Here is a 113392-nt window from a genome sequence, read left to right on the forward strand (position 1 = left end):
CCCGCAGCGGATAAAGCGCGCAGGGGCCCGGAATCTCCCTTTACGGCCCGGCTGCGGGCCAGTGATGCCCTACTTACTGCTGTTCTTCTAACCAGTTTAAAATAAAGTCTGTAACCATAATTGCGTTATTAATATCCAGCAAGGGCACAGGCAAAGAGAAAGCAGAATCTGCGGCAACCGCAATAACGTGTTCATCAAACAGCTCGCTGAAACACTGTTCGCTCCCTCCACGCCACAGCACTATTTTGGGCACCGGCTCATGTTTAAAACCTTCCACTAAAATAATATCTGTCAGAGAAGGATCCATACGGCTGGCGAGAAAGCGAAGATCCGGCTCATTATGCTCAGGCGTTTCGGTAATCAATGCCCAACGCTGCGGATTATAAACCATCACCTGATCGGCTCCTGCCTTACGTAATTCATAGCTATCCTTGCCGGGCGTATCGATATCCATATTATGATGGGTATGTTTGATCAGGCTTGTACGGATCCCTCGCTGTTTTAAAATGGCAATAACCTGCTTTAACAGCGTCGTTTTGCCTGTCCCGCTCCAGGCCGCGATGGCTAAAAGGGGGATCATCCGCGTTCTCCTGCAATAAGATCTTCATAACGATTAATATTATTAAACGCGTCAGGACAATCGTTAAAATCCACGCTGTGTCCGCCTGCCTGCTGGAGAAAAATCATCACCTTCCGTTCTCCCTTTATCAGAAAGCTTTTCAGCGGCTCAATTAAACTGACATGCATTAATGCCAGAGTGGGATGATCGCGTCCGTCAGATTTAGCCCAAACCACAGGTGCATCCCGTTTAGCCTGCCACAGGCGAGAAACTAAATCTTCTGGCAGTAAAGGGGTGTCGCAAGAGACAAAAACCACCCATTCCGTCTCGATTTTTTCCAGCGCTGCCAGCATACCGGCTAACGGCCCCGGAAAATCCGGCAGCGTATCGGTTATAACCGACAGGCCGGTTTGCTGATAAACAGACAAATTACGGTTGGCGCTGATACACACACGGCTGACCTGAGGTCGTAGGCGACCCAGAACGTGCTGATAGAGCGGTTTTCCCTGATACAGCACCAGCCCTTTATCTTCGCCGCCCATGCGGCTGCCGCGCCCGCCTGCAAGAATGACGCCTGTAATCGAAACGGTATCTGAACCGCAAAAACGCATAAGCTGTAGACCCTCTTTTTTTGTGGGATTAACCCTGCTACCGTAGCGGAACCCGAATCTCACAGGAACCCTATTATGAAATGTCACCGTCTTAACGAGTTAATTTCACTGCTGCAGCCAGCCTGGCAACAGGAACCCGATCTGAATTTAGTGCAATTTTTGCAGAAAATGGCGGATGAGGCCGGATTTACTCAGCCCCTGGCCGACCTGAGCGATGACGTGCTGATTTATCATCTTAAACTACGCAATGCTGACAAAAGCGAAGCTATCCCGGGCCTGCAAAAAGATTATGAAGACGATTTCAAAACGGCGCTGCTTCGCGCGCGCGGCGTTATTAAAGATTAACTGCCGCTGTTCATCCGACGTACCGGCGATTAATGGTATCCTCAATGCATGACGATTATCGATGAGTACGCCGGATGACTGAACCCGCCTTTAACTTTCAAAACCTTAATCCTGATACGATCCTGGATGCGCTCTGGGAAACGGGCATCCGCGTTGAATCGGGGCTTACCGCGCTGAACAGCTACGAAAATCGGGTATATCAGTTTTCCGACGAGGACAAAAAGCGTTACGTGGTGAAATTCTATCGTCCTCAGCGCTGGTCTTCGCTGCAAATCGAAGAAGAACACCGGTTTACTGCCGAGCTGCTGGCTGATGAGGTCCCTGTGGCCGCACCGCTTGTGCTGCAAGGGCAAACGCTGCATCAACATAACGGCTACTGGTTTACCGTTTTCCCCAGCCTGGGAGGACGGCAATACGAAACGGATAACTACGACCATCTGGAATGGGTTGGTCGTTTTCTGGGACGTATTCACCAGACGGGACGTAAAAAAACCTTTGATGCTCGTCCGACCTTTGGTCTGGAGGAGTATATCCACGAACCTCATCAGGTGCTTGAATCCAGCACGTTGATCCCGGCCAAACTGAAACAGAATTTATTGGCAAGCGTCGATCTGCTCAGCGCAACTTTACAAAAGTGCTGGCATACTCAGTGGCAGCCGCTTCGTCTGCACGGCGATTGCCATCCCGGCAATATTCTGTGGCGCGATGGCCCGCTGTTTGTGGATCTGGACGACGCTCGTAATGGCCCTGCCGTACAGGATCTATGGATGCTGGTTAACGGCGATCTTCAGGAGCAGCGTATTCAGTGGGATATCCTGCTGGAAGCCTACGGTGAATTCTGCGAGTTCGACACACACGAATTGTCACTGATTGAGCCTTTACGCGCTATGAGGATGGTTTATTATCTGGCGTGGATTGTGCGCCGCTGGGAAGATCCGGCGTTTCCGGCCAGCTTTCCATGGATGACGGACGAAGATTTCTGGCGCAGACAGATCGCTATTTTCAATGAGCAGACCCGGCTGTTGCAGGAGCCACCGCTGCAGCTGATGCCTGCATTCCAGGGCTGATCGCCTTTTCCGGTCAGCCTCTTTTGCTGTTAGGAGAGAGTTTCCAGATGAAAAAGATTTTATTCGCGCTGATTGGTGTTTTTCTGGCGTTCAGCGCTTCTGCTGCCCAGTTTACCGATGGACAGCAGTACGTCACGATACAGAAACCTGTTACCGGCGAGCCTCAGGTTGTGGAGTTTTTCTCTTTCTTCTGCCCGCACTGCTATGAATTCGAACACGTCTGGCACGTTAGCGACGCGGTGAAAAAAGCCGTGCCTGCCGGCACTAAAGTGACTAAATATCACGTTGAATTCCTCGGCGGCGAAATGGGCAAAGTGGTGACTCAGGCATGGGCCGTTGCCATGGCGCTGGGTGTGGAAGATAAAGTCACTGCTCCGCTGTTTGAAGGCATCCAGAAAACCCAGACCATCACCGATCCGGCCAGCCTGAAAGCGGCCTTTGTGAAGGCAGCCGGCATCAAGCCGGAAGAATACGATGCGGCCTGGAACAGCTTTGTGGTGAAATCGCTGGTAGCCCAGCAGGAAAAAGCAGCGGTCGATGTCGATCTGCGCGGCGTGCCGGCGATGTTTGTTAACGGTAAATATATGGTTAACAACGGTGGCCTGGATACCAGCTCGATGGATAATTACACGCAGCAATACGCTAACGTCGTAAAATTCCTGTTAACCCAAAAGTAAGCCATATTTTGACGCAGCGAGGGTTTCAACCTCGCTGTGTCGGTTAAACCGCCTCTTCATTTCCTCGTCAGATCAAAATTCTTCCGATCGCTTTTTCTTGCTAAAGATCCACCAGATCGTTTAGCCGCTAATTTATATCCACATTAATGCAAATTACCTTTGGGCAAGGATCCTTAGCGGTTAAATATTTAAGTTATTGAAAATTATCGATTTAAATAATTGGTATAGCCCGGTACGCCAGCTGTATTAATATGTTATGAAATTTACACACAAAGTTATCCACAGGAAGCGTTTGCGAAACAGGCCGCAAAACAAAGGCGTGTCGCCCGGAGATATTTCATATTTCCGGTATAGCTGTGGCATCCTTACCCTATAGTGAAATTTAACCCGGAATGTGACAAACCTATGGCACAAATTGCAGAAAACCCGCTTATTCTGGTAGATGGCTCGTCCTACCTGTATCGCGCATATCATGCGTTTCCTCCGCTGACCAACAGCGCCGGCGACCCTACCGGCGCTATGTACGGCGTGCTGAATATGCTGCGCAGCCTGCTGCTGCAATATAAACCCAGCCATGTTGCGGTCGTTTTCGATGCCAAGGGCAAAACGTTTCGTGATGAACTTTTTGAGCACTACAAATCCCATCGGCCGCCTATGCCGGACGATCTGCGTGCGCAGATTGAGCCACTGCACAATATGGTCAGGGCAATGGGACTGCCGTTATTAGCGGTATCGGGCGTGGAAGCCGATGACGTTATCGGTACCCTGGCGCTGGAGGCGGGTAAAAAGGGCATACCCGTTTTAATCAGCACCGGCGATAAAGATATGGCGCAGCTGGTCACGCCAAATATCACCCTTATCAACACCATGAATAACGCTATTCTTGGCCCGGACGAGGTGGTGGAGAAATACGGCATTCCACCCTCGCTGATTATCGATTTTCTGGCGCTGATGGGCGACGCTTCGGACAATATTCCGGGCGTGCCGGGCGTAGGCGAGAAAACGGCGCAGGCGCTGTTACAGGGACTTGGCGGTATTAAAGATATCTATGAGAACCTGGATAAAGTCGCCGATCTCTCCTTCCGCGGTGCCAAAACCATGGCGGCTAAGCTGGAGCAAAACAAGGAGGTCGCTCTCCTTTCTTACCAGCTGGCCACCATCAAAACTGATGTGCCGCTCGATGCAGGCTGTGAAGAGCTGATCGTTAGCGAGCCTGCTGTCGAAGAACTGCTGACGCTGTTCCGTCGCTATGAATTCAAACGCTGGATCACCGATCTGGAGGAGGGCAAATGGCTACAGGGGAAAAAGGGCGGCGCTGCTGCACAGAAAACCCTGGCGGAACAGCCGGAAAGCCCGCAGCCTGAAGCGACCAGCATTCTGGCGACGGATGGCTACGTCACTATCCTTGACGAGGAGACCTTTGCCGACTGGTTGCAAAAGTTACAGGCAAGCGAGCTTTTCGCTTTTGACCTGGAAACCGATTCGCTGGATACGTTGAGCGCCAATATCGTCGGCATCGCTTTCGCTGTGGCGCCGGGTGAGGCCGCTTACCTGCCGGTTGCTCACGACTACCTCGACGCACCTTTGCAGCTCGATCGTAAAGAGGTGCTGGCGCGCCTGAAACCGCTGCTGGAAGATAAAAAACTGTTCAAAGTTGGTCAGAACCTGAAATACGATCGCGGCGTGCTGAACAACTATGGTATTGAACTGCAAGGTATTAAATTCGATACCATGCTGGAATCCTACGCGCTAAACAGCGTGGTGGGCCGTCACGATATGGATACGCTGGCTTCACGCTGGCTGAACCATAAAACCGTGACCTTTGAGGAAATCGCCGGGAAAGGCAAAAAGCAGCTGACGTTTAATCAGATTGCTCTTGAGCAAGCGGCGCACTATGCGGCGGAAGATGCGGACGTAACGCTACAGCTGCATCTGAAAATGTGGCCGGAGCTGGAAAAAGAGCAGGGGCCAAAAGAGGTTTTCGAAAATATCGAAATGCCGCTGGTGACGGTGATCTCCCGTATTGAACGTAACGGCGTGCTGATTGACCAGGCTATCCTTGCCAAACATTCTCAGGAGCTGACCACGCGTCTGGCAGAGCTGGAGCAGAAAGCGCACGAGCTGGCGGGTGAGCCCTTTAATCTTTCCTCTACTAAACAGTTGCAAACCATTCTGTTTGAAAAACAGGGCATTAAGCCAACCAAGAAAACGCCCGGCGGCGCGCCGTCCACCAGCGAGGAAGTGCTGGCCGAACTGGCGCTGGACTATCCGCTGCCAAAAGTTATTCTGGAGCACCGTGGCCTTTCCAAGCTGAAATCAACCTACACCGACAAACTGCCGGTAATGATTAATCCGCTGACCGGCCGCGTGCACACTTCTTATCATCAGGCGGTGACGGCCACGGGACGCCTTTCTTCTACCGATCCTAATCTGCAGAACATTCCGGTACGCAATGAGGAAGGACGTCGTATCCGCCAGGCCTTTATCGCTTCTGAGGGCCATCAGATCCTGGCGGCGGACTACTCGCAAATCGAGCTGCGTATTATGGCGCACCTTTCTCAGGACAAAGGGTTACTGAGCGCCTTCTCGGCAGGAGAAGACATTCACCGTGCCACGGCGGCGGAAGTGTTTGGCATGGCGCTGGATAAGGTGACGGGCGAGCAGCGTCGCAGCGCAAAGGCTATCAACTTTGGCCTGATTTACGGCATGAGCGCTTTTGGTTTGTCGCGTCAGCTTAATATCGGCGCGGGCGAAGCCAGAAAATACATGGATCTCTATTTTGAACGCTATCCTGGCGTGCTGGAATATATGGAAAGCACGCGCCAGCAGGCGGCGGAAAAAGGCTATGTCTCTACGCTGGATGGTCGTCGTCTTTATCTGCCGGACATTAAAGCCAGCAACGCGATGCGTCGCAAAGCGGCCGAGCGGGCAGCAATCAACGCGCCAATGCAGGGCACGGCTGCCGATATCATCAAAAAGGCTATGATTGCCGTCGACGGCTGGCTGACGCCGCAGGCTAATCCTGATGTGAAGATGATCATGCAGGTTCACGATGAACTGGTATTTGAGGTGAAAACGTCGGAAATCGAAGCGGCAACGGTGAAAATCCGCGAGCTGATGGAAAACAGTATGCAGCTGGACGTGCCGCTGCGTGTCGATGTGGGCGTAGGGCATAACTGGGACGAAGCGCATTAAGCTGAGGCCGGGCTAAGGCCCGGCTTTATCAATGTGATGCCGGAAAGCGCTTTAGCCTGTCAATTAATGAGCGCTTATAAGCGATAACACCGCGCATAACGTCAGCGTTAACCTGTTATCGCTCAAACATTTTTTTTGCGCCTTCGCTACCTGAAAACTATTTTTCTGTGAAGTGTATTCGATAAAAAAGGGAATTTTGTGAAACGGGGCGGTAAAAAATCCTTTTGAGGCCTGAAAAAATCATGTAGAGTTGAAGATGTAGGGTACAGAGGTAAGATGTTCTATCTTTCAAACCGTTTACTTCACGTAACCGGATTTGGCTGAATATTAGCCGCCCCAGTCGTTATGACTGGGGCGTTTTTTATTGGGCGTCGTTCAGCCGGATATCAGGCTTCTGGTAACGTTTCTTCCGTCGCTGGTGGAATTTCACTGAACCAGCTGTCCAGTTTCAGGCGCAATTTATCGACGCCCAATTTCTTAAGCGAAGAGAAAGCTTCAACCTGTACATCGCCGACGAACCCTTTAGCGGCTTCGCGTACCAGATTTAACTGCGCTTTACGCGCGCCGGAAGCCAGCTTGTCCGCCTTGGTCAGCAGCACCAGCACCTGAATGCCGCTCTGTACCGCCCATTCAATCATCTGTCGATCCAGATCCTTCAGCGGATGACGGATATCCATCAGCACAACCAGCCCTTTCAGACACTGACGCATCTGAAGATATTCTGCCAGCGAACGCTGCCATTTTAACTTCATCTCTTCCGGCACTTCGGCATAGCCATAGCCAGGCAAATCCACCAGGCGATAGCCTTCGGTGACCTGAAACAGGTTAATCAGCTGGGTGCGGCCGGGCGTTTTACTGGTACGGGCCAGGCTCTTCTGATTGGTTAGCGTATTCAACGCGCTGGATTTGCCGGCATTAGAGCGTCCTGCAAACGCCACTTCAATACCGATATCGGCTGGAAGGTGGCGGATGTCGGGCGCGCTGGTGACAAAGTGGGTAAGGTTATAATTCCAGCCAGACAAGTTAGAAACTCCAGATAATAAGAACAATTGCGCAGAGTATACCCTGTATGGATTAAAAGCGCCCAGCCGCACGCGGCGCGGCGGTGGCTTTGTAAGAGATTGGCTATACTTTTTGCCAGAACTTTACCTTTTCTTTCCAGCTTTTAAAAATTAAGTTATTTAAAATCAATAGCTTATTATTTTAAGGCCAAACATTAATAAATTTTTTCGTAACTTACCTTGTGAGTTTCTCCATATAGTCTACATTTGTTGTCAGAGCCAGGACGGCTCACTTCAGGATGAAGCGCTCAGGGGGATGCCAGGAAGGTACTGAGCAGGGAAGGAAAGTGTCGGGGAACGGCTCATCTGAAGGGAAAGGACTGCGTCCACGGAGGACGGCATGGCAAGGGAAAACCGGGAAGTTGGATGCCAAAAAGGATGCTGACTTAGTCAGTCCTTCTGCGGAAGGTGCGAAAAAAGGCGACAGGGTGACCTGGCGCCTTTTTTCTTTGTCTGCTTTCTGCTAGATTCCGCCGCAATTCTATACTGAAGATAAACAGTCTGAGAGCAGAAACCATGAAGCAACCTGTACGCGATTCGCAGAAAAAACCGGCGGCAAAAGCGAAGCGTAAAACGCGCGATGAAATCAACACGGAAGCGCGCGATCGTAAACGCGATAAGAAACATCGCGGCCACGCCTCCGGCAGTCGCGCTAACCCCGTAGCGGCGACAAAGAAAAACGGCGAAAGCGCTAAAGAGAAAGATCCACGTATTGGCAGTAAAACGCCGGTAGCGCTGGGCGCTGCTGCCGCGCAGCCCGCGAAAAAAGCTAAGCCGGTGAAAAAAGCCGAAGAGAAGAAACCCCGTCTGACGCCGGAAGAAGAGCTGGCGAAGCTCGAAAACGACGAGCGGCTGGATGCGCTGCTGGATCGGCTGGAAAATGGCGACACCCTGAAAGCAGAAGAGCAGGCGTGGCTTGACCAGACGCTGGATCGCATCGACACGCTGATGGAACAGCTGGGGATCGCGCTGGATGACGAAGTCGAAGATGAAGAAGCTGAAGAGGATATGTATCGCCTGCTTAAAGGCGGTAATTAATCCCGGCGATGCTTTTCGGACTTACTTAAAGGACGGCGCCAACGGGCGCCGTTTCTGCATAAGGTATCTCTGCCAATGATTTGGCCTGGATCAATTTACCTGCTGATTCTGTTCTGCTGCCTGCTCTGGATGTTGGGTAAACTACGGCGTCTGTCCCGGCTGAAAGCCCGGCTACGCAGACCGACCGTCCTGCCGACAGCGCCTCCGCGACGGTCAACACGCCAATGCAGGAGAGAATATCGTGACGCAGACAATTGAGTGGGATCCCGTCCTGCTGCAAAAATATAATATCTCGGGTCCCCGTTACACTTCTTATCCTACCGCGCTGGAGTTCAGCGAGGCTTACCGCGAAGCCGATTTTATCCGTGCCAGCCAGCGTACTCCCCATCGCCCGCTGTCGCTTTATATTCATATTCCTTTCTGCCATCGCCTTTGCTACTTCTGCGGCTGTAATAAAGTCGTTACCCGTCATCAGCATAAAGCTGACGACTATCTGGAAGCTTTAGCCGTAGAAATCGCCAGTCGCGCCGCGCTTTTCCGCAACCGAACCGTGACGCAGATGCACTGGGGCGGCGGCACGCCTACTTTTCTCAGTAAAGCGCAGATTTCCACACTGATGGCGCTGCTGCGTCAGCACTTTGCCTTCAGCGACGAGGCGGAGCTTTCCATTGAAATCGATCCGCGAGAAATTGAAGCGGACGTGATCGATCATCTCTTTGCCGCAGGTTTTACCCGGCTGAGCATGGGCGTGCAGGATTTCAATAAAGAGGTGCAGGAAAAGGTTAACCGCGTACAGGATGAGCAGACTATCGTCGCGCTTATCGAGCGGGCAAAGCGGGTGGGCTTCAGCTCTGTTAATCTCGATTTGATTTATGGCTTACCGAAGCAGACGCCGGAAAGCTTTGCCTTTACCCTGCAAAAGGTCATTGCGCTGAACCCCGACAGGCTTAGCGTCTTCAATTATGCGCATATGCCCGCGCACTTTGCCGCGCAGCGGAAAATTAAAGAGGCCGATCTGCCCGATCCCCAACAGAAACTGACCATCCTGCAACAGTCCATTGCCGCGCTGATGGCCTCCGGCTACCAGTTTATCGGTATGGACCACTTTGCCAGACCGGAGGACGAGCTGGCCGTTGCCCAGCGGGAAGGCAAGCTGCATCGCAACTTCCAGGGGTATACCACGCAGGGAGACAACGATCTGCTGGGCCTGGGCGTCTCCGCCATCAGTATGATCGGCGGCGGCTATGCGCAAAACCAGAAAGGGCTAAAAGAGTGGTATGACGCCGTGGCTAAGCAGGGTACGGCGCTCTGGCGCGGCGTAGAGCTGTCGGGCGACGATATCCTGCGCCGCGAGGTGATTAAAACGCTGATGTGTAATTTCTCACTGGATTTCGCCGCTTTTACCTCGCACGGCGTCACCTTTACCGACTATTTTGCGGAGGATCTGGCGCTGCTTGAGCCGCTGATTGCAGACGGGCTGGTGGAGCGCAGCGAGAAGGGCCTTCAGGTCACTTCTAAGGGGCGCCTGCTGGTCAGGAATATCTGCATGTGCTTTGACCGCTATCTACGCCAGCAAACGCGCCTACAGCAGTTCTCGCGGGTGATCTGAAAAGAGGCGAGCATAAAAAAGCCGGAAACAAAAACGTTCCCGGCTTTTTAGTGCTGAAATTTTTGGCGCCTCAGCCTGGAAATTTCAGCATTGCTGCGCACAGCACGGCGGCCATAGCCGTTTGCGGCAGATGCGCGGCACCCGTCTGCGCGTAGTGCGTCACCACATGAATTAACGATTCCAGCATTATCTTCCTCCCCGATAACGGTTCAGAATGATACTGACTGATACCGATGTGTAAAGTCGCAAAAGCATAAAAAATGCGCGAATCGACGTTTTTTTATGCTTCTTCTGCTTTACTCCATACCCAGCTCTTTCAGCTTGCGGGTCAGCGTGTTTCGCCCCCATCCCAACAGTCGCGCCGCTTCCTGCTTGTGGCCTTGTGTATGACGCAGCGCGGTAGTCAGCAGCGTGCGCTCCATCTCTGGCTGTGCTTCCGATAACAAGTTTTGATGACCGGAACGCAGCGCGCGATCGGCCCACTGCGCCAGCAGCGTCGCCCAGCTGTCGGGCAGTGACTGCACGGGATTGTCCGGCGTGGCGGTTTCAAACAGCTCCGGCGGCAAATCCTGGATCAGCACTTCCTGGCCGGCGGCCATCACCGTCAGCCAGCGGCAGGTATTTTCCAGCTGGCGCACGTTGCCTGACCAGTGCAGGCGGGTCAGTGCCGTTTCGGTTTCGGGATGCAGAATTTTTGCCTCGACGCCCAGCTCGCGTGCCGCGACCTGAAGGAAATAGCGCGCCAGACGAGGGATATCCTCACGACGCTCCCGCAGCGGCGGCAGATGCACGCGGATAACGTTCAGGCGGTGAAACAGATCCTCGCGGAATTTGCCTTCCTGTACCCGCAGCTCCAGGTTCTGGTGCGTGGCGGCGATGATCCTGACGTCGACTTTGACCGGCGCATAGCCGCCGACGCGATAAAACTGGCCGTCGGCCAGCACGCGTAATAAACGAGTCTGCACATCCAGCGGCATATCGCCAATTTCATCCAGAAACAGCGTGCCGCCGTCGGCCTGTTCGAAACGTCCCTGACGGATTTGATTAGCGCCCGTAAATGCGCCTTTCTCATGGCCGAAAAGCTCCGACTCAATCAGATCCTTCGGGATAGCCGCCATGTTCAGCGCGATAAAAGGCGCCTTCGCGCGCGGGCTGTGGCGATGCAGCGCGTGCGCCACCAGCTCTTTGCCCGTGCCCGACTCGCCGTTGATCAATACGCTGATTGAAGAACGCGAGAGGCGGCCGATAATACGAAACACGTCCTGCATCGCCGGCGCTTCGCCGATGATATCGGTAGTCGGGCCGCTGACCGGCTGGTTGCGCGGCTGCTGCTGCTCCTGATAGTGGCTGATCGCGCGTTCCACTAACGCCACGGCTTCATCGATATCAAAGGGTTTTGGCAGGTAATCGAATGCGCCTTGCTGATAGGCGCTGACGGCCGCATCCAGATCGGAGTGTGCGGTCATAATAATTACCGGCAGCATCGGATGACGTTGCTTAATTTGTTTCAGTAACGCCAGTCCGTCCATGCCGGGCATACGAATATCGGAAAGCAAAACGTCCGGGGTTTTGGTGGCAAGCGCGTCCAGCACCTCGCTCGCGCTGTCAAACGTGGCGCAGTTTAAACCGGCTCCAGTAAGCGCGCGTTCAAGCACCCAGCGGATGGAGCTATCGTCATCGACGATCCAGACTATCCCTCGTTGCATAGAAACCTCACTGGCGAATAGGCAAATAAACGGAAAATTCGGTGTGGCCAGGCCAACTGTTAAATTCTATTTTTCCCGAATGCTGATCGATCAGGCTGCGGGCGATCGACAGGCCTAAACCGGTGCCGCCTTCGCGGCCGCTCACCATCGGGTAAAACAGCGTGTCCTGTAGCTGAGCCGGAATGCCGGGGCCGTTATCTTCAATATCGATACGGGCCACCAGGCGATAGCGGACGCCGTGCAGCGTTAGCTGAAATGCGGTGCGGGTGCGCAGCGTAATGGCTCCGCCTTTTTCTCCCAGCGCCTGTAGCGCGTTACGCACCACGTTTAGCAGCACCTGTTCGATTTGGTCCGGGTCATGCGGCAGCTCCGGCAGGCTGGGGTCGTAATCTCTGATCAGCGTAACGTTATCGGGCAGCTCCATTGAGACCAGGTTAACCACGCGCTCGGCGACCTGATGGATGCTTTGCGTAACGTGCATGCCCGGCTGCTGCGGGCCAAGCAGGCGATCCACCAGGTTACGCAGGCGATCGGCCTGTTCGATAATGACTTTGGTATATTCCGTTAAGGCCGGGTCAGGCAGGGCTTTTGCCAACAGCTGCGCCGCGCCGCGTAATCCCCCTAACGGATTTTTAATTTCATGCGCCAGCCCGCGAACTAAATCCCGTGCGGCGACCTGTTGAGCATGCTGAAGCTGTTCCTGACTGAGGCGACGCTGATTGTCCATCGGCGCCATTTCCAGCAGGATTAGCCCGTCCGGCAGCAGCTGCGCCGTTAAAGACATAATATGCGCGCGGCTGTCGACGACCAGCGTAACCTCGCTGTCGGTAAACCCCTGACCGGCATTCAGACTCTCGCGCATCACCCCGATGTTCAGGGAAAAATAGCCCATCAAATCCGGCAGCGGCGTGCCAAAGAGCTTGCGGGAGCTTTGCGCCAGCAGTTGCTGAGCGGCGGGATTGGCGTAATGCACCACCAGTTCGCTGTCGACCAGCAGTATGCTGTTAATCAGCGAGTTGAGGATCTGCCCGGCATCGGGCTGCGTGCCTGTTGCCATAACAGCGTTCTCCTGCACTATTTTAGTGCATTATAGTCATGGAACCTGAAATTCGTCTCTCTGCGCGTGGCGCTCACGGCGAAAAAAGCCCATCCGGAGATGGGCTGAAAATTTCCACGGCAACACTATCTCCGGCGTTCGTTACGCTGCGGCCCGTGTTCACCCGAATCACTGAGCCTGCCGTAGCCGCTTTAACGCGACGAGTCGCCGGAGTCAGAAATCAGACGCTGTAGTACAGTTCGAACTCAACCGGGTGCGGCGTCATGCGAACGCGATCCATTTCAGCCTTGCGCAGGTCGATGTACGCATCGATGGTGTCGTCGGTGAACACGCCGCCACGAGTCAGGAACTCACGGTCTTCGTTCAGCGCGTTCAGCGCCTCTTCCAGCGAGCCGGCTACTTTTGGAATTTCAGCTTCTTCTTCCGGCGGCAGGTCGTACAGGTTTTTGTCCATCGCGTCGCCAGGATGGATCTTGTTGATGATGCCGTCCAGGCCAGCCATCAGCAGCGCGGCGAAGCACAGATATGGGTTAGCGGCTGGATCCGGGAAGCGGGCTTCAATACGGCGCGCTTTCGGGCTGGCAACCACTGGAATACGGATAGAGGCAGAACGGTTACGGGCAGAGTAGGCCAGCATAACCGGCGCTTCGTAACCCGGAACCAGACGCTTGTAGGAGTTGGTAGTCGGGTTAGACAGGGCGTTGATCGCTTTAGCGTGCTTGATCACACCGCCGATGTAGAACAGGGCCATTTCAGACAGGCCGCCGTATTTGTCGCCAGCGAACAGGTTGGTGCCGCCTTTGGACAGGGACATATGGCAGTGCATACCGGAACCGTTATCGCCAAAAATTGGTTTTGGCATAAAGGTCGCGGTTTTGCCGAAAGCGTGCGCCACATTGTGCACGACATATTTGTAGATCTGAATTTCGTCGGCTTTTTTGGTCATGGTGTTGAAGCGGGTGGCCACTTCGTTCTGACCTGCGGTCGCCACTTCGTGGTGATGAGCTTCAACAACCAGACCCATCTGCTCCATGGTCAGACACATAGCAGAACGGATGTCCTGTGAAGAGTCGACCGGTGGCACCGGGAAATAGCCGCCTTTCAGGCCCGGACGGTGGCCTTTGTTGCCGCCTTCATATTCTTTGCCGGTGTTCCATGCCGCTTCGATATCATCGATAGCCACGTGAGAGCCAGAGGTGGTCGCGCCGAAACGCACATCGTCAAACAGGAAGAATTCTGGCTCCGGGCCAAACAGCACGGTGTCCGCAATGCCGGAAGAACGCAGGAAATCTTCGGCGCGCTTGGCGATAGAACGTGGGTCGCGATCGTAGCCCTGCATGGTGCCTGGCTCAAGGATGTCACAACGAATGATAAGCGTAGAGTCTTCAAAGAAAGGATCCAGGACCGCGGTGGTCGCGTCCGGCATCAGCACCATGTCGGATTCGTTAATGCCTTTCCAGCCGCCGATGGAGGAGCCGTCAAACATTTTGCCTTCTTCGAAGAAGTCAGCGTTAACCTGGTGAGCAGGAATGGTAACGTGCTGCTCTTTACCTTTGGTGTCAGTGAAGCGCAGGTCAACAAATTTGACTTCATGCTCGTTCATCATCGACAGAACGTGTTCAGCGGACATACTTAACTCTCCTGGATTTGTCATGGTCGTCGGTTAGAGAACTTTCGCGGTGCGCTTTGCTTATCTCGCCCAGCCGACCGATAATTATGTTCTCTGACTGCTTAGCAACCGTTGTGGAAACTGGCCTCTTTCGCTTGTTATAATTAAAGCGAAAACTATGCCAACTTTCTTAATTGATGAAAAAAGCGCTATGATGCGCCCTCTCGTGAAACGGGAGCTGCACCATGATGGAAGTCGCGCACCATTATGGTGCTTTTGCGTGCGGTCAGTGCACAATAATAGTGCATTTTTCTGATAAAGGGTGTTTTTTGCACCGGAAACGGCCCCGAAAGCAATCCCGAAAGTTATCTTTAATTGAAAACTGTGATCCTGTTCAGCTCTTCGATTAATCCGTGTACAATAGCGCGCTATTTCTAATGCCTGAGGCAAAGCTGTGATCGAAAATTTGCGTAACATCGCCATTATTGCCCACGTTGACCATGGTAAAACTACCCTGGTTGATAAGTTGCTGCAGCAGTCCGGGACCTTTGACGCCCGCACCGAAGCGACCGAACGCGTAATGGACTCCAACGATTTGGAGAAAGAGCGTGGGATTACCATCCTCGCAAAAAACACCGCCATTAAATGGAACGACTACCGTATCAACATCGTGGATACCCCGGGACACGCCGACTTCGGCGGCGAGGTAGAGCGTGTGATGTCTATGGTCGACTCGGTGCTGCTGGTTGTGGATGCAATGGATGGCCCTATGCCGCAAACCCGCTTCGTGACCAAAAAAGCGTTTGCTAATGGTCTGAAGCCGATCGTGGTCATCAACAAGGTTGACCGCCCTGGCGCACGTCCTGACTGGGTTGTGGATCAGGTCTTTGACCTGTTCGTTAACCTGGACGCGACCGACGAACAGCTCGACTTCCCGGTTATCTACGCTTCTGCTCTGAACGGTATTGCTGGTCTTGACCACAGCGACATGGCAGAAGACATGACCCCGCTGTATGAAGCCATCGTGCAGCACGTTTCTCCTCCACAGGTAGAAATGGAAGCGCCGTTCCAGATGCAGATCTCGCAGCTGGACTACAACAACTATGTTGGCGTTATCGGCATCGGCCGCATCAAGCGCGGCAAAGTGAAGCCGAACCAGCAGGTCACCATCGTCGATAGCGAAGGCAAAACCCGTAACGGTAAAGTCGGCAAGGTGCTGACTCACCTGGGTCTGGAGCGTATCGACGCGACCGAAGCGGAAGCGGGCGATATCATCGCTATCACCGGTCTGGGCGAGCTGAACATCTCCGACACCATCTGTGACCCACAGAATGTGGAAGCGCTGCCGGCGCTGAGCGTTGATGAGCCAACCGTTACCATGTTCTTTAACGTCAACACCTCGCCGTTCTGCGGTAAAGAAGGTAAGTTCGTTACTTCTCGTCAGATCCTGGATCGTCTGCGTAAAGAGCTGGTGCACAACGTTGCGCTGCGCGTGGAAGAGACCGAAGACGCCGATGCATTCCGCGTTTCCGGCCGTGGTGAACTGCACCTGTCCGTACTGATCGAAAACATGCGTCGTGAAGGCTTTGAGCTGGCGGTATCCCGTCCAAAAGTTATCTTCCGCGAAATTGACGGTCGTAAGCAGGAGCCGTTCGAGAACGTCACCCTGGATATCGAAGAGCAGCATCAGGGCTCTGTGATGCAGGCGATGGGCGAACGTAAAGCGGACATGAAAAACATGGATCCGGATGGCAAAGGCCGCGTACGTCTTGACTACGTGATCCCAAGCCGTGGCCTGATCGGCTTCCGTAACGAATTCATGACTATGACTTCCGGTACCGGCCTGCTGTACTCCACCTTCAGCCACTACGACGATATTCGTCCGGGCGAAGTGGGCCAGCGCCAGAACGGCGTGCTGATCTCTAACGGCCAGGGTAAAGCGGTAGCTTTCGCCCTGTTCAGCCTGCAGGATCGCGGTAAGCTGTTCCTGGGTCACGGCGCAGAAGTTTATGAAGGCCAGATTATCGGTATTCATAGCCGTTCTAACGACCTGACCGTGAACTGTCTGACCGGTAAGAAGCTGACCAACATGCGTGCTTCCGGTACTGACGAAGCGACCACGCTGGTGCCGGCTATCAAGATGACGCTTGAGCAGGCGATTGAATTTATCGATGACGACGAGCTGGTGGAAGTGACTCCGCTGTCCGTACGTATCCGTAAACGTCACCTGACTGAAAACGATCGTAAACGCGCATCACGCGGCAGCAAAGAAGCTTAATCGCTTTTTTTAAGCTGTAATACAGGGCCGGATCTTTCCGGCCCTGTTTTTTTCGCCTGTGGAACCTTCCTTCCAGATTTCAAAATCCTGCCCTGTTCAGCTTCTCTTTTTACCGCTAGAGTGAATACCTTACCGGAACAAATGGAGATGGCCATGCTGTATATCTTTGATTTAGGTAACGTCATTGTTGATATTGATTTCAACCGGGTTCTGGGCGTCTGGAGCGATCTGGGACGCGTGCCTTTGGCCACGCTGCAAAGCCGTTTTACGATGGGAGAAAGCTTTCATCGTCATGAACGAGGAGAAATCAGCGACGAGGATTTTGCCGAACAGCTGTGCGACGAGCTGGGTCTGGCGCTGAGCTTCGAACAGTTCACCGCAGGCTGGCAGGCTGTTTTTGTCGGCGTCAGGGCGGACACCATCCGTATCATGAACGGACTGCGCGCGCGCGGCCATCGGGTCGTGATCCTGTCTAACACCAACCGGCTGCATCAGCGTTTCTGGCCGTCGCAGTATCCTGAGGTACAAAGCGCGGCGGACAAGCTCTATCTTTCCCAGGAGATGGGGATGCGCAAGCCGGAAGCGCGTATCTATCAGCAGGTGCTGAGCGAAGAGGGCTTCACCGCCGACCAGGCTATTTTCTTTGACGACAACCAGGAAAATATCGACGCGGCGCAGGCGCTGGGCATTCAGAGCGTGCCCGTATTTGATGCGACCACCATACCGGCCTTTTTCGCTAATGCGGCCGATTAACCATTATCGACACCGCCTGCGGGCGACCTGGCGCTGGATAAAGCTGCTGTGGCAGCGTATCGACGAGGATGGCATGACGCTGCTGGCGGGGCATCTTGCCTACGTATCGCTGCTGTCGCTGGTGCCGCTGGTGGCGGTGGTATTTGCGCTGTTCGCCGCGTTCCCGGCCTTCGCCGATGTCAGCAGGCAGCTCAAGCTGTTTATCTTTCAGAACTTTGTGCCGGCGTCCGGCACGGTAGTTCAAAGCTATCTGGAACAGTTTGTCGCCAACGTCAATAAAATGACGGCGGTGGGCGCCTGCGGGCTGGTGGTGACGGCGCTGCTGCTGATGTACTCCATCGACAGCGCGCTAAATGTCATCTGGCGCAGCAAGCGCAAAAGGCCCCTCGTTTACTCTTTTGCCGTCTACTGGATGATCCTGACGCTTGGCCCGCTGCTGGCGGGTGCCAGCCTGGCGATCAGCTCTTATCTGCTGTCGCTGCGCTGGGCTTCGGTCAGCGGCGTCAGCGGACTGATTGACTACGGGCTGCGTATTTTTCCGCTGCTGCTCTCCTGGCTGGCTTTCTGGCTGCTCTACAGCATTGTGCCAACGCGGCAGGTACCGGGGAAAGATGCGCTGGTCGGCGCGCTGGTGGCGGGGCTGCTGTTTGAGCTGGGGAAAAAAGGCTTTGCGCTCTATGTTACGATGTTCCCTTCATATCAGCTTATCTATGGCGTGCTGGCGGTTATCCCTATTCTGTTCCTCTGGGTTTACTGGACATGGTGTATTGTCCTGCTGGGTGCAGAGATCACCGCCTCTCTCGGCGACTATCGCCAGCTTAAACAGGAAGAAGAAAAGGAAGAGAATGATTGCCTTAATTCAACGAGCGCTGAGCGCCAGCGTGACGGTAGCCGGTCAGACCATCGGTGAAATCGGGCCGGGATTGCTAATCTTACTGGGCGTGGAAAAAGGCGACGACGAGCAAAAAGCGCAGCGGCTGTGCGACCGCGTGTTGGGCTATCGCATTTTCAGCGATGAGAACGGCAAGATGAATCTTAACGTGCAGCAGGCTGGCGGCAGCGTGCTGGTGGTTTCGCAGTTTACGCTGGCGGCCGACACGCAAAAAGGCATGCGCCCAGGCTTTTCGGGCGGCGCGGCGCCAGCGGAGGCCGAGCGGTTATATGAGTACTTTGTCGCCTGCTGTCGCGAAAGAGGCCTTGTCGCCGAGACGGGCCGCTTTGCGGCGGATATGCAGGTATCGCTGGTTAATGACGGGCCGGTGACGTTCTGGCTCCAGGTATGAAGCGGTCGGAAAGGCTAACGGGCGCTCCGGAAAAAGAGAATCACTTTATGTATCATCTTCGTGTACCTGAAACCGCAGAAGAGCTGGATATCTACTACCAGTTTCGCTGGGAAATGCTGCGTAAACCGCTTCGCCAGCCCAAGGGATCGGAGCGCGACGCCTGGGATGCCTTTGCGCATCACCAAATGGTGGTGGATGAAAGCGGCGCACCGGTTGCCGCAGGGCGGCTCTATATCAATGCGGATAACGAGGCGGCCATTCGCTTTCTTGCCGTGCACCCGGCGGTGCAGGGCAAAGGATTGGGCACGCTGGTCGCGATGACGCTGGAGTCGGTGGCGCGTCAGGAAGGGGCCAAGCGCGTGGTGTGCAGCGCCCGTGAAGACGCCGTCGAATTTTTCGCCAAGCTTGGCTACGTCAATCAGGGCGAAATCACCGTGCCACAGACAACGCCGGTTCGTCATTTTTTAATGATTAAGCCGGTGATCACGCTGGACGATATTCTGCATCGTGCCGACTGGTGCGGGCAGCTGCAGCAGGCCTGGTACGAGCACATCCCGCTCAGCGAAAAAATGGGCGTGCGTATTTTGCAGTATACCGGGCAAAAATTTATCACCACGATGCCGGAAACCGGCAACCAGAATCCGCACCATACGCTGTTCGCCGGCAGCCTGTTTTCGCTGGCGACGCTGACCGGCTGGGGGCTGATTTGGCTGCTGCTGCGCGAGCGGCATTTAGGCGGCACCATTATCCTGGCCGATGCGCATATCCGCTACAGTCATCCCATCAGCGGCAGGCCGGGCGCGGTAGCGGACTTAGGCTCGCTGAGCGGCGATCTGGACAGGCTGGCCCGGGGACGCAAGGCGCGCGTTCAGCTGGAAGTCGAGCTGTTTGGCAATGAAGAGTGCGGGGCGGTATTTGAGGGCGTCTATATTGTGTTGCCTGCCGATCCGGATGGCCCGCTGGAGCCAGCCGGATCGAATATGCCTTAACGGCCTTTTTTCTTGCGGCCCGGCTGGGTAAAGCGCTTGCGGGAGGCCAGGTTGCCCGGCGTCTTCGCGCCTTCTTTACCGCCTTTATCGCCGCCTTTCGGCCCGCCGATGGACGGTTTCTTCGCGGCGGCGGGCTTCGCTTTCGCCTGCGCTTTTTTGGCGGGTTTCGCTTCGGATGAGGAATCCTCAATCAGGCCGAACAGCTCGGTCAGCTCGTCGTCGGTCAGATCGCGCCACTCGCCCAGCGGCAGGCCTTTCAGGCTGACGTTCATAATGCGCGTGCGTTCGAGCTTAGTGACCTCGTAGCCAAAGTGCTTACACATGCGGCGGATCTGGCGGTTAAGCCCCTGCACCAGCGTAATGCGGAAAACAAACGGCGCTTCCTTTTGCACCTTGCATTTCAGCGTCACCGTGCCCAGCATCGGCACGCCAGCGCTCATGCCCTCAATAAACTCATCCGTCACCAGCTTGTTTACCGTGACCACATATTCTTTTTCGTGGTTGTTTCCGGCGCGCAGAATTTTATTGACCAGATCGCCGTGATTGGTCAGGAAAATCAGGCCCTGCGAATCTTTATCCAGGCGGCCAATAGGGAAAACCCGCTTGCTGTGGTTAACGAAGTCGCTGATGTTATCCCGCTCGCCTTCTTCCATGGTGGTGATAATGCCGACGGGCTTATTCAGGGCGATAAAGACCAGGTCTTCCTCATCGCGCGGCTCGATAAGCTGACCGTTCACTTTCACCACGTCACCGGCAAAAACCTGCGCGCCAACGGCGGCCCGCTTGCCGTTAATAAAGACATTTCCCTGTTCGATATAGCGATCGGCATCGCGACGAGAACAGATACCGCTCTCGCTAATGTATTTATTGAGACGTATGGATGAGTTGGTCAGCATGGTTCCTCCGTAAAAAAGCGGACTATACATTAACCGCGCTACGTTGCGAATACGGGTTAATCATATAGTCCGCTTACGGGCAGCGTTTTTACCTGCTGCCGAGATTACCTGCCTGCACGGTCTGCTGGACTGACTTATCGCCAGCAACAGCGGAAAGCGAGCCGTTAACGGAAGGCTTCAGCGGCGCGTCTTTCGCCAGGCTGCCCTGCATCTTCAGCGTCAGCTCACCGTTTTCGGTCAGGGGCACCGCTGGCCATCCCCAGTCCTGCAACAGATTCAGCGGCGTTTCACGGCCATGCAGCGACAGCGAAAAGGCGCGCTGCGGCTGCTGCGAAACCGTTGCCAGCCCTTCGAGAAGGCCGCTGCGGGGAAACGCGCTCATCTCCGTGACGTTAATGGCATTACTGTCCGCCGTCAGGGCGAGAGAAGGATGACGCAGATCCACACGGTTAAAGGTCGCTTCCGCCGCGTTAAAGCTCAGGTTGCCGCCCCAGATGCCCCATTCCCGATCGCGCGCCAGCAGCAGGTTGCTGCCGTTGCCATCCAGCGAGGTCAGCTGGAAGGGAAAATCCGGATCGATATCAATAATCAGGTTATGGCTGACGTTCAGCTTTGTTACTTCCACAGCGTGCAGCCACGCCGGTAAACGGCTCAGCCAGAACGCCCGCCAGGCTGGCGGCAGCGTGTACTCCAGCCCGGCGATTACCACGTCATCCAGCGTCAGCTTTTTATCGCTGCGCGTCCAGTTACCTGACGCGCGGATCAGCCCGTTAACCCAGCGGGAGCTGAACTGCGTCAGCGCCGCGCCCTGCGGCGAGAAGGTCATATTAACGATAGGATCGTTCAGCAGCAGCGCGCCATTTACAAAGCTGCTGGCGTTCATCGACAGCGAGCCGTCCTCGCTTTCCCAGTCGCCGTCGCGCAGCGTTATATTTTTCAACGCCAGATTAAGATCGGTCACCGCCCAGTTCTGACCTTCCAGTCGGGCATCGGTTACATCCACTCGCTCGAAATGCACGGCGGGCAGCATCAGTAAAGGCTGTAGAAATTCGGCAAGCGTTTTGCTGCTTTGCAGACGCAGATTGTTCAGCCTTAGCGTGCTGACCTGCCAGCTGCCCTGCTCGTCACGCTGTGCGCTGGCCGTCACCGATCCGCGCGCCACGTCGGCGCCCATATTACTAAGCTCCAGCTGTTTGGACCTGATGCGGCCTTCAATCAGCACATTCCTGGCGGGAATGTCTTTAAACGTCAGCGATCCGGCGCTGAACTGGAAGCTGGCATTATTACCGATAAAGCTTGTCGCCTCGGGCTGCCACGGCATCACGCCGCCGTTTACGTGCTGAGCGTCCAGGGGCAGCATGTCGTGATGGCTGCTAACCGCCATTTCGCTCAGCTGCAAACGCGCTGCGGAAAGAGGCAGCTGGCTGGTTTTGCTGGTAATTCTTAGCGTACCCTGGTTAAGCAAAACGCTGGCAAAATGCAGCGGCCGTGAAAACTGCCCGGCGCTTAACCCTAAGTCGACGCTTTTTGCCACCAGGGTGGCTGGTCGGGTTTTATGGCCGAACGAAACGTCATGAAGGATGAGATGCGATGGCGCGGAAAAATTATGCTCCAGCTTGCCGACTGCCAGCTGATAACTACTGTGCTGGCTAACGGTGCGGCTGAGCCAGCTGGCTCCCCAGCGAGTTTGCAGCAGTAGATACAACACAATGACCAATGCCAGCAGGATAACCAGCAGCGAAAGAAGAATTTTTCCAACAAATTTCATGAGCTATCCCTGTGCGCTTGCAATAAGGGGTGTTATGCCTGATTTATGCGCGAAGCTCAACCCTGGGAAGACGGCAGAAGGCGCTTTGCCCTCTGCCGTTTACGCTATTTCTCCTGCGGGAAAAGCAGATTCAGGATGATAGCGGTAATGCCGCCGGCGGCGATGCCGGAAGAGAGCAGCGTTTTCAGCCATTCCGGTGCGAATTGCAGGATCAGCGGCTGTTGTGAAACGCCCAGTCCCACCGCCAGCGACAGCGCAATAATCATAATCGCCCGACGATTCAGCGGCTCGCGCGAGACGATGCGCACGCCCGAGGCCGCAATCGTACCAAACATAACGATGGTCGCGCCGCCCAGCACCGGTTCAGGAATATGCTGCACAAAGCCGCTGACCGCCGGGAAAAGCCCCAGCACGATCAGCATCAGCGCCACCACGAAGCCAACGTAGCGGCTGGCGACGCCAGTCAGCTGGATCACGCCGTTGTTCTGTCCAAAACAGGAGTTGGGAAAGGTATTAAACAGCGCCGAGACGCACGAGTTCAGGCCGTTCGCCAGCACGCCGCCTTTCAGCCGCTTCATATAGAGCGGGCCGCTGACCGGCTGTTCGGAAACGTCGGAAGTGGCGGTAATATCGCCGATGGTTTCCAGCGAGGTCACCATAAACACCAGCATCAGCGGGATAAGCAAATTCCAGTCGATGCCCAGCCCGTAATAGAAAGGCTGTGGCACGGCAATCAGCGGCTGGTTCGTTGCGGCGGTTCCGGCGGGGAGCATATCCATCAGCCAGGCCAGCAGATAGCCGACGGCCATGGCTATCACCAGAGAAGCCACGCGCAAATAAGGATTACGCTGGCGGTTCAGCAAAATAATCACCAGCAGCACCGCGCCGGCCAGCAACAGGTTCTTTGGCGCACCAAAGGTGTGATCGCTCATGGCGGCAAAACCGCCGCCGATAGAGGTCAGGCCGACCTGGATCAGCGACAGACCGATAATCATTACCACGATGCCGGAAACCAGCGGCGTAATTACGCGGCGCGCCAGATGCAGCACGCGGGAAAGCGCCATTTCGGTAACGGAAGCCAGCATCAGCGTGCCGAACAGGGCGGCCATCATGGTCGGCACATCAGCGCCGCCGTTTTTCAGCGCCATGCCGCCCATGATCAGCGGCGTCACAAAGTTAAAGCTGGTGCCCTGAATCGACAGCAGTCCCGATCCTATGGGCCCCCAGGTTTTTATTTGCAGCACCGAGGCGACCCCGGAGGCGAACAGCGACATGCTGATAATATGCTGCGTGTCCTGAGCGGGTAGGCCCAAAGCCTGGCAGATCAATAGTGCGGGCGTGATAACCGCCACAAACATCGCCAGCAAATGCTGGCAGGCAGCAAACAGCGTTTGCGGCAGCGGGGGACGATCTTCAAGGCGGTAAATTAATTCACTTTTTGCAGCGGGCGCTGCGCTGCGGCTGGCTTCAGAAAGATTAGCGGACATGCTCAGGGGTTCCGTGGCGAACAAAGTGGCGATTTTAAGCTTCTCCACGGCAAAAGCAAACGATTGCCAACAGCATCGGCTAAACGCCGGACGGCAAAGCGAACCACAATTCACTAAGCTTAATCATCGCGCCTGCGGGCCAGAAAAAAGGAAGCATACAATGAACGTATTTATTATTGGCGCAACGGGCGGCGTGGGGCGACGTCTCAGAAAACGGCTGGTCAATGCGGGCCATCAGGTAACGGGGCTGCATCGCCGGGACAGTCAAAAAGAGGCGCTGGAAGCCGATGGTGTAAAACCGGTCAATATCGACCTGATGAACACCAGTAGCGAAAGGCTGGCGGCGGCGATGCAGGGCTGCGATGCCGTGGTGTTCTCCGCAGGCGCAGCAGGCGCTGGCGTAGATTTCACCGACGGCATTGACGGCCGTGGCGCGCGCTTCGCTGCCGAGGCCGCCAGGCTGGCCGGTATTCAGCGTTTTCTGCTGGTTTCCGCTTTTCCGGATGCCGGAAGGGGCAAGGCGCCTTCGCCGGGCTTTGAGCACTATATGCAGGTAAAAAAGCAGGCCGACGTGATGCTTTCCGCCACCTCACTGGACTGGGTGATCCTGCGGCCCGGCACGCTGGTTAACGAAGCGGGCACGGGAAAAGTCAACGCCGGGTTGGCCATCCCTTACGGCACCATCCCGCGCGATGATGTGGCCGCTGTGCTGCATTCGCTGATTGAGCAGCCAGAGGTGAAAAGGGTGATTATTGAGTTAACCGGCGGCGAGCAGCCCGTTAACGAGGCGGTCGCCGCGATGGCTGCCTTTAGCGGCCGGTAGCCGCAGAGCAGGAGAAAAGACAGCAGGCTGCCGGGGGTCAGGCGTTGGTATAGCGCTCGGTTTCCGGCATCCAGCGTTCAATCAGCGCCTGCGCCTGTTCAGGATAGTGCTGATGAATATGGCGGGCGACGCGCTGCACTTCCGGGATCATCGCGCCATCGCGTACCAGATCGGCTACCTTGAATTCGGCGTTGCCCGTCTGGCGCGTGCCCAGCAGTTCGCCAGGACCGCGGATTTCCAGATCGCATTGCGCAATCACAAAGCCGTCGTTGCTGTCGCGCAGAACCTGTAAGCGTTTCTGCGCGGTTTTGCTCAGCGGCGCTTTATAAAGCAGCACACAGTGGGAGGCAACCGAGCCGCGACCAACGCGGCCCCGCAGCTGGTGCAGCTGCGCCAGGCCCAGCCTTTCCGGGTTTTCAATGATCATCAGGCTGGCATTAGGCACATCCACGCCAACTTCAATGACCGTGGTAGCGACCAGCAGGTCAATCTCGCCCTGTTTAAACGCCTGCATCACCGCCTGCTTCTCGGTGGGTTTCATCCTGCCATGCACTAGTCCAACGTGCAGCTCTGGCAGCGCCAGCTTCAGCTCTTCCCAGGTGGCTTCGGCGGCCTGGGCTTCCAGCTGTTCCGACTCTTCAATCAGCGTACAGACCCAGTAGGCCTGGCGACCTTCGCCGCTACAGGCGTTCTGCACGCGGGTAATAATATCGGCGCGCCGCGTATCGGGAATGGCGACGGTAGTGACCGGTGTACGGCCCGGCGGCAGCTCGTCAATGGTGGAGGTTTCCAGATCCGCATAGGCGGTCATCGCCAGCGTACGCGGGATCGGTGTCGCGGTCATAATCAGCTGATGAGGATGAAAACCCTGCTCCTGGCCTTTCTCCCACAGCGCCAGCCGCTGGTGGACGCCAAAGCGGTGCTGCTCGTCAATAATCACCAGCGCCAGGCCGTTAAACTGCACCTGTTCCTGGAAAATGGCGTGGGTGCCGACAATCATCGATACCTGGCCGCTGGCGATGGCATCCTGCTGCGCCAGGCGCGCCTTGCCTTTCTGCTTGCCAGCCAGCCAGCCAACTTCAATCCCCAACGGTGCAAACCACTGGCGGAAGTTATTGGCGTGCTGTTCGGCCAGCAGCTCGGTTGGCGCCATCAGCGCCACCTGTTTGCCCCAGGCGATAACGTTCAGGGCAGTCAGCGCGGCCACCAGCGTTTTGCCCGATCCTACGTCACCCTGCACCAGGCGCATCATGGGATAGCTTTGTGCCAGATCCTGCTCTATTTCCTGCACGACGCGCGCCTGGGCGTTAGTCGGCTTAAACGGCAAGGCAGCCAGCAGCCTGTCGCTCAGCGCATGGCGAGCCGGCATAGCTAAAGCACGATAGCGCTGCGCGCCGGCGCGCACGGCCAGCATACTGAGATTGTGCGCCAGCAGCTCTTCCATAATCAGGCGTCGCTGGGCAGGATGCCTGCCGTTTTCCAGATCCACCAGCGCCATGTCGGGCGGCGGCCTGTGCAGCATCCGCAGCGCATCCGGCAGGCTGATCATGCCCTGGCTCAGCTCCTGCGGCAGAAGTTCGGCGACAGGACAGGTATCCAGCAACTTCAGCGCCTGATCGGTCAAGTTGCGCAGCGTCGCCTGGCGGATCCCTTCGGTCGTGGAGTAGACCGGCGTCAGCGTTTCCTGTAGCTCCACCACGCTGTTATCGCCCTGAACGCGATACTCAGGATGGATGATTTCGGCCCCGCGCTGGCCGCGCTTTATTTCGCCATAGGCGGTTACGCGCCGGCCGGGCGCCAGGCTGTTTTTCATGCCGGCGTTAAAGTTGAAAAAGCGCAGCGTCAGGATGCCGGTGCCGTCGCTGATTTGACAGGTCAGCATGCGGCGGCGGCCAAAGGAGATATCGCTTTGCAGCACTTCGCCCTCTACCGTGGCGTAGATGTTAGGCAGGAGGTCGTTAATAGCGTAAAGCTGGGTGCGGTCTTCGTAACGAAGCGGCAGATGCAGCAGCAGATCCTGCACGGTGGTCAGCCCGAGCTTCGCCAGTTTGCCAGCCTGGCTGGCACCAACGCCGGCAAGCGTGCTGAGCGGGATGGCGTCCATCAGGCGGCCCGTCATTTTTTACGTACCGATGCCTGCATGGTGGCCCACCAGTCGGGATCGGCAATCACCTCGCCCGTCTCGCTAATTTGCGGATAAGGTAAGCCTTTATGTTTGGCGACCCTGGCCAGAACGGGATAGCCGCCTTCAAACAGCAGGCGCTGCTGTTCGCTGTAGGAAAGCAGGCTCTCCTGACGCTGATACATGCCTGCGTTCTGGCGCTGGCGCTGCGCTTCATAGAGGATCAGTGCCGAAGCCACGGAAACGTTCAGCGACTGCACCATGCCGACCATCGGAATAACGATCTCCTGGTCAGCCAGTTCAAGCGCCTGTTGGGTGATACCGGTTTTTTCCTGACCCATCAACACGCAGGTCGGGCGGGTGTAATCGATTTCGCGGAAATCTACTGCTTTATCAGAAAGATGCGTAGCCAGGATCTGCATTCCCTGGCCTTTAAGATGCGTGACCGCATCGGCAATAGTGGGATGCGTTTTTACCTGCACCCAGCTGTTGCTTCCGGCGGCGGCAGAGGCCATGGTACGCATCCGGCTGCCCGGCCAGACCGCATGGACTTCATGCACGCCAACCGCATCCGCCGTGCGGATCACCGCAGAGACGTTATGCGGTTTGTGCACCAGCTCCATGCAGACGGTTAAATCGTGCTGGCGGGCAGCCAGCATTTCACGGATACGGGCAAAACGTTGAGCATTCATGCGCTAGTTTCGGTTGCGGTGAACTTTGATCACGTCAGGCATTACGCGGATTTTGCGCATAATATTCGCCAGATGAACGCGATCGCGTGCCGTCAGACGGATAAAGGCGCTGTAAACCCGGCCATCTTTCTCTTCCGTGTTCAGGCTCTGGATATTTGATCCGGCGGTGTTGATGGCCGCCGTCAGGTTTGCCAGCGCGCCCTGGTGGTTAAACATATCCACCTTGATCTCCGCCACGAACTCCTGCTCGGTAACCTTATCCCACTCTACCGCCATAAACTTCTCTGGCTCTTTCTGGTAGCCGCGAATATTACGGCAGGATTCGTGGTGCACTACCAGGCCTTTGCCGGGGCTGACATGCGCCACGATAGGATCGCCGGGAATAGGGCGGCAGCACTTGGCAAAGGTGATCAGCACGCCGTCGGCGCCTTTGATTGGCAGCTTGCCGCGCGATGGCGTACTGGAAACCACCGGTGCAGGCTGGTCGCTCTGCTGCAGGTTTTTCGCCACGACCACGCTCATGGCGTTGCCCAGGCCAATCTCTGCCAGCAGATCGTCCAGCGTCGCCAGCTTCATGCGTTCCAGCTCGTGCTGAATGCTCTCCGGCGAAATCTCGGCCAGCTTGCGGCTGCCGCCCAGCGCATGATTCAGCAGACGACGGCCAAGGCTGACCGAGTCGTCGCGCTTGAGGTTTTTCAACAGCTGACGGATTTTGGCGCGCGCTTTGGAGCTGACCACGAAGTTCAGCCAGGCGGCGTTAGGCCGTGCGCCCGGTGCCGTAATGATTTCAACGGTCTGACCGCTGGTCAGCGGCTGGGAAAGCGGGTAGGGCTGGCGATCGACACGCGCGCCCACGCAGGCATGACCGATATCGGTGTGCACCGCATAGGCGAAGTCAACCGGCGTCGCGCCCGCAGGCAGTTCGACGATGCGGCCTTCCGGCGTGAAAACGTAAATCTCGTCCGGGAAAAGATCCGATTTTACGCTTTCGATAAATTCAAAGGAGCTGCCCGCGCTCTGCTGCAGCTCCAGCAGGCTTTGCAACCAACGCTGGGCGCGGATTTGCGCGGTGGTACTGCTTTCGCCCTGCTCTTTATAGGCCCAGTGCGCCGCGACGCCCATCTCTGCCATCTGATCCATATCTTCCGTACGGATCTGCACTTCAACCGGTACGCCATGCGGGCCGATCATCGAAGTGTGCAACGACTGATAGCCGTTGGCCTTGGGGATAGCGATGTAGTCTTTCACCCGGCCCGGACGAGGCTTATAGAGGCTGTGCATCTGGCCCAGCACCCGGTAACAGGTGTCCACGTCGTGAACGATGACCCTGAAGGCATAGATATCCATAATGGAATGGAAGCGCTGCTCTTTCAGGTGCATTTTGCAGTAGATGGAATAGAGGTGTTTTTCCCTGCCGCTGACGCGACACGGAATGCCGGCTTCCTGCAGACGACCGTCAATTTCCGCAAGGATTTTCTGGATCATCTCTTTGCGGTTGCCGCGCGCCGCTTTCACTACCTCTTTGATAACGCGGTAGCGGTTGGGATAGAGCGCCTCGAAACCCAGCTCTTCCAGCTCGGTTTTCAGGTGATGAATACCCAGGCGATGCGCCAGCGGACTGTAGATCTCCAGTGTTTCCAGCGCGATACGTCGACGCTTATCCGGACGCAGCGATCCCAGCGTGCGCATGTTGTGCGTGCGGTCAGCCAGCTTGATCAGAATGACGCGGATATCCTGCACCATCGCCATGATCATTTTGCGAAAGTTTTCGGCCTGCGCCTCTTTCTTATCGCGAAATTTCAGCTTGTCTAGCTTGGAAACCCCTTCCACCAGTTCAGCCACGTTTTTACCGAACAGCTGTTCCATATCCTGATAGGTGGCGGGAGTATCCTCGATGACATCATGCAGAAGCGCGGCCATGAGCGTTTCATGGTCGAGCTTCATCTCCGCCAGAATACAGGCGACAGCAACCGGATGGGTAATATAAGGCTCACCGCTGGAGCGAGTCTGTCCCTCGTGAGCATCACGTGCGACAAGGTAAGCTTGCTTGAGGCGCTTTATCTGGTCCTCAGGCAAGTATTTTTCAATCAGTTGATTGAGACTTTCAAACAGATACAAGGGCGAGCCTTCCGGCTGATGATTAACGACGACCTTCAGCGATAGCGGTAACAGCCTGCAGTTCTGCGGCTTCCTGCTCCTGCTGTTCCTGACGATCACGGACATCCAGAATCTGGTTGGTGATCAGACCTTCTTCGATCTCGCGCAGCGCGATAACGGTAGACTTGTCGTTTTCTTCCGGAACCAGCGGATCTTTACCGCCAACCTGCATCTGGCGAGCGCGACGAGCGGCGACCAGAACCAGGTCAAAACGGTTACCAATTTTTTCTACTGCGTCCTGTACGGTTACGCGTGCCATAAGTGTGATACTCCACGGTTGACGAAATGACTGGGCATCATACTGAGTTGTCCTCAGTCTGCCAACAGTTTGCTGATTAAAGCATCATGACGGGATTTTTGACGGCCCATTCGCAGACGCTCGGCGCGAATAATGGTTTTCAGATCGGACAGCGCCAGATCGAAATCATCATTCACAATAAGGTAGTCGTACTCCGCATAGTGGCTCATTTCCGCGACGGCCTGCGCCATACGCCGGGCAATGACCTCTTCGCTGTCCTGACCGCGACCGCGCAGGCGGCGATCCAGCTCGTCTTTTGACGGCGGTAAAACAAAAATGCTGCGTGCCTGCGGCATTTTCTGACGGATTTGCTGCGCGCCCTGCCAGTCAATATCTAAAAAGACATCCACGCCGGTTGAGAGCACCTGCTCAATCGCCCTGCGTGACGTGCCGTAATAGTTGCCGAAGACTTCGGCGTGCTCCAGAAAGGCATCTTCTTCGATCATACGACGAAATTCGTCATGGTTTACAAAATAATAGTGTTCGCCGTGATTTTCACCCGGACGCACGCCCCTGGTGGTATGGGAGATGGACACCTGAGTGTCATACAGCGGTTGCGTCTTTAGCAGCGCGTTAATCAGGCTGGATTTACCCGCGCCGCTTGGTGCTGAAACAATAAAAAGTGTGCCTTGAGCCATGATGATTTCTTGCTATGCCAGTCGGAGTTTACTTCCTGCACAGTATACACGGGTGAAGGCCAGGATGCAGCGTTTCGGCTGTTCTGCCGCGTTTTTTCTCTAAAACTGGAAGATGGCTCGCGGTACTGATGACAGGTTTCATGCTAGGGAAAAAACTTTTCGATACGTTTTCCATAAGCGAACTTACGCTATCGCCATGTTCTGATTTTGCCGATTTAATAAGCGAAGCAGAGCAACAAGGGAGTGTGGAGATGCGAAGCATAGTAATAATGTTCGGGCTGGGAGGGTGCGCCATTGCACAGGCTTTTTGCCCCGTCTGGTCGCCCGCCCGGGCAGAACTGGAGATGACGGCGCTGGAAAAACAGCTGAGCGACTGGGATCGGGCCTACTATGAGCAGGGCATCAGCCTGGTAGAGGATGAACGCTATGATGCCTTAGAGAAAACGTATCACGACTGGCAGCGCTGCTTCCGGCCCGAAAGCGAGTCTCGTTCGCCGGCGCTGGCGAAAAGCGGCAAGGTACGGCATCCGGTAGCGCATGTTGGCGTCAAAAAGCTGCCGGACAGGCGGGCGGTGGTGCGCTGGATGGTGGGAAAGCAACCGCTGTGGGTGCAGCCAAAACTGGACGGCATTGCCGTGACGCTCTGGTACCGGCATGGGAAACTTGTGCGGGTAATCAGTCGCGGCGACGGGCTGCGAGGAGAAGACTGGACGGAAAAAGCACGCCATATACCCGCTATTCCGCAGCAGATAACGCTGGATGACGATCCCCTGGTTTTGCAGGGCGAACTTTATCTGAAGATGATCGATCACCAGCAGGCCAGCCAGGGCGGCGTTAATGCCCGCGCCGTCGTGGCTGGCGCAATGCGGCGTAATGAGAGCTCGCCGCTATTGGCACAGCTGGGCATGTTTATCTGGGCGTGGCCGGACGGCCCGGAAAAAATGCCGCAGCGCTTACAGCAGTTAAGCAAGGCGGGCTTCAGCATTATGGAAGCCTGGAGCAAGCCTGTTGCCAACGCTGATGAAGTCGCCGACTGGCGCGAACGTTGGTTTCATCAGCCTCTGCCCTTTGTTACGGATGGCGTGGTGATCCACGGTACGCCAGTAAAGGGCGCTTACTGGCTACCCGGCGATAATACCTGGTCAGCAGCCTGGAAATATACGCCGCTGAAAGTGAGCGCAGAGGTTCGCTCAGTCGATTTTCCTATCGGGCGGACGGGAAAAACAGGCGCGGTACTAAATCTGTTACCCGTACAGCTGGATGATAAAAAAGTCAGCCGGGTCAATATTGGCTCGCTTAAACGCTGGCAGGCGCTGGATATCGTGCCGGGCGACAGGGTCGCCATTAGCCTGGCGGGTCAGGGCATTCCCAGGCTTGACGAGGTCATCTGGCGGGTACAAAAACGGGGCAGGCCGCCCGTACCGGATGCTGATGCTTTTCATGCTCTGAGCTGTTTTGACTATACGCCTGCCTGTCGCGAGCAGTTTCTGGCCCGCCTTGTCTGGGCAAGCGGCACACAGGCGCTGGCGATGACCGGCGTCAGCCGCAGCAGCTGGCAGCGCCTGATGCAGGCCGGGCAGCTGACCCATCTCTTTTCCTGGCTTGCGCTGACTCAGGAAGATCTGCGGAAAATTGCTGACCTCACGCCCGCCCGCGCAGACTGGCTTTACCACCAATTCTCGCTAAGCCGACGGCAGCCCTTCAGGCGCTGGGTAAAAGCCCTGGGCGTTCCTGTACCGGAAGGTGCTCTGAACGCTATTGAAGATAACGACTGGTCAACGCTACTGGCCCGACGGGAAGAGGCATGGCAGCAGCTACCAGGCATAGGTAAAACGCTGGCCGGGCAAATCGTGCGTTTTCTGCATCACCCTCAGGTGCAGCAGCTGATTGCTTATGCAGACGAGGCAAGGCGATGAACCTTTTAGTGATCGGCATGAGGATAGTTAAATACCGGCAGCCCCAGCCGGAAGCGCAACGCCAGCAGGCGCGCCAGAAAGCCAAACAGCAGCGTAATGATGATGGCCAATTCTTCGGATACCGGCGTTTTCAACAGCAGGATATAGAGCCAGCCGGAAGCAAAAGCGATACCGGCATAAAGCTCCTTCTGGAAAACCAGCGGGATACGGTTGCAGAACATATCGCGCAGCACGCCGCCGAAGACGCCGGTAATCACCGCACTAATAGCCGCAATAATCGAGGCATGGCCCATATCCAGCGCCACTTTGGTGCCGATGATAGAGAAAACGGCCAGGCCCAGCGCGTCCAGCACCAGGAAGACCTTGCGCAAATGCGGCATCAGCGGCGCCAGCTGGGTGGTAATAACGGCAGCCATCGCCACAATGATGATGTATTCGGGGTGTTTTACCCAGCCAAGCGGGTAGTGCCCAAGCAGCATATCGCGCACGGATCCGCCGCCAATGGCGGTAACGGAAGCGATAATAATTACGCCAAACATATCCATTTTACGGCGGCCAGCCGCCAGCGCGCCGGTCATGGCCTCTGCGGTGATCCCAATCAGATAAAAAACAGTAAGTAGCATAACCCGCTCCTGAGCAATCGGCGGCAAGCCTGCAGGATCCCAGACAGGTTGACGAGTGAATTTTTCTAAAAGCCGTTAAGTAAATGAGTTTACCTAATCTGAAAATAAAGTAACCGTGCGCGTCTCCAGGACAACGTTTTATTTTGTTTAAGTTTTTTTGAATCCGCTATTCAGCAATAGGCTTAGCTACCTGACATAGCATGATTAAAAAACTGCACGGCTGGATCCTGAAGTCGGGCAGGCTACCACAAGGACGAGAAAAATGATGGCAGGTGAAATTTTCCGACTGTTGGCAAAAGGGATCCATCCGGAAACAGGCGAGCTGTTGCCGCCAGCTTCTGTTGTGCATACACCCGATGCTATAAGGCTGTTGTTTGCTCTGGCTGAAGAGTTCAGCGGTGTGAATTTCAGTGCTGTAAAACGGCAAGAAAAAGTGAAGCTGACGCCAGAAGAGCGTCGGGAAAAGAATCGAGCGGAAGGGCGGCCTGGCAATGCTTATCTTCCCTGGTCTGAAGAGCAAAAACAGGAATTGATAGCGCTTTTCCGGCAGGGCCATTCCGTCAGCGAGCTGGCTGGCCTGTGTGAGCGTTCGCTGCGTTCAATCGCCATGCAGTTAGAAAAGCAGGCGCTTATCACGGCAGAACAAGCTGCGGCCTTTAGCTGAAGACTGGGCAGCCTGTACGCCGATCGTTGCCGCAGGTTAAAACCGGATCAGTTTTTCTTTACGAATTCTGATTTCAGCTTCATCGGGCCAAAGCCGTCAATTTTACAGTCGATATTATGATCGCCTTCCACCAGGCGAATGCTTTTTACCCTGGTGCCGATCTTAAGAGGCGTCGAGCTGCCTTTGACCTTGAGGTCTTTGATAACTGTCACGCTGTCGCCGTCAGCCAGCAGATTGCCGTTGGCATCTTTAACTACCAGCGCCTCTGTGGCTTCTGTGTTGCCAGACCAGACGTGGCCGCATTCGGGACAGTTAAACAGGTCGCCATCCTGCCAGCTGTATTCGGAGTGGCATTCAGGGCAGGGAGGAAGAGTTTGCATAAAAACCTTAAAATTATCCGCAGGAAAAGAAGGGGGATTTTAGCCTGGTGCCGCCTGTAAAACTATTCATCTTTGGTGATATGCGTCAGGCACAGGGTTCATGCACTCACCAGTGATAAAAGTGTACGGCAGACAATAACTGTTTATGCATTGGGTCAATCATCTTACCAACCAGTTGGCTGTACGGCTCATAAAGAGCAAATTTGCGGGATAGCGATCGGGCTCACTCATGTTTTCTTCGCATGGTTGGGGACAATACGGGGGGAGCGGAAGATTTTATTGTTATCTCTACGCGAGGGGGGGGTTTATTCATTTTTGATTTTTACTATCTCCCCACTTTCCTTCATACGATATATTTCATCATTAGTAGTAAAAGAAATTCCCATATTCTTACTGTCGCTAACAGAGAAGACTCTATTTTTTTCTATACAATTTTCAGGCGGTTTCATGTCGTCAAAGCAACGTCTGTCGTACTTCGCCTCTTCTTTGTATCCATCACCAAAATCCCAAAATACTATGGAAAAGAAGCCATCCTTTGCAGGCTTTGGGATGTTATATTTTGCTTTTAATACCTCCTTGTTTTTTAGCCACCAACTTATTTTCCCCCGATCGGTGAAAGGGAAATTTCTTACCAGAACAGAGCTAAACTCTTCGTCTTCATGAACCGCCACAATCTCTACCGAACGTAACGACAACCACAGGAAGAAGCCCAGCAGGGTGCAGCCAATCGTTAATAGCACATAAAGCGTTTTTTTATTTTTTGTTTTCATCGCGCCCTCCGAGGATCTCTACAGTGGCTTCCATGTTGGTGATAAATGGCTTGAAGCCAAAATGATTGTATCGCTGAAGTACGAACCAGATACGGAAGAACTGGAGCTGGTTAAATTTTGTTTTCAGTATATCGTCAGTGTCGAGACCAAAATGATCCTGTACTTTGTAGCGCACCACTGCCCGGAAACGACCATTATCAATATACAGTGATTTTATGGTGATATGCGTAGCCCAGGTATCATGAACGGTAATGCCCATACCATTGTAATTATCCTGGAATCTGTCAAATTTAGGTAGTTTACCATCTAAAATAACCTTCCTCAGCCTGTCTTTTTCCCCTGCGGGATAACATTTTTTTTCCCAATTGATATAAGTATTAAAAGCTTCTTTCAATAACAGACGTGTACTGTTTTCCTGCGAGTTATCCCTGATAATATGCTCCTTTAAAGCCCTGTCCAGCACTACATTCCGGAAAGGAGTACCCTTTTCGTTCTGCATATGGTCGATCATCTTTTCAATCAGATGGCTGTATGGGCCATAAAGGGAAAATGTGCGTGATAGCGATCGGAGCTCATCAAACAGGATAATGGCGCACTGCTGGCGAGTGATTTTCTCACCGGCTCCGCGCAGATTGCAGCAGAACATGGACTGAGGGCGATCCAGTGAGGAACGTCGGGTTAACGTATAAGGATCAACCCGATCGGAAATATAATTCAGCTGGTATTGGGATTTCAGCTCTGCTTCGGAAAGGTCACCACAGCGCATATCGTCGGCGTTGTAGTCGTCCATGCGTTTCCGAGACTTGAAAAAGGTACAGGGGAACTCCAGGGCTGGCATAACTTCGCCTCCTTGCGTGCAATAATCCATAAGTGCGTTCAGATAAAGCCAAATTATACGCCGCTGACGCGGGCTGTATAATATTAGATGCTCGGCAGACAAAAATTAGGAATATGGCCCGATTTTAGCGTCTTTTTCTGCATTGGGTGGCACCAGATGAGGACATCCTAAGGTACGTTCCGTATAGCTGGTGTAAGCCCTGGAAAAAAGGATGATTTTAGTACTGTCTCAACCTGCGAGGACGGACTATTCTTTTTTAAGTTTGATTATTTTACCCTCTTTTTTCATCCGATATTCGCCATCATTTAATATAAATATAGTGCCTCTGTTCCTGCTGGAACTGATTGAAAATACCCTGTCCTTTTCAATACAATTTACAGGCGGGTTCATATCATTAAAGCAAAGCCTGTCATTTTTACCTTCTTCTTTATAACCCTCACCAAATAACCAGAATGTCACATAAAAATGACCATCACTGTCAGGTTCAGGAATGCCATGTTTATCTTTTAACATACCTTTTTTTTAACCATCAGTTAATCTTTCGTTTATCCGTTGGCGGAAAAATGGTGACCAGAACATCACTGAAACCACTACTTCTGTGGTGAACGGCTATGATCTCCATGGAGCGCCCCTCAAGCCGTTCTCCTGCCTTAATCCATGCCTGCATCTGAATATCTTTCAGCTTTGCCATAGTGTTGCATTAACATTGAATAGTGCTTTGTACCCAAGCTGGAGCGAGGAAAGTACTTTGGGTACAAAGAAAATGCGCGATGTTATGCAACAGCATGAAAATAATAAAGCCCGCAATTAGCGGGCTTTATTGGTTTTCTGCTACTGAGTGCGACTGTATGCAACTTTACTCAATATTCTGAATCTGTTCACGCATCTGCTCAATCAGCACCTTCAGCTCAATAGCCGAAGTGGTAACCTCTGCATTGATTGATTTAGACGCCAGCGTATTCGATTCGCGGTTAAATTCCTGCATCATAAAGTCGAGGCGGCGGCCCACCGCTTCTTTCTTTTTCAGGATGTTATAGGTTTCTTTAACATGCGCTTCCAGACGATCCAACTCTTCCGCCACGTCCACGCGCTGCGCCAGCATAATCAGTTCCTGCTCAACCCGATTACTGTCCAGCTGAACCTGAGCCTCTTCCAGTTTGGTAACCAGACGTTCGCGCTGCCATTTCAACACGTCCGGCATCTGCGCACGTACTTTAGTCACTTCAGTACTGACGCCTTCCAGCCGTTGTTCAATCAATGATTTTAACGCGGCGCCTTCCGTTTCACGGGCGGCGATAAAGTCGTCCAGAGCGCTGTCCAGCGCGCTCAGCAACTCTGCGGAAATGGCATCCAAATCCTGTTCTTCTGCTGACATGACGCCAGGCCAGCGCAAAATATCGACCGGATTGATTTCGCCCTCGTCGCTCTGCATTTTGACCCAGTTGGCGGCTTTAACCAGCTGGATAGCCAGTTTTTCATTCAGCACCAGAGAGCTCTGCGCGCGCGCGTCTGCGTCAAAACGCAGATTACACTCGATTTTACCGCGGGTCAGTCGGTTGCGAATACGTTCGCGGATCACCGGCTCCAGGCCGCGAAACTGCTCGGGCAGACGAATATAGGTTTCTAAATAGCGCTGGTTTACGGAACGAAGCTCCCAGGCTGCGCTGCCCCATTCGCCTTTGGTTTCACGCCGGGCGTAGGCGGTCATACTGCGGATCATTATGCGTACCCGTTTTCAGAATAAGTTCAGGTGATTATAGCGGTGCCGGCCTTGCCTTAACAGGCATCTGGTCAAACTCTGACAAATCAATGGGATTGAGGCGGCGCTTACTATCGCGCCAGCTGCACAGAAACCGCGTTACCAGCAGGCTGTCATAGGCATTCGGCTGTGAAATCCGTATAATGCGCAGCCAATCACGATTTTCAAGCCGGAGAAAAACCATGCGTCCAGCAGGCCGTAATGCCCATCAGGTGCGTCCCGTCACCCTGACTCGCCACTACACCAAACATGCGGAAGGCTCCGTTCTGGTTGAATTCGGTGAAACCAAAGTCCTTTGCACCGCCACCATTGAGGAAGGCGTGCCGCGCTTTCTGAAAGGACAGGGCCAGGGCTGGGTAACCGCAGAATATGGCATGCTGCCACGCGCTACCCATAGCCGTAACGCTCGCGAAGCGGCCAAAGGCAAGCAGGGCGGCCGCACGCTGGAAATTCAGCGTCTGATTGCCCGTTCCCTGCGAGCAGCGCTGGATCTGAAAGCGCTGGGCGAATTCACCATCACGCTGGACTGCGACGTCCTGCAGGCGGATGGCGGCACGCGTACCGCTTCTATTACCGGCGCCTGCGTAGCGCTGGCAGATGCGCTTAATCATCTGGTCGCTATCGGCAAGCTGAAAGCCAACCCAATGAAGGGGATGGTCGCCGCCGTGTCTGTCGGCATCGTCAACGGCGAAGCGTTATGCGATCTGGAATATGTCGAAGATTCCGCTGCGGAAACCGACATGAACGTAGTCATGACCGAAGATGGTCGCATGATTGAAGTGCAGGGCACGGCAGAAGGCGAGCCGTTCAGCCATGACGAGCTGTTGACGCTGCTGTCGCTGGCTCGCGGCGGTATTGATACGCTGATTCAGGCGCAGAAAGCGGCGCTACAAGACTGATTTCCCCAGGCGACCAGAGAGTCGCCTTTTTTAATGATTGAGGAGCGAGACATGAAAGCCTGGCAGCGCCAATTTATCGAATTTGCTATTAATAAGCAGGTCCTGAAATTTGGAGAGTTCACGCTGAAATCCGGACGTAAAAGCCCCTATTTCTTTAACGCGGGCTTGTTTAACACGGGCCGTGACCTGGCGCTGTTAGGCCGTTTCTATGCGCAGGCGCTGGTGGATTCCGCTATCGATTTCGATCTGGTGTTCGGCCCGGCCTATAAAGGCATTCCTATCGCTACTACCACCGCCGTTGCGCTGGCCGATCACCACGACCGCGATGTGCCTTACTGCTTCAACCGTAAGGAAGCGAAGGACCACGGCGAAGGCGGAACGCTGGTCGGCAGCCCATTACAGGGCCGTATTATGCTGGTAGATGACGTTATTACCGCCGGTACCGCTATTCGCGAATCGATGGAGATCATCTCGGCGAATAAGGCGACCCTGGCCGGCGTGCTGATTTCGCTGGATCGGCAGGAGCGAGGCCGCGGACAGGCGTCGGCTATTCAGGAAGTGGAGCGCGATTACGGCTGCAAGGTTATTGCCATCATCACGCTGAACGATCTGATTAGCTACCTGGAAGAGAAACCGGAGCTGGCCGATCATCTGGCCGCCGTCCGGGCCTACCGCAAAGAGTACGGTATCTGACGAATGCGGGCCGCGAGTTGCGGCCCTTTCATTTCACACCGGCTGGAAGGCCAACTGCGGCCTTCCCGATTCAGATCAGCTGGCAGGCCAACTGTGGCCTTCCCGATTCAGACCGGCTGACAGGCCAACTGCGGCCTTCCCGATTCAGACCAGCTGACAGGCCAGCAGCGGCCAGCGCGTTTCAAATTCCACCGTCGGGCGATAGCGGAAGTCGGAACGCACAAAGCGCGACAGCAAACCCTCACAGAAAGCCAGCAGCTGCGAGGCCAGCAGCGCCTCCTCCGTCTGGAATCCTTCGCCGGTACGCATTTTCTGCTCGCGCAGCACCTGCTTCAGCTGCACCTCAATCCGTTCGAACAGCTGGTTAATTCTGCTTTGCAGGCGGTCCTGCTCGAACATCAACGCATGGCCGGTCAGAATACGTGATAAACCCGGATTACGCTCACCAAAGCCCAGGATCAGCTGGATAATCAGCCGTAAACGCGGCAGCGTCTCTTTTTCATCCTGCAAGATTAGATTGATGCGCGTAATCAGGCTGTCTTCAATAAACTCAATCAGGCTGTCAAACATGCGGGTTTTGCTGGGAAAGTGCCGGTAAAGCGCAGCTTCAGAAACCCCCACGCTTGCCGCCAGTTTGGCGGTAGTGATCCGCTGGCTACCATCGCTGGATTCCAGCATTTGCGCCAGCGCCTGCAGTATTTCTTCGCGACGATTCCTTTTCGCACTTTTTTTCTCTGCCATGTCCTGAAAGACCCCTGAAATATCACCATGTACGGGCAAGCGCCCACGCAACATCCGTGAGCCATCACGCTCACGGTGGAAATAAGGACGGGTACTCTGGTCGGTCGTTACTGACGACCCGAGTGGCCGAAGCCGCCTTCGCCGCGCACGCTGGCGTCGAAGTCATTAACCAGATTGAATTCAGCCTGAACGACCGGTACAAACACCATTTGCGCGATACGCTCGCCTGGCTCAATGCTAAACGTCTCCTGGCTGCGGTTCCAGACGGAAACCATCAGCTGTCCCTGATAATCGGAGTCGATTAGCCCGACCAGGTTGCCCAGCACCACGCCATGCTTATGGCCGAGGCCGGAGCGCGGCAGGATAACGGCCGCCAGCTGCGGGTCGCCAATATGGATAGCCAGGCCGGTCGGTACCAGCGTGGTCGCGCCCGGCGCCAGCTGTACCGCCTCGTCCAGGCAGGCGCGCAGATCGAGACCAGCGGAGCCGGAAGTGGCATAGGCGGGCAGAGGGAAAGTGGTGCCCACGCGCGGGTCTAAAATCTTAACGTCGATTTTTTTCTTCATAACGGCTGACTATCTCGTCCAGTAATTGTTGGCCCAGGAGCTGCTTATCGCCGAGCGGTAAGGCTTTATTCCCTTCCTGCCAGAAAAGATGCAGGGCATTGGTATCGCTGTTGAAACCGTGCCCGGCTTTTGAAACATCGTTGGCGCAAATCAGATCCAGATTCTTCCGAATCCTTTTTTGCCGGGCGTATTCTTCCACATTCCGGGTTTCCGCTGCAAACCCCACCACGTACGGGCGATTTTGCTGCATGGCCGCGACGCCCGCGACGATATCCGGATTCTTAATCATCTTCAGCAGGATTTCGTCGCCCTGCTTTTTGATTTTCTCGCTGGAGACTTCCGCAGCGCGGTAGTCGCCGACGGCAGCGGCCGCGATAAAAATCTGCTGTTCGGCGGCGCTGGCCATCACCGCCTGCTGCATTTCCAGCGCGCTTATCACGTCGATACGTTTGACGCCCGGCGGCGTGGCTAAGGCGACCGGCCCGGCGACCAGCGTCACGTTAGCGCCCCGTTTTGCGGCGGCGGCAGCCACGGCGAAGCCCATTTTACCCGAGCTGTGGTTGCTAATGAACCGGACTGGATCAAGCGATTCGCGGGTTGGGCCAGCGGTTACCATCACATTAAGGTGCGCTAAATCGTGCTGCGGCGTCGCCCAGCGGACGGCTTCGTCCACGATAGTCAGCGGATCTAACATACGGCCCGGCCCGACGTCGCCGCAGGCCTGGCTGCCGCTGTCCGGCCCCCAAATCATCAGGCCGCGCGCCTGCAAAACCTGAAGATTATGCTGCGTGGCGGCGGCACGATACATCTGCTGGTTCATGGCGGGAACGACGGCAACAGGCGCCGCCGTCGCCAGGCAAATCGTGGTAACCAAATCGTTAGCCATGCCTGCGGCGACGCGAGCGATAAGATCGGCCGTGGCGGGTGCCAGGATCACCAGATCAGCCCATTTTCCCAGTTCGATATGCCCCATCGCCGCTTCCGCCGCCGGATCGAGCAGGTCGTCGCTGACCGGATGACCCGATACGGCCTGTAGACTCAGCGGCGTGATAAATGCTTTGGCTGCGGCAGTCAGCACGACGCGCACTTCCGCCCCGCGATCGCGCAGGCGTCTTACCAGCTCAGGCGCCTTGTAGGCAGCGATACCGCCGCTTACGCCCAGCACAATACGTTTACCGGTTAATGTCATAGTTTCTGCTCCATTGAGCCAGCAGGGCGCCCGCGCGCCGGAATTCCGCCATTTTATCATAATCCCTGCCTGCTGACTTTTAGCACAACGACCGTACTGTAAAGCAGCCCGGCAGACGGAAAAATGCATGGAAAACTACTGTATATAATGCCATGATTTAGCCAGCTACGGAAGGAGAAAGCGGATGAAGAAGCCATGGAAAAAAATGCCACCGCGCGAAAAGCTGGTGGCAGGCGGGGCCGGCACGTTAACGGATACGGAACTGCTGGCGATTTTTTTACGTACCGGCGCGCGCGGTGTCCACGTAATGACGCTGGCGCAACAGCTGCTGGAGGAGTTCGGTTCGCTGCACCGGCTGATGACGGCGGACAAAGACGCGTTTTTACGGGTGAAAGGCGTAGGCGTGGCGAAGTATGCCCAGCTGAATGCCATTGCCGAACTGGGCAGGCGTTTTTTCACCTGTGCGGATTCGGTAAAACAGGCCATGCAAAGCCCGGGCGATATGGTGAATTTCCTGCACAGCAAGCTGGCGCATCGTGAACGGGAAATATTTATGGTGGTTTTTTTTGATAATCAGCATCGGGTCATTCACACCAGTGAAATGTTTGCGGGCACGATAGCCAGCGTAGAGGTGCATCCGCGTGAAATCGTGCGTGAAGCGCTGAAGCAAAACGCGGCGGCGATTATCCTGGCGCATAACCATCCCTCGGGCATTTCGGCGCCCAGCATGGCAGATCGCGATGTGACTCAACAGGTTAACGACTGCTGCAAGCTGTTTAACATCCGCGTGCTTGACCATATTGTTATCGGTCAGGGCGAATATGTTTCCTTTGCGGAAAAAGGCTGGCTGTAATGCGGAAAAAAGCGGCAAACCGTGTTTTTTCCCACGTAGCGGCGGTGCTTTTTCCGTTCAAATGCGGCAATTTTGCGCGATCCAAAGGGATCTTTATCTGTTCGGGACTTGAGCACCAGCGTTGCAGGGCGTATACTACGCCACCTTTGAGAATCTCGGGTTTGGCATTTGGGCCTGCTCAGCGGGTTCACATAGAACTCGCCTGGATGGGCTAAGAGCCTGACGAGGCGGCCAAGACCTTATTTTTAAAGCTCGAGCTTATTTGATTTTTGGAGAATTGACATGTCACGAGTCTGCCAGGTAACTGGAAAGCGTCCGGTGACGGGTAACAACCGTTCCCACGCAATGAACGCGACGAAACGCCGTTTCCTGCCGAACCTGCACTCTCACCGTTTCTGGGTTGAGAGCGAAAAGCGCTTCGTTACACTGCGCGTATCTGCCAAAGGCATGCGCGTAATTGATAAAAAGGGTATTGAGACGGTTCTGGCCGATCTGCGTACCCGCGGTGAGAAGTACTAAGGTAAGGAACTGAAACATGGCTAAAGGTATTCGTGAGAAGATCAAGCTGGTTTCTTCTGCTGGTACAGGTCACTTCTATACCACCACGAAGAACAAGCGTACTAAGCCGGAAAAACTGGAACTGAAGAAATTCGATCCTGTTGTCCGCCAGCACGTGATCTACAAAGAAGCTAAAATCAAGTAATTGACTTTAGCGACTGAAAAACCCTGCCTCGGCGGGGTTTTTTCTTTTGTGCGCCTGAAAACATTTGCACGTCTGAAAACATCTGTACGCCTGAAAACATCTGCGGGAGGTTTGTATGCCGGAATTACCAGAGGTTGAAACCAGCCGACGCGGTATCGAACCGCACCTTGTCGGCGCCACCATTCTGCACGCCGTGGTGCGCAACGGCCGGTTGCGCTGGCCGGTCTCGCATGAAATCCACAGCCTCAGCGACCAGCCGGTACTCAGCGTACAGCGCCGCGCCAAATATCTGCTGTTGGAGCTGCCTGAAGGCTGGATCATCATCCATCTTGGCATGTCCGGCAGTCTACGCGTGTTGTCAGAAGAAGCACCGCCGGCGAAGCATGACCATGTGGATTTGGTGATGAGCAACGGCAAAGTGCTGCGCTATACCGATCCTCGCCGCTTTGGCGCCTGGCTGTGGAGCAGCGATCTGGCCGCCAGTAACGTACTGGCCCATCTTGGCCCGGAGCCGCTGAGTGAAGCTTTTAACGCGGATTACCTGTTTGAGAAGTCGCGCAGCAGGCGTACGCCGGTCAAGCCCTGGCTGATGGACAACAAGCTGGTGGTGGGCGTTGGCAACATTTACGCCAGCGAATCGCTGTTTGCCGCCGGGATCCATCCCGATCGACCGGCAATGGCGTTGACCAGAGAAGAAGTGGTTCTGCTGACGGAAACGATCAAGGCCGTGCTGCTGCGATCGATTGAGCAGGGCGGCACCACGCTGCGTGATTTCCTGCAGTCGGACGGTAAACCGGGCTATTTCGCGCAGCAGCTACAGGTCTATGGCCGTGCTGGCGAACCCTGCCGCGTTTGCGCTACGCCGATTGTAGGCGCCAAACACGCGCAGCGCAGCACCTTCTATTGCCCGACCTGTCAGCAATAATCAGGCGGAGAGCTTTGCCAGCAGCGCGCTGTGCACCGACGGCGGCAGGAAAGCGCTGACGTCGCCGTGATGGCGCGCCACCTCTTTGACCAGCGTGGAAGAGATAAACGAATATTTTTCTGAAGGCATCAGAAACACGCTTTCCAGCTCCGCCAGCAGGTGCCGATTCATATGCGCCAGCTGCATTTCGTATTCAAAATCGGACACCGCCCGCAGGCCGCGTACCAGGACGTTGGCCTGCTGATCCCGCGCGAAGTTCGCCATCAGATCGCTGAATCCTACCACTTCCACATTCGGCAAGTGTGCGACCACCTGTTGCGCCAGCACCACGCGTTCATCCAGCGAGAACATCGGCTTTTTACTGGGGCTGGCGGCAATAGCCAGGACGATATGGTCAAACATTAACGCGGCGCGCGTGACGATATCCAGATGACCGTTGGTCATGGGATCGAAAGTGCCGGGATAGATCGCTTTTGTGCTCATAGGCCGCCTTTGCCGGAAGCGTGGGAAGAGTGGTTCAGCGCCCAGAGCGCCGTGTATTTATTGAAGGTGTACTGCGCGTTAACCACGGCAAGCAGCCAGCCCTGTTTGCCATCCAGAAAACCGGCGCGCAGCACCAGCGTTTTCAGGAAGGCGCCCAGCGTATGGGCGAAAATTGAAAACAGGCCGCACTTTTTCCCCTGGTGGTGACGCTGCTTCGCCCAGGCTTCGGCATAGGCGAACTGCTTCCACTGAAACGCAGAGAAATCGCGGCAGGTCAGATGCAGCAGATCGCCCTTCAGCGCCACCACCTGCGCCCCTCTGGCTTCCAGCGATTCATGCACCTGATGATCGTTATAGCCGTATTCACGTGGATAGAGACGAGTCACGCGGTCAGGATACCAGCCGCTATGGCGCATAAAACGCCCCAGAAACAGATTGCGGCGGCCCAGGCTATAAACCGTGGCTGGCGCGGCAGGCTGTTGCAGCACGGATTCGATAGCGGCGCGCAGCTGCGGCGTCACGCGCTCGTCGCTGTCGATCATCAAAATCATCGGATGCGTGGCATAGCTTTGCGCCAGCTGGCGCTGTTTGCCGTAGCCGTGCCATTCGCGGGAGTGAAACACTTTGGCGCCGTGGCGGGCGGCGATTTGCGGCGTGCCGTCGCTGCTGCCGGAGTCCAGCAGCACAATCTCGTCGGCCCAGTTCACGGACTCCAGACATTCCGGCAGCAGCTCGGCTGCGTCTTTAGCGATCAGCACGACCGACAGAAGCTGACGTGAAGGCATTTAGTGATTCCGCTGTGGCAGATAGGGTTCAAGTAACTGTAGCAGACGCTGTAGCGCGCCCTGATTCTGGTGCAGTACCTCTACCGCATGGCGGCCGTAGTAAAGACGATAGTCTTCGTCGGTCAGCAGCGTGCCGATCTCTTTATCCAGCGAGTCGGCATCGGTTACGGCGATCAGGCCGTCCGCCTGCTGAAGTTTTGCACAGATATCTTTGAAGTTAAACGTATGCGGCCCCATCAGCACGGGGATAGCATGTGCGGCGGCCTCGAGCGGATTATGCCCGCCGCGCTCCACCAGGCTGCCGCCGACGAAAGCCAGATCGGCGATGCCGTAGAGCAGCATCAGTTCGCCCATCGTATCGCCAATCACCACCTGGGTGCCGCTGGAAGGGATCTCGCCGCTGCTGCGTAGCGTGTAGCTGAAGCCGGCCTTTTGCGTCATGTCGCGAGCCGTGTCGAAACGTTCCGGATGGCGCGGTACCAGGATGAGCAGCAAAGAAGGAAAACGCGCCAGGAGCTTGCGGTGCGCTTCCAGAATAATGCTTTCCTCGCCTTCGTGCGTGCTGGTGGCTATCCATACCGGACGACGCGGCGCCCACTGCCGACGCAGCGTGACCGCGCGGGCGGCCAGCTCGGGCGTTACGGAAATATCGAACTTCAGGCTGCCGGTCACCGCCAGCTGGGAACGCTTCAGGCCAAGCGCCACAAAGCGTTCGCCGTCTTCCTCGTTCTGCGCCGCGATCAGCGTGATCTTTTGCAGCAGACGCTGCATAAATTTACCGAGCTTGCCGTACCCTTTCGCCGAACGCTCCGACAGGCGGGCGTTCGCGATGACCAGCGGGATTTTTCGGGCGTGAAGCTGCGCGATCATATTCGGCCACAGCTCGGTTTCCATAATGATGACCAGCCGCGGGCTGACATTATCCAGAAAACGGTTCATCGAGCCGGGCAGATCGTAAGGCAGATAGACGTGATGAACATCTTTACCGAAGGCGGAAGCCGCCCGTTCCGAACCGGTCGGCGTCATGGTCGTCACGGTAATCGGCATCGTGGGATAACGGTGGCGCAGCGCCCTGACCAGCGGCACGGCGGCCAGCGTCTCGCCGACAGAAACGGAGTGCAGCAGTATACCGTCCGGCTTGACCTTGCCTTTACAGTAGCCGTAGCGTTCGGCCCAGCGCTTCCGGTAGGCGGGCGCTTTTCTGCCGCGTAACCAGAGCCGGAGCCAAATCAGCGGCTGAATAAGATAGAGCAGGACGGAATAAATTGTTGTCATCACAGTGTTTACGAATTACGGAGTGACTCGCGTCAGAAAGTGCCGGAAAAGAGAAACATTACCGCATGTTAGCAGATAAGTCGCGCATGCTCACACCTTCTTCTCAGGCCTGTCGCAACACTTGTTGATATAGCGCATGAAGCTGCCCTGCCAGGCGCTGCGGCGAGCAGGGGAGAACGCGCTCCCGGGCCGCATCGCCCATGCGCGCATCAACGCTTCTGAGCGGGATGGCCTGCGCGGCGGCGCTCAGTGCCACAATATCCAGCGCGTCGCAAACGTAGCCCTGCTCGCCGTTAACGATAAACTCTGCGCCGCCGCAGGTGTCGCTGGTGATGACCGGCAGACCGCAGGCCATCGCTTCCAGGATCACGTTAGGGAAAGGATCGTAAAGCGTGGGCAGGATCAGCGCGTCGGCCGCATGGTAATAAGGGATCACGTTGTGCTGCACGCCGACAAAGTGGACGCGTTTTTCGCAGCCCAGCGCGCGAGCGTGGCTAAGATAGCGGGCCTGCTGTTTATCCTGACCCACCACCAGCAGGTGCGCTTCGGTAGCGGCCAGGGCGCTGATGGAGGCCCTTAATCCTTTGCGCTCGAAACCGGAACCGACGTAAATAAACACTTTGGCTTCGGCAGGCAGACGCAACGACGCGCGCGACTGCTGGCGCTCGGCCGGCGTGGCAGGCTGAAAGCGCTGCGCGTCAATCGCGTTGTAGATCACCGCGAACTTCTCTTCCGGCACCTGAAAGCAGCGCATGATGTCGTTTTTTACCATCAGCGAATTACAGATGATTTTTTTCAGCGCAGGTGAGCGGAACATCTCTTCTTCCGCCGCCATCACATAGCGATGATAAGGGCTTAAATCGGCCAGCAGCTTTTGCACGGGCGAAACGATGCGCGCTCTTTGTGCCAGCCAGACGCGATGCACGCCGTCGCCGGCGCGAAAAATATCACAGCCCGCAATGCGCTCGTGGCTTTGTACGATATCAAACTTCTCTCGCTGCCAGCATGCACGCGCCGCCAGCGCAAAGCCGCGCTCGCGCGAGATGCGTCCCCATTTTTTCGGGTTACAGATATGCAGGTGCCATTCCGGTTTCGGCTCGCCCTGCCAGCTGCGGGTGATGATGTTCAGATCCAGACTGTCATCGTCCAGCGCCTCCAGCGCCCGCGAAATAAACCGCTCCGCGCCGCCGTCCGGGCGATATTTTTGCCGCACTATAGCCAGTCGTACTTTACTCATCCAGATAGTTCCTTGCGGCTTTGACCACGTCATCAAGTGGGATGGCAGAAAGATAACGGGTCTCGGTCCTGGTATTAATGCTGTCCGGCGAAGGGAGAGGCGCATAGTCGCCGGCCCAGATCACCTGATTATTGTCGCCCCAGGGACGCCACTGCTTAAGCTTGGTCGGGCCAAACAGCGCGATGCACGGCGTATCCAGCGCGGCGGCCATATGCATCGGCGCGGAATCGACGCCGATAAACAGGCGGGCATGATCGATCAGCGAAGCCAGCTGCGGCAGCGACAGCTTTCCGGCCAGCGAAATCGCTTTGCCGGGACACAGCGAGAGAATATGGTCGATCATCGCCAGCTCTTTTTTGTCCGGCGCGGCGGTCAGCACGATATCGATCTGCTCAGAGGCCAGCGCGGCGATCAGCCCGGCCACTTTGTCATCTTCCCAGCATTTAAAAATCCAGCGCGAGGTAGGCTGGATAACGATATAGGGACGCGTAACCTTGCTTTGCGCCAGCACGGTTTGCGTATGTGACCAGTCGCTTTCGCTGTAGTGCATCGCTGCCGGGAAACCGGAAAAGGGAATATTCAGCGGCTGTAGCGCGGCCAGGTTTTGCTCAACGGTATGCAGCTGGCTGTGGTTGCTGGTGGACACGAGGTGCGTATGCGCCCGTTGCCAGAAGGCGTTGCGACGCTTGTTGTAAGCGAACCCAATCCGAACCGGCGCGCCGGAAAGGGCGGTGATAATCGCGCTGCGCCACTGATCGGCCAGGTTGATGACCAGATCGTAGCCTTCCTGGCGGATCGCCTTAAGCAGCGCGGCTTCATGGCGCAAATGCGCCAGCGTTCCCTCGTTTTTCCATTTGCGATCGATAAAGCGCAGCTGACGAATATGCGGATGCGCCTGCAGCATCGGCAGCGTCTCTTTATAGAGCAGCACGTCGACGGCGGCCTGCGGATAGCGCTGGCGCAGCGCCTCAATAACCGGCGTGGTAAGCAGCATATCGCCATGGTGACGCAGCTTGATCAGCAAAATCTTTCGCGGCGCAAAGGAGGCGGGAATCGACGAAGAAATGGCCATACTCATGGGATCTCAAAATAAAGTGGACCGATTGTAAGGGAAAGCTCGTGCAGGAAAAAGGCGCCGCGCATTACGAACGACGCCAGCGGTAAATCCGGATCAGCCAGAGCAACAGCTGATACCACTGTTTAACGCCGCGCGCGTTGCGCAGCATCCTTCCCGGCGTTTTGCTGGCGAGCAGATCCGCTATCATCACCTGCCGTGCTTCAGCATCAGGTTCACGCCGTAAAGCGTGGCAAACGGTCAGCGCCTCTTTGGTTACCTGACGATAAATTGCCGGACCAATTTTAACTTTATCGCGATAGCGCAGGTTGATCTCATCCAGCATCCGGGCGATTTTCAGATAATGCCGTTGATACTCGACGTTTGCCATACCGCTGCGTTTGCGGTTGCTGATGGACTGGTCGTGAACGTAATACCGGTACAAAACCTTATCGGTGTAGCGAACGCGGCGAGCGTTCAGCATGAGTTCGGTCGTCCACGGGATATCCTGATGGTGCAGGCCGGGTTCAAACTGTAGGTGCAGCTGGTCGATTAGCGAACGGCGATAGATACCCAGCCACACGACGTGCAGATAGCGGTTGGACGCCAGCGCCTTGTTCAGCCATTCTGCGCCGCTCAGCACCGGCGTAGCCTGTAGACGGTCGGCAGGGATAAGCGTTTTTGCCCGGCCCGATCCCCAAAAAACGCGCTCGGCGTTACACTGCGCCACATCCAGATCGTCCTGTTCCGCCATGGCGATCAGCGTGCTGTACATCTCTGGCGAAAGCGTATCGTCGGCGTCGGGGAAAGTGACATATTTGCCGCGCGCTATCGCCAGCCCGGCGTTGCGGGCGCGGGAAACGCCGCCGTTAGCCTGGTCGATCACGGTGATATGGTCATATTCGCTGGCGTAGCGGTGCGCCAGCTGCGCCGAAGCATCCGTCGAGCCGTCATTGACGATGATGATTTCCAGCGAGGCCAGCGTTTGCGCCAGCATAGAGTCGATAAAAGCCTGAAAGCTGGTTCCGGCGTTATACATCGGGACGATCGCGCTCAGCAAAGGCGCTGAGGAGGTATCTTGCGGTTTCATGCTCAGGATGACGTCTTCTTTTCTTGTAATGGCCGCTTGCGCGCGCAGATAAAATCATAAATATCGTCGAGCTTGCGATTATCCAGCTCGTAAAGCTGCTCGACGGGATGATTAAACTTATACAGGGCGTGAAAAACAAACGACGACGGCGCGATATGATTCGGCCCGATTAACAGCACGTCGCCCAGCGGACGCTGCTCTTCAACGCAGCAAGGCCCGTAGATCAGGATCACTGGCACATTTTGCGAGTCAGCGATGTAGATGTTGCCCGAGTCGGAGGCGATGTAAAAATCCATCTGGCTGATGGCGTAGGGCAGGCCTTCCAGCGAAACCTTACCGATCATGTTAACGATGTTATCGCTTTCACCCACCACTTTATTGAGCTCGTGCAGGCGAGTAAGTTCATTTGGCGCGCCAAAGACATAAAACAGGCAGGGCAGCCCGCTCAGCCTGTCGAACAGGGCTTTCCAGATCGTCGGCGGAATGGTTTTCGCCTGGTTGCCGGCCGAAATACTGATGCCGATTTTGATCTTGTCCGTTCTGAACACTTCTTCCGGCGTATTGTCCGGCTTCAGCAGCGGCAGCGTGGCGTGCTTGGGATAGCTTTCTTTGGTCAGCGAACGATCGGCCAGCCTGAGGTAGTTTTCCAGGGTTAGCGAATACTTATCATGTTCCACGGTGCCGGTCGCGGTCAGATAAAAGATCCCCTGATACCATTTGCGGCGGTACATCGACAGAAACTGCTTGTTGCTCGCGTTACAGCAGGCGGCATAAAACAGATTGGTATTATTGGGATGCAGCAGATAGACGTTTTCATAGCGATTCATCAGCTTCAGGGCCAGCTTCAGCTTGCTGTACGTGCTGCTTTTATGCTCTTCAATATAAAAAATGTCCGCCAGCGTGCTGTCGTGCTCCGCCAGCGGTGCAACGGTACGGCTCAGCAGCGCGTCGCTCTTTTCAAGATGCGCCAGCAGGGGGGTGATATTGACAAAATCGCCGATTTTCGCCGTCTGGATCACCAGATTACGGGCCTCTTTTTTATGGCTGAGTTTCATCAACAGCTTAAAAGGCAGTAAAAGTAAAAACAGCAACACATAATTCACGCTCTGTTCTCCCTGAGCGAAAAGTGCCGGTATTCAGCTGCCACAGATGACGTTTGTAACGTTTTCACCGTGCTCTGATAGCCGTTTTCGGTTATGAGCGTATTCATACTGAAACCTTAAAAGATAAAAATGCGCGTCCGGCCAGGCCAGGGAGCGCGCCAGAATAATGTCTGACCCTCTCAGACATCTCCGATCCGCAAACGTTGCGTGGGCCTAAGAAGCGATCAGCGCAAGATACTGTTTGCAGATTGCTTCGATGCTGTAAGCCTCCAAATCAAGCTGTGAAACATCAGGCGGGTTTGACCAGACGTCCGCGATAGTGTCCGCCAGCGAATCCACATCCAGGTTCGCCAGGCCGCGAGCCAGTTCGCCGGTCATGATCGACACGGGGCCGCCGGGACAGCGCGTACTGACTACGGGCACCTGGCAAATCAGCGCTTCTACCAGCACGTTGCCGAAGCCTTCGCTGTCCGAGCTGACCACCAGCAGCTTCGCGTTGCGGATCCAGGGATAGGGGTTGCTGGTAAAACCTTTAAAAATTACCCGATCCTGAATGCCCAGCGTTAGCGCCAGTTTCTTAATTTTTCCTACTGCTTCATCCGTGCCCTGGCCGATTAAAACCAGCGGCGCGCTTATCCCCGTTTTGGCATAGGCGCGCAGCAGCCTGTCGTGGCGCTTGGTCTGGTGAAAGCGGCCGACGTGGATCAGATAGGGTTCGCCCGCCATCTCGCAGGGCTGCATAGCCGCGGTACGAACGGTATCAAAATCGAAAGGGTTGAAAATGATCCGCTCGTGCTTTGGCTGTATCGCAAAGGAGCGTTTCAAATCGCTGACCACGTACTGAGAGACGCCGATGATATTCCGGTTTTGATATACGCGGCGCGTTTTCAGTTTCTTCTGCCACAGGGAAAAGCCCTGCCGGTGGGCCAGATAAGAGGCGGAAAAGACGCCGTGCAGGCAAAACCAGGTCTTGTCCTTGTCGAGATGGCGACAGCGGCTGACGATACGGTCGGTTTTGTGCAGGTGCGATACCACCAGGTCGAAACGGCCCTGCTCTTTTTCGGCCTGCATTATCGCCCGATCCAGGCAGGCTGCGCGCCGGCTCAGCTCCGTAAGTTTCCGCCAGGGCATATGGCAGGTATCCTGAATGACCTGATAATCCAGCCCGGCAGGAATGGCGTAATCGCAGACGGCACGCAGCGAAAACAGCGAAACCCGATGACCGCGCTCTATCAGCCCTTTGGAAAGCGTCAGCACAACTTTCTCCGCGCCCCCGCCGGGCAGACCATCAATGATCATTAATACGCGCTTGGACAATTTTGTACCCTTAGCAGAGAAAATCATGCGGTGCCGACCGATTCCAGGCCACTAACCGCACGAAAAAAAGCATTTTTTTATCTAGTCGGGCAAGTCCCTTGCCGTAGCCCGGTAAAGCTGTCCTGCCGATCCTGTCAGGCTGAGCCAGTTTTATCTGTTTATCTTAGAAAAATAAAAAAGATAGCGCCATAGCCAATCGCTTTCGCGCCGTTGCGCTGCAATTACTGTTGCGTCCCGTCATGCCGCTGTTACCATACCGGCAGAGTTAACACGAGGTTAACGCGGAGCGCCGCATCGACATGAAAAAACCTGCTTTCTTAATCACCATCGATACGGAAGGTGATAATCTCTGGCGTAATCGCTCTGGTCAGGTGACCACCGAAAATGCCGCCTGGCTTGCCCGCTTTCAGCAGCTTTGCGAGAAATATACCTTTAAACCGACCTGGTTGACGAACTATGAAATGGCCGTCGATCCGGTTTATATCGATTTTGCCCGCGATGTTATCGCTCGCGGCCAGGGCGAAGTAGGCATGCATCTGCACGCCTGGAACAGCCCGCCAGCCTATGAATTAACCGACAACGACTGGCAGCATCAGCCCTATCTGATTGAATACCCTCGTGAAGAGATACGCAAAAAAGTCGCTTTTATGACTGAGCTGCTGGAAGAGACGTTTAACGTTAAAATGCTCAGCCACCGTGCGGGACGCTGGGCGTTCAACGAGTATTACGCTCAGCTGCTGGTCGAACACGGCTACCGGGTTGACTGCTCGGTGACGCCGGGCGTTAACTGGCGGTTTTCCCCGGGCGCGCCGCAGGGCAACGGCGGCACGGACTATACGCACTTTCCCCGCTCGGCTTACCATCCCGATAGCGCAGATATTTCTCGTCCCGGCAATTCACCGCTGCTGGAAGTGCCGATGACCATCCGTTATAAGCACTCCGGGCTGATGAATGCGGTTAAACAGGGCTACGATCGCCTGCGCGGCAAGCGCCGCAGCCCTTCCGTTTACTGGCTGCGCCCGACTGGCGGCAACGCGCAGCAGATGATCGACCTGGCGGAAAAAACGCTGGCGGAAGGCGCTGACTACGTAGAGTTTATGCTGCACTCCAGCGAGTTTATGCCCGATGGCAGCCCGACCTTTAAAACGGCGGCCGATATTGACCGGCTCTATGACGATCTGGCGCAGCTGTTCAGCTGGCTGCAAAGCCGCACTCATGGCATGACGCTGGCGGAGTATGCCGCCGCGAAAGCCGGCACCTGAACAGAAACGGGGCCGTTAAAGGCCCCGTTTTCTCACCGTCAGCATTTTCCTTTTATAACTCGTCCTGATTTTGCCGTTCAGCAAAAAACGCCCCAGGCCGACCTGCGCGATCCGCGCTCTCACTTTGTCGCCCTGCGAGGTTCCTCGCAGATCGGCATGGTAGCGATTGGCGATATCCAGCCAGTGGCAGGTGATCAAATGCTCATAGCGCGGCGGTAAAACCTCGTCCATATGCGCCGTTGCGGCGATCAGGCAGGCAATTTTGTCGGCATCAATAGCGGACGACAGGCTCTGCTCATGCTTGCGGTAGAGATAAAAACCGGCGGAGGTAAACAGCGTTTTTTTGCTCTGCATCAGCAGCTGCGGAAACAGCCAGCTATCTTCGTAGCAGATAAAGTCCGGAAAGGCGTGCTGCTGAATAAGCTCGCGGGAGAAAAACTGGCCGATAAAATGCGCCTGATAATCACGATGGATCAGGAAGCGCTCTACGGCATCATGCGTGGTCAGCTCCTCAGGCTCGGCAGGCTGCCACTGCACCGTGGGCGAGGCGTGCCGCACTTCGATAATTTTACTGAGCAGAATATCCGGCGAGGTCTGGCGCAGCGTCGTCAGCCGGTGCGCCAGCGCGTCGGGCAGCAGCATATCGTCGCCGTCCACCATTAAGACATAATCGCCGCGCGCCAGGCCTACCGCGTGGTTACGCACTTTGCCAACGTTGCGATAGTCGGTATGGCTGCTGCGAAGCTGCGGCAGCCGCGCCGCGTAGCGCTCAATAATGCTCTGCGTCGCATCCGTGGAAGCGTCGTTAACCACGACTATCTCTGCGCGATCGATTGCCGCGCCCAGCGAAGCGACGACGCTTTCCAGCGTATCGGCCAGCGTCTCGCTGCAGTTATGGGCAGCAATCAGCACGCTCAGCGCAGGGCTGTTCATGACTTTTCTTCCGGCGAGGAACCCAGCAGCGGCATCAGCTGCGCCATCACGTTTTCGGCAGAAATATCCGCCATGCGATTGCCCTGCGCGGGTTTCAGTACAAACTGGTTTTTGCCATAGCCGCCGATCAGGCCGGGATCGGTGGGGCCATACAGCGTGATATTAGGGCGATCCAGCGCCGCCGTTAAATGGCTAAGCCCCGTATCTACCGACACTACCGCGGCGGCGCCCGCTAACGTGCGCGCCACCTGCTCCAGCGTAAGTTTGGGCAGCACTTCCACATAGTCGAAGCCAGCCGCCAGCCGCTGCGCGCGCTGGTGCTCATGTTCCGCGCCCCACGGCAATTTGATCCGCAGGCCGCTGCCGTTCAGCAGCGTAATCAGCTCACGCCACTGCGCTTCCGGCCAGTGCTTTTCATCGCGCGTGGTGGCGTGCAGGAAGACCAGATAGCGGCCGTCATCCGGCGAAGGCTCACGCATAAAATGTTGCGCGATAGCGTAATCGCCAGGCGTCTCCGGCAGCGGATAATTCAGGCTTTTGGCAAACAGCTCGCGCGTGCGCTGCACGGCATGCTGCTGCTTATTGATTTCATGGCGTTGGTCATACCACCAGCTGGCGAAAGGTTCGCGCGCGCTGCGGCTGTCCTGACCATGCTTGACGCCTTTAGCGATGCGCGTCACCAGCGCGGCGCTTTTGATCAGGCCCTGCGCGTCAATCACCATGTCATACTGGCGCGACTGTACTTCGCGCTTGAACAGAAAGCGTTCTTCGCGCACTTCGCTGCCGAACCAGTGCTTGCGCCAGCGGCGGATTGCCACGGGGATAACCCGAGCAACCGCCGGATGCCAGGAGGGGATTTGTGCGAAACCTTCTTCTACAACCCAGTCGAAACGGATGCCGGGGATAGCCCGCATGGCGTCGGTGAGGGCGGGCAGCGTGTGCAGGACATCGCCCATTGAGGAGGTTTTTACAATCAGGACGTGCATACAGCCTCCAGAGGCTGACCCAGCAGCGCCGACAGCTCTTCCGCCACGCGCTGCGGCTTAATATCTATCAGGCTCTGGTGATAGCCTTCTTCCGCATCGCCTTTACGGACCTTGTGATAGCCGGTGATCAGCCGGATAACGCGCGCTTTATGCGACAGCGGCGGCGTAAAGTCCGGGCTGCTTGGGCCGTAAAGCGCAACGAGCGGGCGATCCAGCGCGGCGGCGATATGCATCAGGCCGGAGTCGTTGCTGACCACGGCCTGGCAGTGCGCCAGCAGAATGACCGCCTGCTCCAGTTTGGTTTCGCCAGCCAGATTATGGCAGTGCTGGCGCGAGCTTTCTTCCAGGCTTTGCAGGATTTGCTCGCCGGTCTCTTTATCTTTAGCCGAGCCAAACAGCGCGATCTGATAGCCGCTGTCGATCAGCTGCTGCGCCAGCGCGGCATAGTGATAGTGCGGCCAGCGCTTGGCCGGCCCGAATTCCGCGCCGGGACAGAAGCCGATAAGCGGCCGTTCCGCGCTCAGCCTGAAGGCGGCGGCGGTTTCCTGCTTTTCCTGCTCGTTGACGAGCAGCTTCGGCCAGAGCAGCGGCTGCGGCAGATCGCTGGCGCTCGCGATCTGCGCTTTGTCGTAAGCCAGCGCGACGTAGCGCTCAACCATCAACGGAAACGCGGCTTTATCCAGCACGCGGATATCGTTCAGCAGGCCGTAGCGCATCTCGCCGCGCCAGCCTGTACGGGTCTGGATATCGGCAAAGAAAGGCACCAGCGCGGATTTAAAGGAGTTGGGCAGGACGTAAGCGCGATCGTAACCCTTATCGCGCAGCGAGCGGCCCAGACGGCGGCGCTCGCCCAGCGCCAACGCGCCGTGGCCCAGCGGCATCGCCAGCGCCTCGTTGACTTCCGGCATCCGCGACAGCAGCGGACGGCACCACGCGGGGGCCATCACGTCAATTGTGGCTTCAGGCCAGCGCTGTTTCAGCGTGCGATAAAGGCTTTGCGACATCATCATATCGCCGACCCAGGATGGCCCGATCACCAAAATTTTCATTGCCGGATCCGTCCCGTTACGCGTTGCGATTCAGCCAGGCCATATACTCGGCCACGCCTTCTGCCACGGTTTTAAACGGCTTATCGTAGCCCGCCGCGCGCAGTTTGGTCAGGTCCGCCAGCGTATAGGCCTGGTAACGTCCTTTCAGTTTTTCCGGGAAAGGAATGTATTCGATCTGGCCTTTCTGATGGAAATTCAGCGCGGCGTCGGCCACTTCCTGGAAAGATTCGGCACGGCCGGTTCCGCAGTTAAAAATGCCGGAAACGCCGTTTTCCCAGAACCACAGATTGACGGCGGCGACGTCTTCCACATAGATAAAGTCGCGCTTAAAGTTATCGCTGCCTTCAAACAGTTTTGGATTTTCGCCGTTGTTCAGCTGGGTGTTCAGATGGAAAGCCACGCTCGCCATGCTGCCTTTATGCCCTTCGCGCGGGCCATACACGTTGAAGTAGCGGAAGCCGCAAATCTGCGACTGCGCTTCCGGCAGGATCTCACGTACATAGTGGTCAAACAGCATTTTGGAATAGCCGTAGACGTTCAGCGGCTGCTCATACTGACGCTCTTCGATAAAGTTATCGTTGCGGCCGCCGTAAGTCGCGGCGGAAGAGGCGTACAGGAAAGGGATCTGACGCTCAAGACAGTAGTGCAGCAGCTCTTTGGAGTACTGATAGTTGTTATCCATCATGTATTTGCCGTCCCACTCGGTGGTGGAAGAGCAGGCGCCTTCGTGGAAAACCGCCTCGACGTCGCCAAAGTCTTCATCGGCCAGAATGGCGATCAGGAAATCTTCTTTATCCATATAATCGGCAATATTCAGATCCGCCAGGTTGGCGAATTTGGTGCCGTCTTTCAGGTTGTCGACCACCAGAATATCGGTGTGGCCTTTGTCATTCAGCGCTTTGATGATGTTACTACCGATAAATCCCGCGCCGCCAGTGACGATAATCATGAGTTTTAACCTTTAAGAATGTGGGTGAAACACAAAGTTCACGCGCTAATGCCTGATATCATAACATCTCAGCCCGCCTCAAACAGCCGGATGACTCCGTAAGAGAAGGTAAATTCCGGCCGGAGGCGGCAAACTACTTCAGCTTTTCCGCGTCGGTCAGATAGCGTACTTTGCGGGTATAATCCTGGCCCTTGAACGTCAGCGGCGTATCAGGGGATTGCAAATATTTTTGCCATTCGTCCAGCGGGAACCCGCCGTGCGCGCCCACTACTTCTTTAGGAATGGCTGCTGTAGTGCCACCGATTTTTTTGGAAACCGGCCAGTTTACCCAGTCACCTAAATTAACCGTTTTGAAATCCAGCAGATCCAGAAGCGCGGCCAGCGGCAGCTGATCGGTCGGCGGCTGCGAATCATCCAGAATTTCCCAGGTATCTTTAAACATCGCCAGCCACAACGGACAGAGGCGTTTCCAGGTCGACCGGGTAGCAACGAGAAAGGCGCTGTTGGCATGATCCTGCAAAAAAGGTCGGATGGTGTGCCGATAGTACGCCGGGCGTTTTTCTTCCGGCGCGCTCATCAGCTTGGCGGCCATTTTCCCCTGACGGAAGCTGGAATAGAGATGGTTGTCCCGCACGTTGATTTCCGGCATTTTCAGTAAATTGAGATCGGAATCGATCATCAAAATGCCGTCCGTCTCGGCATACAAAGGCGCTTGTATTTTGATCAGGCGACTGCGGTAAATTTGCTTATAACGATAGCTCTCTTCCCGCACGGGCACATCCAGCGTCACCACGCGCGTTTTCTCCGGCAGCTGGCCGAAAGCTTCGACAGGCTGGTCGCTGACGATGACGATTTCCTGTGCCGCAGGCGCGAAGCGCGAGGCGAACAGCGCGCTCAGCCTGGCCTCTTCAACAAAATCCGCGCCCGTACAAGGAATAACAACAGAGGTCACCGGAACAGCGCCCTGAACTTCTGGCTGTTGATACGAAATATTATGCCGTGCGCGAATATGCCGAAATCGGGGGTTCAAAAATTCAAACATGCGATGAGTTTCCATAAGCCGCAGTTTTCAAAATGGTTTCCACGCCAGAGACGTAGTGCTCAATGGCATAGTGTTCTTTGACGTGCTGGTTTGCCTGGCGCAGAAGCTGCTGGCGCTTTTCAGCATCAAGCCACAGCGTTTCCATCTGTTTGAACAGGCCCTGCGTATCGCCATAATCAAACAGCAGGCCGGTTTTGTTATGCTCAATAAGCTCCGCCGTGCCGGTGACTTTTGAACCGATTACAGCGGTGTTGAGCAGCATCGCTTCCAACACCACGCGCGGCAGGCCTTCGCTTTTCGACGCCAGAATAAAAACGTCGAAAGCAGCCAGATAATCCAGCGGGTTGCTGCGAAAACCGGTAAAAATCACGCGATCCTGAATCCCGGCCTGCGCCGCCTGCTGCTGCAGTGCCGCCAGCTCCGGCCCTTCGCCCAATATCACCATACGCCAGTCGGCTTTGGGAAAAGCAGCGGCAAACTTCGCCAACGCCTGCAAGGTATGGTGATTGGATTTTCTGGCAATCAGCGAGCCGATACTGCCGAAAACAAAGGTATCGTCGGTTACGTCCGGCAGCTGCCGGCGCATGGCGGCCCGTTCCGGTAACGGTTGATAAATATCGATGGCGTTAAAAACGGTAAGGCATTTTTCCGCCGCTACGCCGTTGGCCAGCAACACTTCGCGTACGCCGTTGGAGACGGCGATAACCGCATCGGCGCGCCGGTTGACCATCGCAACCAGCTCGCGATCCAGCACCGGCTCAATACGGCAGTGCTGCACCACGCTGACGGGCAGATCGCGGGCAGCCAGATAGCCTTCGGCGTTGGAGCCGGGCTGATTATTCATATACAACATATCGCTCTGTTGCTGAATAAGCAGCTGGCGAATAGCGAGGGCGTTGGGCCGGATGCGCCATAGCTTATCGACAAAACGTGTGGCTTTCAGCCGCAGGCCGCGATGGAAAAACACCAGCGAACGCAGCAGCTCTTTAAGCAGCTTCGCCCAGCGCGGCTGTTTGCGCTGGGCAATAAAGGTAACGGGGATAGCCAGCGAAGCCAGCACCTGCTCAATGGAATCCCCGCTGCCGCGCCGGTAGTTATGGTAAAAGCAGCAGCGGATATCGAACTGGCTGCGATCGATACGCTTCAGCAGCTCCAGCATACTGTTGGTGCCGCCGCCCCATTCATTGCCGGTATCCAGTAACAGAATTTTTTTACGCTGTGGCGCCATCATGCCGCTTCCAGACTCGTTTAGCCGACGTGATGCGGCATGAAGATTAATCGTTGCCCAGTTCCAGCTTCAGGCCGGAAAAGTAAGTATTGATATAGCGGACGCCCGCGCTGTCGGCGAGGCTTTCCGTTATGGCGTTCAGCGCGCGGCTGGCCGGCACAAATTCAGGCTTGCCCGGGCAGGCTTTCACGCCCTTGAACGGATTACGCGGCGGCGTCGGTTTCGCGACGGTCGGCGGCGCCTGACGGCCTGCGTTTTGTGGCTCGTTCAGCAGCTGACCCGGACTGACCAGCGTGATATCGGCTGGCAGCGTCGGCAGCATCTGTTGCAGTACTTTCACCGTAGTCGGGTGTGGGTGCCCAATAGCAATCGCGGAGCCGTCGCGCTGGGCCAGATGCACCGCGCGCAAAAACTGTTTGCGAATATCGGCTTCGTTTTGCGTATCGTCCAGAAAGACGCGGCGCTTAATCACTTTAACGCTGGTGCCCGCTGCGGCACGGGTCGACTGACTGTTGCCGATGGTCATGCTGTCGAGAAAATAAAAGTTGTAGTGGTTCAGCACCTGCATCACTTTCTGCATGCCCGGCAGGCTGGAAGTCATCGCGCTGCCCATATGGTTGTTCAGCCCCACGGCGTAGGGAACTTTAGCCACGGCCTCCCGGATAATCCGCTCTACCTCTTCGCTGGACATGTCCGGGCGCAGCGTGTTTTTTTCCAGCGGCTGTTTGCTGAGCGGCGCCATCGGCAGATGGATCAGCACCTCATGTCCCCGCTGGTGGGCTTTCGTTGCCATTTCATGAGCATGGGTAGCGTCCGGCAATACCGCCACGGAAATGGCTGCCGGCATTTGTAATACCTGGTTTTCCTGCGCCGGACGATAGCCAAAATCGTCAATGACGATAGCGAGTTTACCCGCGTGCGCCGAACAGGCCATCAGCAGACCCGTCAGCGCGCCGCTGAATTTATAAAGATAAGACAAAAGTTATTTTCCCAACCACGGAAGTGGATTAACGGCCTGTCCCTGGCGGCGGATTTCAAAATAGAGCGAAGGCGTGCCGCGCCCGCCGCTGGTGCCGACCAGCGCAATCGGCTGGCCTGCCCTGACCTGAGCGCCCACGCTGACCAGCGCGCTCTGATTGTAGCCGTACAGGCTCATATCGCCTTTGCCATGTTCCACCACCACCACCAGACCATAGCCCTGTAGCCAGTCCGCCATCAGCACGCGACCGTCGGCAACGGCTTTAACTTCCCGGCCTTCCGGCGCGTCGATCACCAGTCCTTTCCAGCGCAGTTCACCCTGCAGCTGCTCGCCGAAACGGTGCTCAAGGGTGCCGCGCACTGGCCACAGCAGCTGGCCGCCGGGCCTGCCCAGACCGCCGGTTCTCGCCATCAGCGAGCGCTCGCCCTCGGTAGGTTTATAGGTGGTGCCTTTGCTTTTAGCCTGCGCCTCACGTTCGCGCACGCGCTGCGCTTCTTTGGCCTCTTTTTCGGCTCTGGCGCGGGCTTCCCGCTCCGCTTTGGCGATCTTATCGCGCAGGCGGCTCTCGTTCGCCCGCATCTCTTCCAGCTGCGCCTGGTCTTTCTCCAGCGAGGATTCCAGCGTGGTCAGCGTTTTCTGGCGCGCCGCACGAGCGCTTTCCAGCTTCTGCTGCTGGACTTCCTGCTGCGAAAGCATCGCTTTCTGCTTCGCCTGCTTGTCGACCAGCGAGGTTTTCTGGGAAGAGAGATCGCTGCGCGTTTTTTTCAGATCGTCGATCGATTTCTGGCGCGCATCGTTCAGGTAGCCGAAGTAGGCCAGGATACGTTCGCTACGCTGGCTCTCTTCGCTGCTCAGCAGCAGCTGTAAACCGTTGTGCTGGCCCTGGCGAAAGGCGGCGTCCAGCTGCTCGGCCAGCATTTTTTCCTGCTTCGCCTGCTGGGTTTGCAGTTTGCCGATCGAGGCGGTAAGCGCCGCGATCTCGCCATTGAGCGCGCCAAGCGTACGCTGGGTTTCACGCAGCTGTCGGCTGGCCTGGGCAATGATTTTTTCCTGGCTTTGCAGCTGGTCGAGCAGCTTGCTGCGCTGCTGTTTTTGCTGCTGAACGCTTTTTTCTTTGGCGGCGATATCGGCACGCAGGCTGGAGAGCGCGGATTTCGTGTCGTCTGCGTGGCCGATAGCGGGCAGCAGAAGCAGGCCAGCGCAAAACAGGCTGGCTGACAGCGTGAACATGCCCGATCGTAACGGGGGTGCAGAGGCCAATCCGTTAGCTGGGGTTCGTTGATATGAAACTGTCGCTTTTTCCCTCATAGGAGGAGGATTATTCCACGATGAACAGCGCCTTACCAGCCTCGCCGGCGGGTTTTGCGTTTCCATCGGTGACAAAGCGAGGCGGCTGACCGGAAAGCGCAGACGCAAAGAGGGTCGCTGCGCAATTAATCGCCAGTCAGGATTGCTGCGTTAACCTTCGGATCGAACGTTTATGACATAAGCCAATTTTTTTGGGAAATTTGCCGCAGAAAAAGCAACTCTGACGGCATCGCGTCTGTACATGAAACGCCTGGCAGGTATACTCAGAAGCCTTGTTTTCGCTTATTAACCCTTTCGGGAGTTGTTACCCCTCATGCAAGATATTATGCAGTTCGCAGGCAATCATACCCTTCTTAGTCTGGCATGGGTCGTCCTGCTGGTTTTGGTGATCGTGACCACTGTTAAGGGCATGTTCTCCAAGGTAAAAACCATCAGTCGCGGCGAAGCAACGCGTCTGATTAATAAAGAAGAAGCCGTGGTAGTGGACGTGCGCGGGCGCGATGACTTCCGTAAAGGCCATATTTCTAACGCGATCAACGTGCTGGCTGCCGATATCAAAAAGGGCAGCTTTGGCGAACTGGAAAAACACAAAACCAAGCCGGTTATCGTGGTGTGCGCTAACGGCGTTTCTGCAGCCGATCCTGCTGCGCAGCTGAACGCCGCCGGTTTTGAACAGGTTTTCATTCTGAAAGACGGCGTGGCTGGCTGGAGCGGTGAAAACCTTCCGCTGGTGCGTGGCAAATAATTTCTGGAGACGAAGGTATGGCAAACGTTGAGATCTACACCAAAGCAACCTGTCCTTTCTGTCATCGCGCCAAAGCGCTGCTGGCTCAGAAAGGCGTAGCGTTCCAGGAAATCGCTATCGACGGCGACGCTGAGAAGCGCGAAGAGATGATCAAACGCAGCGGCCGTACCACCGTTCCGCAGATTTTCATCGATGCACAGCATATTGGCGGCTGTGACGACCTCTATGCCCTCGAGGGCCGCCAGGGCCTCGACCCGCTGCTGCAGTAACGCGGGCAAGTGGCGCAATAACGGATTATTAACCCATAGGATTTTAAAATGTCAGAACAAAATAACACCGAGATGTCTTTCCAGATCCAGCGTATCTATACTAAAGACGTCTCTTTTGAAGCACCAAATGCGCCGCAGGTTTTCCAGAAAGAGTGGGAACCAGAAGTGAAACTGGATCTGGATACGGCATCCACTCTGCTGGCTGATGACGTATACGAAGTGGTTCTGCGCGTAACCGTGACCGCCACCGTGGGCGAAGATACGGCTTTCCTGTGCGAAGTGCAGCAGGCGGGCATCTTCTCCGTGGCCGGCATTGACGGCAACCAGATGGCGCATTGCCTGGGCGCATACTGCCCGAACATCCTGTTCCCTTATGCGCGCGAATGCATTACCAGCCTGGTTTCCCGTGGGACCTTCCCGCAGCTTAACCTGGCGCCGGTTAACTTTGACGCGCTGTTTATGAACTATCTGCAGCAGCAGTCAGGTGAAGGCGCCGCTCCGCAACAGGATGCATAATGCCTGCCTCAATGAGTGTACTCGGTGCCGGCTCGTACGGCACCGCCCTGGCTATCACGCTGGCCCGTAACGGACACGACGTGGTGATGTGGGGCCATAACCCACAGCATCTGGCGCAGCTCCAGGCTGACCGCTGCAATGCGGCTTTTCTGCCCGATGTTCCTTTTCCCGATTCGCTGAGCCTTGAGAGCGACCTGGCGACGGCTATTGCCGCCAGCCGCGATCTGCTGGTGGTTGTGCCCAGCCATGTGTTCGGCGATCTGTTACAACAAATTAAACCGCACCTGCGCAGCGACTCCCGCATTGTCTGGGCCACCAAAGGGCTTGAAAAAGAGACCGGGCGGCTGCTGCAGGACGTGGCGCGCGAAATCCTGGGTGACGATCTGCCGCTGGCGATTGTGTCCGGCCCGACCTTTGCCAAAGAGCTGGCGGCGGGCATGCCGACGGCGATCGCGCTGGCCGCGACGGATGCCGAATTTGCCGACGATTTACAGCAGCTGCTCCACTGCGGCAAAAGCTTTCGCGTTTATAACAACCCAGATTTCACCGGCGTGCAGCTTGGCGGCGCGGTAAAAAACGTTATCGCCATCGGCGCGGGTATTTCTGACGGTATCGGCTTTGGCGCCAACGCCAGAACGGCGCTGATTACCCGGGGCCTGGCGGAGATGACCCGGCTGGGCGTAGCGCTGGGGGCCGATCCCGCCACCTTTATGGGCATGGCGGGATTGGGCGATCTGGTGCTGACCTGTACCGATAATCAGTCGCGCAACCGCCGCTTCGGCATGATGCTGGGGCAGGGAATGGACGTGACGGCGGCGCAAAATACTATCGGGCAGGTAGTGGAAGGATTCCGAAATACCAAAGAGGTGAGGGCGCTGGCCGCACGCTGCGGCGTGGAGATGCCGATAACCGAGCAAATTTATCAGGTATTGTATTGCGAAAAGAACGCGCGGGAGGCAGCATTAAGCCTGCTTGGGCGTACACGGAAAGACGAAAACAGCATCAGCTGAGACAGGGAAGCGCCGCAGTATTCTGTTATTTGATGGGGAGTAGAGTAATGCCGTGTGTAGAGCCCGGGGTGGTCTGGGATTATATCAAAGAGGAAGCGCGGGCGCTGGCGGAAGGCGAGCCGATGCTGGCCAGTTTTTACCACGCTACCTTGTTAAAGCACGATGATCTGGGGAGCGCGCTGAGCTATATGCTGGCTAACAAGCTGGCTAACCCAATCATGCCCGCTATCGCCATCCGCGAGATCGTCCAGGAGGCCTATAAGCAGGACGCCTCTATGATCCAGTCGGCCGCCTGCGACATTCAGGCCGTACGCCAGCGCGATCCCGCCATCGATAAATACTCTACGCCCCTGCTCTACCTGAAAGGGTTTCATGCTCTACAGGCTTACCGTATCGGCCACTGGCTGTGGAATGAAGGCCGCCGTGCGCTGGCCATCTATCTGCAAAACGAAATCTCTGTCTCTTTTGCCGTAGATATTCATCCGGCCGCGAAGATCGGGCGCGGCATCATGCTCGACCACGCCACAGGCATTGTCGTGGGCGAAACCGCCGTGATTGAAGATGATGTTTCTATCCTGCAATCGGTGACGCTGGGCGGGACGGGCAAGACCAGCGGCGACCGTCATCCTAAAATCCGCGAAGGCGTGATGATTGGCGCAGGCGCGAAAGTGCTGGGCAATATTGAAGTGGGACGCGGTGCCAAAATCGGCGCCGGTTCCGTGGTGCTACAGCCCGTGCCGCCGCATACCACGGCGGCCGGCGTACCGGCGCGCATCGTCGGCAAACCCAGTAGCGACAAACCGTCAATGGAGATGGATCAGCACTTCAACGGTATGGTGCCGGGCTTTGAGTTCGGCGACGGTATTTAGCTTTTAATCAGCGCGCCCGCATAGTCCAGCTGGCGCCACGCTTCATAAACCACCACGGAAACCGCATTCGACAGGTTCATGCTGCGGCTGTCCGGCTGCATTGGAATACGAATTTTCTGCGCCGCAGGCAGCGCGTCCAGGATCTCTTTGGGCAGGCCGCGCGTTTCCGGGCCGAATAGCAAATAATCCCCTTTCTGATAGCTTACGGCGCTGTGCGCGGGCGTGCCCTTGGTGGTCAACGCAAACAGGCGCTGCGGCTGTTCGGCTGCCAGAAAAGCCGCATAGTCGGCGTGACGCTGGATGGCGGTGAATTCATGGTAATCCAGACCAGCCCGGCGCAGACGCTTATCATCCCAGGTAAAACCCAGCGGCTCAATCAGATGCAGGCGAAAGCCTGTATTGGCACACAGACGAATAATATTGCCCGTGTTTGGGGGGATTTCAGGTTCAAAAAGTACGATATTCAGCATCAGCAGCGGCCCTCGTTCACAAGGGCCGCAGCATAGCAAATTCAGCTGTTGCTGGTATAGAGCGGCAGCCAGAGCGTCAGTCGCAGTCCGCCAAGCGGGCTGTCATCTGCTTTCACCCAGCCGCGATGTTGCTGAATGGCGGTTTCCACAATCGCCAGCCCCAGGCCGGTGCCGCCAGATTCACGGTCGCGCGCCTCGTCGGTACGGTAAAACGGCCGGAAAATCTGCTCGCGATCTTCCGCGCTGACGCCCGGGCCATCATCATCCACATGGATGGTAATACCCTGTTTATCCACGGAAAAGCTGACTACGATACGGCTATGAGAATAGCGCAGCGCGTTACGAACGATATTTTCCAGCGCGCTGTCCAGCGCGCTCGGGTTGCCGTAAAGCGGCCACGGCCCTGGCGGATAGGGGACTTCCAGCGTTTTGCCCATCTGCTCCGCTTCAAACCGGGCGTCGTCCAGCACGCCTGACCAGAGATGATTGGCCTTCATGGCTTCGCTGACCAGCGCGTTCTTATGCTGGGTGCGCGACAGCACCAGCAGATCGTTGATCATGCCGTCCAGCCTTTGCGCCTCCATCTCAATGCGCTGTAGCTCTTTACCTTCACCCTGGCGACGACGCATCAGCGCGGTAGCCAGCTGTAATCGCGTCAGCGGCGTGCGCAGCTCGTGCGAGATATCGGACAACAGACGCTGCTGCGCGGTCATCATTCGCTCCAGCGCGCTCACCATCTGGTTGAAGCTGGAACCGGCGGCGAGAAACTCCTGCGGGCCAGATTCGAGCTCAGGGCGTTGCCGCAGATTGCCGGCGGCCACGTCATCGGCCGCGTGTTTCAGTTTGCGCGCCGGTTTCGCCAGGCTCCACGCCAGCCAGAGCAGCAGCGGCGAGCTGATCAGCATGGTGACTATCAGCAGCAGCAGCGGGCGGTCAAACAGCAGGTTGATAAAATCCAGCTGCGAACTGCCGGCAGGCCTGATCAGATAGAGCTGATAGCTGTCTTCGCCATCGCGCACGGAAAACGGACCGAGCATCTCTGTGCGGCCATATTTCTTTTTCTGCGGGTGATCGGCGTTATCGGACTGGCCGATAAAGTTACGGATAACCTGCATCTCGTTATGCTGCGCGCCGATGACGCGGCCTTCGCTCGTCACCAGCAGCAGGCGCTGACCCGGCGGCGCCCACTTGTCGATGGCGCGAAACAGCCTGCGCCACCACATTAAATCGTTGGGCGGATCCTGCATCAGCTCCGCCTCGACGTGTTGTTCTATCATGGTGCCCTGCCGCTGCTCATTATCAAGCAGCGGCGTCATCTGACGGGTATCCAGTTTGGGCACCATCAGCACCAGCATCAGCACCAGCGCCAGGGTCAGCCAAAAAATGGCAAAGATGCGGGTCGTCAGGCTGGAAATCATGTAGCGGAGACCATCAGATAGCCCCGACCGCGCAGCGTTTTAAACCAGGGATGTCCATCCTTGCGGTCCGGCAGCTTGCGGCGCAGATTGGAAATATGCATATCGATGGCGCGGTCAAACGGCGTTAAGCGTTTACCTAACACTTCCTGGCTCAGGTGTTCGCGAGAGACGACCTGGCCCAGATGCTGCGCGAGCAGATAGAGCAGCGTAAACTCGGTACCGGTTAAATCCAGCGTGACGTCGTCAAAGCTGGCCTCCTGACGCCCCGGATTCAGGCGCAGATGGTCAACCTCCAGCGTTGGGGAACCGCTGTCGTGCTGTTGCTGCTGTTCACTCCAGTTGGAGCGGCGTAAAATCGCGCGTATGCGGGCCACCAGCTCGCGATCGTTGAAGGGCTTAGGCAGATAGTCATCCGCACCCAGTTCCAGCCCCAGAACGCGATCCAGCTCGCTACCGCGCGCGGTCAGCATGATAACCGGCGTTTGATGCTGCTGACGCAGCTCTTTCAGGGTATCAATACCGTTCTTTTTGGGCATCATAACGTCGAGAAGTAACAGATCGACAGAACTATCCAACAGGGCCAGTGCCTGTTCGCCGTCGCCGGCTACCAGTACGTCGAACCCTTCCATTTCAAGCAATTCTTTCAATAGCGAAGTCAATTCGCGATCGTCGTCAACCAACAGGATTTTATTCATTTTTTATCGCCCTCCACAGGCAAAATACCGTGAACGAATGCCCGCAATCCATGACTTTACGTAGTTTTACACCCCCTGACGCATGTTTGCAGCTGCCCCCGTAGACTGATTTTCGTTGAATCGAAATATGGAAACCAACCTGGGAGTTAACGATGCGCAAAGTTACCGCCGTCGTTGTGGTTCCGGCGCTGATACTCAGCTTCTCCGCCGCATGGGCTACAGATGTGACGACGTTTGACGAGATGCATCGGGGTAGCGCAGTGCCAGGCAGTATGGCGCAAGTTCCGCAAAACCACATGTTTGATGGCATCGATCTTACCGAACAGCAGCGCCAGCAGTTACGGGATCTGATGCAGCAGGCTCGTCATGAGCGTTCTCCCATAAGTATTAACGATTTAGAACAGCTGCATGCAATGATTATTGCAGATAAATTTGATGAGGCGGCCTATAAAGCCCGCGTCGACAAAATTGCTCAGGCTGAAGTAGCACGGCAGGTAGAGATGGCGCGAGTGCGCTACCAGATGTATCACCTGCTGACGCCGGCGCAGCAAGCCGTTCTGAATCAGAAGCATCAGCAGCGCATAAACGAAATGCGCCGCCTGACGGAAGCGCAGCACGTTACACCGCTGCAGGCTGTAAGTAGCACAGGCAGTAACCAGTAGCAGAATATCCCTTTTTTCCTTGCCATAGACACCATCCCTGTCTTCCCCCACATGATGTGGGGGTTTTTTTTATCAACGACTTAGCTGTAATTTCCTTTCAAAACAACCCCCTGTAGAAATGTTGGAACGGTCTGGAACGGTTTCTAAATGTCCTGAATGTGGACGTTATGTGGACACTGAGGACACTTTGTGGACATGGCCGGGGCACCGCATACCCACTGCCCCGCCTGTGTGATTAAGGCACTGCCAGCCCGCGCCAGTGCTGGGCGGCGGCGGTACGCGGGGTTTTGCAATCTGCGCAACGTTTCGCAGGTTTTTGCAAAAACAGGCGCGCCGCGTGCTGGTAGCCTTTCGTATAACTTAATGTTTTTTAAAAGAATCTATCCGATTGCGCGAGGATCAAATTAGGATCGCGTATGGCGCATGATAATTGCTGTCAGAGGCGTTCGGGTCAGGCCTGGCGCAGGATAGACATCAGTCATAGCACTGTAACAACATTGCAAATCATTGCGTCAGGGTTGTTGAATCAATGCACAACTAGCGATACCGTCAGTATGATTTTTATCAGGAGATAATTGTATGGATGCAAAAATGGTAGCACGTGGGATAGCTGATGGCATTTCCAGTATACCCGGATTGATGGGACGTGGACTAGTCAGAACCTGGCAGGGTAGCGGCGCGGCAGGTGATGGCCTTAGGGACAGAAATCAGCGAGAAACAGAACGGTTTATCAGGTTGGTTAAATCGCTGGGAGACAAGGAGGAGCCGTTGCGTCGCCTGATTGAGTTAGTCATGGTTGAATTTTATCAAAAAATGAACGACTCAGGACGGGCAGCCATAAACAGTAAGATAAATTATGGTGTAGGGCATTTTGCTGGAAAGACTGCAGCGCAATTTGCACTGGCATATACAGCTGGCTCAATAATGTTACGCCATGTGACATCGGCACCCGTATATCGTGAGTTCGTTCGATTTGGCGTTTCGGTGCCGCTCAATGTTCTGATGTGGCAGGGACTCATTGAGGAAGCCGCAGAGGCCTCTCGCCGTTTGCGGCGAGACTATCCGCAGACATATTACAAGGTGTCGATACAAGACCTTGATATGATTTATTTTTTAGTAGAGGGTCAGCTCGAACCTTATATTAAATTTATCAACAGCCATCCGGCAATGTGCAGGACGATCGAAAATGAACTCTGTAAAATATTGCCTGGCAAAGTTCGCCAGGTATGTGGGAGTTAGTGTATCTCATGCGCTGGCAGCTACAGTGATTGGTTTCGCCTCGTTGGCATCACTTCTTTCGTTGTTCATGTTTGATAGCGGCATAATGAAATTAATCGGCGCTATAGGATTTTTGATACTCGGTTATCTGGTCACCTTGGGCCTTGCATTGCTGCGCGGTGAACGCTAACGCTAGCCCGCCCCGCTGGCAGGCTAATTTTTTGATGTGGTCAATCTGTGGACATTGTTAGAAACAAATCCTTTTGTTTCAGTTACTTATGATGATATTTAAATCACCACCCCTGTCTTCCCCCTCATGATGGCGGGGCTTTTTTTGCCCGAAATCCGGTATACTTAAACCACTGTCCTGAACGGAGTGCGATATGGCACAGCATTATGCGCGCCTGGTTAACTCTGCCGCTCTGGCGGCTACGGCTCTGGCTTCTCTGTTACTTCTGGTGAAGATTTTCGCCTGGTGGTATACCGGCTCGGTCAGCCTGCTGGCGGCGCTGGTGGATTCTCTGGTGGATATTGCTGCCTCGCTGACTAACCTCTTTGTGGTGCGCTACTCTCTGCAACCTGCCGATGAGGAACATACCTTCGGACATGGCAAGGCCGAATCGCTGGCCGCGCTCGCGCAAAGCATGTTTATCTCCGGCTCCGCGCTTTTCCTCTTCCTGACGGGATTACAACATCTGTCGACGCCTGCCGGGATGCGTGCGCCGTTGGTTGGGGTTATCGTCACGCTTATTGCGCTCTTTTCTACGCTACTCCTGGTCGCTTTTCAGCGCTGGGTGGTGCGCAAAACCCACAGCCTCGCCATTCGCGCCGATATGCTTCACTATCAATCTGACGTTATTATGAACGGCGCCATCCTGATAGCGCTGGGATTGAGCTGGTATGGCTTTAAACGCGCCGATGCGCTGTTTGCGTTGGGTATCGGCGTCTGGATCCTCTATAACGCGCTGCGGATGGGGTACGAAGCAGTACAGCTGCTGTTGGACAGGGCGCTGCCGGAGTCAGAGAAGGCAGAAATTGCGACCATTGCCGGCCAGTGGCCCGGTGTGGAAGGCGTACACGATATCCGCACGCGTCTTTCCGGCCCGACGCGTTTTATTCAGCTGCATCTGGAACTAAAAGACCATCTGACGCTGTTTCAGGCGCACCTGATTGCGGAAGAAGTTGAACGAGCGTTGCTGAAAGCTTTTCCCGGTTCTGATATTACTATTCACCAGGATCCCTGCTCGGTAGTACCTGAAAAGGAGCTGAATGGGCTATGATTTTCAGAGAGTTAAAAGAGTTACCCGAAAATTGCCTGAAAGAGTTATTTTGCGATGGAAAAATAGCAGAATGATCTCTGACCTGAATCAATTCAGCTAAAAGGCTTTGATATACTATTGCCAACATTAGTCGATCGCTCGCGTACGCCGATCCCCCAAGGCGTTCAGAATTTAAAATTTGCATTAACAAGTTCAGAGGTTGTCATGATCAAAAAAATCGGTGTACTGACAAGCGGCGGTGACGCGCCTGGCATGAATGCAGCTATTCGGGGTGTCGTTCGTGCGGCGCTGAGTGAAAATCTTGAAGTTTTTGGTATTTATGACGGCTACCTGGGATTATATGAAGACCGCATGGTGAATCTGGATCGCTACAGCGTTTCCGATATGATCAACCGCGGCGGTACTTTCCTGGGGTCGGCGCGTTTCCCGGAGTTCCGCGAAGAGTCCGTTCGTGCCGTGGCCATTGAGAACATGAAAAAGCGCGGGATTGATGCGCTGGTGGTCATTGGCGGCGACGGCTCCTATATGGGCGCCAAAAGGCTGACGGAGATGGGCTTTCCCTGCATCGGCCTGCCGGGCACCATCGATAACGACGTGGCCGGTACGGATTACACTATCGGCTACTTTACCGCGCTGGAAACGGTGGTAGAGGCCATTGACCGCCTGCGCGATACCTCTTCTTCCCATCAGCGTATCTCTATTGTCGAAGTGATGGGCCGCTACTGCGGCGATCTGACGCTGGCGGCAGCGATCGCGGGCGGCTGCGAATTTATCGTCCTGCCGGAAATTCCGTTTACTCGCGAAGAGCTGGTGCAGGAGATTAAAGCGGGCATCGCTAAAGGTAAAAAGCACGCGATTGTGGCGATTACCGAGCACATTTGCGATATCGACGAGCTGGCGAAATATATCGAATCCGAAACCAAACGCGAAACCCGCTCGACGGTGCTGGGCCACATTCAGCGCGGCGGCGCGCCGGTAGCCTATGACCGCATTCTGGCTTCACGGATGGGCGCCTACTCTATCGAGCTGCTGCTTCAGGGCTACGGCGGCCGCTGCGTCGGTATTCAGAATGAGAAGATGGTGCATCACGATATTATTGACGCCATTGAGAATATGAAGCGTCCATTTAAAGGCGACTGGCTGGATACGGCTAAACGTCTTTATTAAATCGTAATGACTTTTCAGGCGCTGCCCGTCAGCGCCTTTATTATGCAAAGTGATATTCCATTCAGTTATTACAGCTATCTTTTAATTCTTTAAGTCAGCAGTCACTTTGTGTCACGCTCTCTGCCAGAAAAAACCTTTGGGAGCGCGCATAATGAAAAAGTGGAGCATCGGATTAACCCTGCTGCTGGCTTCAACCAGTGTTCTGGCAAAAGATATCCAGCTGTTAAACGTCTCTTACGATCCTACCCGTGAGCTTTACGAGCAGTACAACAAAGCTTTCAGCGCGCACTATAAGCAGGAAACAGGCGATAACGTGGTGATCCGTCAGTCGCATGGCGGCTCCGGCAAGCAGGCGACCTCCGTGATTAACGGCATTCGCGCCGATGTGGTGACGCTGGCGCTGGCTTCCGACGTGGACGCTATTGCCGAGCGCGGACGCATCGACAAAAACTGGATCAAGCGTTTGCCGGAAAACTCCGCCCCTTATACTTCCACCATTGTGTTCCTGGTCCGCAAGGGCAACCCAAAACAGATCCACGACTGGCAGGATTTGACGAAGCCTGGCGTTTCCGTGATCACGCCAAACCCAAAAACCTCTGGCGGCGCGCGCTGGAACTATCTGGCTGCCTGGGGCTGGGCGCTGGACAAAAACAACGGCGACAACGACAAGGCGCTGGCCTATATCAAGGCGCTGTTTAAGAATGTTGAAGTACAGGATTCCGGCGCACGCGGCGCAACCAATACTTTTGTTGAACGCGGCATCGGCGACGTGCTGATCGCGTGGGAAAACGAAGCTTACCTGGCCGTCAACAAGCTTGGTAAAGACCAGTTTGAGATTGTGACGCCGAGCGAGTCGATTCTGGCCGAGCCGACGGTATCCGTTGTGGATAAAGTGGTCGACGAGCGCGATACCCGTAAAGTGGCCGATGCCTACCTGAAATACCTTTATTCGCCGGAAGGTCAGGATATCGCGGCGCAAAACTATTATCGTCCGCGCGATCCGGCAGTGGCGAAAAAATATGCCGACAAATTCGCGCCGGTGAAGCTGTTTACCATCGACGATCCTAAGTTCGGCGGCTGGGCCAAAGCGCAGAAAACGCATTTTGCGGATGGCGGCACCTACGACAAAGCCATGCAGCGTTAATATCTTCAGAATGCTGACAGAGGGTGAGTTTGTCATCAGTCAGAAGCCAGTCATCCGACTGGCTTTTGTTTTCTTCGTTATATCCTGCTGATTCCAAAAAGCTTCCGCCAAATAGTCACGCGTGTTGATTATTTAGCATGACCTTTAGCAACGATTCGTTTACATTATGCGCAATTTAACGCGCAGAGGTTGTTGTCATGCAGGGAGGAACGCGTGTCCTGATTATGGGCATCGTGGCGTCCGTGGCTGTTATTGCAGGCTGCAAGGCGCTCAGTTTTAAACACAATGCCAATGCATTATGGAATATCGTCAGCCAGCAGTGCGTACCCAATCAGCAACAAAACAACGATCCGGCGCCCTGCCGCATTGTAGATTTGCGCAACGGCTACGTGGTGATGAAAGATCGGGAAGGGCCGCTACAGTTCCTGTTAATGCCCGTGAAAAAGCTTGCCGGTATCGAAAGTCCGGAGCTGCTTAATCCTTTTGCTCCTAACTATTTTGCCGAGGCCTGGCACGCGCGTCACTATATGGAAGAGCGTCGCGGCTCGCCGGTAGACGACAGCGCGGTAGCGTTAAGCATTAACTCGCAGCGCGGCAGAACGCAAAATCAGCTGCATATTCATATCTCCTGCCTGCGTCCGGATATCCGGCGGCGGCTGGACAGCCTGAACAGCTCGCTAAGCGAGAAATGGCAGTCGGCGCAGTTGGGTAAGCATGAGTATCAGATCAGGATAGTGAGCCGTGACGAACTGAAAAAAACCAGTCCGTTTGTCCGCATTGCAAACGAGCTGCCGGGCGCGCGTGAGGAGATGGGGAAATACGGTATCGCGGTGGCGGCAATGCCGGGCGGGCGGCGGGTGCTGATGGTGATTAAGCGCAATCTGCTGCTGCTGAACCGGGGTTCGGCGGAAGAGCTTCAGGATCACAGCTGCGCTATTTTGCAGCCGTCATCCTGATTGTTATCAGACCGGAGTATTAGCCTGCTCCGGCTCATCATCCGCATATTCCGCCGTGGCTATCCAGGCGGCGCAGAACAGCGTCAGACGCGCGAAAAAGTAGAAGAAAGCCATCAGGCCAAGCACGGAGCCGAACGCCGCGCCGGAAGGTGAAGAAGCCAGCTTCGGCAACGTCATGGTCATAATGGCTTTAATCACCTCAAAGCCGATAGCGGCGAGCAGCGTCCCGCGGAACAGCGCCTTTTTACGCGGCTGGTGGCGCGGCAGGCGCCAGAAAATCCACAGAAACAGCAAATAGTTCGCCAGGATAGAGATGGTCAGGGCAATGGTGGTCATCGCCGGGCGCAGCCATTCGATACCGTCCAGCCCCAGCGCCCGCACAATGGCGTCCTGCGCCGCGCCAGCGACCGAAGTCAGCATGATGGTAATAAACAGCGCCAGCACCAGGCCTATCAGCGAGATAAAATCGCGGGTGTATTTGAAGTAAATCTTTTCTTTATCCTGCTGGTTACGTTCCCAGACGTCGCGCGACTGCGCGCGGACGGCTTCGCGCAGGTTGCCCATCCAGCTGATGCCGGAATAGAGCGCCACCAGCAGGCCGGTGATCCCCACGGTAGTGCGCTGCTCGACGGCCGTTTTCACGCTGTTTTTCAGCGTAGTGGCCAGCGTAGGATCGCTGATGCTGTTAACCATTCTGTCGATCAAATCCGTCAGCAGATCCTGATTGGAAGCGAGTACGAAACCCACACCCGCAAACGACACCATCAGAATGGGGATCAGCGAAAGAAAAGAAAAATAGGTGATCGCCGCGCCAAACTGGCTGCCCATGCGGTCGGTAAAGCGCTCCCCGGCGCGGATAAAATGCGCCACCGCCGGAATAGCCTGAAACCAGCTTACCAGACGGGAAACGCGCGTAATCGACTTATCAACGGTTTGATTGCCGGTTTTGATATTAATCAGCGGCTTTTCCGCTTTTTTCTCTTCGGGTTTATTTTCCTTCATGGATCCTTCTTCATATCCTTCAAGTGCATGGCGTAAAACAAATTATAGCCGGACGCTCAGGCAACGTAGTTTTTCATTGCCTGGGTCAGCCATTCCATAAAGACCTGAACCCGACGCGTCAGGTTGCGGCGATGGGGATAAATCAGCGAAACGGGCATCGGTTCGGCGCGAAAATGCGGCAGGATCTCGACCAGCTTTCGCTCGGTCAGCGCCTGTTTTACGCCGCGTTCCGGCACCTGAATAATGCCCAGGCCGGCCAGACAGGCGGCGCGATAGGTTTCCGTGCTGTTAACGGTTACCGTTCCACCGGTTTGAATATAGCGGCTATTTTTACCGTCAAAGTATTCAAAGCCCGTCGGCTGCACGCCAATCTGCTGGCTGTAGTGCACCATCGCGTGCGAGACGAGATCGTCCGGCGTGGTCGGCGTACCAAAACGCGCCAGATAGTCAGGGCTGGCGCAGTTAATCAGCGTCAGCTTACCCAAAGGCCTGGCGATCAGGCCGGAACTTTCCAGCACGCCGACGCGCACCACGCAGTCAAAGCCTTCCCGCACCACGTCCACGCGTCTGTCGCTGCTGCTCAGCTCCAGTTCGATGCCGGGATAGTGCTGCATAAAATCCGGCAGCAGCGGCAGGATATAGTCGCACGCCATGCTGATGGGCATATCCACCCGCAGCTTGCCGCTTAGCGTGGCGGGATCGTGCTGGAACAGCGAATCCATTTCATCCAGCGTCGCCAGCACGTCGCGGCAGCGTTCGTAATAGATCAGGCCGTCCTGCGTCAGCTGGACGCGCCGCGTGGTGCGGTGCAGCAGCCGCACGCCCATCGCGTTTTCCAGCGATTGCAGCTGCCGCGACAGGCTGCCTTTAGGCAATCCCATGCTGTCGGCAGCGCGGGTGAAGCTCTGAAGTTCAGCGACCCTGACGAAAACCTGCATTGCGTGAATTTTATCCATTTATCCGCCCATTGTTGCTTATAACGAAACAGTGATGCGTAGCCAGGACCATTTATAGATCGCTTTGCGAGCAATATCCTGTTTTTTATCCACAGCGGAACCTACGGAGCGAGAAATGAGCCATAAAATTGCGGTTATTACCGGCGGCAGCCGGGGTTTAGGCAGAAACGGTGCGCTGAAGCTGGCTGAAAAGGGCGTTGACGTGATTTTTACCTGGCGCAGTAAAGAACAGGAGGCGCAGGCAGTCGTTAAGGAAATTGAAGCGCTGGGCGCCCGTGGCGTCGCGCTACAGCTGGACGTCGGCGACAGTCAGGCCTTTCCCGGCTTTGTCAGCGAAGTGCAAAAACAGCTAAAAGCGATCTGGCAGCGTGACAGATTTGATTATTTATTAAACAACGCGGGCACGGCGCTGCATGAGCCTTTTGCGTCGACCACGGAAGCGCAGCTCGAGGCTTTGGTTAACGTCCATTTTAAAGGGCCGTTTTTTCTGACGCAGCAGCTGCTGCCGCTGATAGCCGACGGTGGGCATATCCTTAATGTCTCCAGCGGCCTGACGCGTTTCAGCCAGCCTGGCTCCGGAGCGTATGCGGCGGTAAAAGGTGCGATGGAAGTGTTAACGCGCTATCAGGCGAAAGAGCTGGCGGCGCGGGGCATTCGCGTCAATATCCTGGCACCCGGCGCTATCGCAACGGACTTCAGCGATGGGCGAGTACGCGACAATCCGCAAATTAATGCGTTTATCTCTTCCGTCACGGCGCTGGGTCGCGTGGGGCTGCCGGACGATATCGGCAAGGCGATCGCCATGTTGTTCAGTGACGAAAGCGCCTGGATCACCGGACAGCGCATCGAGGCGTCCGGCGGCATGTTTCTCTGAGGCGTTTCAGGCCGGGAAGCGTCGCGCCTCCCGGCTTTAGCCTCAAAGACGGATCGTGCCGTCTATGACCGTGACCGTCTGGCCGCCAATCCAGGCTGTGCCCGACGCCCAGCTTACGCTCAGGCGACCGGCGCGCTGTAAGGCCGTGCCCTGACGCACGCGGTAATCCAGCTCCACGCCCTGCGCCTGCAGGTAGCGGGCGAGACAGGCGTTGGCGCTGCCGGTCACGGGATCTTCGCACAGCGAGCCGTGCTCCATCAGCAGGCCGCGCACCTCATACTGTTCCGCTGCGCCCTGCAAAGGGCCAAACGGCATCACGCCGGTCACGCGGGCTTTTTTCAGCAGCCGTTCAAATTCCGTAACGTTGGGTTTGATCGCCAGCACCGCTTCGGCGGAAACCATTGGCACCAGCAGAAAACGAATGCCCATATCCGCAATCATTACCGGCAGACGGGTTTCTATCGCATCGGTGTTTAACGCGCTGCCCAGCGGCGCCTCGTTAAATTCCGTCAGCGTCGCCTCCGGGGCGGCAAAAGCCAGCGCGCCGTCGTCGGCAATCTTAACCTTTACCAGCCCCAGCTCGCACTGCTGCACAATCTGGCCCGGCTTCTTCAGGCTAATACCGGATTCCAGCAGCGCATGGGCCGTACCGAGCGTTGGGTGGCCAGCGAACGGCAGTTCGCCGTCCGGCGTAAAGATACGCACCCGGTAATCGGCGGCCTCGTTGGTTGCCGGCAGAACAAAGGTGGTTTCCGATAAATGCGTCCAGCGGGCCACGGCCTGCATCTGCTCTGTGCTGAGATCCTCGGCCGCCATGATCACCGCCAGCGGGTTGCCGTTTAAAGGCGAAGAGGTAAAAACATCAACCTGTTTAAAAGCGCGTAGCTGCGTCATCTGTCTCTCCTTTCCATTAATTTTCTTTGACAATATCAGGAATTTTCCCGGTCGGGGTGCTGAAGAGGTGCTATTTTCAGGTTAAGGAGCGCCGTTATCAGTTCACGCTGTAACAGGTAGCCTAAACCCGAACAAAAAAGTGACGGAAATATGCTGAAAATACTGGGGCGTGCATCGTCTATCAACGTCCGTAAAGTCCTGTGGGCCTGTGAGGAACTGGGTATCGCCTCTGCACGCGAAGAGTGGGGCGAAGGCGCCAGATCGCCTCAGGAGGCCGAATTCAGGGCGCTTAATCCCAACGCATTAATGCCGGTTATTCAGGAAGGCGATTTTATATTATGGGAGTCCAACGCCATCATTCGCTATCTGGCGAACGCTTATGAAGGCGGCTGGCTCTACCCACAGGAACCGCGCGCCCGTGGACGAGTCGATCAGTGGATTGACTGGCAGGCCACCGAACTGAATACTTCCTGGCGCTATGCGTTTATGTCGCTGGTGCGGCATTCCCCCGCCCATCAGGATCCGCGCCTGCTGGCCGCCGCCTGTAAAGGCTGGAACTACACGATGGCTATTCTTAATCAGCAGCTGGAAAAAACCGGCGCTTTTGTCGCGGGTGACGCGTTCTCGCTGGCCGATATCCCGATTGGGCTGTCGGTGAACCGCTGGTATGAAACGCCGATGGAGCATCCCGAGCTGGCGGCGGTGCGCGCCTACTACGAGCGCCTGACGAAGCGTAAGGGCTACGCGCACTGGGGACGCAACGGGATGCCGTAACGGCTCAGGCTATGCCGGGCGGGATGCCGCTCATCTCGCAGGCCAGCTCGCCGGTGCGCTTCAGTGCCCAGGTATAGCGTTCGTCAAAGTGGTAGCAGCAGGTCAGCCGGATCGCGCTGTTGCAGCGGTCGCTCAGCGTATAGAGCGCGCCCGGCGTCAGGCAGATTTTCTCCTGCAGCAGGCGGTGGAACAGATCGATGCAGTCGATCTGGCCCGGCAGCTCGACCCAAAAGATAAAGCCGCCGCTGGGCAGCGTCGCTCTGGTGCCCTGCGGGAAATGCCGGGCGATCAGGCCGCGCGCCTCATCCATTAACGTGGCATAGCGGCGACGCATGGTGCGAAGATGACGATCGTAGCCGCCGGATTCCAGAAACAGCCCAAGCGTTTCGCTCAGCAATTTTGATTCCGTCAGGGAAGAAACCGACTTAAGCCGCGCCAGCGCCTGGGAAAAACGTCCCGCTGCTATCCAGCCAACGTGAAAATCGGGCGCCACCGTTTTAGTGAAGCTGGCGCAGTGCAGCACCCAGCCATCCGTATCGAAAGCCTTTACCGCTGGCGACAGCGGCCAGCAGAATTGCAGCTCGTCATAAAGCCCATCCTCGATCAGCGGCACCTGATAATGGTTAACCAGCTTCGCCAGCCGCTTTTTATCCTCCAGCCGCATGGTGCAGCCCAGCGGATTTTGTACCGTCGGCATGGCTACCAGCGCCTGAATGCGCTGCTCACGCAGCACCAGCTCCAGCGCGTCCAGCGACAGACCGTGCTGCGGATCGGTAGGCAGCTCCAGCACCTTTAGGCCCAGGCTCGCCACCAGAGGGAAGAGGTAGAAATAGGTGGGCGTTTCCAGCCCGATGCAGTCGCCGGGCTTGGTGACGGCGCGCAGAGCCAGCTGTAGCGCCTCCATACAGCCGTGCGTCAGCGTAATATCTTCGGCGGTGAGCATCATGCCCAAATCCGCTACGCGCCGGGCGATTTCACGACGCAGACGCTGGCTTCCCGGCGGCAGCGCGTAGCGGCCGATCAGCCCAGGTTCGCGCCGCAGCAGCGAAGCCATAATGCGGCTGATTTTCGCCGTCGGAAAGAAATCGCTGTTTTGCGGGCAGGCCAGCGAAAGGTTGATATAGTCCGGATGGTTTTGCGCCGCAAAGACGGTATCGATCAAATCGAGCTTCTCGCTGCCGGGCGTGCGCACCTGTGACTGGTGGCCGTTGCGCGCCCTTAACGAAGGCAGCACGCCCCGGACATAGTAGCCGGACTGGGGACGCGCTTCGATCAGTCCGCGATCTTCCAGTAGCCGATAGGCCGTCAGCACGGTGTTAACGCTGACCTGATGGATAGCGGCGCAGCGGCGTACGGCGGGAAGGCGGCTACCCGGCAGCCAGGTGCCGTTGTGAATGGCTTCCGCCAGCGTTTCGGCCAGCTGGTGATATAGCGTCTGCTCTTGCGGATCGATAATGGACACAGTCACGTCTCCGGCTAATGGGTACAGTTAATCGATAACAGGGATTGTGCTCATAACAATAGTGGATTTCTGAATCTGTTACCATCATCGCAGACGCCTTACCATGTTCTTCTCATTCACTTGCAGGAGAGCGGCCATGCTCGATCCCTCTTTTTTCAGCTACGTTACCGTTATGTCGATCACGCCTGGGCCGAACAATCTGATGCTTGCCACTTCCGGCGTTAATTTCGGGATGCGCCGCACCGTGCCGATGATGTTCGGCATCACGCTGGGCTGCGCCTTGCAGATAGCGATCGCCGCGCTGCTGCTGGACAGCCTGCTGCTGTGGATGAGCGCCATTCGCCTGCCTTTAACACTGCTGGGCTGTGCCTATCTGCTGTGGCTGTCATGGAAGATTTTCCGCGCGGGCGCGCCGGAACTGCGGGAAAAAGCGAGGCCGCTGACGCTGCTGGGCAGCGCGCTGTTTCAGGTGGTCAATCCAAAGGCCTGGCTGATGGCCACCAACGTAGCGTTGATCTATTCCGCCAGCAGCGGCATCCTGCCGATCATGAGCGGTTTCGCCGCGCTGAATCTGCCCTGCATTTTGGTCTGGGCGATGATGGGCGACAGGTTGGGCAGACATTTGCAGGTGGCGTGGAAGCTGCGGGCCTTTAACAGCGCGATGGCGCTGTCGCTGGTGGCCACCATCGGCTGGATGCTGGCAGAGGTGTTAAAGCCATAAAAAAGGGCGGCCCGAAAGCCGCCTTCTGTTTTAGTCGCCGACTTCGCCGCCGCCTTGCTGCGACGGCCACTTCCAGTCCCGGACTTCCGGGATATCCTCGCCGTATTCACGCACCCAGGCGTGATGAGCCGCCAGCTTCTCCTGAAGCTTATCGAGCACGTCGGCGGCTTTCTCCTGTAGCCCCGGCACGCGCAGGATCGCTTCCTGCGCCAGATGGTAACGATCCAGCTCGTTCAGCACCGTCATATCGAAAGGCGTGGTGGTGGTGCCTTCTTCATTGAAGCCTCTGACGTGGAAATTCGGATGATTATTGCGCTGGTAGGCCAGGCGATGGATCAGCGCCGGATAGCCGTGGAAAGCGAACACCACCGGCCTGTCGCGCGTAAAGATCGCATCGAAATCCTGCTCTTCCAGCCCGTGCGGATGCTGGTCGCGGGTTTGCAAAGCCATTAAATCCACCACGTTAACGACGCGAACCGACAGATCGGGCAGATATTGCCGCAGCAGATCGACGGCCGCCAGCGTTTCCATCGTCGGCACGTCGCCTGCGCAGGCCATTACCACGTCCGGCTGTTTGCCTGGCTTCTCGTTGCCTGCCCAAGGCCAGATCCCCATGCCTTTCTCACAGTGCGCGATAGCCTCATCCATGCTCAGCCACTGCGGCTCCGGCTGCTTGCCGGCGATGATCACGTTAATGCGGTCCCAGGTTTTCAGGCAGTGATCGCCGACCCACAGCAGAGTATTGGCATCCGGCGGCAGATAAACGCGAACAATATCGGCTTTCTTGTTGATAACGTGATCGATAAAACCGGGATCCTGATGGCTGTAGCCGTTGTGATCCTGTCGCCAGACGTGCGAGGAAAGCAGGTAGTTAAGCGAGGCGATCGGCTCGCGCCACGGCAGCTTGCGGGAAACCTTCAGCCACTTGGCGTGCTGGTTGAACATCGAATCGATAATATGAATAAAGGCTTCGTAGCAGTTGAACAGGCCGTGGCGACCGGTTAACAGATAGCCTTCCAGCCAGCCCTGACACTGATGCTCGCTGAGGATTTCCATTACCCGCCCATCCGGCGCCAGCTGCTCGTCGTAATCGCGGATCTCCTCCATCCAGGTACGATTAGTGACGTCAAAAACCTTGCTCAGCCGGTTAGAGGCGGTTTCGTCCGGGCCGAACAGACGGAAGTTATCAGGGTTATCGCGGAAGATAGCGCTCAGATAGCTCGCCAGCACGGCGGTAGACTGCTCCTGCGTGTCGCCAGGCTTATCGATTTTTACCGCAAATTCCCGAATATCCCGCGTTTTTAACGGTTTGCGCAGCCGGCCGCCGTTGGCGTAAGGCGTCGCGCCCATGCGCTTTTCGCCCTGTGGCGCCAGCGCCTGCAATTCGGGTTTAAGCCTGCCTTGTTCATCAAACAGATCGTCAGGCCGGTAGCTTTGCAGCCAGTTTTGTAACAGCTGGCGATGCTCGTCGTTTTCCCGACATTCGGAAACCGGCACCTGATGCGCGCGCCAGAATCCTTCCACCTTTTTGCCGTCCACCGTTTTTGGGCCGGTCCAGCCTTTCGGGCTGCGCAGAATAATCATCGGCCATGCCGGTACGCTGTCGCCGGTGTGGCCCTGACGCGCCTGCTGCTGGAAGTCACGGATGCGATCGAAAGCACGATCCAGCGTGTCGGCCATCAGACGGTGCATTTTTTGCGGGTCGTCGCCGCTGACAAACAGCGGTTCATAGCCGTAACCAGCGAACAGCTGCCGCAGATCTTCATCGCTGCTGCGGCCAAGCAGCGTAGGATTGGCAATTTTGTAGCCGTTCAGATGCAGGATCGGCAGCACGGCGCCGTCCCGCGCGGCGTTTAAAAACTTAGTGCCGTGCCAGCTGGCCGCCAGCGGGCCGGTTTCCGCTTCGCCATCGCCGATCACGCAGGGCACGATAAGATCCGGATGATCGAAAGCCGCGCCAAAGGCGTGCACCAGCGAATAGCCCAGCTCGCCGCCTTCATGGATGGAGCCGGGCGTTTCCGGCGCCGCGTGGCTGGGAATGCCGCCGGGAAACGAAAACTGGCGGAAAAGATGCTGCATGCCCTGCGCGTCCGCGCTGACTTTTGGGTAGATTTCGCTGTAGGTGCCTTCCAGCCAGGTATTGGCGACCATGCCTGGCCCGCCGTGGCCGGGGCCGCAGATATAAAGCAGGTTGAGATCGCGCTGGCGAATAATGCGGTTCAGGTGCGCATAGATAAAGTTCAGGCCCGGCGTGGTTCCCCAGTGCCCCAGCAGACGAGGCTTGATATGTTCAGGCTGCAGCGGCTCGCGCAGCAGAGGATTAGCCATCAGGTAAATCTGCCCGACTGAAAGATAGTTAGCGGCGCGCCAGTAACGGTCAAGCAGCGCTAATTCAGTCTCGGTAGCGGAATGGGGTGAAGAGGTGTCCATCAGCTGCTCCTTTTAAATGAGTCAGCTAAAAGCATAGACGCCTGGGGGAGTTGTGCAGGAAGCGGCAAAATGCGCGCGTAAAAAAGGCGGGAGATCCCGCCTTCAGGCTTTACTATTTACCGATTACGGCTGCGGCCACCGCCGCTTCGTCATTGGCCGCGGTAAACGGCGTGTAGTCGAGCTGCAAAACGCGGCTGGTTTCCGCCAGCTGGTGCTCGGTTGCCGCCACGTTGCCGTTCAGTTTCTGGCCGTAAGAGGGCACAATCGCTTTCAGCTTCGCCTGCCATGCCGACGTCGCCATCTGCTCAGCGAACACTTTGCTCATCAGATCGATCATGATAGGCGCGGCCGTGGAAGCACCCGGCGAGGCGCCCAGCAGCGCGGAGATGGTGCCGTCCTGCGACGTGACGACCTCCGTGCCCAGCTTCAGCACGCCGCCTTTCTGCGCGTCTTTCTTGATAATCTGTACGCGCTGGCCCGCCTTAACGCGACGCCAGTCCTCTTTTCTCGCCTCCGGGAAATAATCCCGCAGCGCCTGGCAGCGATCGTCATCGGTCAGCATGACCTGGCCAATCAGGTATTTCACCAGGTTAAAGTTATCCAGCCCGACGTGCACCATTGGCTTAAAGTTCGACGAGGTCATGGAGCCGAACATATCCCACAGCGAGCCTTGCTTCAGGAACTTCGTCGAGAAGGTGGCAAACGGCCCGAACAGCAGCACCTGCTTGCCATCCAGCATCCGCGTATCCAGATGCGGCACGGACATCGGCGGCGCGCCAACGGAAGCTTTGCCGTACACTTTGGCCAAATGGCGCTTCACGATCTCCGGGTTTTCGCTTACCAGGAACTCGCCGCCGACCGGGAAGCCCGCATATTCTCTGGCTTCTGGAATACCGGTCTGCTGGAGCAGCGTCAGCGCCGCGCCGCCCGCGCCGATAAAGATATATTTCGCGCGAATGGTTTTCCGGCGGCCGTTGTTTTTCAAATCGGCCACGGTCACGTTCCAGCTGCCGTCGCCGTTGCGCTTAAAGCCGCGAACCTCATGGCCGGTTTCCAGCGAAAAATGCTGGTTTTTCTGTAGCGATGCCACCATCTGGCGCGTGATTTCGCCGAAGTTCACGTCGGTGCCGGTGGTGATGCGCGTGGCGGCAACGCGATCTTTGTCGTCACGTCCTTCCATCAGCAGCGGTGCCCACGCCCTGATTTGCTCCGGGTCTTCTGAATACTCCATACCGCGAAACAGCGAGCTTTTCTGCAGCGCCGTAAAGCGTTTCTTCAGGAACGCCACGTTGTCGTCGCCCCAGACAAAGCTCATATGGGGAACGGTGTTGATAAAGCTGCGTGGATTGCGCAGGACGCCTTTCTGGACCAGATGGGACCAGAACTGGCGCGAGATCTGAAACGCTTCGTTGATCTCGACGGCTTTTTTGATATCGACCGAGCCGTCTTCTTTCTGCGGCGTATAGTTCATTTCGGCCAGCGCGGCATGCCCGGTACCGGCGTTGTTCCAGCCGTTGGAGCTTTCTTCAGCCACGCTGTCCAGGCGTTCGATCATACTGATGCGCCACTCGGGTTCCAGAGCCTGCAACCAGGTGCCAAGCGTAGCGCTCATCGCGCCTCCGCCGATCAGTAATACGTCTTTTTCTTCATCTGCCGTAGCGGCTTTCGCAGAGCCCATAGCGGCCAGAAGTCCTGCTAATTTTGGCATGAGGCGACTTCTCCGTATGTTGATAAATCAACATGGTGAGCAGGTGAAACGGCGCGATCTCTTTCGGACCGTGGTAGCCGCTTCGCTGAGTACAGTGCGCTTCCATCACAAAAACGGATGATTAACGCGCGTTAAGCGTTGTGGAAATATACCATTGTTACGTAGCAATTAAAAAATTGTTTAAAGATTAAAAATGAGAATGAATAATCAAACAAAATTAGAGGAAGTAATACCAGAGGCTGCTTCAGCGAAACGGCAAAGAGAGTTAGCGGTTATTTATTATTAATTTTCATAAGGATAATTTGGTTTTCTTCGGATGGGGTTGTGCAAAAAGCAGACAGGTAAAGCCTGAAAAGCAGGCGTGAGCAGGGAAGATCGCAGAGAATTTAGTTGTTATTAAATGTTAATTGTTTGTTAAGTGGGAAAGGCCAGCGGATGATCCAGCCGCGTGGCGGGTAAAATGAGGGCGGATATCTCCGTGCGGACAGGCCGATTAAAAAAACCTCCGCGCAGGCCGGGCAAAAAAATGCCTGCTCCGCACGGGCGGAACAGGCGTCACAGATTGATACGTCCGGCATGCTGCCGGACGGAACAGGCACTGTGCTTTATCGGCAGCGTCAGGCTTTTTTAGCCGCTGCGGCAGCCTTAACGATCACCGCGAAAGCATCCGCTTTCAGCGATGCGCCGCCAACCAGCGCGCCGTCGATATCCGGCTGGGCAAACAGCTCGGCCGCATTCTTATCGTTAACGGAACCGCCGTACTGGATAATGACCTGTTCTGCGACAGCGGCATCTTTTTTGGCGATATGGTCACGGATAAATTTATGCACGGCCTGGGCCTGTGCAGGGGTAGCGGATTTGCCGGTGCCGATAGCCCAGACTGGCTCATAGGCAATGACCACGCCGTTGAACGCGTCAGCGCCCTGGGTTTCCAGCACGGCGTCAATCTGGCGTGCGCAAACTTCTTCGGTTTTACCCGCTTCGTTTTCCGCTTCGGTTTCGCCAATGCACAGTACCGGGATCAGACCGGCCGTTTTCAGCACCGCGAATTTTTTGGCAATCAGCTCGTCGCTCTCTTTATGATAAGTGCGACGCTCGGAGTGGCCGATAATGATGTATTTCGCGCCTACGTCTTTCAGCATCTCGGCGGATACTTCGCCGGTGAACGCGCCAGACAGGTTAACGTCCACGTTCTGCGCGCCAAGCACGATATGGCTACCCGAGCTGGCGTGCTTCGCCAGATCCAGATAAATCGTTGGAGGGGCAATGGCTACGCCGCAGCCATCGACGGCGCTCAGCTCATTACGCAGACCGGCAATCAGCTCGTTGACCATGTGTTTGCTGCCGTTCAGTTTCCAGTTACCCATTACTAACGGATGTCGCATTCTATCCTCCACGCTTAGCGCGATACGGTTTAATTACCCTGCCTCAGCAGCGTTGTCTGCCGGACAGTATAGAGATCAAAGCCCTTCAGAGCTTTGCTTTTCGTCATTTTTAAACCCGGTTAGCTGCCGTTCAGGGCGAGTTTTACCGGCTCGATGGCGAAGGTCAGCCCTTTTTCGCCGTTGTCGGCCACCACGTAGCGCAGCGCGCCTTCCGCCTGGGCATAGTAGCGCGAGCCTTTCCCTTTACTCAGCAGATCGTCCAGCCGCTTCTGACTCTGTTCCTGAGTCAGCGTCGGTTCAAAAAACCGCGTCAGCGCAATCATATAGGCCAGCGCTTTATCCCGTGCGGCTTTCTCTTCCGGGCCGGGCACCGGCAGCCAGGTAATCTGTAACGTTTTGATCTTTCCGGTTCCCTGTTCCAGCGCGGTAGAAGAGTAGAGATTTTCATTGATCTTGCTGGCGGCACGGGTCAAATTACTTTTATCACCGCGGCTGTCCGTCGCCCGGTATTCAGCAATCTGTAACTTTGGATTGATAGCATTATACTTTTCGCGAAACTGGCCGATAGTCATATCAAAGGTCGGCGCACCCGCCAGAAGATAGGGCGCTGTAGGCATATGTTCAGCACGCTCCTGAGGATCGGCTTCGGCCCGAATGGGCGCGGTACTCAGCCAGACCAGTAACGTAAAACCCGTGAACAACGCTTTATTCATTATCTGTCGCTCTAACTAATGCAGTTAACGCAAGATTAAAACGGACAATGACCGGCAAAGTCAAAGCCTGACGCTGTTCTGAGGAAGAAAAAATGACCTTACAAGCGTGGTGTTTTTCCTGGCGTGGCAGGCTGGGGCGGCGCGATCTGTGGATTTGGCTGACGCTGTGGCTGGTGCTGCTGACCGTGCTGTTTACCCTGGCCGCGCGAGGCTGGATAAGCACGCAGACCGCCGCCTTCTGCGTGGTCAGCCTGCTGTGGCCGTCCAGCGCCGTGGTGGTGAAACGTCTGCACGACCGTAACAAATCGGCCGCCTGGGCTTTGCTGCTGATCGTGGCGTGGATGCTGCTGGCAGGGAACTGGTCGGCGCTGCCCGCCAGCTGGCAGTGGACGCTGGGGCGCTTTATTCCCACGCTGATCCTGGTGACCATGAGCCTGGAACTGGGCGTCTTCAGCGGCAGCAAAGGCGCCAACCGCTTCGGCAAAACGACGTTGCAGGTGAACTATTTTGGCCGTCGGACGCCCGATTACCAGTAGTGTTCGCTGGTGATATGGCCAGGCTTACGTTTCAGGTGCTTGCGCATGTCGCGCGTCTCTTTCAGCAGCTGCTGGGTGTCTCTGACCATCTGCGGGTTGCCGCACAGCATGATATGGCTCTCTTCTGCCGTCATGGGCAGCCCGACGGCGGCTTCCAGCTCGCCACGCTCTATCAGCGCGGGCACGCGGCCGGTCAGCGAGCCTTCAGCTGCTTCGCGGCTGACCACCGTCTGAATACGTAGCTGTCCCTGAGAGCGCTGCTCCAGCGCCTGCATCAGCGGCAGATAACTCAGGTCCTGCGCGTAGCGGACGGCATGGACGAGAACGATATGCTCAAAACGCGCCAGCCCTTTGCCTTCCTGCAGGATAGAAAGATAGGGGCCGATAGCCGTCCCGGTCGCCAGCATCCACAGCGTTTTGCACTCGGGGATTTCATCTATCACAAAAAAACCGGCGGATTCTTTGGTGATCATCAGCTTCTGGCCCGGCTGCAATGCATGAAGTCGCGGGCTTAATTTGCCTTCCGGCACCGTCACCAGGTAGAACTCCAGGTTGGCGTTGCTGGGGGCGTTCACAAAAGAGTAGGCGCGCTGCACGCGTTCGCCGTCGACTTCCAGCGCCAGCTTGGCGAACTGTCCGGCAATAAAGGGATCGATGGGCGCGGTGACGGTAATGCTGAACAGGCTCTCAGTCCAGTCCTGCACCTGCTGTACTGTGGCGTTGACCCACTCGGCCATAGTGCGCTCCTTAGTCAAAACGGTTGAATAGCCTATCTTCGCTACGGAACGGCTTTTTTGCCAGCCTCCGTGTTGCGCAAAGCTCATATCGACAAATCCGGCATCCGACGTACAGTTTTATTTACGCCGCTGAACGCTTTTGCTGACACTTAATTAAAGACCATTTTTCCTTGCCCTCTCGCTTTGTCATGCGTTCCTGATATTTTCCACGCTATCGAAAACCCTTCCTGGCCAATCGTCCTGTTTAATGGCGATTTAGCCGATAAATTGTGCTGATAAAATGAAGAAAATTGCAAACGGGCATTTGCTGGTGATGCTGATCGCGCTGGTGGCCGTCGGACAGATGGCGCAAACCATTTATGTTCCGGCGATGGCGACCATCGCGCAGGATTTTGGCGTGCGCGACGGCGTGGTGCAGCGCGTGATGGCCGCGTATCTGATGACCTACGGCGGCTCGCAGCTGCTGTATGGCCCGCTGTCGGATAATATCGGGCGGCGTCCGGTTATCCTGGGCGGATTAACTATTTTTATGATCGGTTCACTGGTCGCGCTCGGCGCGCCGACCTTCGATCTGCTGGTGCTGGGCAGCGCCATTCAGGGACTGGGAACGGGCGTGGCGGGCGTGATGGCTCGCACCATGCCGCGCGATCTGTATGCGGGCGGCGCGCTGCGGCAGGCCAACAGCCTGCTGAATATGGGCATTCTGGTCAGTCCGCTGGTTGCGCCGGTGATTGGCGCGCTGCTGACTCATCTGTTTGGCTGGCACGCCTGCTTTATTTTTCTGCTGTTGCTCTGCCTGGGTGTGGGCACGGCAATGCTGCGTTGGCTGCCGGAAACGCGTCCCGCGCCGTTGGAAAAACGCGCGCTTTTTTCACGCTATAAGCCGCTGCTGGCTGACAGCACCTTTGTGCGCTATCTGATTATGCTGATGGGCGCGCTGGGCGGCATCGCCGTGTTTGAAGCCAGCTGCGGCGTGCTGATGGGCGGCGTGCTGGGACTCAACAGCCTCACGGTCAGCCTGCTGTTTATTCTGCCGATCCCGGCGGCGTTTTTCGGCGCGTGGTTTGCCGGTCGCGACAATAAGCCTTTTCAGCAGCTGATGTGGTGGTCGGTCAATAGCTGCCTGCTGGCTGGCGCGCTGATGTGGATCCCGGCCTGGTTCGGCGTGATGACCATCTGGACGCTGGTGGCGCCTGCCGCGCTGTTTTTCTTCGGCGCGGGCATGCTGTTTCCCCTGGCGACCACGGGCGCCATGGAGCCGTGGCCCTATATGGCCGGTACGGCGGGCGCGCTGTTGGGCGGCCTGCAAAACCTGGGATCGGGCCTGGCGGCCTGGCTGTCGGCGCTGCTGCCGCAGAACGGCCAGTTCAGCCTGGGAATGCTGATGTTCGCCATGGCGCTGCTGATCCTGCTGTGCTGGCTACCCTTGTCGAAAAGGCCGGAGATGCACGCGGTATGAAGTAACGGGCCAAACGGCCCGTAAACATCCTACAGAATATATTGATGCAGGCTCGCGTCCTTACGATCCAGATAGTGAATGGACTGGATGCGGCGGATAGTGCGCGATTTGCCGCGCACCAGCAGCGTTTCGGTGGTGGCGACGTTGCCCTGGCGCGTAATGCCTTTCAGCAGATCGCCGCTGGTGATGCCGGTTGCGGAGAAAATAACGTTATCGTTGCGCGCCATGTCGCCCAGCGCCAGCACCTTTCCGGCTTCAATACCCATTGCCCGACAGCGTTGCAGCTCCTGTTCACCCAGCGCGCGGTTTTCCGGCGTATCGCCTTTGACCGCGTGACGCGGCAGCAGGCGTCCCTGCATATCACCATCCAGCGCGCGGATCACCGCCGCCGAAACCACGCCTTCCGGCGCGCCGCCGATGCCGTACAGCACGTCCACTTCGCTGTCCGGCATACAGGTCAGGATAGAGGCGGCCACGTCGCCGTCGGGAAAGGCAAAAATTCGCACGCCCAGCTGCTGCATCTCGGCAATCACGCCGTCATGGCGCGGCTTGGCAAGAACGGTGACGGTCAGCTCCGTCAGCGGTTTTTGCAGCGCCCGCGCGATATTTCGCAGGTTTTCCGCCAGCGGCAACGCCAGATCGATAGCGCCTTTCGCGCCAGGGCCAACCGCCAGCTTTTCCATATACATATCGGGCGCGTTCAGAAAGGTGCCTTTATCGCCAACGGCCAGCACGGCCAGCGCGTTGGCCTGGCCCATGGCGGTCATGCGCGTGCCTTCAATAGGATCGACCGCGATATCCACCGCATCGCCCTGGCCGCTACCCACTTTTTCGCCAATGTACAGCATCGGTGCTTCGTCGATCTCGCCTTCGCCGATGACGATTTGCCCATCGATATCGACTTTATTCAGCATGATACGCATGGCGTGCACCGCAGCGCCGTCGGCCGCGTTCTTGTCGCCGCGCCCCAGCCATTTATAGCCAGCCAGCGCTGCCGCTTCCGTTACGCGTGAAAATTCAATAGCGAGTTCTCGTTTCATAATGGGCCTTACGCAAAGTAATGAAGCAGGAAGTCTGGCATGGCGGGGAGGAAAAACGCCAGCATTCTTATCGCCGGGTTCTGAACATCAGGGAGGAGGGGCGGAACAGATGCCCGCAGCCGTGGCGACTGCGGGCGAGAAGACGTTACTCTTCGTGGTCTTCCCATGCCTGAGCGCGGGAAACGGCTTTCTTCCAGCCTGCATAACGATAGTTACGCTCGGTGGTTTCGATGCTCGGACGGAATTCGCGTTCAATGACGGCCTTGGCACGGACTTCATCCAAATCTTTCCAGAAGCCGACCGCCAGCCCCGCCAGATAGGCGGAACCCAGCGCGGTTACTTCCAATACTTCCGGGCGTTCGACGCGGGTGCCCAGGATATCGGACTGGAACTGCATCAGGAAGTTGTTGGCTACCGCGCCGCCATCGACACGCAGAGACTGCAGGCGGGTGTTGGAGTCATTCTGCATGGCTTCCAGCACGTCGCGGGTCTGGAAGGCGATAGATTCCAGCGTGGCGCGAATAATATGGTTCGCGTTCGCGCCGCGCGTCAGGCCGAAGATAGCGCCGCGCGCATACGGGTCCCAGTAAGGCGCGCCCAGGCCGGTAAAGGCCGGCACCATATACACGCCGTTGCTGTCTTTCACCTTGGTGGCGAAGTATTCGGAATCGGTGGCGTCACCGATTAGCTTCATCTCGTCACGCAGCCACTGGATAGACGCGCCGCCGATAAATACCGCGCCTTCCAGCGCATAGTTGACTTCGCCGCGCGGGCCGCAGGCGATAGTGGTCAGCAGGCCGTTAGTGGAGGTGACCGCTTCCGTGCCCGTGTTCATCAGCATAAAGCAGCCGGTACCGTAGGTGTTTTTCGCCATGCCCGGCTGAACGCAAAGCTGGCCATACAGCGCCGCCTGCTGGTCGCCCGCGATACCGGCGATAGGGATACGCGTGCCGCCTTTACCGCCGATATTGGTCTGGCCGTAGACTTCGGAAGAAGACTTCACTTCCGGCAGCATTTCACGCGGGATATCCAGGATATCCAGCATGCGCTGATCCCACTCCAGCTTGTGGATGTTGAACATCATGGTACGCGAGGCGTTGGTGTAATCGGTGATGTGCACCCGTCCCTGCGTCATTTTCCATACCAGCCAGGAATCGACGGTGCCGAACAGCAGCTCGCCGCGCTTTGCCCGCTCGCGCGAGCCTTCAACGTGATCCAGGATCCATTTAACCTTGGTGCCGGAGAAGTAAGGGTTAATCACCAGCCCGGTAGTGTGCTGAATATACTCTTCCAGCCCCTCTTTTTTCAGTCGGGCGCAGTAGTCGGCGGTGCGCGGATCCTGCCAGACGATAGCGTTATAGATCGGCTTGCCGGTCTCTTTGTCCCAGACGATAGCGGTTTCACGCTGGTTGGTGATGCCAATGGCGGCTATCTCGTCCGAACGGATATCGGCGTGGGCCAGCACTTCCACCAGCGTGGAGCTTTGCGACGCCCAGATGTCCATCGGATCGTGTTCGACCCAGCCGGTCTTAGGATAAATTTGCTGAAATTCGCGCTGGGAAACCGCAACAATGTTGGAGTCGTGATCCAGCACCACGGCGCGGGAGCTGGTTGTGCCCTGATCCAGCGCGACGATATATTTTTTATCTGTAGTCATAAATCCTTCCTGATGTGTAAAGGGTTAGCACTTACGCTTTACGCTGTTCAGCACGCGCTATCGTCTCTGGCTTCTTTACCGCAGCTGCGCCAGGCAGGTTACGGGCGATCAGAGAGCGGTAGCCGAATGCACCCACGCAGGCGCCAACAATCGGGCCAAAAATTGGCACGAGGAAATAAGGAATATCGCGGGCGCCGGTGAAAGCAACGTTACCCCAACCGGCCAGCCAGGCAAAGATCTTGGGTCCGAAATCACGGGCCGGGTTCAGGGCGAAGCCGGTCAACGGACCCATTGCACCGCCGATAACCGCGATAAGCAGGCCGATCAGCAGCGGAGCCATCGGGCCGCGTGGCAGGCCGTTGCCGTCGTCGGTCAGGGCCATAATCAGCCCCATCATCACGGCAGTGATCACGGCTTCAACCAGGAAAGCCTGGCCAACGCTGATATGCGGATTAGGGTAGGTAGAGAAAATACCGGCCAAATCCAGGCTCTCGACGCTGCCGCGCACCATATGGTGCGTCTGCTCGTAGTCCAGAAACAGGTTATGGTAGAGCGCATAAACCAGCGCGGCGGAGCAGAAGGCGCCTGCCACCTGCGCCACAATATAAGGAATAACTTTACGGCCTTCGAAGTTGCCAAACAGGCAAAGCGCCAGGGTCACGGCCGGGTTCAAATGCGCCCCGGAAATGGCCGCGCTCAGGTAAACCGCCATGGCAACGGCGATCCCCCAGATGATGCTGATTTCCCACAGGCCGAGTACCGCGCCTGCTACCTTTGCCGCCGCGACGCAGCCGGCACCAAAGAAAATAATCGTGCCGACGCCGAGAAACTCGGCGATGCACTGCCCTTTAAGGGTGGTGGTTGTCTGGCTCATGATGTTGGTTCCTGAAGGCGAGGTTAAATGGTGTACGGCTTTTTTTTCTCTTTCCCTGAGTCGCCCCAATCTTGTGTGGGGTTGTTGTGAATTTATCGTTAACGAGCATAAACGAGAAATAGCGAAATCAAAAGTTGTGTGCTGCTTCAAAAAAATGAGCGTTTTCGCGTCTTTTAACGGAATTTTCCTGCGGCTTTTGGCTTTCGTTTTCCATTTCATGTTGCAATTTGTTAACAATACCCGCGCAGGGATCGCGGGTAAATGTTACAAACACCAGGTCTGCGCTGAAAAACGCGGCTCTCTGCGCCGTAGCAGGTTCGTTGCTGGACTTGGCGGGCCGCTCTACATACAATCGGAACATCGTTGTGAGCCGCAGCGGGTCGGCCAGTGTCGATTGCGCCGCGTCTGCAACATCAACGCCTTGCGATTAGGAGAGGTCATTTACGATGTCATTTGAAGTGTTCGAGAAACTGGAAGCAAAAGTACAGCAGGCGATTGATACTATCACGCTGCTGCAGATGGAAATTGAAGAGCTGAAAGAGCAGAACAACAACCTGAATCAGCAGGTTCAGCAGGCCGCGGGCAACAGCGAATCCCTGGTGCGTGAAAACCAGCACCTGAAAGAGGAGCAGCATGTCTGGCAGGAGCGTCTGCGTGCGCTGTTGGGAAAAATGGAAGAAGTCTGAGTCAGGTTTGACGGCAGGCGGTAAAAGAACGGGTGCCAGTCAGCACCCGTTTTTGCTATATGCCAGCCGGTGGATCTTCTGGAAGGATAAGGTGTGCTATTCGATATCCAGCGGATCTTCGGAAAGGATAATACCGGTATTGTCGGCATAAAGATGGTCGCCTGAAAAGAAGGTCACGCCGCCAAAATTGACGCGCACGTCGCTTTCGCCAATGCCTTCGCCAGCGGCGCCAGCCGGGATAGCCGCAATCGCCTGAATGCCGATATCCAGCTCTTCCAGGTCGTCTACCTGGCGCACGGAGCCGTAGACCACCAACCCTTCCCATTCGTTTTGCAACGCCAGGCGAGCCAGCGCCGCATCGACCAGCGCGCGCCGTACAGAGCCGCCGCCGTCTACCAGCAGCACGCGCCCGCGTCCGTTTTCTTCCAGCAGATCATACAGAAGCCCGTTATCTTCAAAACATTTCACCGTGGTGATTTGCCCGCCAAACGAGGTGCGGCCACCAAAGTTTGAAAAGAGCGGTTCAACCACGTTCACATCTTCATGATAGATGTCGCAGAGTTCGGAAGTATCGTATTTCATAAGGGTTCATCTGTTCGCCACAGGGAGACTAAGTATATCGCTTTCTGGCGGTTGTTGGCAAAATCATCAGTTGTTAAAAATTGCGGCAGGTCAGGGACATCGCGATTAGTTCATCGCCAGACCAATGGCGAAAAGCAGATTAACCAGCAGCGTCGCTTTTACCGTTTTCTCCAGCACGGGCCGCATAGCGGCGGCGGCGGTATGTTTGATAACAAAGCGTGCCTGGCCGAACAACAGCGGCGCGCTGAGCAAAAACAGCCAGCCCGACGCGTCCAGCATCGCCAGTTTGGCATACAGGCCAAAGCAAAACAGCGCGCCGGAAAGCAGCATGGCATGGTAATAGCGCGCGTTACAGGCGCCGAGCCGTACGGCCAGGGTGAATTTACCGTTCCGCCGATCGCTGTCGATATCGCGCATGTTATTGACGTTGAGCACGGCGACCGCCAGCAGGCCGCAGCCGGTCGCGGGCAGAAAAGCCAACAGATGCAGGCCGTGCGTTTGCAGATAAAAGCTGCCCACCACGCCCAGCCAGCCAAAGAAAACCAGCACGGAAAGATCGCCCAGCCCAAGATAGCCGTAAGGTTTTTTCCCTACCGTATAGGCGATGGCGGCGACGATGGCCAGCGCGCCCAGCGCCAGAAAGCCCAGCATATCGCCGAGGCTCTGACAGGCGCGCACCACCAGCGTTACGCCCGCGATCAGCGTCAACGCAACCGTCAGCGTCAGCGCAAAGCGCATCTGCTTCAGGCCGATCAGCCCTTTCTGCATGCCGCGTAGCGGGCCGAGGCGATCGGGCGTGTCGCTGCCTTTTACCGCATCGCCATAGTCGTTGGCCAGATTGGACAAAATTTGCAGCAGCGCCGTGGTCAGCAGCGTCAGCAGCGCGACGGCCGGATCGAAATGTCCCTCACGCCAGGCCAGCGCCGAGCCGGTAATCACTGACGCGCAGGCTAAAGGCAGCGTACGTAAGCGCAGGCTTTCCAGCCATGCGCGGAAAGAGGTAAAAGCCGGAACTGCAGAGATATTGTCGCTCATCAGGCTGGGCCTTTGCTGAAAGAGGATGAATGCCGGAAAGCGACCAGTTTACTGGCTGTCTGCACGCGGAGAATTAATCCACGTCAGGAATTGGGCGGGAAAGCAGAGGCGGTGGACAAAGAAAAACCCCGCGCGTAAGCGACGGGGTTTAAAAAGGCGCGAGCGTGGAAGATTACAGAATAAAGCGGCTGAGATCTTCGTCCGCTACCAGCTCGTCCAGATGTTTACCAACGTAATCGGCATCGATGGTGATCGACTCGCCGTTGCGGTCGCTGGCGTCGTAGGAAATCTCTTCCATCAGGCGCTCCAGCACGGTATGCAGACGACGCGCGCCGATGTTCTCAGCGGTTTCGTTCACCTGCCAGGCTGCGGCAGCGATGCGGCTGATGCCGTCTTCCGTAAAGTGGATATCCACGCCTTCGGTCTTCATCAGCGCCTTGTACTGCACGGTGACGGACGCGCTTGGCTCGGTCAGGATACGCTCAAAGTCGTGCGTGGTCAGCGCCTGTAGCTCGACGCGGATCGGCAGACGACCCTGCAGTTCCGGGATCAGATCGGAAGGGCTGGCGACCTGGAACGCGCCGGAAGCGATAAACAAAATGTGGTCGGTTTTCACCATACCGTGCTTGGTGGAAACGGTGCAGCCTTCCACCAGCGGCAGCAGGTCGCGCTGTACGCCTTCGCGGGAAACGTCCGGGCCGGAGCTTTCGCCACGCTTACAGACCTTGTCGATTTCGTCGATAAACACGATGCCGTGCTGCTCGACCGCGTCGATCGCTTCCTGCTTTAACTCTTCCGGATTGACCAGTTTGGCGGCTTCTTCCTCGATCAGCAGCTTCATCGCTTCTTTGATCGGCAGCTTACGCGGCTTCTGCTTCTGGCCGCCGATGTTCTGGAACATCGACTGCAGCTGGCTGGTCATCTCTTCCATACCCGGAGGCGCCATGATCTCGACACCCATTGGCGCGGCGGCCAGATCGATTTCGATCTCTTTATCGTCCAGCTGGCCTTCGCGCAGCTTTTTGCGGAAAGACTGGCGGGCAGCAGACGGCTCGGCAGCGGCTTCCGGCTGGCCCCAGTTGTTTTTCGCCGGTGGGATCAGCACGTCGAGAATGCGTTCTTCGGCCATCTCTTCGGCGCGATAGCGGTTTTTCTCAATCGCCTGCGAGCGCACCATTTTGATCGCGGAATCGGTCAGATCGCGGATGATAGAATCCACTTCTTTACCTACATAGCCCACTTCGGTGAACTTAGTCGCTTCCACCTTAATAAAAGGCGCATTCGCCAGCTTGGCCAGGCGACGGGCGATTTCGGTTTTACCTACGCCGGTCGGGCCAATCATCAGAATATTTTTAGGCGTCACTTCGTGGCGCAGCTCTTCGTCGAGCTGCATACGGCGCCAGCGGTTGCGCAGGGCGATGGCAACAGCGCGCTTGGCGCCGTCCTGGCCGATAATAAATCTGTCCAGTTCGCTGACGATTTCGCGCGGGGTCATTTCAGACATAATCAGGGTCCTTACGCTTTAGACGATAATTCTTCGATAGTAAGATTGTGGTTGGTATAGATGCAGATATCGCCTGCAATACCCAGCGCTTTTTCCACGATGTCGCGCGCGCCAATGTCGGTGTTTTCCAGCAGCGCACGAGCGGCAGCCTGTGCGTACGGGCCGCCAGAACCGATGGCGATCAGATCGTTTTCCGGCTGGATCACGTCGCCGTTGCCGGTGATGATCAGCGAGGCGTTTTCGTCAGCTACGGCCAGCAGGGCTTCCAGCTTGCGCAGCATCCGATCGGTACGCCAGTCTTTGGCCAGTTCGACCGCCGCCTTCACCAGATGGCCCTGATGCATCTCCAGCTTGCGTTCGAACAGCTCAAACAGCGTAAAGGCATCTGCTGTGCCACCGGCAAAACCAGCAATGACCTTGTCATTATAAAGACGACGCACTTTTTTGACGTTGCCTTTCATTACGGTGTTGCCGAGCGTAGCCTGGCCATCACCGCCAATTACTACCTGGCCGTTGCGTCGTACACTTACAATTGTTGTCACGGGCAGACCCCTTGTTACAGTCGAAAGATCTCCCCGCAGGCCTACTGCGGGGCAATGATGCGATCAGATATGGGGGGAATCTGGAAGGTTTCAACCCCCCAAAGAGACAGGAATACAATTTGAATGGCCGTTGCCGCGCAGGCGTTTCAGCGTGCTGTCGGCGGCGGTGCGGCTGTTGTAAGGGCCGACGATCACGCGATTCCAGCCGCCGCCGCTGGTGATTTTGCTTTCAAAGCCTTCAAACGCCAGCGAGGCGCGTACGGATTCCGCCTGGTCGCTGCCTTTGAACGAGCCGCACTGCACCATCCAGCGCTGCGTCTTCTCTTTTTCGACTTCTTTTGGCTTCTCGGTTTTCGGCTGCGGCTGGCGGACAGGCTCCTGAGCTACCGTCGGCTGCTGGCTGTGCTGCGGCAGCATGTGCTGCTGCTGTGCCGGCTGCTGACGCGATGGCTGTACCTGCGGCTGCGTTTGAACCTGACGCGGCTGGATCTGTGGCTGCGTCTGTACCTGACGAGAAGGCTGAGGTTCTGATGAATAGGCGTTCTGCGGCTGGCGCGACTGCTGTTGCAGCTGCGTCTGCTGCTGCTGGCGCTGTAGCGTTTGCTGGCGTTGGGCTGGCGTCTGCTCGTTCCACGGCACTTCGTTCAGCTGGGTAGGCTGCTGGCGCATATCGGCCTGCATCTGCTCCAGCAGCTGGCGCTGTTCGTCGGTCAGTTGCGTAGGCGAATGCACTTCACCGCCTGCCGAAGGCTCGACGGGCGTCGGCACGGTGATTTGACGGTTCTCCAGCTCTTTAATGTAGCGCCAGCGCTCTTCTGGCTTGGGCGGCAAACCGTTGCCGGCTGCTTTGTGATCCGGAATGACCGGCGCCTCTTCCTCTTTTTTATGATGGGCGATAAACCATAAGCCACCGACAAACGTCACCAGTACCGCGACGGCCAGACCTACCATGATCTTTGATACACCCGATCCGCTGCTGCGCTTTTTACTGCCGCCGCGGCCGTTGCTCTTTTTGCGACGCGTCCCTGTCGAACGCCCGCGGCCTACGTAATCTTTTTGTGCCACTATCGTTCCGCTAATAATCAATGAAGAGTAAGGTCGGGCCAGCGCGCTGGCCTGCAGCTCGCCATGTTACTCAAGGGCCGGAAGTTTGACCAGCAGGGATACGATTAAGAATCTGCTGAATCTCGGTTTTGTTGCCCAAAAGGAAAGATTTTGTTCGCGCTACGCTTTTTGCCGCAGCGCGGGCGCCGTGCTGCCGCGAATTTTTATTTCAAAATCCAGCAGCCGGGAACCGCTGTTTACCAGCTTGCCCTGTAGCTGTTCCAGCAGCAGATTCATCGCCTCGCGGCCGATGTTGAATCGCGGCTGGGCAATGGTAGTCAGCTGAGGATCGCTGTAGCGCGACAGTTCGATATCATCAAAACCAATCAGCGACAGATCTTTCGGCACGCGCAGCCCCATTATTTTCGCCTGCGCCATCGCGCCCAGCGCCATGATATCGCTGTGGCAGAACAGGGCGTCCGGCGGCTGCGGCAGCCGCATCAGCTGCTTCAGCGCGCGGCTGCCGGCGTCAAACGTGAAATCGCCGCGCACGATATAGCGCGGATCCAGCCTGATGCCGTTGCGTTGCAGCGCCTGAATATAGCCCTGCAGGCGATACTGACACAGCGGCATCTCCTGCGGCCCGGCGACGCAGGCGATACGCTCGTGGCCCAGCTTAAGCAGATGGTTCACCGCCTCGAACGCCGCCGTCAGGTTATCAATGTGCACGGTCGGCAGCGCCAGATCGGGCGCGAATTCATTGGCCATCACCATCGGCGGCAGGCTGCGCTGCTCTTCCGGCCCGGTTTCAAAAGGCACCTGCGACCCCAGCAGCACCATGCCGTCAATCTGTCGGGTCATCACCAGATTCAGGAAAGCGCTCTCCTGACGGTTTTGGTGCGCGCAGTCGCCAATCAGCACCAGATAGCCTTCTTCGGCCGCCACCGATTCCACCCCGCGAATAATTTCGCTGAAAAAGGGGTCGCAAATGTCGGGCACTATCACCAGGATTGTGCGGGACTCGCTGCGTCGCGGATGGCGCACCATGGCATGAGGCGAATAGCCAACGGCAATCACCGCCTCGTCGACTTTTTGGCGCGTGGCGGCAGAAACCTTTTCCGGACTCATCAGGGCGCGGGAAACGGTCGCCGTCGATACGCCCGCTTTTTCCGCCACGTCTTTCATCGTGGCGCCCACGGTTTCTGGCTTGTGCTCCAACGCTGTTCTCCTCATACCGGCCGGTTGACTGCCCGGCGTCGGCCGGAAATAAAAGGCTTTTTGTCAGCGTTATAGCCGACCCTCACCGTGAAATTAACCAATGCTAATCAATTGCGTTACTTAATTTGCATAAAAATAGTGACTTGTGCGACTTTTTTCGAGCCGGCTCGCAGCAAGAAGACGATATCGTCTGGCATTTCAGCTTTCGGTGGGATCCACATCCAGCGTCCATTTCACCTTGCGCGACTGCGGCAGCGTGCCCATCAGCGGCAGCGTAGCCTTAATCAGCCGCTGCAGCAGCGCGCGGGAAGGATGCTGGAGCAGCAGCTGCCAGCGGTAGCGCCCGCCTCGTTTAGGCTGAAGCGCCGGCACCGGGCCCATAACCCAGAACGCTTCATCCTTAAGCGGGCTGGCTTCCAGCAGATTGCGCAGCTGCTGTAAAAAGAGCGCGGACTGCTGGTTATCGTGATCCTCCGAGCGGAACAGCGCGTGGCTGGTGAACGGCGGCAGAAACACGGTTTTCCTTTCGACCAGCGCCTGCTGCGCAAAAGCGTCGTAGCCCTGATGCAGCAGCGTTTGCAGAAGGGGATGTTCAGGATGATGGGTTTGCAGCATCACTTCGCCCTGTTTCCCGGCACGTCCGGCACGCCCGGCCACCTGGGTATAAAGCTGGGCGAAGCGCTCGGCGGAGCGGAAGTCGGCGGAAAACAGCGCGCCGTCGACATCCAGCAGCGAAACCAGCGTCACGTCAGGAAAGTGGTGGCCTTTTGCCAGCATCTGCGTGCCCACCAGGATCCTGGCGCCGCCACGATGAACGTCGGCCAGATGTTGTTCAAGCGCGCCCTTGCGGCTGGTGGTGTCGCGGTCGATGCGGGACAGCGGCACGCCGGGAAACAGCTCGCCCAGGTTTTGCTCCAGCTGTTCGGTGCCCAGGCCGACCGGCACCAGATGCGTCGAGCCGCACTGGGGGCACTGGTGCGGAATAGGGCGCTGGCTGTCGCAGTGGTGGCAGCGCAGCTGGCGGTGGTGCTGATGCAGCGTGTAGTAGCGGTCGCAGCGCTGGCATTCGGCTATCCAGCCGCACTCGTGGCAGAGCATGGCCGGAGAAAAGCCGCGTCGGTTTAAAAACAGCAGCACCTGATTATCCGCCTGCAGATGCTGCCCTATCTTTTTGATCAGCATCGGCGACAGGCCGCCCTGAAGCTTCACGCCTTTCAGGTCGATCAGCTGCTGCGTCGCCTGACGCGCGTTGCCCGCACGCTTGCTGAGGTTCAGCTGACGATATTTGCCCATCTGCACGTTGTGCAGCGTCTCCAGCGCGGGCGTGGCGGTTCCCATTACAATCGGGATATCTTCCTGACGGGCGCGAAAAACAGCCAGATCGCGCGCCTGATAGCGCCAGCCTTCCTGCTGCTTGTAGGAGCTGTCGTGCTCTTCATCGATAATAATCACGCCCAGCTGCGCAAAAGGCGTGAACAGCGCCGAGCGGGTGCCGATAACGATGGCCGTTTCACCCTGACGGGCGCGCAGCCATACCGCCAGCCGCTCGCTGTCGTTCAGCGCGGAGTGCAGCACGTCTACCGGCGCGTCAAAGCGCTCGCGGAAGCGGGCGATGGTTTGTGGCGTCAGGCCGATTTCCGGCACCAGCACCAGCGCCTGCTTGCCGCTGGCCAGCACGTTCTCCAGCACGCTCAGGTAGACTTCGGTTTTGCCGGAGCCGGTGATGCCGGCCAGCAGCCAGGCAGCGAAATGGTCGTCTTCGGCCCGGATAGCGCCGACCGCCGTGGCCTGTTCGGTGTTCAGCCGCAGCCGTTCGCCTTTGACGGCGTAATGCGTTCGCCAGTCCTGCGGCGCGCGCTGCTGCGTCTGGAGATCGCATAATCCTTTGGCGCGCAGGGCCTGAAGCGTCGCATCGGTAATGTCGTGCTGGCCGATTTCATGGCGATAGAGATTACGCTGGCGCAGCGCCGCCAGCGCCTGCTGCTGTTTCGGCGCGCGCTTCAGGCTTTCCGGGGCGGTTTCCCGACCGGTTTCCGTGATAAACCACTGCCAGAGCGGCGCTTCCCGCGCGGGTTTCCCCTGGCGCAGCAGCACGGGCATGGCGTGAAACAGCACTTCGCCCAGCGGATAGTGATAATAGTCCGCCGCCCACAGCAGAATGCGCCACAGCGAAGCGGGATACAGCGACTCGTCGTCCAGCATTTCATAAACGGGCTTCAGCTGATCGAGGGGAAAGTCGCTGGTATCCGCAAGCCCCACCACCACGCCGACCGCTTTGCGCTTGCCAAACGGCACGCTGACGCGCGCGCCCGGCACCGCCGCAGGCAGATGCGCAGGCAGCAGATAGTCAAAGTTGCGGGCAAGCGGAACGGGCAGAGCGACCTGAACGACGGGCATGAATTTATCCGGATGAAATTATGAGCGGGATAGTGTACACTGTGTCTTCCTGAATGTGCGGATTCGATTGCAGCGAGCGGTTATTTTCTGTATAGTTCGCCGCCGTTGATACGGCATTTTGGTATCAAATCACCTGAATTATTAATCTTCGTGTGGTGCCGGTGCAGGGTTTTCCTGGCACGGGAGAGCGACACGGCCTTAACTGAGGTTTTCCCATGAAAAAAGGTATTCACCCAAATTACGCTGAAGTTACTGCTAAATGTTCTTGCGGTAACGAAATCAAAACCCGCTCAACCGTGGGTCATGACCTGAACCTGGACGTGTGCGGCAAATGCCACCCGTTCTACACCGGCAAGCAGCGTGACGTTGCCAGCGGTGGTCGTGTTGACCGCTTCAACAAGCGTTTCAGCATCCCAGGCAGCAAATAAGTCGCCTGCACGAAGCGGATACCGTTTCGGATGCAATAAAAAACCCAGCTTCGGCTGGGTTTTTTTATATCTGCGAAAAAGCGCTCAATATTCCCAGGTATCGGGATCGACGCCCATTTCCCGCATGATCGCTTTGGCGGCTTCCGGGATTTCGTCGCTGCGCTCTTTACGCAGATCGACATCATCCGGCAGAGGCTGGCCGGTAAAAGCGTGCAGAAACGCTTCACACAGCAGCTCGCTGTTGGTGGCGTGACGCAGGTTGTTAACCTGACGACGGGTACGCTCGTCGGTCAGAATTTTTAAAACTTTTAACGGGATGGATACCGTAATTTTTTTTACCTGCTCGCTCTTTTTACCGTGCTCAGCGTAAGGGCTGATATATTCGCCATTCCATTCAGCCATGGGTTACCTTAGTCATCATTAATATTTACTGTGCCGAAATTCAGCTAATTATGCCCGAAGTTGGGCGGCGCCACACCGTATTGCGCCCACTTTTTCCAGGGAGCAAAAAGGTAATATTACCGGTTATTGACAGATTGCTCAATCTATACGCAAAGACATTTAGAAGTCCAGATGTATTGACGTCTATCTGTTCCCTGTTATGCTGATGGCTCTTCTTTCTTTCTCCTGCAGGAATTTATGCACCATGACGCGTAAACAGGCAACCATCGCGGTACGCAGCGGCTTGAATGATGACGAACAGTATGGCTGCGTTGTCCCGCCAATCCACCTCTCCAGCACCTATAACTTTACCGATTTCAACGAGCCTCGGGCGCATGACTACTCACGTCGCGGTAACCCTACCCGCGATGTTGTCCAGCGCGCGCTGGCCGAGCTGGAAGGCGGCGCCGGTGCGGTGATGACCAATACCGGCATGTCGGCGATCCACCTGGTTTGTACCGTCTTCCTGAAGCCGGGCGATCTGCTGGTGGCGCCGCACGACTGCTATGGCGGCAGCTATCGCCTGTTTGACAGCCTGAGCAAGCGCGGCGCGTATCGCGTGAAGTTTGTCGATCAGGGCAACGAAGCGGCGCTGCACGCCGCGCTGGCGGAAAAACCGAAGCTGGTGCTGGTAGAAAGCCCGAGCAATCCGCTGCTGCGCGTGGTGGATATTGAGGCTATCTGTAAGGCGGCGGCAGAAGCGGGCGCGGTTAGCGTGGTGGATAACACCTTCCTTAGCCCGGCGTTGCAAAACCCGCTGGAGCTGGGCGCCGATCTGGTGATCCATTCCTGCACGAAATACCTTAACGGCCACTCCGACGTGGTGGCGGGCGCGGTAATTGCCAAAGATCCCGAGCGGGTGAAAGAGCTGGCCTGGTGGGCGAATAATATCGGTGTAACCGGCGCGGCTTTCGACAGCTATTTACTGCTGCGCGGCCTGCGCACGCTGGCGCCACGTATGGCGGCCGCACAGCGCAACGCGCTCGCCATCGTGGATTATCTGAAACAGCAGCCGCTGGTTAAAAAGTTGTATCATCCTTCACTGCCGGAAAACGCGGGCCATCAGATTGCCGCCCGCCAGCAGAAAGGCTTCGGCGCGATGCTCAGCTTTGAGCTGAACGGCGACGAGCAGACGCTGCGTCGTTTCCTGAAGGCGCTGGAACTGTTCACGCTGGCCGAATCGCTGGGCGGCGTGGAAAGCCTGATCTCCCATACTGCTACCATGACCCATGCGGGCATGTCGGCAGAGGCGCGCGCGGCGGCAGGTATTTCGGAAACGCTGCTGCGGGTTTCCGTAGGGATTGAAGATCACGAAGATTTAATTGCCGATCTGGATAATGCATTCCGGATAGCGGCTAAGAGGTAAGCATGAGTCATTCAGCAGTGGCAGCAGGCGCGCGTCAGCTGCATAAATTCGGGGGCAGCAGCCTTGCCGACGCCAAATGTTACCTGCGGGTAGCGGGGATCATGGCGGAATACAGCCGTCCCGGCGACGTGATGGTGGTGTCCGCCGCAGGCAGCACCACCAATCAGCTGATTAGCTGGCTGAAGCTGAGCCAGAGCGACCGTCTGTCGGCGCATCAGGTGCAGCAGGCGCTGCGACGCTACCAGAGCGAGTTAATCAGCAGCCTGCTTCCGGCACAGACGGCGGACGGGCTGATCGGCGAATTCATTCGCGATCTGGAAAAGCTGGCCGCTCTGCTGGATGGCAAAATAACCGAAGCCGCCTACGCGGAAGTGGTGGGACACGGTGAAATCTGGTCGGCACGGCTGATGGCGGCCGTGCTTCAGCAGCAGGATATGGCGGCGAGCTGGCTGGACGCGCGGGAATTTCTGCGCGCCGAGCGGGCCGCCCAGCCGCAGGTGGATGAAGGAAAATCCTGGCCGCTGCTGCAACAGCTGATTGCCCAGCATCCGGGCGAGCGGCTGGTGGTGACCGGCTTTATCAGCCGCAACGACGCGGGTGAAACCGTGCTGCTGGGCCGTAACGGCAGCGACTATTCCGCCACGCAGATCGGCGCGCTGGCCGGCGTGTCGCGCGTCACCATCTGGAGCGACGTAGCGGGCGTTTACAGTGCGGATCCGCGCAAGGTGAAAGACGCCTGCCTGCTGCCGCTGCTGCGGCTGGATGAGGCCAGCGAGCTGGCGCGCCTGGCCGCGCCGGTGCTGCATACCCGTACGCTACAGCCGGTTTCCGGCAGCGATATTGACCTGCAGCTGCGCTGTAGCTACCAGCCGGAACAGGGCTCGACCCGCATTGAGCGCGTGCTGGCTTCCGGCACGGGCGCGCGGATTGTCACCAGCCACGACGACGTCTGCCTGATTGAGTTCCAGGTGCCGCCGCAGCACGATTTCGCCACGGCGCAGAAAGAGATTGAACGACTGCTTCAGCGCGCGCAGCTGCGTCCGCTGGCGACCGGCGTTCATCCCGATCGCCACCTTTTACAGCTTTGTTATACCTCGGAAGTGGTGAACAGCGCGCTGACGCTGCTGCAGGACGCGGGCATTCCCGGACGCCTACAGCTGCGGGAAGACATGGCGCTGGTCGCGCTGGTGGGCGCAGGCGTCTGCCGCAATCCGCTGCACAGCCACCGTTTCTGGCAGCAGCTGAAGGATCAGCCGGTTGAATTTATCTGGCAGTCGGAAGAGGGCATCAGCCTGGTCGCCGTGCTGCGCGTCGGGCCGACTGAACATCTGATCCGCGGTCTGCACCAGTCGCTGTTCCGCGCGGAAAAACAGGTCGGCCTGATGCTGTTCGGCAAGGGCAATATCGGCTCCCGCTGGCTGGAACTTTTCGCGCGCGAGCAGGAAACGCTATCGGCGCGGACGGGATTTGAATATGTTTTAGCCGGCGTGGTCGACAGTCGTCGCAGCCTGCTGAACTACGAAGGGCTGGACGCCAGCCGCGCGCTGGCCTTCTTTGATGACGAGGCGGTGGAGCGGGACGAGGAGTCGCTGTTCCTGTGGATGCGCGCGCACCCGTTCGACGACCTGGTGGTGCTGGACGTGACCGCCAGCGAGCAGCTCGCCGATCAGTATCTGGATTTCGCCAGCCACGGTTTTCACGTGATTGGCGCGAACAAAGTGGCCGGGGCGTCAAGCAGCGACCGCTATCGTCAGATCCGTGACGCCTTCGCTAAAACCGGCCGCCACTGGCTTTACAACGCCACCGTCGGTGCCGGGCTGCCGGTTAACCACACCGTGCGCGATCTGCGTGAAAGCGGCGACAGCATTATCGCCATCAGCGGCATCTTCTCCGGCACGCTTTCCTGGCTCTTTTTGCAGTATGACGGCACCGTGCCGTTTACCGAGCTGGTGGATCAGGCATGGCAGCAGGGGCTGACCGAACCGGATCCGCGCGTCGATCTTTCCGGTCAGGACGTGATGCGCAAGCTGGTGATCCTGGCGCGCGAGGCGGGCTACGATATCGAACCGGATCAGGTGCGCGTGGAGTCGCTGGTGCCGAAAAGCTGCGAAGGCGAGTCGGTCGATCACTTCTTTGAGAACGGCGAGGCGCTGAACGAGCAGATGCAGCAGCGCTTTGAGGCCGCACAGGAGATGGGGCTGGTGCTGCGTTACGTGGCCCGCTTTGACGCCAACGGTAAGGCGCGCGTCGGCGTCGAGGCGGTCAGGGACGATCATCCGCTGGCGGCGCTGCTGCCTTGCGATAACGTCTTTGCCATTGAAAGCCGTTGGTATCGCGATAATCCGCTGGTGATCCGCGGGCCGGGCGCAGGTCGCGACGTAACGGCAGGCGCAATCCAGTCCGACATCAACCGGCTGGCGCAGCTGCTGTAGTTTCTTTCGGGGCCGTAAAACGCGGCCCCGGCTTAAATGATAGCGCGTCATTTTTCTGTGCATTCAGCCCGATCGCGGCGGCCCTTTGATTTTCCTCACTTCTTTTTCCTGCATGAATTTCATTCAACTTTGTTGAGAATTTGTCACGCTGCGGCATCATTTATCTGTTGACGTAAAACCGCCGATCCGTCATTTTGAATGTCTGGACGTCTAAACGTATAGAAGTTCAAGGTGGGCCGTTTTCTTCCGCGATCGATGAGGTAAGCCATGAGTTTTTTCCACGCCAACCAGCGCGAAGCACTGAACCAGAGTCTGGCCGAACTGAACGGGCAGATTAACGTCTCGTTTGAGTTCTTTCCGCCGCGCAGCAGCGAAATGGAACAGACTTTGTGGCGCTCTATCGATCGTCTCGGCAGCCTGAAGCCGAAATTTGTTTCGGTTACTTACGGCGCGAACTCCGGCGAGCGTGACCGTACCCACAGCATCATCAAAGGTATTAAGGATCGCACCGGGCTGGAAGCTGCGCCGCATTTAACCTGCATTGACGCCAGCCGCAGCGAGCTGCGCGCTATCGCTCAGGATTACTGGGACAGCGGCATTCGGCATATCGTGGCGCTGCGCGGGGATTTACCGCCGGGCGGCGGCAAGCCGGAAATGTACGGCGCGGATCTGGTGGCGCTGTTAAAGGAAGTGGGCGATTTTGATATCTCCGTTGCCGCCTATCCCGAGGTGCATCCGGAAGCCAAAAGCGCGCAGGCGGATTTGATCAACCTGAAGCGCAAAATTGATGCGGGCGCAAACCGGGCTATCACCCAGTTCTTTTTCGATGTGGAAAGCTATCTGCGCTTTCGCGACCGCTGCGTAACCGCCGGGATCGACGTGGAAATCGTGCCCGGCATTCTGCCGGTTTCCAACTTCAAACAGCTGCAGCGTTTTGCCACGCTGACCAACGTGCGCGTGCCGGGCTGGATGACCAGCATGTTCGCCGGGCTGGATGACGACCCGGAAACCCGCAAAATGGTGGGCGCCAACGTGGCGATGGATATGGTAAAAATCCTCAGCCGCGAAGGCGTGAAAGATTTCCATTTCTATACGCTGAACCGTGCGGAGATGAGCTACGCCATTTGCCACACGCTGGGCGTGCGCCCGGCGGTTGCCGTGCCGGCCTGATAAGTAAAAGCCAGCTGCGGCTTCGTTTACGCGAGGCGGCATTTTTTTTATGATACCTGTTTTCCAGGGCAGGAATCATGAAGAACCCATGCAAAACATTATCAGGGAAATAAAGCGGCTGGGGATAAAAGGCTGTTTACTGATGGCCTTTTTTACCGTTGTGCCTTTGGTGGCGATGGCGTACTGGTCTGCTCTTTCGCGCAACGTCTATCTGGCCGATCCAGATAGCGTTTTCTGGATAGCTGGCGAAGTCGGCGTAGGCGCCGCCTTAGTCATTACCTTAGTGGCCGTCATCTTTTTTCACCATCGCCTGACGCTGCGGCAGCTCCCTAAACTTTTTATCTGTAGCGCTTTTATGATCGGCGTGTTCTCGTTGCAGCTGCCCTCCGCTCTGGTTCGCTATCTTCCCCATCAAAGCAGTCAATATCTCACGGAGTATGACGTCTCTTTTCCCGGCCCGAGCCGGGGAAAATCGGGCCGTTGCGAAATGGGGCTGTGGCTTAAGGATCGTCACCTTAACCGCTGGATACAGTTTTGCAGCAGCAGGGCCTGGCTGGCTGAACATTGCGAAAGAGGCATGGACAGAATGGAAGTGGTGGAAGAGGTCAATAAGTATGGCGTCAGGGTCGTCAACTTCTGGTGCGCGTGGTCGCCCATTAAACCATAAGGGCGTTCATATCCGGCAGATATGAACGCCCTGTACCGTTAGCCCGTATTACGCATGCCCGCCGCGACGCCGGCTATTGTCACCATCAGCGCCTGCTCAACGCGCGGATCCGGCTCTTCACCATTGGTTTCCTGTAGGCGGGAGCGGTGCAGCAGCTCGGCCTGCAGTACGTTCAGCGGATCGGTATAAACGTTACGCAGCGCGATGGATTCGGCAATCCACGGCTGGTCGGCCATCAAATGCGCATCGTTGGCAATGGTCAGCACCGCTTTGATATCGGAATCCAGCTGGTCGCGCAGCTGCCTGCCCAGCGGCCACAGCGTCTGGTCCACCAGCCGCTGATCGTAATATTCCGCCAGCCAGAGATCGGCTTTGGAAAATACCATTTCCAGCATCCCCAGACGGGTGGAGAAGAACGGCCAGTTGCGGCACATCGCCTCCAGCTGATCCTGATGACCCGCCTGCATCGCTTTTTGCAGCGCCGCGCCCGCGCCCAGCCAGGCAGGCAGCATCAGGCGGTTCTGCGTCCAGGCGAAGATCCACGGTATCGCGCGCAGCGACTCGACGCCGCCGCTGGGGCGCCGCTTGGCCGGACGGGAGCCCAGCGGCAGTTTGCCCAGCTCCTGTTCCGGCGTGGCCGACCGGAAATAGGGCACGAAGTCGGCGTTTTCACGCACGTAGCCGCGATACATCTCGCAGGAGTCGGCGGAAAGCTGATCCATAATGCCGCACCAGGCCGCTTCCGGTTCCGGCGGCGGCAGCAGGTTGGCTTCAAGGATGGCGCCGGTGTAAAGCGTCAGGCTGCTGATGGTGACTTCCGGCAGGCCGTATTTAAAGCGGATCATTTCGCCCTGCTCGGTCACGCGCAGGCCGCCTTTCAGGCTGCCCGGCGGCTGGGAAAGCAGCGCCGCGTGGGCCGGCGCGCCGCCACGGCCAATGGTGCCGCCGCGTCCGTGGAACAGCGTCAGCGCGATACCGGCTTTTTCGCAGGTTTTAATCAGCGCATCCTGGGCCTGATACTGGGCCCAGCTGGCGGCCATCACGCCCGCGTCTTTTGCCGAATCGGAGTAGCCAATCATCACCATCTGCTTGCCCTGGATAAAGCCGCGATACCAGCCGATATCCAGCAGCTGACGCATCACGTCGTTGGCGTTGTTCAGGTCGTCCAGGGTTTCAAACAGCGGCGCCACCGGCATGGCGAAAGGAATGCCCGCCTCTTTAAGCAGCAGATGCACCGCCAGCACGTCGGAAGGCGTTTTCGCCATTGAGATCACGTAAGCGGCAATGGAACCTTTCGGCACTTCCGCCGCCACGCGGCAGGTATCCAGCACCTCCTGCGTCTCGGCGCTCGGCTCCCACTGACGCGGCAGCAGCGGGCGTTTGGAACTCAGCTCGCTGATCAGAAACGCCTGTTTATCGGCTTCCGACCAGCTGGCGTAGTCGCCCAGGCCTAAATAGCGGGTGACTTCTGCAATAGCGTCGGTGTGGCGCGTGCTCTCCTGACGCAGATCGATGCGCACCAACGGCACGCCGAAGCACTTGATGCGGCGCAGCGTGTCCAGCAGCTGGCCGTTGGCGATAATCCCCATACCGCAGGCCTGCAACGACTGGTAGCAGGCGTAGAGCGGATCCCAAAGCTGTTCGTTGGCAATCAGCAGGTTATCGGGACGCGCAGGCCGCTCGCCCTTCAGGCGGCGCTCCAGATACGCCTGGGTCGCCAGCAGCTGGGCGCGCAGGTTTTTCATGATTTCGCGGTAAGGCTCCAGCGCCTCCGGGTTGCCGCACAGCTCGCGGACTTCCGGCGTACACTCCGACATCGACAGCTCGGAAACCAGCACGGCGATATCGCGCAGGAACAAATCGGTGGCTTTCCAGCGGCTTAGCTGCAGCACGTGGCGGGTGATTTTAGCCGTCACGTTCGGGTTGCCGTCGCGGTCGCCGCCCATCCAGGAGGTAAAGGTCACCGGCACAAAATCTACCGGCAGCTTAACGCCAAACGACGCCTCTACCTGCTCGTACAGCTCGCGCAGAAAGGCCGGGACGCCTTCCCACAGGCTGTTTTCCACCACCGCGAAGCCCCACTTGGCTTCATCGACCGGCGTCGGGCGATATTTACGGATTTCATCGGTATGCCAGGCCTGCGCAACCAGCTGGCGCAAACGACGCATAATCTGCGATCGGTCGTAGTCGGAAAGATCGTTGTGATCCAGCTGTTTCAGACAGCTGTTGACCTCGACCAGCTTGTGGATCAGCGTGCGGCGGGTGATCTCCGTCGGGTGTGCGGTCAGCACCAGCTCCAGAGAAAGCGATTCGATAGCCTCGCGAATTTTGGCTTCCGTCAGGTTGGGCTGCTGCTTCAGGCGCTCGAAGGTTTTCGCCAGCAGCTCCTGGTGATTGGCGCCTTCGCCCTTGGGCGATATGGTGTGGTACTGCTCGGCGACGTTGGTCAGGTTCAGAAACTGGCTGAAGGCGCGCGCCACCGGCAGCAGTTCGTCATTGGATAAATTTTGCAGCGTGGTAAGCAGCTCTTTACGGTGGGCGTCGTTTCCCGCGCGGGAAGACTTGGAGAGCTTACGGATGGTTTCCACCCGATCCAGGATGTTCTCGCCAAGCGCATCCTTAATCGTATCCCCGAGCAGTTTGCCGAGCATACTGACATTACTTCGCATTGCGGAATATTGTTCGTTCATATGACCCCTGACCGTTATTTTTATCACTCTCTACCGTCGCCGGTATAACATTGCCTTTTATCTAGCCACGTTCCCGTCCATCCGTCAATTGACTTAAACGTGTGCGAACCTGTCGCTAACTTGCGGTAATTTAAGAAATTTAACAGCGACGCAGCGAGATAAGTTATTCTTATCGAGAAACAAATGATAAAGCCGGGGTAAAAGGCCGTTTTACTGGCTAAATGCCCCGCTTTTCACTCAGTGATTGCAAAAATGCTGTACGACCTGCGTAATCAATTCGCGGGTAGGTTTAATAAAAGCGGTATCAAGATATTCATCCGGCTGGTGCGCCTGGTTAATCGAACCTGGCCCTAACACCAGCGTCGGGCACAGTTCCTGAATAAACGGCGCTTCGGTGCAGTAGTTCACGATGCTGGTTTCCGTGCCCAACAGCTTTTCCACCACTTTGACCAGCCGATGATCGGCCGGACATTCATAGCCGGGGATCGGCGGATGCAGCTGGCTGACGTTGACGCGGCCCGGCCAGCGTTCGCTGACGGGCGCCAGCGCCTCGTTAATCAAGCCTTCCAGCTCGTTCAGCGTCAGGCCCGGCAGCGGCCGCAGATCCATATGCAGATCGCAGCAGGCGCAAATGCGATTTGCCGCATCGCCGCCGCTGATATGGCCAAAGTTCATGGTGGGATAAGGAATGGCAAAACCGTCGTGACGATAGCGCGTTTTCAGCGTGTCGCGCAGCGCCATCAGCTGCGTGATGGACTCATGCATCAGCTCAATGGCGTTGACCCCGCGTGAAGGATCGCTGGAATGGCCCGACTGGCCTTCAATGCGGATCACGTTCGACATATGGCCTTTGTGCGCCCGTACCGGCTGTAGCGAGGTAGGCTCGCCGATAATGGCGCAGTCGGGCCGCACTGTGGCGTTTTCAGAGAAATATTTCGCGCCCGCCATCGTGGTTTCTTCATCGGCGGTCGCCAGCACGTAGAGCGGTTTCGCCAGCTTTTTCACGTCAACATCGCGCAGCGCATCAAGGATAAAGGCGAAGAAGCCTTTCATATCGGCGGTGCCCAGGCCATACAGCTTGTTATCGTGTTCGGTTAACGCAAAGGGATCGCGCGTCCAGCGACCATCGTCGAACGGCACGGTGTCGCTGTGACCAGCCAACAACAGGCCGCCAGCGCCGCTGCCGGTACGGGCCAGCATATTAAATTTATGGCGCGTGCCGGGAACCGGCT

At 56.6% G+C, this 113392-nt stretch carries 111 protein-coding genes and 1 pseudogene (1 of these 112 cut by a window edge); 45 read left to right on the forward strand and 67 right to left on the reverse strand.

What is annotated here, in order from left to right:
- Positions 1-73: 73 nt before the first annotated feature.
- Both mobB and mobA read right to left on the reverse strand, forming a co-directional pair.
- Positions 74-580 carry a molybdopterin-guanine dinucleotide biosynthesis protein MobB gene (mobB, locus tag AB6T85_RS20695; protein WP_369896564.1) on the reverse strand — a complete coding sequence of 169 codons (507 nt, stop codon included), beginning with the start codon at positions 578-580 and terminating at the stop codon, positions 74-76.
- Positions 577-1170, reverse strand: a complete 594-nt coding sequence (gene mobA / locus AB6T85_RS20700) for a molybdenum cofactor guanylyltransferase MobA (protein ID WP_369896593.1) — start codon at positions 1168-1170, stop codon at positions 577-579. The genes mobB and mobA overlap by 4 nt, the downstream gene beginning before the upstream one ends.
- Before the next feature lie 75 nt (positions 1171-1245).
- Between mobA and AB6T85_RS20705 the strand changes: the two genes are divergently transcribed.
- The 5 genes from AB6T85_RS20705 to spfP all read left to right on the forward strand — a co-directional run bounded on the left by AB6T85_RS20705 (position 1246) and on the right by spfP (position 6778).
- Complete coding sequence (locus AB6T85_RS20705; RefSeq protein ID WP_125290661.1) at positions 1246-1515, forward strand: YihD family protein; 270 nt, start codon at positions 1246-1248, stop codon at positions 1513-1515.
- 74 nt (positions 1516-1589) lie between these two features.
- On the forward strand, positions 1590-2582 hold the full coding sequence (locus tag AB6T85_RS20710) for a serine/threonine protein kinase (RefSeq protein ID WP_369896565.1): 993 nt from the start codon (positions 1590-1592) through the stop codon (positions 2580-2582).
- 47 nt (positions 2583-2629) lie between these two features.
- Positions 2630-3259 (forward strand): thiol:disulfide interchange protein DsbA, encoded by a 630-nt coding sequence (gene dsbA / locus AB6T85_RS20715; RefSeq protein WP_253456921.1) that lies wholly within the window; start codon positions 2630-2632, stop codon positions 3257-3259.
- 405 nt (positions 3260-3664) lie between these two features.
- A complete protein-coding gene (gene polA / locus AB6T85_RS20720; RefSeq protein WP_301253377.1) occupies positions 3665-6454 on the forward strand; it encodes a DNA polymerase I in 2790 nt (929 codons plus the stop codon).
- Between the two features lie 276 nt (positions 6455-6730).
- Complete coding sequence (gene spfP / locus AB6T85_RS23780) at positions 6731-6778, forward strand: small protein SpfP (RefSeq protein ID WP_440135769.1); 48 nt, start codon at positions 6731-6733, stop codon at positions 6776-6778.
- Positions 6779-6840: 62 nt separating this feature from the next.
- On the opposite strand, the gene yihA is transcribed toward spfP, so the two are convergent.
- Positions 6841-7476: a ribosome biogenesis GTP-binding protein YihA/YsxC gene (yihA, locus tag AB6T85_RS20725; protein WP_253456926.1), complete on the reverse strand. Its 636-nt coding sequence runs from the start codon at positions 7474-7476 to the stop codon at positions 6841-6843.
- Between the two features lie 555 nt (positions 7477-8031).
- On the opposite strand from yihA, the gene yihI reads away from it, so the two are divergent.
- Both yihI and hemN read left to right on the forward strand, forming a co-directional pair.
- A complete protein-coding gene (gene yihI, locus AB6T85_RS20730) occupies positions 8032-8553 on the forward strand; it encodes a Der GTPase-activating protein YihI (protein ID WP_253456928.1) in 522 nt (173 codons plus the stop codon).
- A 238-nt stretch (positions 8554-8791) separates the two neighbouring features.
- On the forward strand, positions 8792-10162 hold the full coding sequence (gene hemN, locus AB6T85_RS20735; RefSeq protein WP_301731004.1) for an oxygen-independent coproporphyrinogen III oxidase: 1371 nt from the start codon (positions 8792-8794) through the stop codon (positions 10160-10162).
- A gap of 70 nt (positions 10163-10232) precedes the next feature.
- On the opposite strand, the gene AB6T85_RS20740 is transcribed toward hemN, so the two are convergent.
- The 4 genes from AB6T85_RS20740 to glnA all read right to left on the reverse strand — a co-directional run bounded on the left by AB6T85_RS20740 (position 10233) and on the right by glnA (position 14555).
- Positions 10233-10349 carry a YshB family small membrane protein gene (locus AB6T85_RS20740; protein ID WP_148101258.1) on the reverse strand — a complete coding sequence of 39 codons (117 nt, stop codon included), beginning with the start codon at positions 10347-10349 and terminating at the stop codon, positions 10233-10235.
- A gap of 109 nt (positions 10350-10458) precedes the next feature.
- Positions 10459-11868 (reverse strand): nitrogen regulation protein NR(I), encoded by a 1410-nt coding sequence (glnG, locus tag AB6T85_RS20745; RefSeq protein WP_253456931.1) that lies wholly within the window; start codon positions 11866-11868, stop codon positions 10459-10461.
- Positions 11869-11875: 7 nt separating this feature from the next.
- Positions 11876-12925, reverse strand: coding sequence for a nitrogen regulation protein NR(II) (glnL, locus tag AB6T85_RS20750; protein ID WP_253456934.1), 1050 nt, complete (start codon positions 12923-12925; stop codon positions 11876-11878).
- 220 nt (positions 12926-13145) lie between these two features.
- Positions 13146-14555 carry a glutamate--ammonia ligase gene (glnA, locus tag AB6T85_RS20755; protein ID WP_253456937.1) on the reverse strand — a complete coding sequence of 470 codons (1410 nt, stop codon included), beginning with the start codon at positions 14553-14555 and terminating at the stop codon, positions 13146-13148.
- Positions 14556-14988: 433 nt separating this feature from the next.
- Between glnA and typA the strand changes: the two genes are divergently transcribed.
- Entirely contained in the window at positions 14989-16812 is a 1824-nt protein-coding gene (gene typA, locus AB6T85_RS20760) for a ribosome-dependent GTPase TypA (protein WP_125290646.1), read from the forward strand.
- On the opposite strand, the gene AB6T85_RS20765 is transcribed toward typA, so the two are convergent.
- A complete protein-coding gene (locus tag AB6T85_RS20765; protein WP_369896566.1) occupies positions 16809-16967 on the reverse strand; it encodes a hypothetical protein in 159 nt (52 codons plus the stop codon). The two genes, typA and AB6T85_RS20765, sit on opposite strands and share 4 nt — an antisense overlap.
- Here AB6T85_RS20765 and yihX point away from each other — a divergent pair.
- Genes yihX through fabY form a run of 4 tightly spaced genes read left to right on the forward strand, consistent with a single transcriptional unit; the run spans position 16966 to position 19837 of the window.
- Entirely contained in the window at positions 16966-17565 is a 600-nt protein-coding gene (gene yihX, locus AB6T85_RS20770; protein ID WP_253456940.1) for a glucose-1-phosphatase, read from the forward strand. The genes AB6T85_RS20765 and yihX overlap by 2 nt on opposite strands.
- Entirely contained in the window at positions 17552-18475 is a 924-nt protein-coding gene (locus tag AB6T85_RS20775) for a virulence factor BrkB family protein (RefSeq protein WP_369896567.1), read from the forward strand. Before yihX ends, AB6T85_RS20775 begins: the two co-directional genes overlap by 14 nt.
- Positions 18411-18848: a D-aminoacyl-tRNA deacylase gene (gene dtd, locus AB6T85_RS20780; RefSeq protein WP_301730995.1), complete on the forward strand. Its 438-nt coding sequence runs from the start codon at positions 18411-18413 to the stop codon at positions 18846-18848. The genes AB6T85_RS20775 and dtd overlap by 65 nt, the downstream gene beginning before the upstream one ends.
- 47 nt (positions 18849-18895) lie before the next feature.
- Positions 18896-19837 (forward strand): fatty acid biosynthesis protein FabY, encoded by a 942-nt coding sequence (gene fabY / locus AB6T85_RS20785; RefSeq protein ID WP_253456948.1) that lies wholly within the window; start codon positions 18896-18898, stop codon positions 19835-19837.
- On the opposite strand, the gene rluF is transcribed toward fabY, so the two are convergent.
- The 3 genes from rluF to AB6T85_RS20800 form a co-directional block, all read right to left on the reverse strand.
- On the reverse strand, positions 19834-20733 hold the full coding sequence (gene rluF, locus AB6T85_RS20790) for a 23S rRNA pseudouridine(2604) synthase RluF (RefSeq protein ID WP_369896568.1): 900 nt from the start codon (positions 20731-20733) through the stop codon (positions 19834-19836). The two genes, fabY and rluF, sit on opposite strands and share 4 nt — an antisense overlap.
- Positions 20734-20821: 88 nt before the next feature.
- Positions 20822-22501: an AsmA family protein gene (locus AB6T85_RS20795; RefSeq protein ID WP_369896569.1), complete on the reverse strand. Its 1680-nt coding sequence runs from the start codon at positions 22499-22501 to the stop codon at positions 20822-20824.
- A 104-nt stretch (positions 22502-22605) separates the two neighbouring features.
- Positions 22606-23988 (reverse strand): nucleobase:cation symporter-2 family protein, encoded by a 1383-nt coding sequence (locus tag AB6T85_RS20800; protein WP_369896570.1) that lies wholly within the window; start codon positions 23986-23988, stop codon positions 22606-22608.
- A 160-nt stretch (positions 23989-24148) separates the two neighbouring features.
- Between AB6T85_RS20800 and AB6T85_RS20805 the strand changes: the two genes are divergently transcribed.
- On the forward strand, positions 24149-24811 hold the full coding sequence (locus tag AB6T85_RS20805; RefSeq protein ID WP_369896571.1) for an SDR family oxidoreductase: 663 nt from the start codon (positions 24149-24151) through the stop codon (positions 24809-24811).
- A gap of 37 nt (positions 24812-24848) precedes the next feature.
- On the opposite strand, the gene recG is transcribed toward AB6T85_RS20805, so the two are convergent.
- The 5 genes from recG to gmk are packed head-to-tail and all read right to left on the reverse strand — an operon-like array spanning position 24849 to position 30718.
- Positions 24849-26930: an ATP-dependent DNA helicase RecG gene (recG, locus tag AB6T85_RS20810; protein ID WP_253456961.1), complete on the reverse strand. Its 2082-nt coding sequence runs from the start codon at positions 26928-26930 to the stop codon at positions 24849-24851.
- A complete protein-coding gene (trmH, locus tag AB6T85_RS20815) occupies positions 26927-27625 on the reverse strand; it encodes a tRNA (guanosine(18)-2'-O)-methyltransferase TrmH (protein WP_301253383.1) in 699 nt (232 codons plus the stop codon). Before trmH ends, recG begins: the two co-directional genes overlap by 4 nt.
- A gap of 3 nt (positions 27626-27628) precedes the next feature.
- Positions 27629-29743, reverse strand: a complete 2115-nt coding sequence (spoT, locus tag AB6T85_RS20820) for a bifunctional GTP diphosphokinase/guanosine-3',5'-bis pyrophosphate 3'-pyrophosphohydrolase (RefSeq protein ID WP_125290632.1) — start codon at positions 29741-29743, stop codon at positions 27629-27631.
- Between the two features lie 22 nt (positions 29744-29765).
- Entirely contained in the window at positions 29766-30041 is a 276-nt protein-coding gene (gene rpoZ, locus AB6T85_RS20825) for a DNA-directed RNA polymerase subunit omega (RefSeq protein ID WP_016191359.1), read from the reverse strand.
- A gap of 53 nt (positions 30042-30094) precedes the next feature.
- On the reverse strand, positions 30095-30718 hold the full coding sequence (gene gmk / locus AB6T85_RS20830; RefSeq protein WP_125290631.1) for a guanylate kinase: 624 nt from the start codon (positions 30716-30718) through the stop codon (positions 30095-30097).
- Between the two features lie 251 nt (positions 30719-30969).
- On the opposite strand from gmk, the gene ligB reads away from it, so the two are divergent.
- Positions 30970-32634, forward strand: a complete 1665-nt coding sequence (gene ligB, locus AB6T85_RS20835) for an NAD-dependent DNA ligase LigB (protein ID WP_369896572.1) — start codon at positions 30970-30972, stop codon at positions 32632-32634.
- Between the two features lie 5 nt (positions 32635-32639).
- On the opposite strand, the gene AB6T85_RS20840 is transcribed toward ligB, so the two are convergent.
- Entirely contained in the window at positions 32640-33257 is a 618-nt protein-coding gene (locus AB6T85_RS20840) for a trimeric intracellular cation channel family protein (RefSeq protein WP_253456972.1), read from the reverse strand.
- Between the two features lie 262 nt (positions 33258-33519).
- On the opposite strand from AB6T85_RS20840, the gene AB6T85_RS20845 reads away from it, so the two are divergent.
- A complete protein-coding gene (locus AB6T85_RS20845) occupies positions 33520-33921 on the forward strand; it encodes a hypothetical protein (RefSeq protein WP_369896573.1) in 402 nt (133 codons plus the stop codon).
- 47 nt (positions 33922-33968) lie between these two features.
- Here the strand turns inward: AB6T85_RS20845 and AB6T85_RS20850 are convergent, their stop codons facing one another.
- The 6 genes from AB6T85_RS20850 to AB6T85_RS20875 all read right to left on the reverse strand — a co-directional run bounded on the left by AB6T85_RS20850 (position 33969) and on the right by AB6T85_RS20875 (position 37629).
- Positions 33969-34301 carry a zinc ribbon domain-containing protein YjdM gene (locus AB6T85_RS20850; RefSeq protein WP_253456977.1) on the reverse strand — a complete coding sequence of 111 codons (333 nt, stop codon included), beginning with the start codon at positions 34299-34301 and terminating at the stop codon, positions 33969-33971.
- Between the two features lie 305 nt (positions 34302-34606).
- Positions 34607-35071: a DUF943 family protein gene (locus AB6T85_RS20855; RefSeq protein WP_253456980.1), complete on the reverse strand. Its 465-nt coding sequence runs from the start codon at positions 35069-35071 to the stop codon at positions 34607-34609.
- The gene (locus AB6T85_RS20860) at positions 35055-35909 is read right to left on the reverse strand and encodes a YPO3983 family protein (protein WP_369896574.1); all 855 of its coding nucleotides are present in this window, start codon (positions 35907-35909) and stop codon (positions 35055-35057) included. The genes AB6T85_RS20855 and AB6T85_RS20860 overlap by 17 nt, the downstream gene beginning before the upstream one ends.
- A gap of 246 nt (positions 35910-36155) precedes the next feature.
- Positions 36156-36422: a DUF943 family protein gene (locus AB6T85_RS20865; RefSeq protein ID WP_367399468.1), complete on the reverse strand. Its 267-nt coding sequence runs from the start codon at positions 36420-36422 to the stop codon at positions 36156-36158.
- A gap of 16 nt (positions 36423-36438) precedes the next feature.
- Positions 36439-36600, reverse strand: coding sequence for a hypothetical protein (locus tag AB6T85_RS20870; protein ID WP_369896575.1), 162 nt, complete (start codon positions 36598-36600; stop codon positions 36439-36441).
- Between the two features lie 165 nt (positions 36601-36765).
- Positions 36766-37629 carry a YicC/YloC family endoribonuclease gene (locus tag AB6T85_RS20875; protein ID WP_301253389.1) on the reverse strand — a complete coding sequence of 288 codons (864 nt, stop codon included), beginning with the start codon at positions 37627-37629 and terminating at the stop codon, positions 36766-36768.
- Positions 37630-37850: 221 nt separating this feature from the next.
- Here AB6T85_RS20875 and rph point away from each other — a divergent pair, with 221 nt between their 5' ends.
- Positions 37851-38567, forward strand: coding sequence for a ribonuclease PH (gene rph, locus AB6T85_RS20880; protein ID WP_125290623.1), 717 nt, complete (start codon positions 37851-37853; stop codon positions 38565-38567).
- Positions 38568-38618: 51 nt separating this feature from the next.
- Positions 38619-39260, forward strand: coding sequence for an orotate phosphoribosyltransferase (pyrE, locus tag AB6T85_RS20885; RefSeq protein WP_253456988.1), 642 nt, complete (start codon positions 38619-38621; stop codon positions 39258-39260).
- A gap of 144 nt (positions 39261-39404) precedes the next feature.
- Here pyrE and slmA read toward each other — a convergent pair whose 3' ends face one another.
- The 3 genes from slmA to coaBC all read right to left on the reverse strand — a co-directional run bounded on the left by slmA (position 39405) and on the right by coaBC (position 41756).
- Positions 39405-40001 (reverse strand): nucleoid occlusion factor SlmA, encoded by a 597-nt coding sequence (gene slmA / locus AB6T85_RS20890; RefSeq protein ID WP_253456991.1) that lies wholly within the window; start codon positions 39999-40001, stop codon positions 39405-39407.
- 107 nt (positions 40002-40108) lie between these two features.
- Entirely contained in the window at positions 40109-40567 is a 459-nt protein-coding gene (gene dut, locus AB6T85_RS20895) for a dUTP diphosphatase (RefSeq protein ID WP_253456994.1), read from the reverse strand.
- On the reverse strand, positions 40545-41756 hold the full coding sequence (gene coaBC / locus AB6T85_RS20900; RefSeq protein WP_369896576.1) for a bifunctional phosphopantothenoylcysteine decarboxylase/phosphopantothenate--cysteine ligase CoaBC: 1212 nt from the start codon (positions 41754-41756) through the stop codon (positions 40545-40547). Before coaBC ends, dut begins: the two co-directional genes overlap by 23 nt.
- A 184-nt stretch (positions 41757-41940) precedes the next feature.
- Here coaBC and radC point away from each other — a divergent pair, with 184 nt between their 5' ends.
- From radC to mutM, 4 genes are all read left to right on the forward strand, one after another.
- Positions 41941-42609 carry a RadC family protein gene (radC, locus tag AB6T85_RS20905; protein WP_253456999.1) on the forward strand — a complete coding sequence of 223 codons (669 nt, stop codon included), beginning with the start codon at positions 41941-41943 and terminating at the stop codon, positions 42607-42609.
- A gap of 282 nt (positions 42610-42891) precedes the next feature.
- Positions 42892-43128: a 50S ribosomal protein L28 gene (gene rpmB, locus AB6T85_RS20910; RefSeq protein WP_004154798.1), complete on the forward strand. Its 237-nt coding sequence runs from the start codon at positions 42892-42894 to the stop codon at positions 43126-43128.
- A gap of 16 nt (positions 43129-43144) precedes the next feature.
- Positions 43145-43312, forward strand: a complete 168-nt coding sequence (gene rpmG, locus AB6T85_RS20915) for a 50S ribosomal protein L33 (protein ID WP_001051798.1) — start codon at positions 43145-43147, stop codon at positions 43310-43312.
- A 115-nt stretch (positions 43313-43427) separates the two neighbouring features.
- On the forward strand, positions 43428-44237 hold the full coding sequence (gene mutM, locus AB6T85_RS20920; protein ID WP_369896577.1) for a bifunctional DNA-formamidopyrimidine glycosylase/DNA-(apurinic or apyrimidinic site) lyase: 810 nt from the start codon (positions 43428-43430) through the stop codon (positions 44235-44237).
- Here mutM and coaD read toward each other — a convergent pair whose 3' ends face one another.
- The 8 genes from coaD to AB6T85_RS20960 form a co-directional block, all read right to left on the reverse strand.
- Positions 44238-44720 carry a pantetheine-phosphate adenylyltransferase gene (gene coaD, locus AB6T85_RS20925; protein WP_301730982.1) on the reverse strand — a complete coding sequence of 161 codons (483 nt, stop codon included), beginning with the start codon at positions 44718-44720 and terminating at the stop codon, positions 44238-44240.
- Complete coding sequence (locus tag AB6T85_RS20930) at positions 44717-45505, reverse strand: glycosyltransferase family 2 protein (RefSeq protein ID WP_253457005.1); 789 nt, start codon at positions 45503-45505, stop codon at positions 44717-44719. The genes coaD and AB6T85_RS20930 overlap by 4 nt, the downstream gene beginning before the upstream one ends.
- On the reverse strand, positions 45506-46780 hold the full coding sequence (waaA, locus tag AB6T85_RS20935; RefSeq protein ID WP_253457007.1) for a lipid IV(A) 3-deoxy-D-manno-octulosonic acid transferase: 1275 nt from the start codon (positions 46778-46780) through the stop codon (positions 45506-45508).
- Positions 46781-46883: 103 nt separating this feature from the next.
- Positions 46884-48017: a glycosyltransferase family 4 protein gene (locus AB6T85_RS20940; RefSeq protein ID WP_369896578.1), complete on the reverse strand. Its 1134-nt coding sequence runs from the start codon at positions 48015-48017 to the stop codon at positions 46884-46886.
- Positions 48010-49083 carry a putative lipopolysaccharide heptosyltransferase III gene (gene rfaQ / locus AB6T85_RS20945; protein WP_301731003.1) on the reverse strand — a complete coding sequence of 358 codons (1074 nt, stop codon included), beginning with the start codon at positions 49081-49083 and terminating at the stop codon, positions 48010-48012. Before rfaQ ends, AB6T85_RS20940 begins: the two co-directional genes overlap by 8 nt.
- A gap of 76 nt (positions 49084-49159) precedes the next feature.
- On the reverse strand, positions 49160-50161 hold the full coding sequence (locus AB6T85_RS20950) for a glycosyltransferase (RefSeq protein ID WP_369896579.1): 1002 nt from the start codon (positions 50159-50161) through the stop codon (positions 49160-49162).
- A gap of 2 nt (positions 50162-50163) precedes the next feature.
- Positions 50164-51264, reverse strand: coding sequence for a glycosyltransferase family 9 protein (locus AB6T85_RS20955; protein WP_369896580.1), 1101 nt, complete (start codon positions 51262-51264; stop codon positions 50164-50166).
- Positions 51265-51477: 213 nt separating this feature from the next.
- On the reverse strand, positions 51478-52563 hold the full coding sequence (locus tag AB6T85_RS20960) for a glycosyltransferase (protein WP_253461183.1): 1086 nt from the start codon (positions 52561-52563) through the stop codon (positions 51478-51480).
- A gap of 317 nt (positions 52564-52880) precedes the next feature.
- On the opposite strand from AB6T85_RS20960, the gene AB6T85_RS20965 reads away from it, so the two are divergent.
- Complete coding sequence (locus tag AB6T85_RS20965; RefSeq protein WP_125290610.1) at positions 52881-53843, forward strand: polysaccharide deacetylase family protein; 963 nt, start codon at positions 52881-52883, stop codon at positions 53841-53843.
- A 15-nt stretch (positions 53844-53858) separates the two neighbouring features.
- Here the strand turns inward: AB6T85_RS20965 and AB6T85_RS20970 are convergent, their stop codons facing one another.
- The 8 genes from AB6T85_RS20970 to envC form a co-directional block, all read right to left on the reverse strand.
- Complete coding sequence (locus AB6T85_RS20970; protein ID WP_369896581.1) at positions 53859-54776, reverse strand: glycosyltransferase family 2 protein; 918 nt, start codon at positions 54774-54776, stop codon at positions 53859-53861.
- Positions 54773-55762: a lipopolysaccharide heptosyltransferase RfaC gene (gene rfaC / locus AB6T85_RS20975; RefSeq protein ID WP_369896582.1), complete on the reverse strand. Its 990-nt coding sequence runs from the start codon at positions 55760-55762 to the stop codon at positions 54773-54775. The genes AB6T85_RS20970 and rfaC overlap by 4 nt, the downstream gene beginning before the upstream one ends.
- Positions 55750-56811, reverse strand: coding sequence for an ADP-heptose--LPS heptosyltransferase RfaF (rfaF, locus tag AB6T85_RS20980; protein WP_253457021.1), 1062 nt, complete (start codon positions 56809-56811; stop codon positions 55750-55752). The genes rfaC and rfaF overlap by 13 nt, the downstream gene beginning before the upstream one ends.
- Before the next feature lie 16 nt (positions 56812-56827).
- Positions 56828-57760 carry an ADP-glyceromanno-heptose 6-epimerase gene (gene rfaD / locus AB6T85_RS20985; RefSeq protein ID WP_125290606.1) on the reverse strand — a complete coding sequence of 311 codons (933 nt, stop codon included), beginning with the start codon at positions 57758-57760 and terminating at the stop codon, positions 56828-56830.
- A gap of 133 nt (positions 57761-57893) precedes the next feature.
- Positions 57894-58802: a hypothetical protein gene (locus AB6T85_RS20990; RefSeq protein WP_253457024.1), complete on the reverse strand. Its 909-nt coding sequence runs from the start codon at positions 58800-58802 to the stop codon at positions 57894-57896.
- Complete coding sequence (locus tag AB6T85_RS20995) at positions 58795-60030, reverse strand: glycosyltransferase (protein ID WP_253461184.1); 1236 nt, start codon at positions 60028-60030, stop codon at positions 58795-58797. Before AB6T85_RS20995 ends, AB6T85_RS20990 begins: the two co-directional genes overlap by 8 nt.
- Before the next feature lie 46 nt (positions 60031-60076).
- Positions 60077-60964, reverse strand: coding sequence for a divergent polysaccharide deacetylase family protein (locus AB6T85_RS21000; protein WP_301252505.1), 888 nt, complete (start codon positions 60962-60964; stop codon positions 60077-60079).
- A 48-nt stretch (positions 60965-61012) separates the two neighbouring features.
- Positions 61013-62317, reverse strand: a complete 1305-nt coding sequence (envC, locus tag AB6T85_RS21005; protein WP_253457027.1) for a murein hydrolase activator EnvC — start codon at positions 62315-62317, stop codon at positions 61013-61015.
- Between the two features lie 313 nt (positions 62318-62630).
- Between envC and AB6T85_RS21010 the strand changes: the two genes are divergently transcribed.
- The 5 genes from AB6T85_RS21010 to cysE are packed head-to-tail and all read left to right on the forward strand — an operon-like array spanning position 62631 to position 65726.
- Positions 62631-63062, forward strand: a complete 432-nt coding sequence (locus tag AB6T85_RS21010; RefSeq protein ID WP_253457030.1) for a rhodanese-like domain-containing protein — start codon at positions 62631-62633, stop codon at positions 63060-63062.
- A 17-nt stretch (positions 63063-63079) separates the two neighbouring features.
- On the forward strand, positions 63080-63331 hold the full coding sequence (gene grxC, locus AB6T85_RS21015; RefSeq protein WP_125290603.1) for a glutaredoxin 3: 252 nt from the start codon (positions 63080-63082) through the stop codon (positions 63329-63331).
- A gap of 48 nt (positions 63332-63379) precedes the next feature.
- The gene (gene secB, locus AB6T85_RS21020; protein WP_125290602.1) at positions 63380-63847 is read left to right on the forward strand and encodes a protein-export chaperone SecB; all 468 of its coding nucleotides are present in this window, start codon (positions 63380-63382) and stop codon (positions 63845-63847) included.
- Positions 63847-64857 (forward strand): NAD(P)H-dependent glycerol-3-phosphate dehydrogenase, encoded by a 1011-nt coding sequence (gene gpsA, locus AB6T85_RS21025; RefSeq protein ID WP_253457033.1) that lies wholly within the window; start codon positions 63847-63849, stop codon positions 64855-64857. The genes secB and gpsA overlap by 1 nt, the downstream gene beginning before the upstream one ends.
- 47 nt (positions 64858-64904) lie before the next feature.
- Complete coding sequence (gene cysE, locus AB6T85_RS21030; protein WP_253457035.1) at positions 64905-65726, forward strand: serine O-acetyltransferase; 822 nt, start codon at positions 64905-64907, stop codon at positions 65724-65726.
- Here cysE and trmL read toward each other — a convergent pair.
- Genes trmL through cpxR form a run of 3 tightly spaced genes read right to left on the reverse strand, consistent with a single transcriptional unit; the run spans position 65723 to position 68309 of the window.
- Positions 65723-66196: a tRNA (uridine(34)/cytosine(34)/5-carboxymethylaminomethyluridine(34)-2'-O)-methyltransferase TrmL gene (gene trmL, locus AB6T85_RS21035; protein WP_125290599.1), complete on the reverse strand. Its 474-nt coding sequence runs from the start codon at positions 66194-66196 to the stop codon at positions 65723-65725. The genes cysE and trmL overlap by 4 nt on opposite strands.
- 41 nt (positions 66197-66237) lie before the next feature.
- Positions 66238-67614, reverse strand: coding sequence for an envelope stress sensor histidine kinase CpxA (gene cpxA / locus AB6T85_RS21040; RefSeq protein ID WP_125290598.1), 1377 nt, complete (start codon positions 67612-67614; stop codon positions 66238-66240).
- The gene (gene cpxR, locus AB6T85_RS21045; protein ID WP_125290597.1) at positions 67611-68309 is read right to left on the reverse strand and encodes an envelope stress response regulator transcription factor CpxR; all 699 of its coding nucleotides are present in this window, start codon (positions 68307-68309) and stop codon (positions 67611-67613) included. The genes cpxA and cpxR overlap by 4 nt, the downstream gene beginning before the upstream one ends.
- A gap of 152 nt (positions 68310-68461) precedes the next feature.
- On the opposite strand from cpxR, the gene cpxP reads away from it, so the two are divergent.
- The 6 genes from cpxP (at position 68462) to AB6T85_RS21075 (ending at position 74736) form a co-directional block, all read left to right on the forward strand.
- Positions 68462-68971 (forward strand): cell-envelope stress modulator CpxP, encoded by a 510-nt coding sequence (cpxP, locus tag AB6T85_RS21050; RefSeq protein ID WP_369896583.1) that lies wholly within the window; start codon positions 68462-68464, stop codon positions 68969-68971.
- Positions 68972-69550: 579 nt separating this feature from the next.
- Complete coding sequence (locus AB6T85_RS21055; RefSeq protein WP_301730974.1) at positions 69551-70210, forward strand: Ssp6 family T6SS pore-forming effector; 660 nt, start codon at positions 69551-69553, stop codon at positions 70208-70210.
- Positions 70211-70572: 362 nt separating this feature from the next.
- A complete protein-coding gene (fieF, locus tag AB6T85_RS21060) occupies positions 70573-71469 on the forward strand; it encodes a CDF family cation-efflux transporter FieF (RefSeq protein ID WP_253457039.1) in 897 nt (298 codons plus the stop codon).
- Between the two features lie 204 nt (positions 71470-71673).
- Entirely contained in the window at positions 71674-72636 is a 963-nt protein-coding gene (gene pfkA / locus AB6T85_RS21065; RefSeq protein WP_125290594.1) for a 6-phosphofructokinase, read from the forward strand.
- Between the two features lie 151 nt (positions 72637-72787).
- Positions 72788-73780 carry a sulfate ABC transporter substrate-binding protein gene (locus AB6T85_RS21070; RefSeq protein ID WP_301252471.1) on the forward strand — a complete coding sequence of 331 codons (993 nt, stop codon included), beginning with the start codon at positions 72788-72790 and terminating at the stop codon, positions 73778-73780.
- 197 nt (positions 73781-73977) lie between these two features.
- The gene (locus AB6T85_RS21075; RefSeq protein ID WP_253457043.1) at positions 73978-74736 is read left to right on the forward strand and encodes a CDP-diacylglycerol diphosphatase; all 759 of its coding nucleotides are present in this window, start codon (positions 73978-73980) and stop codon (positions 74734-74736) included.
- 6 nt (positions 74737-74742) lie between these two features.
- On the opposite strand, the gene yhjD is transcribed toward AB6T85_RS21075, so the two are convergent.
- Both yhjD and AB6T85_RS21085 read right to left on the reverse strand, forming a co-directional pair.
- Complete coding sequence (gene yhjD, locus AB6T85_RS21080) at positions 74743-75738, reverse strand: inner membrane protein YhjD (protein ID WP_253457045.1); 996 nt, start codon at positions 75736-75738, stop codon at positions 74743-74745.
- 56 nt (positions 75739-75794) lie between these two features.
- On the reverse strand, positions 75795-76694 hold the full coding sequence (locus tag AB6T85_RS21085) for a LysR family transcriptional regulator (RefSeq protein ID WP_301730971.1): 900 nt from the start codon (positions 76692-76694) through the stop codon (positions 75795-75797).
- Positions 76695-76809: 115 nt separating this feature from the next.
- Between AB6T85_RS21085 and AB6T85_RS21090 the strand changes: the two genes are divergently transcribed.
- Entirely contained in the window at positions 76810-77568 is a 759-nt protein-coding gene (locus AB6T85_RS21090) for an SDR family NAD(P)-dependent oxidoreductase (protein ID WP_301730970.1), read from the forward strand.
- Positions 77569-77610: 42 nt separating this feature from the next.
- On the opposite strand, the gene AB6T85_RS21095 is transcribed toward AB6T85_RS21090, so the two are convergent.
- A complete protein-coding gene (locus AB6T85_RS21095) occupies positions 77611-78462 on the reverse strand; it encodes a PhzF family phenazine biosynthesis protein (RefSeq protein WP_301252475.1) in 852 nt (283 codons plus the stop codon).
- A 150-nt stretch (positions 78463-78612) separates the two neighbouring features.
- On the opposite strand from AB6T85_RS21095, the gene AB6T85_RS21100 reads away from it, so the two are divergent.
- Entirely contained in the window at positions 78613-79236 is a 624-nt protein-coding gene (locus AB6T85_RS21100) for a glutathione S-transferase family protein (protein ID WP_253457057.1), read from the forward strand.
- 4 nt (positions 79237-79240) lie between these two features.
- On the opposite strand, the gene AB6T85_RS21105 is transcribed toward AB6T85_RS21100, so the two are convergent.
- A complete protein-coding gene (locus tag AB6T85_RS21105; protein ID WP_253457060.1) occupies positions 79241-80698 on the reverse strand; it encodes an aminotransferase-like domain-containing protein in 1458 nt (485 codons plus the stop codon).
- 136 nt (positions 80699-80834) lie between these two features.
- Between AB6T85_RS21105 and AB6T85_RS21110 the strand changes: the two genes are divergently transcribed.
- Entirely contained in the window at positions 80835-81419 is a 585-nt protein-coding gene (locus AB6T85_RS21110; protein WP_369896584.1) for a LysE family translocator, read from the forward strand.
- Between the two features lie 30 nt (positions 81420-81449).
- On the opposite strand, the gene AB6T85_RS21115 is transcribed toward AB6T85_RS21110, so the two are convergent.
- The 4 genes and pseudogenes from AB6T85_RS21115 to AB6T85_RS21130 form a co-directional block, all read right to left on the reverse strand.
- Positions 81450-83849, reverse strand: coding sequence for a phosphoketolase family protein (locus AB6T85_RS21115; RefSeq protein ID WP_369896585.1), 2400 nt, complete (start codon positions 83847-83849; stop codon positions 81450-81452).
- A 151-nt stretch (positions 83850-84000) separates the two neighbouring features.
- A pseudogene (gene mqo, locus AB6T85_RS21120) lies at positions 84001-85557 on the reverse strand (malate dehydrogenase (quinone)); the annotation flags it as partial.
- Between the two features lie 617 nt (positions 85558-86174).
- Positions 86175-86942 carry a triose-phosphate isomerase gene (tpiA, locus tag AB6T85_RS21125; RefSeq protein ID WP_253457069.1) on the reverse strand — a complete coding sequence of 256 codons (768 nt, stop codon included), beginning with the start codon at positions 86940-86942 and terminating at the stop codon, positions 86175-86177.
- 119 nt (positions 86943-87061) lie between these two features.
- Positions 87062-87655 carry a YiiQ family protein gene (locus AB6T85_RS21130; protein WP_369896586.1) on the reverse strand — a complete coding sequence of 198 codons (594 nt, stop codon included), beginning with the start codon at positions 87653-87655 and terminating at the stop codon, positions 87062-87064.
- A 92-nt stretch (positions 87656-87747) separates the two neighbouring features.
- Here AB6T85_RS21130 and AB6T85_RS21135 point away from each other — a divergent pair, with 92 nt between their 5' ends.
- Positions 87748-88191 carry a DUF805 domain-containing protein gene (locus AB6T85_RS21135; RefSeq protein ID WP_253457073.1) on the forward strand — a complete coding sequence of 148 codons (444 nt, stop codon included), beginning with the start codon at positions 87748-87750 and terminating at the stop codon, positions 88189-88191.
- Here AB6T85_RS21135 and fpr read toward each other — a convergent pair.
- Entirely contained in the window at positions 88182-88928 is a 747-nt protein-coding gene (gene fpr / locus AB6T85_RS21140) for a ferredoxin--NADP(+) reductase (protein WP_301252483.1), read from the reverse strand. The genes AB6T85_RS21135 and fpr overlap by 10 nt on opposite strands.
- A 280-nt stretch (positions 88929-89208) precedes the next feature.
- Here fpr and emrD point away from each other — a divergent pair, with 280 nt between their 5' ends.
- Positions 89209-90387 (forward strand): multidrug efflux MFS transporter EmrD, encoded by a 1179-nt coding sequence (emrD, locus tag AB6T85_RS21145; RefSeq protein ID WP_253457079.1) that lies wholly within the window; start codon positions 89209-89211, stop codon positions 90385-90387.
- Positions 90388-90416: 29 nt separating this feature from the next.
- Here the strand turns inward: emrD and glpX are convergent, their stop codons facing one another.
- From glpX to AB6T85_RS21160, 3 genes are all read right to left on the reverse strand, one after another.
- Positions 90417-91427, reverse strand: a complete 1011-nt coding sequence (gene glpX / locus AB6T85_RS21150; protein WP_301252484.1) for a class II fructose-bisphosphatase — start codon at positions 91425-91427, stop codon at positions 90417-90419.
- A gap of 145 nt (positions 91428-91572) precedes the next feature.
- A complete protein-coding gene (gene glpK / locus AB6T85_RS21155) occupies positions 91573-93084 on the reverse strand; it encodes a glycerol kinase GlpK (protein WP_253457085.1) in 1512 nt (503 codons plus the stop codon).
- Positions 93085-93115: 31 nt separating this feature from the next.
- Positions 93116-93958, reverse strand: a complete 843-nt coding sequence (locus AB6T85_RS21160; protein WP_301252485.1) for an MIP/aquaporin family protein — start codon at positions 93956-93958, stop codon at positions 93116-93118.
- Here AB6T85_RS21160 and AB6T85_RS21165 point away from each other — a divergent pair.
- On the forward strand, positions 93957-94415 hold the full coding sequence (locus AB6T85_RS21165) for a hypothetical protein (protein WP_369896587.1): 459 nt from the start codon (positions 93957-93959) through the stop codon (positions 94413-94415). The genes AB6T85_RS21160 and AB6T85_RS21165 overlap by 2 nt on opposite strands.
- Entirely contained in the window at positions 94405-94644 is a 240-nt protein-coding gene (gene zapB / locus AB6T85_RS21170; protein ID WP_125290575.1) for a cell division protein ZapB, read from the forward strand. The genes AB6T85_RS21165 and zapB overlap by 11 nt, the downstream gene beginning before the upstream one ends.
- Before the next feature lie 96 nt (positions 94645-94740).
- On the opposite strand, the gene rraA is transcribed toward zapB, so the two are convergent.
- From rraA to priA, 7 genes are all read right to left on the reverse strand, one after another.
- Positions 94741-95226, reverse strand: a complete 486-nt coding sequence (gene rraA / locus AB6T85_RS21175) for a ribonuclease E activity regulator RraA (protein ID WP_253457093.1) — start codon at positions 95224-95226, stop codon at positions 94741-94743.
- Between the two features lie 105 nt (positions 95227-95331).
- The gene (locus tag AB6T85_RS21180; RefSeq protein ID WP_301252487.1) at positions 95332-96261 is read right to left on the reverse strand and encodes a 1,4-dihydroxy-2-naphthoate polyprenyltransferase; all 930 of its coding nucleotides are present in this window, start codon (positions 96259-96261) and stop codon (positions 95332-95334) included.
- A gap of 172 nt (positions 96262-96433) precedes the next feature.
- Positions 96434-97765 carry an ATP-dependent protease ATPase subunit HslU gene (gene hslU, locus AB6T85_RS21185; protein WP_125290572.1) on the reverse strand — a complete coding sequence of 444 codons (1332 nt, stop codon included), beginning with the start codon at positions 97763-97765 and terminating at the stop codon, positions 96434-96436.
- A gap of 11 nt (positions 97766-97776) precedes the next feature.
- A complete protein-coding gene (hslV, locus tag AB6T85_RS21190) occupies positions 97777-98307 on the reverse strand; it encodes an ATP-dependent protease subunit HslV (protein ID WP_012439891.1) in 531 nt (176 codons plus the stop codon).
- Between the two features lie 90 nt (positions 98308-98397).
- Positions 98398-99372, reverse strand: coding sequence for a cell division protein FtsN (gene ftsN / locus AB6T85_RS21195; RefSeq protein WP_301252492.1), 975 nt, complete (start codon positions 99370-99372; stop codon positions 98398-98400).
- Positions 99373-99531: 159 nt separating this feature from the next.
- On the reverse strand, positions 99532-100569 hold the full coding sequence (gene cytR, locus AB6T85_RS21200; protein ID WP_253457102.1) for a DNA-binding transcriptional regulator CytR: 1038 nt from the start codon (positions 100567-100569) through the stop codon (positions 99532-99534).
- 198 nt (positions 100570-100767) lie between these two features.
- Positions 100768-102966, reverse strand: coding sequence for a primosomal protein N' (gene priA, locus AB6T85_RS21205; RefSeq protein ID WP_369896588.1), 2199 nt, complete (start codon positions 102964-102966; stop codon positions 100768-100770).
- Positions 102967-103181: 215 nt separating this feature from the next.
- Between priA and rpmE the strand changes: the two genes are divergently transcribed.
- Complete coding sequence (gene rpmE, locus AB6T85_RS21210) at positions 103182-103394, forward strand: 50S ribosomal protein L31 (protein WP_024966154.1); 213 nt, start codon at positions 103182-103184, stop codon at positions 103392-103394.
- Between the two features lie 84 nt (positions 103395-103478).
- Here the strand turns inward: rpmE and metJ are convergent, their stop codons facing one another.
- The gene (gene metJ, locus AB6T85_RS21215) at positions 103479-103796 is read right to left on the reverse strand and encodes a met regulon transcriptional regulator MetJ (RefSeq protein ID WP_125290568.1); all 318 of its coding nucleotides are present in this window, start codon (positions 103794-103796) and stop codon (positions 103479-103481) included.
- A 244-nt stretch (positions 103797-104040) separates the two neighbouring features.
- On the opposite strand from metJ, the gene metB reads away from it, so the two are divergent.
- The 4 genes from metB to AB6T85_RS21235 all read left to right on the forward strand — a co-directional run bounded on the left by metB (position 104041) and on the right by AB6T85_RS21235 (position 109470).
- Positions 104041-105201: a cystathionine gamma-synthase gene (gene metB, locus AB6T85_RS21220; RefSeq protein WP_253457108.1), complete on the forward strand. Its 1161-nt coding sequence runs from the start codon at positions 104041-104043 to the stop codon at positions 105199-105201.
- A gap of 2 nt (positions 105202-105203) precedes the next feature.
- The gene (locus AB6T85_RS21225; RefSeq protein ID WP_369896589.1) at positions 105204-107633 is read left to right on the forward strand and encodes a bifunctional aspartate kinase/homoserine dehydrogenase II; all 2430 of its coding nucleotides are present in this window, start codon (positions 105204-105206) and stop codon (positions 107631-107633) included.
- A gap of 267 nt (positions 107634-107900) precedes the next feature.
- Positions 107901-108803 carry a methylenetetrahydrofolate reductase gene (gene metF / locus AB6T85_RS21230; RefSeq protein WP_253457115.1) on the forward strand — a complete coding sequence of 301 codons (903 nt, stop codon included), beginning with the start codon at positions 107901-107903 and terminating at the stop codon, positions 108801-108803.
- An 88-nt stretch (positions 108804-108891) separates the two neighbouring features.
- Entirely contained in the window at positions 108892-109470 is a 579-nt protein-coding gene (locus AB6T85_RS21235; RefSeq protein WP_253457119.1) for a hypothetical protein, read from the forward strand.
- Positions 109471-109508: 38 nt separating this feature from the next.
- Here AB6T85_RS21235 and ppc read toward each other — a convergent pair whose 3' ends face one another.
- Together ppc and argE are read right to left on the reverse strand one after the other, a co-directional pair.
- The gene (gene ppc, locus AB6T85_RS21240; protein WP_301252495.1) at positions 109509-112160 is read right to left on the reverse strand and encodes a phosphoenolpyruvate carboxylase; all 2652 of its coding nucleotides are present in this window, start codon (positions 112158-112160) and stop codon (positions 109509-109511) included.
- A gap of 237 nt (positions 112161-112397) precedes the next feature.
- Positions 112398-113392, reverse strand: partial view of an acetylornithine deacetylase gene (gene argE, locus AB6T85_RS21245; RefSeq protein WP_253457124.1) — the 3' portion only. 157 nt of this gene lie beyond the right edge of the window; 995 of the gene's 1152 nt are visible here — the last part of the coding sequence; its start codon lies beyond the right edge, outside the window — the gene reads right to left on this strand; its stop codon occupies positions 112398-112400.

It is taken from the genome of Erwinia aeris, assembly GCF_041224955.1.
GTDB lineage: Bacteria > Pseudomonadota > Gammaproteobacteria > Enterobacterales > Enterobacteriaceae > Erwinia > Erwinia aeris.

Coding starts and splice junctions, on each gene's coding strand:
- glnA (WP_253456937.1), bottom strand. CDS start 14,555: ATGTCCGCTGAACACGTTCTGTCGATGATGAACGAGCATGAAGTCAAA.
- AB6T85_RS20990 (WP_253457024.1), bottom strand. CDS start 58,802: ATGTTTGAATTTTTGAACCCCCGATTTCGGCATATTCGCGCACGGCAT.
- AB6T85_RS20860 (WP_369896574.1), bottom strand. CDS start 35,909: ATGCCAGCCCTGGAGTTCCCCTGTACCTTTTTCAAGTCTCGGAAACGC.
- glpK (WP_253457085.1), bottom strand. CDS start 93,084: ATGACTACAGATAAAAAATATATCGTCGCGCTGGATCAGGGCACAACC.
- pfkA (WP_125290594.1), top strand. CDS start 71,674: ATGATCAAAAAAATCGGTGTACTGACAAGCGGCGGTGACGCGCCTGGC.
- rfaC (WP_369896582.1), bottom strand. CDS start 55,762: ATGCACGTCCTGATTGTAAAAACCTCCTCAATGGGCGATGTCCTGCAC.
- AB6T85_RS20930 (WP_253457005.1), bottom strand. CDS start 45,505: ATGCCTTCACGTCAGCTTCTGTCGGTCGTGCTGATCGCTAAAGACGCA.
- AB6T85_RS20970 (WP_369896581.1), bottom strand. CDS start 54,776: ATGAACAGCCCTGCGCTGAGCGTGCTGATTGCTGCCCATAACTGCAGC.
- AB6T85_RS21010 (WP_253457030.1), top strand. CDS start 62,631: ATGCAAGATATTATGCAGTTCGCAGGCAATCATACCCTTCTTAGTCTG.
- rpmB (WP_004154798.1), top strand. CDS start 42,892: ATGTCACGAGTCTGCCAGGTAACTGGAAAGCGTCCGGTGACGGGTAAC.
- dut (WP_253456994.1), bottom strand. CDS start 40,567: ATGAAGAAAAAAATCGACGTTAAGATTTTAGACCCGCGCGTGGGCACC.
- radC (WP_253456999.1), top strand. CDS start 41,941: ATGAAGAAGCCATGGAAAAAAATGCCACCGCGCGAAAAGCTGGTGGCA.
- slmA (WP_253456991.1), bottom strand. CDS start 40,001: ATGGCAGAGAAAAAAAGTGCGAAAAGGAATCGTCGCGAAGAAATACTG.
- grxC (WP_125290603.1), top strand. CDS start 63,080: ATGGCAAACGTTGAGATCTACACCAAAGCAACCTGTCCTTTCTGTCAT.
- AB6T85_RS21070 (WP_301252471.1), top strand. CDS start 72,788: ATGAAAAAGTGGAGCATCGGATTAACCCTGCTGCTGGCTTCAACCAGT.
- AB6T85_RS21075 (WP_253457043.1), top strand. CDS start 73,978: ATGCAGGGAGGAACGCGTGTCCTGATTATGGGCATCGTGGCGTCCGTG.
- AB6T85_RS20740 (WP_148101258.1), bottom strand. CDS start 10,349: ATGCTGGAATCGTTAATTCATGTGGTGACGCACTACGCGCAGACGGGT.
- gmk (WP_125290631.1), bottom strand. CDS start 30,718: ATGGCTCAAGGCACACTTTTTATTGTTTCAGCACCAAGCGGCGCGGGT.
- AB6T85_RS21090 (WP_301730970.1), top strand. CDS start 76,810: ATGAGCCATAAAATTGCGGTTATTACCGGCGGCAGCCGGGGTTTAGGC.
- AB6T85_RS21115 (WP_369896585.1), bottom strand. CDS start 83,849: ATGGACACCTCTTCACCCCATTCCGCTACCGAGACTGAATTAGCGCTG.
- fieF (WP_253457039.1), top strand. CDS start 70,573: ATGGCACAGCATTATGCGCGCCTGGTTAACTCTGCCGCTCTGGCGGCT.
- coaBC (WP_369896576.1), bottom strand. CDS start 41,756: ATGACATTAACCGGTAAACGTATTGTGCTGGGCGTAAGCGGCGGTATC.
- metJ (WP_125290568.1), bottom strand. CDS start 103,796: ATGGCTGAATGGAATGGCGAATATATCAGCCCTTACGCTGAGCACGGT.
- rpmG (WP_001051798.1), top strand. CDS start 43,145: ATGGCTAAAGGTATTCGTGAGAAGATCAAGCTGGTTTCTTCTGCTGGT.
- rraA (WP_253457093.1), bottom strand. CDS start 95,226: ATGAAATACGATACTTCCGAACTCTGCGACATCTATCATGAAGATGTG.
- rluF (WP_369896568.1), bottom strand. CDS start 20,733: ATGCTGACCAACTCATCCATACGTCTCAATAAATACATTAGCGAGAGC.
- AB6T85_RS20795 (WP_369896569.1), bottom strand. CDS start 22,501: ATGAAATTTGTTGGAAAAATTCTTCTTTCGCTGCTGGTTATCCTGCTG.
- metB (WP_253457108.1), top strand. CDS start 104,041: ATGACGCGTAAACAGGCAACCATCGCGGTACGCAGCGGCTTGAATGAT.
- gpsA (WP_253457033.1), top strand. CDS start 63,847: ATGCCTGCCTCAATGAGTGTACTCGGTGCCGGCTCGTACGGCACCGCC.
- AB6T85_RS21085 (WP_301730971.1), bottom strand. CDS start 76,694: ATGGATAAAATTCACGCAATGCAGGTTTTCGTCAGGGTCGCTGAACTT.
- AB6T85_RS21135 (WP_253457073.1), top strand. CDS start 87,748: ATGACCTTACAAGCGTGGTGTTTTTCCTGGCGTGGCAGGCTGGGGCGG.
- emrD (WP_253457079.1), top strand. CDS start 89,209: ATGAAGAAAATTGCAAACGGGCATTTGCTGGTGATGCTGATCGCGCTG.
- AB6T85_RS21180 (WP_301252487.1), bottom strand. CDS start 96,261: ATGAGCGACAATATCTCTGCAGTTCCGGCTTTTACCTCTTTCCGCGCA.
- AB6T85_RS20805 (WP_369896571.1), top strand. CDS start 24,149: ATGAACGTATTTATTATTGGCGCAACGGGCGGCGTGGGGCGACGTCTC.
- AB6T85_RS20865 (WP_367399468.1), bottom strand. CDS start 36,422: ATGTTAAAAGATAAACATGGCATTCCTGAACCTGACAGTGATGGTCAT.
- glpX (WP_301252484.1), bottom strand. CDS start 91,427: ATGAAACGAGAACTCGCTATTGAATTTTCACGCGTAACGGAAGCGGCA.
- AB6T85_RS20950 (WP_369896579.1), bottom strand. CDS start 50,161: ATGAAACCGCAAGATACCTCCTCAGCGCCTTTGCTGAGCGCGATCGTC.
- AB6T85_RS20960 (WP_253461183.1), bottom strand. CDS start 52,563: ATGATCATTGATGGTCTGCCCGGCGGGGGCGCGGAGAAAGTTGTGCTG.
- AB6T85_RS20850 (WP_253456977.1), bottom strand. CDS start 34,301: ATGCAAACTCTTCCTCCCTGCCCTGAATGCCACTCCGAATACAGCTGG.
- recG (WP_253456961.1), bottom strand. CDS start 26,930: ATGACGGGCCGCCTGATGGACGCCATCCCGCTCAGCACGCTTGCCGGC.
- AB6T85_RS21100 (WP_253457057.1), top strand. CDS start 78,613: ATGCTGAAAATACTGGGGCGTGCATCGTCTATCAACGTCCGTAAAGTC.
- AB6T85_RS20855 (WP_253456980.1), bottom strand. CDS start 35,071: ATGAAAACAAAAAATAAAAAAACGCTTTATGTGCTATTAACGATTGGC.
- trmL (WP_125290599.1), bottom strand. CDS start 66,196: ATGCTGAATATCGTACTTTTTGAACCTGAAATCCCCCCAAACACGGGC.
- AB6T85_RS20710 (WP_369896565.1), top strand. CDS start 1,590: ATGACTGAACCCGCCTTTAACTTTCAAAACCTTAATCCTGATACGATC.
- cpxR (WP_125290597.1), bottom strand. CDS start 68,309: ATGAATAAAATCCTGTTGGTTGACGACGATCGCGAATTGACTTCGCTA.
- dsbA (WP_253456921.1), top strand. CDS start 2,630: ATGAAAAAGATTTTATTCGCGCTGATTGGTGTTTTTCTGGCGTTCAGC.
- AB6T85_RS20705 (WP_125290661.1), top strand. CDS start 1,246: ATGAAATGTCACCGTCTTAACGAGTTAATTTCACTGCTGCAGCCAGCC.
- coaD (WP_301730982.1), bottom strand. CDS start 44,720: ATGAGCACAAAAGCGATCTATCCCGGCACTTTCGATCCCATGACCAAC.
- AB6T85_RS20940 (WP_369896578.1), bottom strand. CDS start 48,017: ATGAGTAAAGTACGACTGGCTATAGTGCGGCAAAAATATCGCCCGGAC.
- yhjD (WP_253457045.1), bottom strand. CDS start 75,738: ATGAAGGAAAATAAACCCGAAGAGAAAAAAGCGGAAAAGCCGCTGATT.
- glnG (WP_253456931.1), bottom strand. CDS start 11,868: ATGCAACGAGGGATAGTCTGGATCGTCGATGACGATAGCTCCATCCGC.
- cpxA (WP_125290598.1), bottom strand. CDS start 67,614: ATGATTTCCAGCCTGACGACCCGCATCTTTGCCATTTTTTGGCTGACC.
- AB6T85_RS21225 (WP_369896589.1), top strand. CDS start 105,204: ATGAGTCATTCAGCAGTGGCAGCAGGCGCGCGTCAGCTGCATAAATTC.
- fabY (WP_253456948.1), top strand. CDS start 18,896: ATGTATCATCTTCGTGTACCTGAAACCGCAGAAGAGCTGGATATCTAC.
- AB6T85_RS21000 (WP_301252505.1), bottom strand. CDS start 60,964: ATGGCCTGTTCGGCGCACGCGGGTAAACTCGCTATCGTCATTGACGAT.
- cpxP (WP_369896583.1), top strand. CDS start 68,462: ATGCGCAAAGTTACCGCCGTCGTTGTGGTTCCGGCGCTGATACTCAGC.
- AB6T85_RS20870 (WP_369896575.1), bottom strand. CDS start 36,600: ATGGCAAAGCTGAAAGATATTCAGATGCAGGCATGGATTAAGGCAGGA.
- AB6T85_RS20840 (WP_253456972.1), bottom strand. CDS start 33,257: ATGCTACTTACTGTTTTTTATCTGATTGGGATCACCGCAGAGGCCATG.
- AB6T85_RS21130 (WP_369896586.1), bottom strand. CDS start 87,655: ATGAATAAAGCGTTGTTCACGGGTTTTACGTTACTGGTCTGGCTGAGT.
- rfaF (WP_253457021.1), bottom strand. CDS start 56,811: ATGAAAATTTTGGTGATCGGGCCATCCTGGGTCGGCGATATGATGATG.
- AB6T85_RS20765 (WP_369896566.1), bottom strand. CDS start 16,967: ATGGCCATCTCCATTTGTTCCGGTAAGGTATTCACTCTAGCGGTAAAA.
- AB6T85_RS20965 (WP_125290610.1), top strand. CDS start 52,881: ATGAAAAAACCTGCTTTCTTAATCACCATCGATACGGAAGGTGATAAT.
- ligB (WP_369896572.1), top strand. CDS start 30,970: ATGCGAAGCATAGTAATAATGTTCGGGCTGGGAGGGTGCGCCATTGCA.
- yihI (WP_253456928.1), top strand. CDS start 8,032: ATGAAGCAACCTGTACGCGATTCGCAGAAAAAACCGGCGGCAAAAGCG.
- AB6T85_RS21055 (WP_301730974.1), top strand. CDS start 69,551: ATGGATGCAAAAATGGTAGCACGTGGGATAGCTGATGGCATTTCCAGT.
- mutM (WP_369896577.1), top strand. CDS start 43,428: ATGCCGGAATTACCAGAGGTTGAAACCAGCCGACGCGGTATCGAACCG.
- rph (WP_125290623.1), top strand. CDS start 37,851: ATGCGTCCAGCAGGCCGTAATGCCCATCAGGTGCGTCCCGTCACCCTG.
- envC (WP_253457027.1), bottom strand. CDS start 62,317: ATGAGGGAAAAAGCGACAGTTTCATATCAACGAACCCCAGCTAACGGA.
- AB6T85_RS21160 (WP_301252485.1), bottom strand. CDS start 93,958: ATGAGCCAGACAACCACCACCCTTAAAGGGCAGTGCATCGCCGAGTTT.
- fpr (WP_301252483.1), bottom strand. CDS start 88,928: ATGGCCGAGTGGGTCAACGCCACAGTACAGCAGGTGCAGGACTGGACT.
- AB6T85_RS20800 (WP_369896570.1), bottom strand. CDS start 23,988: ATGTCCGCTAATCTTTCTGAAGCCAGCCGCAGCGCAGCGCCCGCTGCA.
- polA (WP_301253377.1), top strand. CDS start 3,665: ATGGCACAAATTGCAGAAAACCCGCTTATTCTGGTAGATGGCTCGTCC.
- tpiA (WP_253457069.1), bottom strand. CDS start 86,942: ATGCGACATCCGTTAGTAATGGGTAACTGGAAACTGAACGGCAGCAAA.
- secB (WP_125290602.1), top strand. CDS start 63,380: ATGTCAGAACAAAATAACACCGAGATGTCTTTCCAGATCCAGCGTATC.
- AB6T85_RS20775 (WP_369896567.1), top strand. CDS start 17,552: ATGCGGCCGATTAACCATTATCGACACCGCCTGCGGGCGACCTGGCGC.
- AB6T85_RS21095 (WP_301252475.1), bottom strand. CDS start 78,462: ATGACGCAGCTACGCGCTTTTAAACAGGTTGATGTTTTTACCTCTTCG.
- AB6T85_RS21235 (WP_253457119.1), top strand. CDS start 108,892: ATGCAAAACATTATCAGGGAAATAAAGCGGCTGGGGATAAAAGGCTGT.
- cysE (WP_253457035.1), top strand. CDS start 64,905: ATGCCGTGTGTAGAGCCCGGGGTGGTCTGGGATTATATCAAAGAGGAA.
- ppc (WP_301252495.1), bottom strand. CDS start 112,160: ATGAACGAACAATATTCCGCAATGCGAAGTAATGTCAGTATGCTCGGC.
- zapB (WP_125290575.1), top strand. CDS start 94,405: ATGTCATTTGAAGTGTTCGAGAAACTGGAAGCAAAAGTACAGCAGGCG.
- yihX (WP_253456940.1), top strand. CDS start 16,966: ATGCTGTATATCTTTGATTTAGGTAACGTCATTGTTGATATTGATTTC.
- pyrE (WP_253456988.1), top strand. CDS start 38,619: ATGAAAGCCTGGCAGCGCCAATTTATCGAATTTGCTATTAATAAGCAG.
- hslU (WP_125290572.1), bottom strand. CDS start 97,765: ATGTCTGAAATGACCCCGCGCGAAATCGTCAGCGAACTGGACAGATTT.
- waaA (WP_253457007.1), bottom strand. CDS start 46,780: ATGACAACAATTTATTCCGTCCTGCTCTATCTTATTCAGCCGCTGATT.
- AB6T85_RS20875 (WP_301253389.1), bottom strand. CDS start 37,629: ATGATCCGCAGTATGACCGCCTACGCCCGGCGTGAAACCAAAGGCGAA.
- dtd (WP_301730995.1), top strand. CDS start 18,411: ATGATTGCCTTAATTCAACGAGCGCTGAGCGCCAGCGTGACGGTAGCC.
- AB6T85_RS20995 (WP_253461184.1), bottom strand. CDS start 60,030: ATGGCGCCACAGCGTAAAAAAATTCTGTTACTGGATACCGGCAATGAA.
- rpoZ (WP_016191359.1), bottom strand. CDS start 30,041: ATGGCACGCGTAACCGTACAGGACGCAGTAGAAAAAATTGGTAACCGT.
- mobB (WP_369896564.1), bottom strand. CDS start 580: ATGATCCCCCTTTTAGCCATCGCGGCCTGGAGCGGGACAGGCAAAACG.
- trmH (WP_301253383.1), bottom strand. CDS start 27,625: ATGAATGCTCAACGTTTTGCCCGTATCCGTGAAATGCTGGCTGCCCGC.
- priA (WP_369896588.1), bottom strand. CDS start 102,966: ATGCCCGTCGTTCAGGTCGCTCTGCCCGTTCCGCTTGCCCGCAACTTT.
- AB6T85_RS21165 (WP_369896587.1), top strand. CDS start 93,957: ATGATGTTGGTTCCTGAAGGCGAGGTTAAATGGTGTACGGCTTTTTTT.
- metF (WP_253457115.1), top strand. CDS start 107,901: ATGAGTTTTTTCCACGCCAACCAGCGCGAAGCACTGAACCAGAGTCTG.
- mobA (WP_369896593.1), bottom strand. CDS start 1,170: ATGCGTTTTTGCGGTTCAGATACCGTTTCGATTACAGGCGTCATTCTT.
- rpmE (WP_024966154.1), top strand. CDS start 103,182: ATGAAAAAAGGTATTCACCCAAATTACGCTGAAGTTACTGCTAAATGT.
- rfaD (WP_125290606.1), bottom strand. CDS start 57,760: ATGATTATCGTCACTGGCGGCGCGGGATTTATCGGTAGTAACATCATC.
- glnL (WP_253456934.1), bottom strand. CDS start 12,925: ATGGCAACAGGCACGCAGCCCGATGCCGGGCAGATCCTCAACTCGCTG.
- AB6T85_RS20845 (WP_369896573.1), top strand. CDS start 33,520: ATGATGGCAGGTGAAATTTTCCGACTGTTGGCAAAAGGGATCCATCCG.
- AB6T85_RS21110 (WP_369896584.1), top strand. CDS start 80,835: ATGCTCGATCCCTCTTTTTTCAGCTACGTTACCGTTATGTCGATCACG.